At 38.3% G+C, this 95,585-nt stretch carries 93 protein-coding genes, 12 pseudogenes and 1 other annotated feature; of the genes and pseudogenes, 21 read left to right on the forward strand and 84 right to left on the reverse strand.

Translation table 11 applies throughout. The features are described 5' to 3' along the window. The 10 genes and pseudogenes from LFLEISCH_RS02545 to LFLEISCH_RS02585 all read right to left on the reverse strand — a co-directional run. Positions 1-3,062: pseudogene (locus LFLEISCH_RS02545) on the reverse strand (MMPL family transporter); the annotation flags it as partial. After that, a complete protein-coding gene (locus LFLEISCH_RS02550) occupies positions 3,062-3,367 on the reverse strand; it encodes a MarR family winged helix-turn-helix transcriptional regulator (RefSeq protein ID WP_159099752.1) in 306 nt (101 codons plus the stop codon). The pseudogene LFLEISCH_RS02545 and the gene LFLEISCH_RS02550, both read right to left, overlap by 1 nt. Beyond that, on the reverse strand, positions 3,345-3,530 hold the full coding sequence (locus tag LFLEISCH_RS15355) for a hypothetical protein (RefSeq protein WP_159099753.1): 186 nt from the start codon (positions 3,528-3,530) through the stop codon (positions 3,345-3,347). Before LFLEISCH_RS15355 ends, LFLEISCH_RS02550 begins: the two co-directional genes overlap by 23 nt. A gap of 96 nt (positions 3,531-3,626) precedes the next feature. Beyond that, positions 3,627-7,052: an FtsX-like permease family protein gene (locus LFLEISCH_RS02555; RefSeq protein WP_007472693.1), complete on the reverse strand. Its 3,426-nt coding sequence runs from the start codon at positions 7,050-7,052 to the stop codon at positions 3,627-3,629. A gap of 12 nt (positions 7,053-7,064) precedes the next feature. Then, positions 7,065-7,765: pseudogene (locus LFLEISCH_RS02560) on the reverse strand (ABC transporter ATP-binding protein). Positions 7,766-7,880: 115 nt separating this feature from the next. Beyond that, positions 7,881-10,289: a phenylalanine--tRNA ligase subunit beta gene (gene pheT / locus LFLEISCH_RS02565; protein ID WP_007472696.1), complete on the reverse strand. Its 2,409-nt coding sequence runs from the start codon at positions 10,287-10,289 to the stop codon at positions 7,881-7,883. 2 nt (positions 10,290-10,291) lie between these two features. Next, a complete protein-coding gene (gene pheS, locus LFLEISCH_RS02570; protein WP_007472697.1) occupies positions 10,292-11,341 on the reverse strand; it encodes a phenylalanine--tRNA ligase subunit alpha in 1,050 nt (349 codons plus the stop codon). A 51-nt stretch (positions 11,342-11,392) separates the two neighbouring features. Beyond that, positions 11,393-11,619 (reverse strand) — a binding site (T-box leader). Positions 11,620-11,662: 43 nt separating this feature from the next. Next, positions 11,663-12,205, reverse strand: coding sequence for a metal ion ABC transporter membrane-spanning subunit (locus LFLEISCH_RS02575; protein WP_007472698.1), 543 nt, complete (start codon positions 12,203-12,205; stop codon positions 11,663-11,665). Then, a complete protein-coding gene (locus tag LFLEISCH_RS02580; protein WP_007472699.1) occupies positions 12,192-12,572 on the reverse strand; it encodes a DUF4430 domain-containing protein in 381 nt (126 codons plus the stop codon). The genes LFLEISCH_RS02575 and LFLEISCH_RS02580 overlap by 14 nt, the downstream gene beginning before the upstream one ends. 66 nt (positions 12,573-12,638) lie before the next feature. Beyond that, positions 12,639-12,971 carry a winged helix-turn-helix transcriptional regulator gene (locus LFLEISCH_RS02585; protein ID WP_007472700.1) on the reverse strand — a complete coding sequence of 111 codons (333 nt, stop codon included), beginning with the start codon at positions 12,969-12,971 and terminating at the stop codon, positions 12,639-12,641. A gap of 153 nt (positions 12,972-13,124) precedes the next feature. Here LFLEISCH_RS02585 and LFLEISCH_RS02590 point away from each other — a divergent pair, with 153 nt between their 5' ends. Next, on the forward strand, positions 13,125-13,472 hold the full coding sequence (locus LFLEISCH_RS02590; protein ID WP_007472702.1) for a DUF6054 family protein: 348 nt from the start codon (positions 13,125-13,127) through the stop codon (positions 13,470-13,472). 6 nt (positions 13,473-13,478) lie between these two features. Here the strand turns inward: LFLEISCH_RS02590 and LFLEISCH_RS02595 are convergent, their stop codons facing one another. The 12 genes and pseudogenes from LFLEISCH_RS02595 to LFLEISCH_RS02640 all read right to left on the reverse strand — a co-directional run bounded on the left by LFLEISCH_RS02595 (position 13,479) and on the right by LFLEISCH_RS02640 (position 24,511). Continuing rightward, positions 13,479-14,234: a TrmH family RNA methyltransferase gene (locus LFLEISCH_RS02595; RefSeq protein WP_007472703.1), complete on the reverse strand. Its 756-nt coding sequence runs from the start codon at positions 14,232-14,234 to the stop codon at positions 13,479-13,481. Positions 14,235-14,509: 275 nt separating this feature from the next. Next, entirely contained in the window at positions 14,510-15,592 is a 1,083-nt protein-coding gene (locus LFLEISCH_RS02600; protein WP_007472704.1) for a M42 family metallopeptidase, read from the reverse strand. A gap of 124 nt (positions 15,593-15,716) precedes the next feature. Further along, complete coding sequence (locus tag LFLEISCH_RS02605; RefSeq protein ID WP_007472705.1) at positions 15,717-16,745, reverse strand: glucosaminidase domain-containing protein; 1,029 nt, start codon at positions 16,743-16,745, stop codon at positions 15,717-15,719. A 258-nt stretch (positions 16,746-17,003) separates the two neighbouring features. Next, entirely contained in the window at positions 17,004-17,207 is a 204-nt protein-coding gene (locus LFLEISCH_RS16580) for a GW domain-containing glycosaminoglycan-binding protein (protein WP_479481405.1), read from the reverse strand. Between the two features lie 89 nt (positions 17,208-17,296). Then, a complete protein-coding gene (locus tag LFLEISCH_RS02610; protein WP_479481406.1) occupies positions 17,297-17,848 on the reverse strand; it encodes a glycoside hydrolase family 73 protein in 552 nt (183 codons plus the stop codon). Positions 17,849-18,034: 186 nt separating this feature from the next. After that, entirely contained in the window at positions 18,035-18,667 is a 633-nt protein-coding gene (locus LFLEISCH_RS02615) for an NAD(P)-dependent oxidoreductase (RefSeq protein ID WP_007472706.1), read from the reverse strand. Between the two features lie 59 nt (positions 18,668-18,726). Continuing rightward, entirely contained in the window at positions 18,727-19,158 is a 432-nt protein-coding gene (locus LFLEISCH_RS02620; protein ID WP_007472707.1) for an Rrf2 family transcriptional regulator, read from the reverse strand. A 67-nt stretch (positions 19,159-19,225) separates the two neighbouring features. Next, positions 19,226-20,238, reverse strand: a pseudogene (locus LFLEISCH_RS02625) (glycosyltransferase family 2 protein). A gap of 12 nt (positions 20,239-20,250) precedes the next feature. Beyond that, positions 20,251-21,234: a glycosyltransferase family 2 protein gene (locus LFLEISCH_RS02630; protein WP_007472710.1), complete on the reverse strand. Its 984-nt coding sequence runs from the start codon at positions 21,232-21,234 to the stop codon at positions 20,251-20,253. Between the two features lie 82 nt (positions 21,235-21,316). Then, positions 21,317-21,709 carry a GyrI-like domain-containing protein gene (locus tag LFLEISCH_RS16330; protein ID WP_338151539.1) on the reverse strand — a complete coding sequence of 131 codons (393 nt, stop codon included), beginning with the start codon at positions 21,707-21,709 and terminating at the stop codon, positions 21,317-21,319. After that, the gene (locus tag LFLEISCH_RS16335; protein ID WP_338151540.1) at positions 21,697-21,933 is read right to left on the reverse strand and encodes a hypothetical protein; all 237 of its coding nucleotides are present in this window, start codon (positions 21,931-21,933) and stop codon (positions 21,697-21,699) included. Before LFLEISCH_RS16335 ends, LFLEISCH_RS16330 begins: the two co-directional genes overlap by 13 nt. Before the next feature lie 338 nt (positions 21,934-22,271). Beyond that, positions 22,272-24,511: pseudogene (locus LFLEISCH_RS02640) on the reverse strand (ATP-binding cassette domain-containing protein). A gap of 122 nt (positions 24,512-24,633) precedes the next feature. Here LFLEISCH_RS02640 and LFLEISCH_RS02645 point away from each other — a divergent pair. Next, on the forward strand, positions 24,634-25,671 hold the full coding sequence (locus LFLEISCH_RS02645) for a S66 family peptidase (RefSeq protein ID WP_007472713.1): 1,038 nt from the start codon (positions 24,634-24,636) through the stop codon (positions 25,669-25,671). 6 nt (positions 25,672-25,677) lie between these two features. Here the strand turns inward: LFLEISCH_RS02645 and LFLEISCH_RS02650 are convergent, their stop codons facing one another. The 4 genes from LFLEISCH_RS02650 to LFLEISCH_RS15575 form a co-directional block, all read right to left on the reverse strand. Continuing rightward, entirely contained in the window at positions 25,678-26,145 is a 468-nt protein-coding gene (locus tag LFLEISCH_RS02650) for a threonine/serine exporter family protein (RefSeq protein WP_007472714.1), read from the reverse strand. A 14-nt stretch (positions 26,146-26,159) separates the two neighbouring features. After that, positions 26,160-26,918 carry a threonine/serine exporter family protein gene (locus tag LFLEISCH_RS02655; RefSeq protein WP_007472715.1) on the reverse strand — a complete coding sequence of 253 codons (759 nt, stop codon included), beginning with the start codon at positions 26,916-26,918 and terminating at the stop codon, positions 26,160-26,162. A 110-nt stretch (positions 26,919-27,028) separates the two neighbouring features. Beyond that, positions 27,029-27,616: a reverse transcriptase family protein gene (locus tag LFLEISCH_RS15570; RefSeq protein ID WP_206538438.1), complete on the reverse strand. Its 588-nt coding sequence runs from the start codon at positions 27,614-27,616 to the stop codon at positions 27,029-27,031. An 83-nt stretch (positions 27,617-27,699) separates the two neighbouring features. Next, on the reverse strand, positions 27,700-28,014 hold the full coding sequence (locus LFLEISCH_RS15575) for an RNA-dependent RNA polymerase family protein (protein ID WP_206538439.1): 315 nt from the start codon (positions 28,012-28,014) through the stop codon (positions 27,700-27,702). Positions 28,015-28,369: 355 nt separating this feature from the next. On the opposite strand from LFLEISCH_RS15575, the pseudogene LFLEISCH_RS02665 reads away from it, so the two are divergent. The 5 genes and pseudogenes from LFLEISCH_RS02665 (at position 28,370) to LFLEISCH_RS02680 (ending at position 31,481) form a co-directional block, all read left to right on the forward strand. Next, positions 28,370-28,875, forward strand: a pseudogene (locus tag LFLEISCH_RS02665) (RNA polymerase sigma factor). Next, a complete protein-coding gene (gene rsiV / locus LFLEISCH_RS02670; RefSeq protein WP_007472716.1) occupies positions 28,865-29,725 on the forward strand; it encodes an anti-sigma-V factor RsiV in 861 nt (286 codons plus the stop codon). Before LFLEISCH_RS02665 ends, rsiV begins: the two are co-directional and overlap by 11 nt. Positions 29,726-29,740: 15 nt before the next feature. Then, the gene (locus LFLEISCH_RS02675; RefSeq protein ID WP_007472718.1) at positions 29,741-30,604 is read left to right on the forward strand and encodes a polysaccharide deacetylase family protein; all 864 of its coding nucleotides are present in this window, start codon (positions 29,741-29,743) and stop codon (positions 30,602-30,604) included. Between the two features lie 42 nt (positions 30,605-30,646). After that, positions 30,647-30,811, forward strand: a complete 165-nt coding sequence (locus tag LFLEISCH_RS15360; protein ID WP_159099754.1) for a hypothetical protein — start codon at positions 30,647-30,649, stop codon at positions 30,809-30,811. 70 nt (positions 30,812-30,881) lie between these two features. Next, positions 30,882-31,481, forward strand: coding sequence for a YdeI/OmpD-associated family protein (locus LFLEISCH_RS02680; RefSeq protein ID WP_007472719.1), 600 nt, complete (start codon positions 30,882-30,884; stop codon positions 31,479-31,481). A 70-nt stretch (positions 31,482-31,551) separates the two neighbouring features. Here LFLEISCH_RS02680 and LFLEISCH_RS14530 read toward each other — a convergent pair whose 3' ends face one another. The 8 genes from LFLEISCH_RS14530 to LFLEISCH_RS15745 form a co-directional block, all read right to left on the reverse strand. Continuing rightward, entirely contained in the window at positions 31,552-32,382 is an 831-nt protein-coding gene (locus LFLEISCH_RS14530; RefSeq protein ID WP_051057279.1) for a HAMP domain-containing sensor histidine kinase, read from the reverse strand. Between the two features lie 17 nt (positions 32,383-32,399). Further along, on the reverse strand, positions 32,400-32,936 hold the full coding sequence (locus LFLEISCH_RS14535; protein WP_051057280.1) for a hypothetical protein: 537 nt from the start codon (positions 32,934-32,936) through the stop codon (positions 32,400-32,402). After that, entirely contained in the window at positions 32,933-33,628 is a 696-nt protein-coding gene (locus LFLEISCH_RS02690; protein WP_007472720.1) for a response regulator transcription factor, read from the reverse strand. The genes LFLEISCH_RS14535 and LFLEISCH_RS02690 overlap by 4 nt, the downstream gene beginning before the upstream one ends. A gap of 25 nt (positions 33,629-33,653) precedes the next feature. After that, on the reverse strand, positions 33,654-33,899 hold the full coding sequence (locus LFLEISCH_RS02695) for an SHOCT domain-containing protein (RefSeq protein ID WP_007472721.1): 246 nt from the start codon (positions 33,897-33,899) through the stop codon (positions 33,654-33,656). Positions 33,900-33,917: 18 nt separating this feature from the next. After that, a complete protein-coding gene (locus LFLEISCH_RS15220) occupies positions 33,918-34,142 on the reverse strand; it encodes a multicopper oxidase domain-containing protein (RefSeq protein ID WP_149022037.1) in 225 nt (74 codons plus the stop codon). Further along, positions 34,139-35,383 carry a multicopper oxidase family protein gene (locus LFLEISCH_RS02700; RefSeq protein WP_149022038.1) on the reverse strand — a complete coding sequence of 415 codons (1,245 nt, stop codon included), beginning with the start codon at positions 35,381-35,383 and terminating at the stop codon, positions 34,139-34,141. The genes LFLEISCH_RS15220 and LFLEISCH_RS02700 overlap by 4 nt, the downstream gene beginning before the upstream one ends. A 254-nt stretch (positions 35,384-35,637) precedes the next feature. Further along, positions 35,638-36,348, reverse strand: a complete 711-nt coding sequence (locus LFLEISCH_RS02705; protein ID WP_007472722.1) for a phytoene/squalene synthase family protein — start codon at positions 36,346-36,348, stop codon at positions 35,638-35,640. Beyond that, positions 36,341-36,490: a hypothetical protein gene (locus LFLEISCH_RS15745; RefSeq protein ID WP_007472723.1), complete on the reverse strand. Its 150-nt coding sequence runs from the start codon at positions 36,488-36,490 to the stop codon at positions 36,341-36,343. The genes LFLEISCH_RS02705 and LFLEISCH_RS15745 overlap by 8 nt, the downstream gene beginning before the upstream one ends. A gap of 160 nt (positions 36,491-36,650) precedes the next feature. Between LFLEISCH_RS15745 and LFLEISCH_RS02710 the strand changes: the two are divergent. Then, positions 36,651-38,146, forward strand: a pseudogene (locus LFLEISCH_RS02710) (phytoene desaturase family protein). Positions 38,147-38,219: 73 nt separating this feature from the next. Here the strand turns inward: LFLEISCH_RS02710 and LFLEISCH_RS02715 are convergent. The 17 genes and pseudogenes from LFLEISCH_RS02715 to LFLEISCH_RS02785 all read right to left on the reverse strand — a co-directional run bounded on the left by LFLEISCH_RS02715 (position 38,220) and on the right by LFLEISCH_RS02785 (position 52,160). Next, a complete protein-coding gene (locus tag LFLEISCH_RS02715; RefSeq protein WP_007472725.1) occupies positions 38,220-38,483 on the reverse strand; it encodes a hypothetical protein in 264 nt (87 codons plus the stop codon). An 11-nt stretch (positions 38,484-38,494) separates the two neighbouring features. Next, on the reverse strand, positions 38,495-38,812 hold the full coding sequence (locus LFLEISCH_RS02720) for a hypothetical protein (protein ID WP_007472726.1): 318 nt from the start codon (positions 38,810-38,812) through the stop codon (positions 38,495-38,497). A gap of 16 nt (positions 38,813-38,828) precedes the next feature. After that, positions 38,829-40,064 (reverse strand): hypothetical protein, encoded by a 1,236-nt coding sequence (locus tag LFLEISCH_RS02725; protein ID WP_007472727.1) that lies wholly within the window; start codon positions 40,062-40,064, stop codon positions 38,829-38,831. Further along, complete coding sequence (locus LFLEISCH_RS15580; protein ID WP_206538440.1) at positions 40,064-40,228, reverse strand: hypothetical protein; 165 nt, start codon at positions 40,226-40,228, stop codon at positions 40,064-40,066. The genes LFLEISCH_RS02725 and LFLEISCH_RS15580 overlap by 1 nt, the downstream gene beginning before the upstream one ends. Before the next feature lie 70 nt (positions 40,229-40,298). Further along, positions 40,299-40,448 carry a hypothetical protein gene (locus LFLEISCH_RS15585; protein ID WP_159099755.1) on the reverse strand — a complete coding sequence of 50 codons (150 nt, stop codon included), beginning with the start codon at positions 40,446-40,448 and terminating at the stop codon, positions 40,299-40,301. A 455-nt stretch (positions 40,449-40,903) separates the two neighbouring features. Then, positions 40,904-41,302, reverse strand: coding sequence for a hypothetical protein (locus tag LFLEISCH_RS02735; protein ID WP_007472731.1), 399 nt, complete (start codon positions 41,300-41,302; stop codon positions 40,904-40,906). Between the two features lie 179 nt (positions 41,303-41,481). Continuing rightward, positions 41,482-43,039, reverse strand: a pseudogene (gene guaA / locus LFLEISCH_RS02740) (glutamine-hydrolyzing GMP synthase). A 121-nt stretch (positions 43,040-43,160) separates the two neighbouring features. Continuing rightward, positions 43,161-43,556 (reverse strand): PTS sugar transporter subunit IIB, encoded by a 396-nt coding sequence (locus LFLEISCH_RS02745; protein ID WP_007472733.1) that lies wholly within the window; start codon positions 43,554-43,556, stop codon positions 43,161-43,163. 1 nt (position 43,557) lies between these two features. Next, positions 43,558-43,704: a hypothetical protein gene (locus LFLEISCH_RS16435; protein ID WP_007472734.1), complete on the reverse strand. Its 147-nt coding sequence runs from the start codon at positions 43,702-43,704 to the stop codon at positions 43,558-43,560. Between the two features lie 13 nt (positions 43,705-43,717). After that, positions 43,718-43,867 (reverse strand): hypothetical protein, encoded by a 150-nt coding sequence (locus LFLEISCH_RS16440; RefSeq protein WP_007472735.1) that lies wholly within the window; start codon positions 43,865-43,867, stop codon positions 43,718-43,720. Positions 43,868-43,879: 12 nt separating this feature from the next. Then, positions 43,880-44,701 carry an ammonia-dependent NAD(+) synthetase gene (gene nadE / locus LFLEISCH_RS02755; protein ID WP_007472736.1) on the reverse strand — a complete coding sequence of 274 codons (822 nt, stop codon included), beginning with the start codon at positions 44,699-44,701 and terminating at the stop codon, positions 43,880-43,882. A gap of 61 nt (positions 44,702-44,762) precedes the next feature. Then, positions 44,763-46,253 (reverse strand): nicotinate phosphoribosyltransferase, encoded by a 1,491-nt coding sequence (locus LFLEISCH_RS02760; protein ID WP_007472737.1) that lies wholly within the window; start codon positions 46,251-46,253, stop codon positions 44,763-44,765. 121 nt (positions 46,254-46,374) lie between these two features. Continuing rightward, positions 46,375-46,758, reverse strand: a complete 384-nt coding sequence (gene tagD, locus LFLEISCH_RS02765; RefSeq protein ID WP_007472738.1) for a glycerol-3-phosphate cytidylyltransferase — start codon at positions 46,756-46,758, stop codon at positions 46,375-46,377. Positions 46,759-46,774: 16 nt separating this feature from the next. Continuing rightward, positions 46,775-47,916, reverse strand: a pseudogene (locus LFLEISCH_RS16445) (CDP-glycerol glycerophosphotransferase family protein). Between the two features lie 83 nt (positions 47,917-47,999). After that, positions 48,000-49,025 (reverse strand): ribitol-5-phosphate dehydrogenase, encoded by a 1,026-nt coding sequence (locus tag LFLEISCH_RS02775; protein WP_007472741.1) that lies wholly within the window; start codon positions 49,023-49,025, stop codon positions 48,000-48,002. Then, entirely contained in the window at positions 49,018-49,731 is a 714-nt protein-coding gene (locus tag LFLEISCH_RS02780) for an IspD/TarI family cytidylyltransferase (protein ID WP_007472742.1), read from the reverse strand. The genes LFLEISCH_RS02775 and LFLEISCH_RS02780 overlap by 8 nt, the downstream gene beginning before the upstream one ends. A gap of 161 nt (positions 49,732-49,892) precedes the next feature. After that, on the reverse strand, positions 49,893-52,160 hold the full coding sequence (locus tag LFLEISCH_RS02785) for a bifunctional glycosyltransferase/CDP-glycerol:glycerophosphate glycerophosphotransferase (protein WP_007472743.1): 2,268 nt from the start codon (positions 52,158-52,160) through the stop codon (positions 49,893-49,895). A 156-nt stretch (positions 52,161-52,316) separates the two neighbouring features. Between LFLEISCH_RS02785 and galU the strand changes: the two genes are divergently transcribed. After that, positions 52,317-53,213: a UTP--glucose-1-phosphate uridylyltransferase GalU gene (gene galU, locus LFLEISCH_RS02790; protein ID WP_007472744.1), complete on the forward strand. Its 897-nt coding sequence runs from the start codon at positions 52,317-52,319 to the stop codon at positions 53,211-53,213. Between the two features lie 128 nt (positions 53,214-53,341). Here the strand turns inward: galU and LFLEISCH_RS16150 are convergent, their stop codons facing one another. The 4 genes from LFLEISCH_RS16150 to LFLEISCH_RS15760 form a co-directional block, all read right to left on the reverse strand. Beyond that, a complete protein-coding gene (locus LFLEISCH_RS16150) occupies positions 53,342-55,072 on the reverse strand; it encodes an N-acetylmuramoyl-L-alanine amidase (protein ID WP_007472746.1) in 1,731 nt (576 codons plus the stop codon). A 204-nt stretch (positions 55,073-55,276) separates the two neighbouring features. Next, positions 55,277-55,504, reverse strand: coding sequence for a CDP-glycerol glycerophosphotransferase family protein (locus LFLEISCH_RS16155; protein ID WP_277619588.1), 228 nt, complete (start codon positions 55,502-55,504; stop codon positions 55,277-55,279). Next, positions 55,483-56,754, reverse strand: a complete 1,272-nt coding sequence (locus LFLEISCH_RS16160) for a CDP-glycerol glycerophosphotransferase family protein (protein WP_277619585.1) — start codon at positions 56,752-56,754, stop codon at positions 55,483-55,485. Before LFLEISCH_RS16160 ends, LFLEISCH_RS16155 begins: the two co-directional genes overlap by 22 nt. After that, positions 56,711-57,634 carry a glycosyltransferase family 2 protein gene (locus tag LFLEISCH_RS15760; RefSeq protein ID WP_040504738.1) on the reverse strand — a complete coding sequence of 308 codons (924 nt, stop codon included), beginning with the start codon at positions 57,632-57,634 and terminating at the stop codon, positions 56,711-56,713. Before LFLEISCH_RS15760 ends, LFLEISCH_RS16160 begins: the two co-directional genes overlap by 44 nt. A gap of 229 nt (positions 57,635-57,863) precedes the next feature. On the opposite strand from LFLEISCH_RS15760, the gene LFLEISCH_RS02810 reads away from it, so the two are divergent. Further along, positions 57,864-59,852, forward strand: a complete 1,989-nt coding sequence (locus tag LFLEISCH_RS02810) for a DUF6270 domain-containing protein (RefSeq protein ID WP_007472747.1) — start codon at positions 57,864-57,866, stop codon at positions 59,850-59,852. 37 nt (positions 59,853-59,889) lie between these two features. Here LFLEISCH_RS02810 and LFLEISCH_RS02815 read toward each other — a convergent pair whose 3' ends face one another. The 5 genes and pseudogenes from LFLEISCH_RS02815 to LFLEISCH_RS02835 form a co-directional block, all read right to left on the reverse strand. Continuing rightward, positions 59,890-60,825, reverse strand: coding sequence for an ABC transporter ATP-binding protein (locus tag LFLEISCH_RS02815; protein WP_007472748.1), 936 nt, complete (start codon positions 60,823-60,825; stop codon positions 59,890-59,892). A gap of 10 nt (positions 60,826-60,835) precedes the next feature. Further along, positions 60,836-61,648 (reverse strand): ABC transporter permease, encoded by an 813-nt coding sequence (locus LFLEISCH_RS02820; protein ID WP_007472749.1) that lies wholly within the window; start codon positions 61,646-61,648, stop codon positions 60,836-60,838. Between the two features lie 267 nt (positions 61,649-61,915). Beyond that, positions 61,916-65,355 (reverse strand): annotated as a pseudogene (pyc, locus tag LFLEISCH_RS02825) (pyruvate carboxylase). 253 nt (positions 65,356-65,608) lie between these two features. Then, complete coding sequence (ftsW, locus tag LFLEISCH_RS02830; protein ID WP_040504739.1) at positions 65,609-66,769, reverse strand: putative lipid II flippase FtsW; 1,161 nt, start codon at positions 66,767-66,769, stop codon at positions 65,609-65,611. A gap of 149 nt (positions 66,770-66,918) precedes the next feature. Next, positions 66,919-67,197: an Fpa/YlaN family protein gene (locus LFLEISCH_RS02835; RefSeq protein WP_007472751.1), complete on the reverse strand. Its 279-nt coding sequence runs from the start codon at positions 67,195-67,197 to the stop codon at positions 66,919-66,921. Positions 67,198-67,356: 159 nt separating this feature from the next. Here LFLEISCH_RS02835 and LFLEISCH_RS02840 point away from each other — a divergent pair, with 159 nt between their 5' ends. Continuing rightward, a complete protein-coding gene (locus LFLEISCH_RS02840) occupies positions 67,357-67,590 on the forward strand; it encodes a YlaI family protein (protein WP_007472752.1) in 234 nt (77 codons plus the stop codon). 44 nt (positions 67,591-67,634) lie between these two features. Here the strand turns inward: LFLEISCH_RS02840 and LFLEISCH_RS02845 are convergent, their stop codons facing one another. After that, a complete protein-coding gene (locus LFLEISCH_RS02845) occupies positions 67,635-68,513 on the reverse strand; it encodes a DUF5068 domain-containing protein (RefSeq protein WP_007472754.1) in 879 nt (292 codons plus the stop codon). 114 nt (positions 68,514-68,627) lie between these two features. Beyond that, positions 68,628-69,461, reverse strand: coding sequence for an SDR family oxidoreductase (locus tag LFLEISCH_RS02850; RefSeq protein ID WP_007472756.1), 834 nt, complete (start codon positions 69,459-69,461; stop codon positions 68,628-68,630). Between the two features lie 92 nt (positions 69,462-69,553). Between LFLEISCH_RS02850 and LFLEISCH_RS02855 the strand changes: the two genes are divergently transcribed. After that, complete coding sequence (locus LFLEISCH_RS02855) at positions 69,554-69,916, forward strand: MerR family transcriptional regulator (RefSeq protein WP_007472758.1); 363 nt, start codon at positions 69,554-69,556, stop codon at positions 69,914-69,916. A 50-nt stretch (positions 69,917-69,966) separates the two neighbouring features. Here the strand turns inward: LFLEISCH_RS02855 and typA are convergent. Beyond that, positions 69,967-71,806 (reverse strand): annotated as a pseudogene (gene typA / locus LFLEISCH_RS02860) (translational GTPase TypA). A 292-nt stretch (positions 71,807-72,098) separates the two neighbouring features. After that, entirely contained in the window at positions 72,099-72,875 is a 777-nt protein-coding gene (locus LFLEISCH_RS02865; RefSeq protein WP_007472764.1) for an inositol monophosphatase family protein, read from the reverse strand. Between the two features lie 126 nt (positions 72,876-73,001). Here LFLEISCH_RS02865 and LFLEISCH_RS02870 point away from each other — a divergent pair, with 126 nt between their 5' ends. Further along, entirely contained in the window at positions 73,002-73,613 is a 612-nt protein-coding gene (locus tag LFLEISCH_RS02870) for a YktB family protein (RefSeq protein ID WP_007472766.1), read from the forward strand. Between the two features lie 211 nt (positions 73,614-73,824). Further along, positions 73,825-74,769 (forward strand): magnesium transporter CorA family protein, encoded by a 945-nt coding sequence (locus LFLEISCH_RS02875; protein WP_007472768.1) that lies wholly within the window; start codon positions 73,825-73,827, stop codon positions 74,767-74,769. A 68-nt stretch (positions 74,770-74,837) separates the two neighbouring features. Here the strand turns inward: LFLEISCH_RS02875 and LFLEISCH_RS02880 are convergent, their stop codons facing one another. From LFLEISCH_RS02880 to pdhA, 10 genes are all read right to left on the reverse strand, one after another. Next, entirely contained in the window at positions 74,838-76,355 is a 1,518-nt protein-coding gene (locus LFLEISCH_RS02880) for a flotillin family protein (protein ID WP_040504742.1), read from the reverse strand. A gap of 45 nt (positions 76,356-76,400) precedes the next feature. Continuing rightward, positions 76,401-76,943 carry an NfeD family protein gene (locus tag LFLEISCH_RS02885; RefSeq protein WP_007472771.1) on the reverse strand — a complete coding sequence of 181 codons (543 nt, stop codon included), beginning with the start codon at positions 76,941-76,943 and terminating at the stop codon, positions 76,401-76,403. Between the two features lie 144 nt (positions 76,944-77,087). Further along, positions 77,088-77,621 (reverse strand): DsbA family protein, encoded by a 534-nt coding sequence (locus LFLEISCH_RS02890; RefSeq protein ID WP_007472773.1) that lies wholly within the window; start codon positions 77,619-77,621, stop codon positions 77,088-77,090. A gap of 16 nt (positions 77,622-77,637) precedes the next feature. Further along, positions 77,638-77,910 (reverse strand): UPF0223 family protein, encoded by a 273-nt coding sequence (locus LFLEISCH_RS02895; protein WP_007472775.1) that lies wholly within the window; start codon positions 77,908-77,910, stop codon positions 77,638-77,640. Positions 77,911-78,044: 134 nt separating this feature from the next. After that, positions 78,045-78,335 carry a hypothetical protein gene (locus LFLEISCH_RS02900; RefSeq protein ID WP_007472777.1) on the reverse strand — a complete coding sequence of 97 codons (291 nt, stop codon included), beginning with the start codon at positions 78,333-78,335 and terminating at the stop codon, positions 78,045-78,047. Between the two features lie 64 nt (positions 78,336-78,399). Further along, entirely contained in the window at positions 78,400-78,720 is a 321-nt protein-coding gene (locus LFLEISCH_RS02905) for a hypothetical protein (protein ID WP_007472780.1), read from the reverse strand. Positions 78,721-78,832: 112 nt separating this feature from the next. After that, complete coding sequence (gene lpdA, locus LFLEISCH_RS02910; protein ID WP_007472782.1) at positions 78,833-80,236, reverse strand: dihydrolipoyl dehydrogenase; 1,404 nt, start codon at positions 80,234-80,236, stop codon at positions 78,833-78,835. Positions 80,237-80,240: 4 nt separating this feature from the next. Further along, positions 80,241-81,854: a dihydrolipoyllysine-residue acetyltransferase gene (locus LFLEISCH_RS02915; protein ID WP_007472784.1), complete on the reverse strand. Its 1,614-nt coding sequence runs from the start codon at positions 81,852-81,854 to the stop codon at positions 80,241-80,243. 81 nt (positions 81,855-81,935) lie between these two features. Next, positions 81,936-82,913, reverse strand: coding sequence for an alpha-ketoacid dehydrogenase subunit beta (locus LFLEISCH_RS02920; RefSeq protein ID WP_007472786.1), 978 nt, complete (start codon positions 82,911-82,913; stop codon positions 81,936-81,938). A 2-nt stretch (positions 82,914-82,915) separates the two neighbouring features. Then, complete coding sequence (pdhA, locus tag LFLEISCH_RS02925) at positions 82,916-84,031, reverse strand: pyruvate dehydrogenase (acetyl-transferring) E1 component subunit alpha (RefSeq protein ID WP_007472787.1); 1,116 nt, start codon at positions 84,029-84,031, stop codon at positions 82,916-82,918. Between the two features lie 763 nt (positions 84,032-84,794). Between pdhA and def the strand changes: the two genes are divergently transcribed. Genes def through LFLEISCH_RS16170 form a run of 4 tightly spaced genes read left to right on the forward strand, consistent with a single transcriptional unit; the run spans position 84,795 to position 86,899 of the window. Beyond that, positions 84,795-85,346, forward strand: a complete 552-nt coding sequence (def, locus tag LFLEISCH_RS02930; RefSeq protein ID WP_007472789.1) for a peptide deformylase — start codon at positions 84,795-84,797, stop codon at positions 85,344-85,346. A 49-nt stretch (positions 85,347-85,395) separates the two neighbouring features. Further along, positions 85,396-86,394 carry a ThiF family adenylyltransferase gene (locus LFLEISCH_RS02935; RefSeq protein WP_007472792.1) on the forward strand — a complete coding sequence of 333 codons (999 nt, stop codon included), beginning with the start codon at positions 85,396-85,398 and terminating at the stop codon, positions 86,392-86,394. 15 nt (positions 86,395-86,409) lie between these two features. Further along, a complete protein-coding gene (locus LFLEISCH_RS16165) occupies positions 86,410-86,649 on the forward strand; it encodes a molybdopterin-binding domain-containing protein (protein ID WP_007472793.1) in 240 nt (79 codons plus the stop codon). Further along, positions 86,621-86,899, forward strand: a complete 279-nt coding sequence (locus LFLEISCH_RS16170; RefSeq protein ID WP_277619589.1) for a MogA/MoaB family molybdenum cofactor biosynthesis protein — start codon at positions 86,621-86,623, stop codon at positions 86,897-86,899. Before LFLEISCH_RS16165 ends, LFLEISCH_RS16170 begins: the two co-directional genes overlap by 29 nt. Positions 86,900-86,934: 35 nt before the next feature. Here the strand turns inward: LFLEISCH_RS16170 and moaA are convergent, their stop codons facing one another. The 6 genes and pseudogenes from moaA to LFLEISCH_RS02970 all read right to left on the reverse strand — a co-directional run bounded on the left by moaA (position 86,935) and on the right by LFLEISCH_RS02970 (position 90,756). After that, a complete protein-coding gene (gene moaA / locus LFLEISCH_RS02945) occupies positions 86,935-87,939 on the reverse strand; it encodes a GTP 3',8-cyclase MoaA (protein ID WP_007472797.1) in 1,005 nt (334 codons plus the stop codon). A gap of 11 nt (positions 87,940-87,950) precedes the next feature. Further along, positions 87,951-88,424, reverse strand: coding sequence for a cyclic pyranopterin monophosphate synthase MoaC (gene moaC, locus LFLEISCH_RS02950; RefSeq protein ID WP_007472799.1), 474 nt, complete (start codon positions 88,422-88,424; stop codon positions 87,951-87,953). Between the two features lie 3 nt (positions 88,425-88,427). Continuing rightward, positions 88,428-88,670 carry a MoaD/ThiS family protein gene (locus tag LFLEISCH_RS02955; RefSeq protein WP_007472801.1) on the reverse strand — a complete coding sequence of 81 codons (243 nt, stop codon included), beginning with the start codon at positions 88,668-88,670 and terminating at the stop codon, positions 88,428-88,430. Next, positions 88,657-89,078: pseudogene (locus LFLEISCH_RS02960) on the reverse strand (molybdenum cofactor biosynthesis protein MoaE). Before LFLEISCH_RS02960 ends, LFLEISCH_RS02955 begins: the two are co-directional and overlap by 14 nt. Then, entirely contained in the window at positions 89,075-89,563 is a 489-nt protein-coding gene (gene mobB / locus LFLEISCH_RS02965; protein WP_007472805.1) for a molybdopterin-guanine dinucleotide biosynthesis protein B, read from the reverse strand. Before mobB ends, LFLEISCH_RS02960 begins: the two are co-directional and overlap by 4 nt. Beyond that, positions 89,542-90,756, reverse strand: coding sequence for a molybdopterin molybdotransferase MoeA (locus LFLEISCH_RS02970; protein WP_007472807.1), 1,215 nt, complete (start codon positions 90,754-90,756; stop codon positions 89,542-89,544). Before LFLEISCH_RS02970 ends, mobB begins: the two co-directional genes overlap by 22 nt. Before the next feature lie 162 nt (positions 90,757-90,918). Here LFLEISCH_RS02970 and LFLEISCH_RS15225 point away from each other — a divergent pair. The 3 genes and pseudogenes from LFLEISCH_RS15225 (at position 90,919) to LFLEISCH_RS02985 (ending at position 92,810) form a co-directional block, all read left to right on the forward strand. Next, positions 90,919-91,591, forward strand: a pseudogene (locus LFLEISCH_RS15225) (molybdate ABC transporter permease subunit). A gap of 33 nt (positions 91,592-91,624) precedes the next feature. Then, positions 91,625-92,257 (forward strand): ATP-binding cassette domain-containing protein, encoded by a 633-nt coding sequence (locus LFLEISCH_RS02980; protein ID WP_040504743.1) that lies wholly within the window; start codon positions 91,625-91,627, stop codon positions 92,255-92,257. Next, positions 92,232-92,810, forward strand: coding sequence for a molybdenum cofactor guanylyltransferase (locus LFLEISCH_RS02985; RefSeq protein WP_040504740.1), 579 nt, complete (start codon positions 92,232-92,234; stop codon positions 92,808-92,810). Before LFLEISCH_RS02980 ends, LFLEISCH_RS02985 begins: the two co-directional genes overlap by 26 nt. Positions 92,811-92,821: 11 nt before the next feature. Here the strand turns inward: LFLEISCH_RS02985 and LFLEISCH_RS02990 are convergent, their stop codons facing one another. The 4 genes from LFLEISCH_RS02990 to LFLEISCH_RS15515 are packed head-to-tail and all read right to left on the reverse strand — an operon-like array spanning position 92,822 to position 95,493. Beyond that, positions 92,822-94,039, reverse strand: a complete 1,218-nt coding sequence (locus LFLEISCH_RS02990; protein WP_007472812.1) for a phosphopentomutase — start codon at positions 94,037-94,039, stop codon at positions 92,822-92,824. A 4-nt stretch (positions 94,040-94,043) separates the two neighbouring features. Further along, a complete protein-coding gene (locus LFLEISCH_RS02995; protein ID WP_007472813.1) occupies positions 94,044-95,030 on the reverse strand; it encodes an alanine racemase in 987 nt (328 codons plus the stop codon). 10 nt (positions 95,031-95,040) lie between these two features. Beyond that, positions 95,041-95,205 (reverse strand): hypothetical protein, encoded by a 165-nt coding sequence (locus LFLEISCH_RS15590; protein WP_007472815.1) that lies wholly within the window; start codon positions 95,203-95,205, stop codon positions 95,041-95,043. After that, a complete protein-coding gene (locus LFLEISCH_RS15515; RefSeq protein WP_007472818.1) occupies positions 95,206-95,493 on the reverse strand; it encodes a hypothetical protein in 288 nt (95 codons plus the stop codon). It abuts the gene before it with no gap. Positions 95,494-95,585: the final 92 nt, after the last annotated feature.

Consider the following 95,585-nt stretch of genomic DNA (forward strand, 5'->3'; position numbering starts at 1 on the left):
TCGATGAAGTAGACAACACATCCGGACAGGCATCATAGCAGTGCAAAAGTTCCTACCTAAAATAAGGACGGCAGAGAAGATGACTCCCCCCATATTTTTCATTGTTAAAATCATTCGGTCCTTAATCGCCATTCCAGTGTATTCATTAAATCGACTCATAAGGAAAATGGAATAATCGATTCCAAGTGCCACGAGAACTACAAAACCGAAGAATGGAGTCGCCCAAGTTAATCCACTGTAATCCATGATTCTAGTGAAAATAATTTCAGCAAAACCGAGTGCTGCGTAGTACGTTAACACTATGGATCCAACTAGGTAGAGTGGCATTACTAGTGAACGAAGTAAAATAACAAGTGTGACAAAGACGCTAACTAAAACTAAAATGACAACTAAATGGTAATCAGAGGTGGACATATCGCGCGTATCATAGTTCGTACTTGTCATACCACCAATGCCAATATTCGCGTTCTCTAGTTTTGTGCCTTTCAAACTAGCATTTAACTGTTCGTTGATGTCATCAATGGAGCTCATCGCCGCGTTAGAATACGGGTTTTTAGTGAGCACGACATTAATCGTCGCAAGTTTTCCGTCACTGGAAATATATTGGCTGAGCGCCTTATTATACGTTTTATCCTGAAGAAGAGCATCTGGGACAAAAACACCCGACTCCGAGTAAGGTGCCTTCGCCCATTCCCCGACAAGACCGCTCGCGCTCGAAAGCCCGTCCTGCACTTGACCAAGCCCGTCAGCTCCCGCTTTTAAGCCTGTCGAAAGTTCACCCATCTGCCCACTCATTTTGGAAAAACCGTCTTTCAGTGATCCTTGACCTTGTTCAATTTGGGTGAGCGCCGTTTCGATTTGCGGAATTTGGCTAACAACTTGACTTTGCCCTGCTGCCGCTTGATTTAGACCAGACTCAAGGCTCGTTAAGCCCGTTTCAATTTGCGATAGACCGCTATTAAATTGGCTAAGCCCGTTTGAAACCTGCTCAGATTGGGCATTCAATTGTTGCATCGCATTAGCAAGCGCCGCAATACCTGAATTTAATTCATCCATTTGCGCTTTAATTTGCGCCATTTGTTTTCCGATTTCTGTTTTAAGCTCAGAACTAAACTGATTTCCAGCCGCCTCAAGCCCCTTAACATCTTGCACAAGCTTCATAAATTCAGGATTTTGTGCCGCCGCTGGGTGTGCCGCTTGAAATGCCGCTAAGGAAGCCCCCACTCGCTTAATTTGATTCGTAAGTGCAGAAGTATCAATCGCTTTATTACTTGGATTTTGTCTATTTGAAAGTTGATTGGAGATTTTTTCTAAATTAGCCTGAACTTCCTTATAGCCATTTAAAAGTTGCGCTTGTCCGTTTTGCAGTTTTTGAAGTTCCGCGCGTGCCGTCTTAACGCCTTCTTCTAGTTCACCTGCTCCGCTTGCGCCATTTTCAATCCCATTTTCAATTTGTTTTAAAGCCGTTTCCAATTGGGAGACGCCCGATTTTGTTTGGCTTGTTCCCGATTGAAGCGCATCTACACCTGAAATCGCTGCGTTTAGCGCTGGGCCTGATTGACTCAATTCTTTATTTGCGCTATCTAGGCCGCTTTTCACCTCGCCAATGCCATCATTCGCTTTTCCGACGCCTTTATTTAAAGCCTCCGCCTGATTTTTCACGTATAAATCATCGAGCCGTTTTCCGGCAGGGCGTGAGGCACTCATCACCATGTCAACGCCTTTTAATTGTGACAAGTCTGCTGAAATATTTTCAATAAGCGCAATGTATTCGCTCGTTTTCATATTATCATCATTTTCAAGCAGTACTTGCGTTGGCGCCACTTGACCCGCACCAAAGCTATCAGACACAATTTCAAACCCTTTTTTAGACGGATATTTATCACTAATCTCATCTAGTGAATTAAAACTTTCCTCGCCCGTGTGCATAATAATCGGCGGAATCGTAATCAATCCCACAATTAAAAGCGCAATAAACGGTCGTAAGAAGGCAAGTGTTCCAGCAGCCCCCATAATTTATTTTCCTTATGGGCAATATTTTTACTAAGTGGCCAGAATAAATGACGACCGAGTGTGGCCATAAAAAACGGAACGAGTGTGTATATCGCAATCATTAAGACAACAATACCAACACCAACCGCAACTGCTGAACGATATAGGTCAAACTGCACAAAATAGAGAGATAAAAAGGCAACGAGAACAGCGATAGAACTATAAATAACCGTTCGCCCAGCTGTACGGTACGTTTGAACAACCGCTTCACGCGTAGATGCACCGCCCCCGACTTCTTCTTTAAATCGGCTCATTAATAAAATACAGTAATCCGTCCCAATCCCAAACATGATACAAACCATAAAAATTTGCGTATACGTCGAGACTGGAAAATTTAAATACTGTACAAGAAAGGCCACCACACTTTGCGCTGTGAGATAACTAATTCCAACTGTTAGAAGCGGGATAAAAGGGGCAATCACCGAGCGGAACACAAGAAGTAGGACAACAAGAATAAATACCACCGTAATCCCTTCCGTTTTATGTAAGCCATCTTCAGAACCCTGAACAACATCCTCTTGAATAAGCGCATTTCCAGTTAAATACGTATCAACACCCTTTACTTTCATTTTTTTGTCTAAATCAGAGCGTATTTGTTTTACAGGTGTGTCGCCTGCGTCGACCGTCAAACTCGCGACGAGCGTCTTACCATCCTTAGATAAAAATTGATCCTTTAATTCAGGCGTGTCGAAACTATCTAAAACTTCTGTAACATGTAAATCTTTTTTATCTGCTTTAATCGAATCAATTGATTTTTCAATGTTAGTAAGATCTTGATTACTTAGTTTCGTACTAGATGTATAAACCGCAATGTAAGCTTCCCCTTTACTGTCTGGATTATGTTTTTTCTGTAGGTCCGTTGCAATTGTGGAGGGGTAGCCATCCGGCAATTTTAATTCCCCTTTTTCGCGTACAAGATTAGCCATGTTTGGCGCAATAAATAAAAGCACCACAAGCGCTACTATCCAAGCAATTAAAATCCCCCACCTAAGTTTCATTACCCATTTCATCATCCTTTTTTCCCCCTTGCCTGCGTCGTAACGACCGAATCTATTACCTTATCATACAAGTTCATAAATAACTCCGCATCCGCATCACCAAGTTGCAAAAGCCATGTATAAACTAAATTTTTCATTTCTGTCTCGCATATATTAAAAATACTATTCCCTTTTTCCGAAATATGAAGCATGACAGCACGCCGATCATCAGGGTTATTCATTCGCAGCAAAAAGCCTTTATCTTCTAAATTTCGAATTTTAGCAGAGACCGCACTTTTATTCACATTTAACGAATTAGAAAGTTCTGTTGCACTCATTCCTTCTTTTTTCGTAAGTTCTCGTAAAAGAAAAAAATTGCTCAACGGATATATTTTTCCCATCTAAAGTCACTTGTTCAATCACTTGATTAACTTCTTTAAAAGCAAATATATACGTTCGCATATAACTATCCACAAAATGATTAATTTGTTTTTCATTCATAATGATTCACCCCCTGAACTAAAATCACTATACAATACTACTTACAAAAAGTAAAATAAAAAAGAGCAGTTACGCCTAAAAAGACGTAATGCTCTTCTATTCAACGGATTTAAGTGCTTCAATCATATCAATTCGTTTTAATTTTATGTGCATGACAACCATTACAATCGTGGAAAAAATAAAGGTTAGGATGGCAGAATAAATGTAACTTGGCCACCTTATTGCTGGACTAAACATCATATTATCCACTTCTGCTGTTGTAATAACATATTGATGGAGGAAGAAACCGAGCACAAACCCGCCTAAAATCCCCATAATACTTAAAATAATATTTTCACGGTACACATACATCGTCACTTCTTTCGGATAAAAGCCTAACACTTTAATTGTAGAAAGTTCGCGAATTCGTTCGGAAACATTGATATTCGTCAAATTATATAACACGATAAAGGCGAGTATTGCCGCTGAGACAATTAAAACGACCATCACAACATTTAAGCTATTTAAGGTGTCGGTTAAGAGGGAACTAATCGTGTTTGAATAGGTAACTTGAAGGGCAGCACCATCATCAATGAGTTTTTCTGCCAAATGATTCTCTACAGGTTTTGAAGTGTCCTTTAAATTAATAAGATCTGTATTATAGCTTGGTTCCTCTTCGAAAATTTTTGTATAATAAGCGTTTGTGATGTAGGCGTAATGGCCCGCGTAATTTTCAGTGATGCCCGTAATTTTAAGCTTATGCTCTTCATTCTTGGCATCGCGAACGCGCAAACTATCTCCTCTTTGTAAATCAAAGAGCTTGGCGAGTTTTTCCGTTATGACAACGCCTGTATTTGTTAGTGCGACAGGCTTGTGCGTTTTACGATCCCGTAATACGATGAAGTTTTGTAAATGGTCTAAGGATTCGAACGCTGTAATATTCACACTTTGATTTTTACCCGAATGAATGGCTTGCATCGCATTTAGAGAAACTACTTTTCGTCCTGTTATATTTGGGTCTTGTAGCTCTTTTTCATAGGCCGCATTTTGCGATTTTGTCGCTGCCTCATCACGTGAGACGAGCGCATCATATTTCATAATATTGCCATATTGAAGCGTTGCAATATCACTAATCGAGTCGCGTAACCCAAAACCCGTTAAAATCAGCGCCGTACAGCCTGCAACACCGATAACCGTCATAAGCATCCGCTGTTTATAGCGAAAAATATTACGAGCTGTTACTTTGTCAGAAAAACGCATTCGCTTCCATAGGAGTGGGATGCGCTCCAGTAAAATTCGCTTACCTTTTTTAGGCGCTTTCGGTCGCATTAAGGTGGCCGCACTTGCTTTTAGTTCCGCATAACAGGCAACAAACGCCGTTAAAGTGGTACAAACGAGCGCCACAATCAGCCCAATCAAACTATAAGATGGATAGTAAACAATTTCAATTGAAGGCATAACATACATCGTGCCATATGCATTAAAAATCACTTTTGGAAAAAGCTGAAAACCAATCAATAAACCTAAAAGAGTCCCTAAAAGACTGGCTAATGAACCGTAAACTAAGAATTTCTTCATAATATCCCTGTTACGATAGCCTAGTGCCTTATAAGTTCCAATAAGCGTCCGCTGTTCCTCCACCATTCGTGTCATCGTCGTCAAACAAACAAGCGCCGCAATTAAGAAGAAGAAAGCTGGAAATGCCGTTGAAAGCGATGTGAGCCGCTCCGTATTTTCATTGTATTCGTTATAGCCCGGATAACTGGAACGGTCTAAAACATAATATTTAGGCTTTTTCATCATCGCAAGTTTTTCCTTAGCCACCTGCAAATCACGTTCTGCATCTGCCAACTCGCGCGTAGCTTTTTTCTTTTCTGCAGAAAACTTCGCCACATTTTTATCATATCTGGCTTTGCCATCGTTTAATTTTTTAAGCGCCGCGTTTAACTTTTCTTCACCCGTTATGCGCGCTGCAGCTAGTTTGGCCTCCCCATCTTTTAGTTTAGCCTCACCTGCCGCATATTCCGCTTCGCCGTTTTGAAGTTCCAATTTAGCCGCGTCTAATTCCGCCTGTTTTTTTAAAACCGTCTGTTCTGCTGCCGCTAATTTCGCTTGCTCCGCTTTTAATTGGTCGCTAGCAGCATCAAACTGCGCTTTCGCCTGATTATACTCTGCTTCCATCGCCTGAATAGCCGTTCTTAATTCCGCATCGCCAACTTCACCAGCAAAATAGTCATCTAAAACTTGGACAAAACGATCATCTACATTTTCTGCTTCCGCATAGAGCGCCTCCTTTAACGTTTCAGAAATATAAAGCGTATCCCCACGCCTCACATAATCCTCCGTTAAATCAGGATCCACGGATACTTTCATAAATTCTTTTTGCTTATTTAAAAATTGGAGGGCAACTTGCGCCTGTTTGAGTGGCTCCTGATAAACCAAAAGTTCCGCTTGCGCATTTTTAAGCGCCTCTTTCCCCGTTGCAATTTCAGCCTTTGCCCGTTTAAGTTCACTTTCCCCCGTTTTGATTTGCGTTTTCGCCCTTGTTATTTTTTGCTTAGACGCCTCTAGTTCAGCTCTGCCTTCCTTTAGCTTAGCTTCATTCGTTTCTAGTTCATTATAAAAAGCGGCTTTTTGTGTATCATAAGCTGCAAAACCCGCGTCTAGTTCGCGCCCCGCCGCATTTAATTTTGCCTCATTTTTGGCAAGTTCCGCTTGGCCATTCTGTAGTTTCTCCTCGCCATCTGAAATCTGCTTTTCCGCATTCGCTTTAATTTGATCTAGCCGCTTATCTGCCTGATTTTTTGTCACCTGTTTAATACGCGCCTTATTCGTTTGATTCGCCTCATTATATCCTTTCGAAAAAGCCTGCTCACTCGCCGTATTCGTAAATGTCAAATTAGCTTGTGTATAGACCGGCAGATTAAAATCCTGTTTTGGGATCACCGCAATCGCATCTGTTTTTCCTTTCCCAATTGAACTCGTACCGCGACCACCCGCTTCAACAAACATTGGACTGTCTACAAAACCGACCACAGAATATGTATCACGCTTTAGCGTTTCATCTGGCTTAGCGCCATTATTTTTCACAAAAGTAATGGTATCCCCGATTTTAAATTTCTTTTGCATGGCTTTTGTGGCATCAAGTGCAACTTCACCAGATTTTTTCGGCAGACGACCAGATACCATACGATACTGATTGATTTGCTCGTCATCCTCGTAAGAATATAAACGCATGACGGCTTTATTTTTTTTGAGTAATAAATCAGCCGTATACTGCATTTCAACACGTTTTACGCCCTTTACTTTATTAAGTGCGGCTTCGTCAGTCTCATCTAAACCATATGTGGACTGAACAATATTATCTGTTAAACCATAATCCGAATAATACTTATCTGCTGTTAAAAGCATGTTAGGACCTGTCGCTTTTAGGCCAGCAAAAAAGGCTACACCTAACATGATTAGTGCAAGAATGGAGAAAAAACGACTTTTGGTTTTCCAAACTTCACGCCATATATCTTTCCAGAGTGCTTTTTTATTCACAAAAATCCTCCTTTACCATTCTATGCTGTCAATCGATACTGGATTTTTATTTTCTCGAATATCGCGCACTTTTGCATTATTAATTTCAATGACACGGTCCGCAATTGGGGTAATTGCCGAATTATGCGTAATCACAATCACGGTTGTTTTTGTTTTTCTACACGTATCTTGTAGTAATTTTAAAACCGATTTCCCTGTTTCGTAGTCTAGCGCACCAGTGGCTCATCACATAAAAGTAATTTAGGCGCCTTAGCAAGTGCCCTAGCAATTGCTACCCGTTGTTGTTCACCACCAGAAAGTTGTGCAGGAAAATTATCAAGTCGATGAGACAAGCCAACGTCATGCAAGACTTTTTCCGCATCAAGTGCACCTGGCACAATTTGGGCTGCAAGTTCAACATTTTCTTTTGCGGTTAAATTGGGTACGAGATTATAAAATTGAAATACAAAGCCGACATCCGTGCGGCGGTAAGTTGTTAATTTTTTGGCAGAATAGGCCCCAATATCGGTGCCATCCACAATAATCTTTCCTTCGTCTGCTGAATCCATCCCACCAAGTATATTTAAAACGGTTGATTTCCCAGCGCCTGATGGTCCGACAATAATCACAAATTCGCCTTTTTGAATTTGAAAATCGATGCCGTCATTTGCAACTACAGTTGTTTCTCCCATTTGATAGCGTTTATAAACCTCTTTTAACTCCACATATGCCATTTTCTGTCCTCATTTCTTTTATAACTCCTACTTCTATTATAGCGAAGGAAATAGCTCATGTGAAGTTGCATACAAAAAAGGTTGCAGGCTTTTTTTAGCCTACAACTTTTCATTTTTATCGAATGACAGCACCAAGTTTCTCGGATAAAGCATTTAGCACTTTTTGATTGATAGCAGTCACTTCTTCTTCTACTAATGTCCGTTCTGGATCTAAGTACGTCAGTGTATATGCCATTGATTTTTGATTGTCTAAAATGCCCTCTCCTTCAAAAATATCAAATAACTGAACGTCATGTAATAACTTTCCGCCATTTTCACGGATAACATCTAAAATCGCGCTTTGTGCTGTGTCACGCGAAACAAGAATGGCGACATCGCGTGTCATTTCAGGATAGCGCGGAATAGGTTGATAGGCCACATGTACTTTTTCCGCCTGAATAATTTCACGTAAATTAAGTTCAAACACATACGTTTCTTTTAAATCGTATTCTTTTTGTAGTGCCGGATGAATTTGACCAATAAAACCGATTTCTAAATCGCCTAAATACACTCTCGCTGTGCGACCTGGGTGCATGTCTTCTCGCGTCATTTGCTCAAAGCGGAAGGGCTTAAGGAGACCTAAACGCTCGTTTAGAACTTCCAGTATGCCTTTTATCACAAAGAAATCGACCGCTTTTGTTTCTTTTTGCCAATCTTTTAGAATACGGTTCCCCGTCATAAGGACGGCCAAATGCTCTTCTTCAAGCGGCAATGCATCGCCCTCTGTCCCGTAGAAGACATTCCCTATTTCATAAAGTGCCACATCCGTGTTTTTACGCGCCACATTGTAACTCGCAGCATGTAATAGCCCCGGAAGAATACTCGTTCTAAGTTTACTCCGTTCCTCACTCATTGGCATTTTAAGACTGACAACACTCTCTTTGGATAAAGCGAGCCGAGTAGCCTCTTTTTCTGAAGTTAACGAATAGGTGAGCGCTTGATTTAAGCCGGCCCCTTGTAGCGTATCATGTAATTCGCGTTTCAGCATTTGAGACGTCGTAAGTCCACCCGCTGTAGCCGTTTCAGGTAACGTCACAGGAATATTATCATACCCATAAATTCGGGCAATTTCTTCCAAAATATCCGCCTCAATGGAAATATCCCAACGTCTTGATGGCACTTTCACTTCTATATCATCGCCTGAAATGGTAACATCAAATGCTAAACGGTCAAAAATCACTTGTACTTCTTCATGCGAAATGGTTGTACCAAGAAGGCGATTCACACGTGACAAGGTAGTCGTGACAACATTTTTATACGCATCCCGATTATCTTCTTCAACCGAGCCAGAAATCATCTTGCCGTTACTTAGAAGTGCAATCAGTGCCGCTCCGTGCGCGAGTGCTTGCTCCACCTTGAATGCGTCACTTCCTTTATCGTAGCGAATACTTGCTTCCGTGCGAATACCAAGTTCGCGTGAAGCACGCCCAATATAATCACTCGAGAAAATGGCACCTTCAAGTAGAACTGTGTTAGTTGTTTCAGACACCTCGGAACTTTCGCCGCCCATAATGCCGGCAATCGCAATCGGTTCTTTTCCATTTGTGATAACCGTATGCCCGTCATTTAAAGTTCGTTTTTGACCATCAAGCGTTATTATCTCTTCGTCTTTAGTCGCAAGGCGCACGACAATTTCTTTACTGCCTATTTTTTCATAATCAAAAGCATGTAACGGTTGTCCGTAAAGCAGATTAATATAGTTGGTTACATCGACCACATTGCTATGCGGCCGAATGCCTGATTTCATTAAAAGCACCTGTAGCCAAAGCGGAGAATCCTTAATTTCAATATCCTCTACCATACGAACTGCGTAATAAGGCGTTGTTTCCGCATCTTGTATTTTCACCGAAATACGCCCTTCAATTCCTCCTGTTTCAGAGACGTCCGGTTGTTGCGGGAGTTCTGGCTTCGTATGTGTAATGGCGCCCACTTCATGCGCCACACCTGTCATGCTTAAAGCGTCGGCCCGGTTAGGCGTAATCGCCAAATCAAGAATCGCGTCGTTTAGACCAAGGAGTTCCACCGCGTTTGAACCCACCACCACATCATCTGGCAATACAAAGATGCCGTCTTGGTAGGCTTTAGGGACCACGCTACTCGAAAAGCCTAGTTCTTGAAGCGAACAAATCATGCCTTCTGAAACTTCACCGCGAAGCTTCGCGCGTTTAATTTTCATGCCACCTGGAAGACGCGCCCCCACACGTGCAACAATGACTTTTTGACCAGCCGCCACATTTGGCGCCCCACAAATGATTTGCACCGTTTCTTCGTTGTCCACTAAAACAGTCGTCTTATTCAGCTTATCCGCACTCGGATGCTTCTCACACGTTTTGACTTCCCCCACTACTAAATTTTTAAGTTCCGCATCTAAATAGTCGACACCTTCAATTTCAATACCGGTACGTGTAATCGCCTCCGCCAAATCATTCGCATTTAATGTTAAATTCGGGAAAAATTCCTTCACCCAATTATAAGAAACTAGCATTTTTATTCCCCCATTTCCTTCGCGGCAAATTGATTGGTAAACCTTAAATCATTCGTATACAGATGACGAATATCATCAACCGCATATTTTAACATCGCAACACGTTCAGGACCAAGCCCAAATGCAAACCCGCTATAGCGCGATGGATCAATACCCGACATTTCAAGAACACGCGGATGCACCATACCGGCACCTAAAATTTCAATCCAACCCGTTCCTTTACAAACACGACAACCCGAACCACCGCAAGCAAAACAAGAAATATCCATCTCAACGGAAGGTTCCGTAAACGGGAAGAAGCTTGGGCGGAGTCTAATTTCGCGCGCCTCACCAAACATCCGTTTCGCCAAAATCGTAAGCGTGCCTTTTAAGTCAGAAAACGTAATTTTTTCCCCAACAACAAGCCCTTCGATTTGGGTAAACTGGTGCGAATGCGTGGCGTCGTCGTTATCGCGACGGTAAACTTTTCCTGGGCATATAATTTTAATCGGCCCATTTTTAAAATCATGCTGTTCCATTGTACGTGCTTGAACAGGAGAAGTTTGCGTCCGAAGTAGCGTATTTTCCGTAATGTAAAAACTATCTTGCATATCACGCGCCGGATGCCCTTTTGGTAAATTTAATGCCTCAAAATTATAATAATCGAGTTCCACTTCTGGCCCTTCGGCAATTTTATATCCCATCCCGATAAACATATCTTCAAGTTCCCGGATTACTTGTGACAGTAAATGTGTAGTGCCAAGCGTCACTTTCGTTCCAGGAAGGGTGACATCAATCGTTTCATTTTCAAGTTGTAAACGAAGTTCCGCCTCTTCAAGCGCGGTTTGTTTGTCTTGGATTTTTTCACTGATGGAAGTTCGGACTTCATTGGCTTTCGCCCCAACTAGTGGGCGCTCCTCGTTAGAGAGTTTCCCCATTTGTTTCATAATTTCTGTCATCGGGCCTTTTTTCCCAAGATATTTGACTCGTAAACTATTTAGCTCTTTTAAATCAGCGGCTTGTTCCACTGCTAAAATGGCTTCTTTTTCCAAAGCTTCTAATTGTTCTAGCATCAAAAAACACTCCTTTTTCGTTTTTAGACAAAAATAAAAAACCTCTATCCACAAAGGGACGAGATTTTGCTCGCGGTACCACCCTAATAGAAATGACAAAACATTTCCACCTTCATTTGAATAACGGCTAAAAACCGATCTGCCTTTCAAATACAATCCCGGCAGCGACTCGTGGAGCTGAAATTTTCGCATTGTTAACTTATAAAATGGCTCTCAGTCTATGACCATTTTTCCCTGTTTTGTTCTACAAAGCTACTTGTCTCCGTCAACGTCTTTGTCTTATTTGATTACTTTCTATTATAGAGGCTAGCGTCGTTTAATTCAAGTATATTTTATAAGCCATTTATCGAGTAGTGGTAAAAGAATAGGTGCTAACACGATATAAAACAGAGCATTTCCAACTGCATGAAGCATGTCAAAGGATAACCCTGCTACATAATAGACTAAAAAATAATGATAGCCGTAAAATGGTGCCATACATAGGGCCTGAATAAAACCATAAAGAAAACCAGTAAATGCCGCATAGACGACCAAAAGCCAAAATGGCAATTTACTAAACACCGGGCGAATGACTAGCGCCGTTAAAGCCGCAATACACGCGTAACCAATAATTTGACCAATTGTCCAAATACCGAGTCCTAAAAAAAGATTGGAAACAAGCATAACGAGGCTGGCAAAAATGACACCATAACGAAAACCGATTAATAGCGTCACTAAAATCACAAGTGTCGTGACAGGTTGTACATTTGGAATAAAACTAAAAAGTAGTCTTCCTGAAACTGTTAGGGCTACTAAAATAGCCAGTAACGTCAAGACTTTTACATTCGTGATTTTTAAATGTTCAAATTCATTATTTAGCTTCATGTAAATCAAAACTCACTTCATCGCCATTTTTAAGCGTCGTTTCTTTCGCACCTTTAGCCGCCATTTCACCATTTACCTCATACATCCAGTAAAGCCCTTTCGCTTCGTCTTGCGTGACTCCTTCAATACTAGTAATAAAGCCATCTGTATCTTTTATATGAAAGTTCTTGTTTAAAATGGCATAAACGGTACTGTCAGATTTCGCCTTCACCTTTTTTTCTGCCACTTCCACTTGACCATTATTTTTGGTCACACTCACCTTAACCGAAATAGGGTCAGCCTTAGGTTTAGCCGTTTCGCCATCTGAACAGGCTGTGAGTAGTAAGGCCAAAATGGTAGAAAGTAGTATTAAAATCCCTTTTTTCATTGTCGTTCTCCTTTTTTACACATAATAAAAGACGTAACGATTGTCATTACGCCTTTTATTATCGCATTAGGCTTCCACTTTCTCAAGTGCAATCCATTTATCAGCCCAACACTGAACTTGCTCCATTACTTCTTTAAGGTCTCTGCCTTTGTCAGTTAAATCGTATTCAATTCGAACGGGCGTTTCTGGATATACGTGACGTGTCACGATTTCCATTTCTTCAAGCTCCTTCAAACGTTCTGCGAGTACGCGGTCACTCATTTGCGGAATCTCACTTGCCACTTGCTTAAACCGCTTCGGACCTGTAAGTAAGACATTGATAATGAGCCCAGTCCAGCGTTTGCCAAGAAGTTGGAAGGCTGTTTCAAACTTTGGACAAACTTTGTGCGCTTCATTCATAACTTTCACCTCTCCACATATTGTAACATAAATCACTTCAGAAAGTAACTAATAAATACTAACTAACTTATTTTTAGTAAGTTTTATTTTACGATTGAAATATTTATTTTTTGGGCATACAATAAATGTAACTTAAATAGGAGGGTGAAAAATATGCCAGTTCATCGTTATGTTGTGAAAAGTTCTGTTTTAGAAACTATGGAGATGATTAAACTGTCTCAAGCTGCGAATCCCCCTATTTTTGAAGAAATTCGTAGCTTTCAAGACGGAAAAACCTTGGCGACTTTAGCCTATGAAAAATATTATTTTCGGGCTAGTAATCGTGCTGCTCTTTTTATTACCATCCATAATTTCCACGGAGAAGCTGAAGTGACCGCTGTTTCAACGGGAAGCTCGGATAGCTTCCTCTTTAACCTTGACTTCGGAGCAGCAAATCATTTTCTTCGGGGAGTAAAAAAAGCGATTTCTCCTGTTCTAATTAGCGAGACTAGGCTAAGTTAAGCCATTTTAATCTCTAAGTTGATACATTAAAATTCCAGCCGCAATCCCCACGTTTAAGGATTCTGCTTGTCCGAAAATCGGGATAAACACTTTCTTATGAATTCGTTCCGCGATATCAGGCGAAATCCCCTTTCCTTCATTTCCTACAATAAGGGCTAATGTTGTTTGTTTTGGTATTGTGTCGTATATTTTCGCATGCTCATCGAGAAAGGCGCCAAAAATCGGAACCCCTTCTTCTTCCAGTTGGCCTATCCACTCCACTAAATCCCCTTGAATAACTGGGATATGGAAGTGGCTTCCTTGTGTACTGCGAATCACTTTTGGATTATATAAATCCGCGCTCCCCTTACCTAAAATGACTGCATCATACCCCGCAGCATCTGCTGTACGAATTAATGTTCCAACATTTCCGGGATCTTGCACACCGTCAGCTAGTAAAAATTTTTTCCCATATAAAAGTAAAAGTTCCGGCTCCATCATTTTGACAACAGCAAAGATTCCCTGCTCGGTTTTCGTTTCGCTTAAAAAATGACTGACTTCCTTAGAGATGCAAAACGCCTCTATATGTTCTGACAAGTTTTGCGGCGGCGTAATGTCCTCGGAATACATAACTTCTGTCACCAGTCCATCTTGATTTAGTGCCTCTTCAACAAGGTGAAAGCCTTCCACAATGTACTTATTCGTTTTTTGCCGACCTTTTAAAGTAAATAATTTTTTCCATTTTTTAACACGTTCATTTTTAATTGATTGTATAACCGTCATTTCAGTCCTCCTGTAACATTTTTGTAATGAAAAAGTGATTTTACAAAACTAAATTTGTTTAGCATGATTTCGCCTGGTAGTCCTAAAGACTCACAACTATCGTTTTAACTCCCTTTTTCAATATAAATAAAAAGAAGTGCTCTTCGCACTTCCGAGAGTATGGCAAACGGTAATTTTCGATTTAACTATTCTTCGTATTCGTCACGGCTAAGCCGAATCTTACCGTTTATCATTCAAAAGTTCCAATTTAAAACGCGAACTCTTTAGATCGCAGATTAATTTTGGAAGGTAATTTTTTCAACAGTCTCTTTATCTAAACGTTTCACAACTTCTGTAATTAATTTGACGGCAACATCAAAATCATCCCGATGTAGAATCGAAGAATGAGAATGAATGTAGCGCGTAGCAATCGTAATTGGTAATGACGGGACCCCGTTACCAGTTAAGTGCATAGGGCCTGCATCAGTTCCGCCACCTGGAATCGCTTCAAATTGATATGGAATCCCAAGTTCATCAGCCACATCTGTCACAAAATTGCGTAAGCCGCTGTGGCTAACCATCGTTGCGTCATAAATGACAATTTGTGGTCCCTCACCCATTTTGCTTTGCGCTTCTGTTGGTTTAATGCCCGGTGTGTCTCCGGCAATACCAACATCAACAGCAAAACCAATATCTGGTTGAATCAAATGAGCCGATGTACGTGCGCCTCTTGTTCCTACTTCTTCTTGAACAGAACCGACACCGTAAACAGTATTCGCATGCGCTTCTTTTTTTAGATTTTTTAACACTTCAATAGCAATGGCTAAACCGATACGGTTATCCCAAGCTTTTGCAAGTAAATATTTTTCATTTTTCATCACGGTAAAATCAAAAGCTGGCACAATCATATCACCAGGTTTAATCCCAAAATGTTCTGCCTCTTCCTTATCTTTTGCACCAACATCAACAAACATCTCTTTAATATCAAAAGACTTTTGACGTTCAGCCGCTGTCATAAGATGTGGAGGTTTGGAGCCAATAACGCCTATTATTTCTTCGCCGCTTCTTGTTACCACAGTAACCTTTTGAGAAAGCATAACATGTGGTACCCAACCACCTGTTGTTTGAAATTTAATAAATCCTTTTTCATCAATTTGTGTCACCATGAAGCCAACTTCATCCAGATGACCTGTAAGCATAATTTTAGGTCCATCTTCTGAACCTTTTTGAATTGCAATACTACTTCCAAGACCATCATGTATAATTTCATCCGCATAAGGTGTTATGTAATTTTCAAATACTTCGCGTACTTCTCGTTCGTTTCCCGGAATCCCTTTTGCCGTTGTTAAATCTTTTAACATTTTTAATTGCTCGTCCAAAAAAATCCCTCCTATAAAACCTATTCAATCCGTATTATAACAGAAAAATGGAGAAGCGCCTACTTAAAAACAAAAGTTGAAAATATAGAACTTTACAATTGTCCTAATTTTCAACTTTCATTAATTATAGAGCTTTGGCAAAATTGGCAGATGCAACAAGCGTAATCATACTCATGACTTGATTATGTCGTTCTGTTTCTGTTGAATTCGCGAGCATCGCCGGTTCACTGGTTCGCCCTGAATCAAATACGAATTTTGATGTAGCGTGATTTGAGAGAAATGCCGTCTTATCTCGCAAGGGAGACTGGCTATCTGAGCTATATAGCACTTCAATTTTATCGCTTTCCACCCAGCCATCAATTTGATTAAATAGTTCCACTTGATACCAAATTTTGCTATTTTCAACCTTCACTTCCCGCTCGATTTCAATTTGCGGGCTGACGCCTTCTGAGAGGCTTGCAATCAGTTTTGCATCTTTTGTGCCACTTGGATTGCTCCAAATATCCACTTTTTCCCCCATCTTCACTTGGCCTAGGGCATGAAAAACTTTATCCGATGTTTTCTCTGCGTAAGCTTCTTTAATGTTATCATACTGAGCTAAATTGAATTTTTCAATGACTTCGATTAGCTTTACAGAATAATTAGGGTCCGTTGAATAGCCCGTGTAATCTAAAGCTTTTGCAGCAACACGATAATTCGTTTGGTTAATTAAGCCTTTATATAAATCTTTATTCCAACTCGGGCCATGGGCAAATAAGATGGCGTGATCATTTAACGATTCGTACCACGTTGGATAAGCTTTAAAACTCGCTTTTGTCCCAACATAGCTGACTCCGTTATGTTCTTTCGTCGCCATTACTATTGTATTTCCCTTAAACGACCCTTTGATTCCAAATAAATTCTTCCCTTTTTGCGCAAGCTCACTTTTTCCCCAGTTTGATTCGAGAATTGCTTGAGAAATGGTAATACTTGCTAAAATCCCATGTTTCTTCTGTACAATCTCTGCGTGCGGCGCAATCTCATTAATAAACGCTTGTTGCGTGGAAGTAGCGGGGCTAATACTAGCCTTAACTTGCATAGGGAGAGCCATAGCTGTGATAGAAAGGCTGATTATACCTATTTTCAGCAAGTGCTTCTTTGCAATATGTAGCATAATGAATTTTGCACATCCTTATCCTTTTTTAGTTAACGTTCCAAGCCTATAAAAACATGTGTTCTTTTATAGCAACCACTTCATTCTAACAAAACTTTTGTGTAATATATATTTCTTTTAGATGACAAAAATAACAAAAATGTAAAATCCCTTGCTACTAAATACTTCTCTCTTTAAAAAAAATAATGGAAAATGCAAAAAAAAGAGCATGAATAAGTCCTTTTACCTACTAATAAGACAACAAATTCATGCTCTTTTTTATTGAATTTTGATAAAATCTACCTTTATCCAACCAATAACTTTTTCATCTATAGCGAATTGATACCACTTTCCACTTGAAGTCACAGCTTCTTGAACAAGTTTTAAATCATCACGTTTATAATACTGAATATCCTCCACTTTTTGTGCGCCAACTAAACCATACGGGAGCGTCCAAATCGTAGCATTTTCCTCACTATTCACTTTCGCCCATTTTGAAATTTTTTGGTTCGTGATTAGCTTATCTTGAATATTATCATAGATGTGTAAATTATATTTTTCAACAATTGAGATTAGTTTAGCGGCATAATCTGGATCAGTGGCGTAGCTGCTTTCATAATTTCTTGTGCGGCTATTTTATAATCTTTTGCCCCAAGTACTCCGTGATACTTTGTTCTTGACCAGGATGTGCCATTTACGAATAACTGCGCATGATCATCAAGCGATTCATTCCAATTCGTGTACTTACGAAAATTCGCTTTAATTTCAATCCATTTTCCGTCCGCAAATTCTTTAGTTGTCATGCTGACAATAGGTTGACCGCTTCTGCCTTTTACTCCAAAGAGGTTGTTAGCTTGGCTAGCGAGTTCACTTTCTCCCCAGTTAGATTCAAGAATAGCTTGCGCGAGTGTAACACTCGTTAAAATTTGATGTTTCGCTTGAATTTCCTGTGCATGCTTTGAAAGTTGATTGATAAATTTCTCTTCTTTTGTATTAAAAGCGGGTTCTGGTGCTGTTAAATCAAGATAGGTCTCTCGTATAAATGATGCGATGACGCCTATTAAAATCAGACTAATGAAAATTCCAATAGCTGTAAAAAGTTGACGTTTCTGCTTTCGTTTCATTTTTTTTCGCAACCGTTCAGTTCACACCTTTCCTTTTCACATCCCTCTTTTACCTTACGTTAAAAAACTTTTAAAAGCAATCCATCTCAAGTCTAGTTCTTTAAAATTAAACTTTTCTTTAAAAAAATCTAAACGACATAATCCGTTTAGATTTTTTTACTTTATTATAGAAGAAACTAGAATATTTTACTTATTACGAACAGTAAAACGTGCTTGTTTATAGTTTTCTTTTTCCACTTCGTCTAACATTGCGACCGCAAAATTAGCATAGCTAACTTCGCTTTGGCCTTTTTCATCAACTAAAAGCTGATTTTCTCCAAGTATATAGTTACCCGTTTTTTCCCCATCAGGATTAAAGAAAGCAGATGGACTCATGTAGGTCCAGTTTACATCTTTGTCCGTTTGTAATTCATCAAAAGCTTCGCCCATATTACGAGCAGTTGCTAAGAAAGGAGCGGGGAAATCTTCTGTATCCATAAGACGCAAGGTCTCATCTTTATCCACATATAAGCTACCTGCCCCACCAACAATAAGTAAGCGTACCTTTTTCCTTTTTAAAATAGCGCGTAAATGCTTTAACGAAGTTTGATGTAGTTCCTCGTGATTCATTTGCGCATTAAAGGCATCTACAACAACATCTTGATTCACTAAATCCTCTGCTGTTAAATCAAATAAATCTTTTTCTAAAATCCGAACATTCGGGTTTGTTATTTTATCTTTTTGTCGAACAATCGCTGTCACATCATGACCACGTTCATAAGCCTCTTCTAAAATTTGATTGCCTGCCTTACCATTTGCACCGATAATTGCGATTTTCATACTATTACCCTCCTAATTTGCAACTTTAAAAGTTACATTTAAATTATAATTTTGGCAAGTCATTCGTTTTGACCTGCCCTATCTGTAATTTTTTGAATGGTGTCCTCTAATGTCACTTGACGTAATTCATCTTCCATTTTTTGTTGTGCCGAAAGAAAAGAGTCTTCAAGTGCAGCTTGAATATTTGCTCCTACAACACAATTTGGATTAGGGTGTTGATGGACGTCGAAAATTGCTTCTTTTCCTAAAACCGCATCATAAATCGCATAAAGTGTGATTTCATTCGGTTCTTTGGCTAATGCCGTTCCACCAATTCCTGGTCTTGAATGAAGCAACTGTGCTTTTTTTAAGCGACTCATTAAGCGCCTAATGACAACTGGGTTTGTACCCACACTTGCAGCAATAAAATCTGATGTAATTTGCTTGTCACGGTTTAAGTAAACAAGTGTTAAAATATGCACCGCAACACTAAAACGTGTAGAAATGGCCATTTCCTCACCTCTTTGTAACTATTATAATTACAAATTAAATCATTGTCAACAAAAAAAGATGAGAGCCTCATCTTTTTCCTAAAAAACGTTTACTCGCTTTCAAAAGAAACCATTCTAGGCTCGCCATTTGGAAGCGGATATGTGCATTTTGAATGATATAGCGGAACATTTTTTGCTTTGTTTTGGGGAGGTTTCGATCGCGTTCGTTTGAATACTTGTTGTGACATAGTCTGAAACCCACTTTTGGACCGTAAGATAGTCCTCCTTTTTCGCCAAAAAAAGCCATTCAATCATTGAAAATAAATCGATTTCAAGATACTTTTGTTCTTTTTTAAAACGGAGGTCATGGTTTTCGTGGTCTAAAAAAGCTTGATCTGAAACTAAAAGAGCGTCTAAGCGGTCTCGCACCATTTTAAGATTGTTTTTTTGTTGCGTAATCGATTTATTTCCGGAGACGCGGTGGCGCCAGTAATAGCCAACACTTCTTAAAATATTAACATGTTCCGCTTTTAAGTATGCAGGAATCACGACGGGAATATCCTCATATGTCTTACCTTCTGGAAATTGGAACTTATTTTCGCGCCAAAACCTGGCACTGTAAATTTTGTTCCAGCTCGTCGTATCGTATAATAATTCAGGTGTTTCAAAAATTGTCGTATTTAGCTTATCCGCCACCATAAATCGTTCGTGTAACACAGAACGGTATACATCTTCACCTGAAAGACGCGCCACACCAATGGTTACAATATCTGCGCAAGAAAGTTGAATGGTTGCCATCATTTTTTTATACATATCGCGGTCAATCACATCATCGCTATCAACAAAGGCAATAAAATCGCCTGTTGCAATTTTAACCCCATCATTTCTTGCTGCAGAAAGACCCCCATTTTCTTTTGTAACAAGTTGTATCGAAGGGTACTTTTGTTTTAATTTTTCTAATTTCTCCCCTGTATCATCTGTTGAGCCGTCATTTATTACAATAACTTCTAAATCTTCATAGGATTGATTCATTACAGAGTCAATACATGCTTCAATATAACTTCCAACATTGTATGCTGGAATAATGACACTTACCTTCATAGCCCTCTCCTTTTAAAAACCCGTTTGTTTTCTTCTTTTTTCAAACGGCACTTTCCAAACTAAATCCCCAAGCCGAACAAAGCCTCTTAAATAAAGATGAATCGCTAGTGCCTTAAGTTTTGCAGTTGCTCCGCTCCCAGACCTATACCCATTTTTCCACCATTTGGGAAATTCCGTGTTCATCGTTTTTCGCACAATTTGAAGCGCTTCTTTACGCTCCTTAATTCCTTCTAAATAAATAATTTTCCGAAGAACAGTCCGGTAAACAAGATGTTCCATGTAAAGTGTTTCCACTTCTTTTTTATGTGGCTCATAGACTTGTAATTTTTCTAACTCCACTTTTACATTTTCTAACATCGGAATGACATCCAAAAATTTCGTATCCTTTTGTAAATTGGATTGTGAATCTGCGCGGTCCGTTACATAGTAATAAAGCGCATCTTCAATTTTAACAGGATTCATAGCGCGCAGTACCACTACAGGAACTATACCGAGGTCCTCATACCAGAAACCTGTTTTAAAACGTAGATTTTTCCATAATGAAGCGGTGTAAAACTTATTCCACGGAACACTCCCGGCATCTGTTAAAAGATACCCACTGTTACGCGGTATGTACTGCATATCTCCATCTTGATTTATATTATTAGATGTGAAAATCACTAAATCTGCCTTCGTTTTATCTACTGTTTCAAGACACTTTTCTACTAGATTGGTTGCGATATAATCATCACTGTCGACCATAATAAGATAGTCGCCTGTCATTTCGTCTAAACCGGTATTTCGTGCGGCGGCCTGACCACCGTTTTCTTGGGTGATAATACGTATTCGAGAATCATGCCATGTTTTTAAGAGCTCAGAAGAACCATCTGTCGAACCGTCATCAACAAGGATAATTTCTAAATGTGTATACGTTTGTTGTAAAATACTTTCTACACAACGTTCTACATAATTTTTTACATTGTAAACAGGAACAATAACACTGACTAAAGGTTGCATAAAACGTCTCCTCTTAGAATAAATTCACCCTTTAAGAATACCTTTTCCAAATGATTTTGTCTAATTCTATTTTAGTGATTCGTTAAACAGTAATTTTAAATCGCAAAACGGTTTTCATTTTTTCTGGTGCGGTTTTCCGTGGATCTGATAAATAGATTTCTTTATGGTCTTTTGATTGGCGTGACCAATCATTCTCTACACAATACGCTTCCATTTTTTCAAAAGAAGCTGGTTCTGTATCAAAAGGACCAACATGGAGCATTTGGACGCTTAGTCCTTCCTGAATGGTTTCAAATTGCAGGTCTTCTAGTAAATGATGCGGAATTTTTTCAGCAAAGCGCGGTTTTAATTCTTCAAAAAGGGTTGGCGTCACAAAATGAGGTTGGCGGATCATAATTCGGTATTCAAATAAGCTTTTATCAAGTGGCTCGTCATCGCGCTGACTTGTTGTCCATTCTCCTTCTAGTGGATACACGGTATATTCAAAGTAACCATCTGGAACAACGCCTTTTTTAGGTAGCATCCGTATGGTGTAGGAAGCGGCGTAAAGGCTTCTACTCGCTCTTTAAAGGCACTTTCGTTTGGGTCGCCATGTCCTTTTATTGTGATATAATTCATTGCTTTCACATCTATTTTCATAGGTTTATTTTTGGGAAGATAAAGTTCTTTTTCACTTTTTCGCCATTCATATTTTGTCATTAGTTCATCATCCTTCCGTGTCAAAAAAATTTAGATGGAAGCGATTCCGCTCCTACTCCCATCTTATCTTAAATATGATTTTCTGTCGACTAAAGTTTCCATATAAAAAGCGCGAAGCATGTAGCTTCGCGCCAACTTGTAGAAAAACTCAAAGTTTAAGCAAAACAAAACGATTCTCACCACAATCAGACTGCTGACAAATGGTGAGATTCTAGGCAGTGCCGAGTACCGGAGCGGAGCGTACTCGAGTACGTGAGCACCGGAACGGAGGGCACTAACAACGAAGATTGCCGTTTGTCAGCAGTTTGACGCGAAGCATGTAGCTTCGCGCTTTAGTACTAAATAAACTTCGCTGTAATCGATTCAGGTACTTTTGTTAAATCGCTTGGTTTTCCTGCAAAAAGGATTTGGCCGCCTTTACTTCCGCCTTCTGGGCCAACATCGATAATCCAGTCCGCTTGTCTAATAATGTCTAGATTATGTTCGATAACAATGACTGTATTTCCTGCATCCACTAAACGATTCATAATTTCAATGATGTGTTTTGTATCAGACATATGAAGTCCTGTTGTAGGTTCATCCATAATATAAATACTACCCTTTTTATGCAGTTCAGTAGCAAGTTTTAACCGCTGACACTCCCCGCCTGAAAGGTACTTAATGCTTGGCCAAGTGTTAAATATCCAATACCAACATCTTCCATTGCTTGAAGTTGTTTCGTTATTTTCTTTAATTCAAAAAAGGATAGGGCATCTGAAACGGTCATTTCAAGCACATCACTAATGGTTTGACCATTTAGTTGATATTTTAACACCTCTTCTTTAAAACGTTTTCCAGAACAAGCTTCACACGGCGTTCGGATGGCATCCATGAAAGCCATGTCCATCGCAATATAACCAAGTCCTTTACATTCTGGACAGGCCCCTTTTGAATTGTAGCTGAAAAGAGATGGGCTGACATCATTTTCTGTTCCAAAAAGTTTTCGGATGCTATCCATAATGCCTGAATAGGTGGCCGGGTTGGAACGAGAATTTGCATGAGCAGCGGACTGGTCAATCACTATCGCTTCTTCGTACTGTTTTCTAAAGATTCCATTGATAATGGTACTCTTTCCTGAACCTGCCACACCTGTAATCACACTTAAAACGCCCGTCGGCACTTCTAAGTTTAAATTTAGGACATTGTGTAAGCTGGTTTTTTTCACGGGTAAAAAGCTTTGAGGTTTTCTGACGTTTTCTTTTATCGCTTCATGATGACCCATAAATTTCCCGGTTAAGGTATCGCTTTTTAAAAGCGCGTCGTAAGTACCTTGGAATGTAACCGTACCACCATTTTTTCCTGCATGTGGTCCTATATCGATAATGTGATCCGCAATTCGAATGACATCCGGGTCGTGTTCCACAACAAGAACGGTATTGCCTTTATCGCGTAACTTTTCTAATAACTCATTTAAACGATGCACATCACGTGGATGGAGCCCTATACTTGGTTCGTCAAAAATATAAATCATATCCGTTAAACTGCTGTTTAAATGACGAACCATTTTGACTCGCTGTGATTCCCCGCCTGAAAGCGTGCTCGTCTCACGGTCTAATGTCACATAGTCTAAACCAATATCAATTAAATGAGTGACCCGCTCCATAATGCTTGCTTTTGTAGCTTCTGCATAAGGATTGTTGACTTTTTCAATATTTTTCACGATGTCATCCAGTTGCATAGACATATAATCTGCAATATTGAAGCCATCAATGCGGCAAGCGAGCACTTCTTTTGAAAGTCTTGCCCCGTTACATTCATCACAAGGCACTTCAGTTGTATATTGATCCACTTGTTTTTTAGTTCGTTCTCCCATTTCACCATCTTTTTTTAAATAGAGACGATCGAATTTTTGAATTAGGCCTTCGTAGGTCGAATTAATTGGACCGCCAGCCGTTTCAAGTACAAATTTTTCGGTTTTTCCGTTCAATAACTTTTCCATTTCTTCAGAAGAATAATCTTTTAGTTTTTTATCCAAGTCAAAATAACCGGATAAAGCGTATATATTCCAATACCAAGAACCGACTGAGAAATTGGGAAATTGTATGGCTCCCTCATTTAGTGATTTGGAATAATCTAGAAATTTTTCCATATCGAGTGTAATTTTTCGCCCGACTCCTTGGCAAGCTTTGCACATCCCGCTCGGATCATTAAAAGAAAACATGCTAGCTGGACCTACTTCTGGCTTCCCAATTCTTGAAAAAAGCACACGAAATAGCGGATTAATATCTGTAATCGTTCCAAGAGTTGAGCGAGAATTACCACCAATCCGTTTCTGATCAATAATAATAGAGGCGCCGAGACCACTTATACCATCAGTATCTGGCTCTCGGTATTTCGGCAAGAAACCACGAACAAACGCGCTGTGCGTTTCATTCAGTTGGCGCTGCGATTCCGTGGCAACGGTTCCAAAAACAATAGATGATTTCCCGGAACCAGATACACCCGTGAAGATTGTAATTTTCCGTTTTGGAATACGAACGGAAATATTTTTCAAGTTGTTTTCTCTGGCACCTTTAATTTCGATATATTCTTGTGTCATGTCATTCCCCCTACCATTATTTCCTGAATGAAGCCATCAGGACTAATCATTTTACCTAAAAGTCCCCCCTCTGTCAATCCAAAATATGTTAAAATAGAAAAAAAGTAAATAGGAGGGAAAACATGCTCAATTTACAAAAGCCACCTCGGTTAAAAAAAGGAGATACCGTTTGTACAATTAGTTTGTCTTGGGGTGGTGCCGGAGACAAAGAACTCATACACCGCTACAAAGCAGGCATTGCGCGCCTAAAAGAACACTACCAGCTTCACGTTGTGGAAATGCCACATACACTTTCTGGCTCTGATTACTTATATCATCATCCTGAAAAACGGGCAGAAGATTTAATGACGGCCTTTAAAGACCCTAAAATAAAAGCCATCTTTAGTTGTATAGGCGGAAACGATAGTATTCGAATGCTACCTTTTATTGACTTTTCTGTTATTAAAGCGAATCCTAAAATTTTTGTTGGCTACTCAGATTCGACCATCACACATTTAATGTGCGTTAAAGCAGGCATTTCTAGTTTTTATGGGCCGGCAATTTTGAGTGATTTTGCAGAAAATGTGGCCTTTCCTACGTTTACTAAAATTAATTTTGGCGAACTCACTTTTTCCCCAAGTCCGCGTTTTCGCTTTGAAACGGCTGACGAAATAACAGGTGAGTATTTGCCATGGGTTTCGGAAAATGAGAAAACTGCGCGCAAATTTGTGCCAAATGATGGATACGATGTTGTGCAAGGTCAAGGTGTTGTATCGGGCCCACTCATTGGTGGTTGTATGGAAGTGCTTGAAATGGCCAAAGGAACGACTTTATTCCCTGCATTATCGCAATTTGACGGGGCTATTTTGTTTTTAGAAACATCTGAAGTGAAGGCTAATCCTTGGTGGTTTGAGGACCAACTTCGAAACTACGGAATGATGGGTGTTTTAGAACGAATAAACGGGATTGTTTTTGGTAAGCCAAAGGAAGGGGTGCACCAGGCGGCATATCGCGAACTCACTTTAAAAGTGTTAGCCGAGTTCTCACTACAACATTTATCTGTATTTTTTAATGCCAGTTTTGGTCATAATGAACCTAAACTAACCCTCCCTTACGGACGTATCGCCGAATTAAATCCTCAAAACAAAACTTTCACATTACTTGAACCAGCTGTTTTATAATGGCTGTTAGCTCGTTGTTCGGATAGTTTTTATTTGATTCATGATTGGTTTTAAAATGACCAAAAAAAGAATATTGCCAATGGTAATCCCACAAGCAAGCGCAACGGAAGAACTAATAACATCGAAAAATGTAGCGGCAGCGGATGCTGTTTCTCCCATAAAAAGCTCTTTAAAAACTTCATAAAAGGTAATGCCGGGTACAACTGGCACGAGCCCCGGAATAAAGTAGACGGTTGAGGGGAATTTGCGAATATAGCTGTAGGCGAAGCTAAGCGTACTCAAAATTAACGAACAAAAAAAGCTTGTGATAAAAACGCCGTATCCGTTTGCGCTTAAGAAATAATAGCCTAGCCAACCCGCTCCGCCAACAATCCCCCCGGCGATAATGGTTTTATTCGGAATACGGCATAAAAATCCGAACGAACAAGAGGCTATAAAACTAAAAATAAAGTGATAAAGAATCGTAAAAATCATGTTTATGCCTCCTTTTAATTCACCATTAAAATAACGAGTGCTACCCCACAACCTAATGCGGCTGCGATAAATAAACTTTCAAACAAACGAATAATACCTGAAATATAATGTCGCGCCATTAAATCGCGTATCGCGTTTGTGATGCCAATACCCGGCACAAGTGGAATGACGGTGCCTATCATCGTTAAATTGATATTGGTCCCAATAAAAAGATGAATAAAATAGCCGACTACCCCCCCAATAAATGTCGATAAAAATTCAAAAATAAAAGGATAATCCGCAAGATTTGATAATTTTTGAAAAATAAAATAAGCTACCATGCCTGAAACCATACTACTTGGCAAATCGGTCCAATTTCCACCAAATATAAGGACAATCGAACCACTTAATAATCCTGTGAAAAAAAGCTGTTTATAAAGCGCATCTTTTGACGTATCAAGATCCAACTGCTTTAGCTTGTGATACATATCTAAAAGCGAAATCTGATTGCTCGTATAGTCACGCGAAATTTGGTTGACAGACACCACTTTCTCTAAATTATAACCGCGCGTATCAATTCGTAAAAAACTACTTTCATGTAGATTGGTTTTCACAAAAACGCCGGATAGCGTGACATATGTATAATAGCTTTTTGCCGCGTCGTCCCCTAGGCTCTTACGAATAATTCGCTCCATTGTATCTTCGACGCGTGACGTTTCAGCGCCACTTTCAAGTAGGATTTTCCCAGTTAAAAGCGTTGTCTGAATAATAAATTCATTTTCACTAACTCCCATTTTTACCCCACCTTTGTTAATCCCTCTTTCATTATATTTCTTGCCCTTCATTTCGTCAAAATTGGGAGAAACACTGCTATTTTCCTTTTAAAAAGCTCATGACACTATTGTCATAAGCCCTTGATTTTTTCACGCCAATTTAGAAATTCCTTATCATTTGGATTCGCACATAAAATATGGTTGATTTTTCCTAATAATACGAGCTGATAACGTTTAACTGCCTCTTTTGAAATTTCGACTTCATTTAATTGCTGTATAAAAGCTAGGTGATTACGTAAACCAAATCGGCTCACATAATAAGCTTCTTGTCTCACCTTTTTGCGATAAGCTTTTGACACTTGTACTTTTTCATTCACGATTAGTCCAGTAACTTTTTGTTGCATTTTTCTCGTAAGCACTTTTGTTTTCGCATGATTCACACTAAAATTCATGTCATTTAAAAACATTTTTGCCTTACGATACATATAAGCTGTATCAAAATCCCCAGAAAATGTCATATCATCGGAATAACGCGAATAATTTATTCCCATCTCACTTGCCAATTTCCCCATATAGTCATCAAACGGCTTCATCACAATATTTGAAATTGCTGCAGAAGTCGGAGCACCTTGCGGAAGTGCGTCATGATAACAACATAAACTAGTAAGCAGCCCACTTATTCGCTTAGGAAAAATAGCTTTTGGAAATGCATAATTCATCACATCTGGGAATAAAATACTTCCAAAAAAAGTCTTCAATATCTAATTTTAATATGTATTTTTGTCTCGCATGTTTGGCCGCGTTAAAAAAAAATGCTTCCCTCATTTTTATAGGCCGTCGCAAATGGAGAAACTTGCCGTTCATTTAAAAGCGAAACCAAAATGCGTCTTTGCACGCCTTTTAATAATGGGCTTGGCGCATAAATGTTGCGCATTTGGCCATTTCTTTTTTGAACCGTAAATGTCTTATAATGATTTTCTAAATGGTTTGAGATGGCGTATAAAGTAGCTAATTGCTTTTCTTTTGGCCATGCCGAGGGACCGAGTAGTCGAAGGGAGTATAAAAATTCACTCAGTTGTGCATCTGTCGCATAGCCAAATACTTCTTGATGATTCAATGCCTTCTCCTCTTTTCAAATAAGAATTTAAAGAGGCAAAACGAAAAACCGATCCATCAAATGCAGAGGTGTACTTGCCACTTGGCGAGGCACATGAAATGTGCTGTAGTACACCTTCGCATTTGGTGGCTAATCTATACATTTCTAAATCCAGATGACGACTCGCCATCCTCGCCTATTCGGTTAATAGACATCCTTTTGCCTCTCAAAAGAAATTATAACATACCTCTGTAGGTTAAGCTGTGCAAAATCTGATACGATAAGAAAGAAAAAAACTTTTTTTTAAAAAAAAAGCAAACTTTTTGTTAGCGTCACGCGTCTAATTAATATATGCATATTGAGGGGGCCCCCGTTCATGGAAGAAGAAATCCGCGAGCATTTTGTCGAATGCGTCACACACTATCAGTCCGACTTCTATCGTCTTGCTTATAGTTATGTTAAAAATGAAGCAGACGCGCTTGATATTATCCAGGAAGCCATTCAAAAAGGGCTTATCAACTTAAAAAAGGTACATAATCCAGAAGCTATTAAGAGTTGGTTTTACAAGATTATCATTCATACAGCCATTGATTTTCTACGTAAAAAATAAAAAAATTAAAAATTGTTGATGGTGAAACGATGGAGCGGCTTCATCAACAGCATGAAGACCGTTACGAAAATCTTGACTTAAAAGAAGCTTTAGAACGGCTTCCCATTAAATATAAAACGGTGATTGTCTTGCGCTATTTTGAAGACTTACGGATTGATGAAATTGCTGAAATCCTAGGAAAAACAACTAGTACAACAAAAACAAGGCTTTATAAAGCTCTTCAATTATTACGAATGGATATTGGCAAGGAGGAACTATTCGATGATAAATAAAAAAATGGCAAAGCTACGACAAGAATATAAAAATGTACCTATCCCAGATGAATTAACAGCTCTGGTTCAACAAGCCGTTCAAAAAAAGCCTAAGAAAAGTTACCCTTTCTTACTGTGGGGCACTTGTAGCGCAGCTGTTATTTGTCTCATCTTTACATTTACAGTGGTGACAAATTCAACTGTCGCGAATGCCATGCGTAACGTTCCAGTTTTAAATCAAGTTGTTGCTGTTTTAACCGGACAAACTTATGCGGATAAATCTAAAAATACAGAAGCCGATATTAAAACGCCTAAAGTAGAAGGACTTGCCGATTCAGAACTTGAAAAACAAATTAATGACCATTATATCAAAACAAGCGAGGAGCTTTATAAAGAATATAAATCCTATGTTTCGAAAAAAGGAGAACATTACGCTGTTTCGAGTTCTTACGATGAAATTTTAAATACAGAAAGACTTTTAGTTGTTCGCTTCAGTGTCGAAAAGACTATGGCAAGTAGCTATACAGAAAATGAATATATTACACTCGATAAAAAAGAACAAAAACTAATTGGCCTACACAATTTATTTAAAGACGGGGATTACACTACCATCATTAAAAATTATATTCTGCAAGAAATGAAGAACGAAATGAAACATGATCCGAATAAAATTTACTGGGATGAAAGTGAAATCAGCCCCGCCATGACAGCAGAAAATCTAGAAAACCACTTTTATATTAATGAAAAAAATAAACTTGTCATTATGTTTAATGAATATGATGTCGCGCCTGGTTATATGGGACCTGTAGGATTTATTATTCCAACCAAAGTGATTGAAGATGAACTTATTAATCACGACTATATTAAATAAAAGGAGTCGTATAACATGCGAAAAAAAAGAAAGACTAAAAAAAAGGTAGGATTCCTTTTTGTAATCCTACCACTTGTCCTCATAGTAATAGCAGGATTATGGTTTTGGAAAGCACCAAGTCCTGTTACAAGTAAAGCCATTACCCATGATACGGTGACAAAAAGTGTAGAGCAAAAGCAGCCTTCAGAAAAAGTCGATAAGAAGAAGGGAGCTAAGCCTAAAGAACAAAATGCTAATCAAAATCAGTCGCCTGAAAAAATTGATGGCCGAACGGTTTTCTTAACTTTTGATGATGGACCAAGCCCACACTTTAACCAATTTATAGACACTTTAACTAATGAGAAAGTTCCTGCTACCTTCTTTTTTATCGGAAATAGCTTGCAAAATGCCAATAAAGAAGCTTTGTCTCGTTTGAAAAATTCGCCATTTCGAGTTGGTCTACATAGTTATACACATGATGCGAAATTGCTTTATCGTAAGCAAAACCCTACTTTCTTCCCCGAAATGGAAAAATTAAGTAAAGAAATTCAATCACTTACAGGGATTTCGACAAAACTTATGCGCGCCCCATACGGAAGTACCTACTTAACAGATGCAGCCTATCAGAAAGTAAAAAGAGAGGGTTATCATTTGCTTGACTGGAATATTGATAGTAATGATTGGCGCTATAAAGATGATTCCACGCGTGTCGTTCAATCTGTCATGGCTCAAGTTAAAACATTAAAATCCCAAAATATACCACTCATTATTTTATTCCACGAACGTCCAAATACACTTAAAGCTTTACCTACTATTATTCAAGAATTAAAAAAACAAGGCTACCATTTTAAAGCTTTTGACGCTTCAACGCCTTACTATCATAACTTCAAAGAACATTAATTGATTATTCTGTATGAAATTTTATCCAAAGGGGGCGTTTCAATGAAATTACTTGTTCTTGGTGGTAAATGTTTACTCATTTTATTTCTTATCCTTTCCATTTTATGTTTAGCAAGCGTACCAGTTGCGCATGAGTTCACTGAAATAAAACCTCTCTTCTCTTCCACTTTTATAGAAAGAATATCATTTTTTACTAGCTTAAAATAACTACTTGGAATGATTCTATGCTATAATTTTTGGGTAAAGAACAACATCATGGAAGAAATGAGGTGTTCTCGTGACTGAGGGCAAAATGAATCCAAAAATCGATGAATATTTAAGTCATGTCAAACAGTGGTATTCCGAGTCTGAAAAACTTCGCTCGATTTTACTAGACTGTGGGTTGACAGAGGAATTAAAATGGGGCAAGCCCTGCTATACCTTTGATGGTAAAAACATTGTGATTATTCAAGGCTTTAAAGCTTACTTAGCTCTATTATTTTTTAAAGGCTCATTAGTACAAGATCCCCATCATATTCTAGTGAAAACAGGTGAAAATACAATTGTAGGCCGACAAATACGATTTACATCTTTAGCGGATGTAGAAAAACTGCAAGAGATTATCCCGCAGTACATTCATGACGCTATTGAGGTGGAAAAAAGAGGTGAAACAGTTCCCAAACAAGAGCCAAAAGAAATCCCGATTCCGCCTGAATTCCAAGAAAAACTGGATGAGGATGCTACTTTAAAAGAGGCTTTCTTTTCCCTTACACCGGGAAGGCAACGTGGTTATATCCGCCATTTTGCGGAGCCCAAACAATCCAAAACTAAAATTGCACGTATAGAAAAATATATACCTAAGATTTTAAGCGGGAAAGGCTTAACAGATTTTAAATAAAAAACCGCACTTTTCAAATGTTGAAAAGTGCGGTTTTCTTTCGTTGCTTTTTCTCGAATGCTCTAGGTAACTAAATTTTAGGCAAGGTGATAATAAAGATACTTCCTTTTCCGAGCTCACTTTCAACCCGAATATTGCCTTTATGTGCGCGAATAATGGCGCGTGCGATAGCGAGTCCGATTCCTTGACCGCCTGAGATGGTTGCCCGTGATAAATCCGTTCGATAGAGGCGGTTAAAAATATGCTCTTGTTCTTCTTTGGCGATACCTACGCCGGTATCCATCACTTTAATAATCACTTCCAAATCATTTTCAGTTACTTGAACAATCACTTTGCCAGATGGAGGGGTAAATTTGAGTGCGTTTGCTAATAAATTGGTGATGACCTGCCTCATTTTATCCTCGTCAGCTACAAGTGAAATTTCTGGACTTATAACTTCCAAACTTATTTTTTTGGCTTCATATTGAGCTTCAAAATTGTCACGTATAGCGCATAACATATTTTTTAAATGAAATGGGCGAAGATTTAAATTTTCAATATGACTTTCTAGTTCTGTGATTTTTTCAATATTACCAATTAAACGTGTGAGTCGGTCCACTTCCTCGTAACAACTTTTTAAACGCTCTTTTGTAATGGGCCAAATGCCGTCATACATGGCTTCGATATGTGCTTTAATGGTTGTTAAAGGCGTTCTAAGTTCGTGGGCAATATCCGATGTGAGCCGGTTCCTAAGCTCATTTTGCTTTCCTAGACGTTTTGAGAGCTCATTGATAGATAGAACCAGTTCATTGATTTCAATTGTTGAACTTTCTGGTAGCATCGTTTCTAATTGATGGCCTTCCGCCAGTTCTTTCGTCTTTTCATTTAATTTCTCAAGCGGCTCACTTAAACGTTTTGACATCCAAGTCACGATAAAAATTAAAAAACAAAAAAAGCAGAAATAGACACAACGATTAAATTCGTTTTCATATCCCGAATAAAAGCTAAATCATGTTTCGTATAATTTAACGGACCAATATAATGGATATCTAGCGTTGCAATTTCCGCATCTGTACTATCTCTCAGCTTAAATATCTTTGTCGCTTCTTCCGTTTCGCGTGGATTCATTTTTTTAAGCTTATCTTGTTCTTTCTGACTTTCTTTTTGTGCCGCTTCTGAAGGAGTAAAAATCACATTTCCCGTCACATCGAGCAAAATAAACCATTGACCTTTAGAGGCAATGGACTCATTAATTTGCTCCAACCTTTTCGTATCCCAAGATTTCGTCTCTTCATTGTGTGCGAGCATCACACTATGCTCCGTTTGTTTTAACATCTCTCTTTGTTTTTCTAAAATATAGGTTTGAAAATGGGTGTTCATTAAAAAGAAGGTAATCAAACTAATCGACCCAATAATCAAAATCGATAAGGCGGCGAAACCAAAAATGAGTTGTGTTTTTATGGTCCTCTTTTTCATTCCGCACACCCGAATCTATAACCCTTACCATGAATAGTTAAAATAAATTGAGGTTTTTTTGAATCCTTTTCGATTTTCTGACGTAAATTTTTAATATGCGAATCAATCGCTCGGTCTGAATTAAAAGAATCATAGCCGTAGAGCGACTCAATTAGAGTTTCTCGCGGAAAGAACTGTGTTGGACTTTCCGCAAGCGTGTAAAGTAAATCAAACTCTTTTTTGGTAAGGCAAACTTCTTTATCGTGTAAAAAAACTTGCCTAGAGTTCGGATAAATAATTAAGCTCCCTTCAGCAAACGATAATTTATACACATCCTTATTTCTTATGTTTCCACTGCGCCTTAAAACCGTTTCAACGCGCATCACTAATTCTTTGGGACTAAATGGCTTCACAATATAATCGTCCGCGCCAAGTTGCAAGCCATGAATAATAATATCTTGCTCCTTGGATTTAGCCGTTAACATAATAATGGGCGTCTCATTACCACTTCCGCGAATTTCCTTACAAATATCAAGACCTGATTTATCAGGTAACATTAAATCTAAAATGAGTAAATCTGGCTGACTTAACGCAAACTTTCTTAGTGCCGCCTCGCCCGAATTCGCTCGAAATACCAAGTAGTCTTTTGCCACTAAATACGCCTCTACAACATCAAGAATTTTCGGCTCATCATCGACAATGAGGATTTTCATTCTGAACACTTCCCACATGTATGACTTATAAATATTTCTTTTTATGCAAGTATTCCTCTTCACTAATATGCCCGCGCATAAATTCATTTAATAAAACTTGCTCTGGGTCTTCTTCGTAAGATGTGATTTGTTCTGGTTTTTCGGCTTTATTTTTTACCATCGCGTAGATAAGATAAAAAATCGCAATAAGAATAATTATCCAAAAAAAGGACATAAACATCATACCGCCCATTCCTCCTCCAAATAAGTTAAACCAAGAATTACCCATCATAATCGTTATCTCTCCAATCTAAATCACATTAATTTGCCCCATCATACCATTCTCTTCGTGCTCAAGATTATGACAATGATAGACAAAAAGACCTTTTTGAGTAAAACGAATTTTTACTTGAACCTTTTCATTTGGCGCAACTAAAACCGTATCTTTAAGTCCCCGTTCATTTTCCGTCACTTCTTTACCATTCCGGCTAACAATTTGAAACTGCGTCCCGTGAATATGAAACGGGTGATTCATGCCCCCATCATATCATCCTGATTTGTTATTTCAAAGATCCGTTCCTCGCCCTGCTTGGCCACTTTATCAATTCGATTTTTATCAAATTTTTTTCCGTCTATCCTAACCATCGTCCCCATACCAGACAATTCGATTTTTTCTACTTTATCCGTAGCTATTTCTTTTGTTACCTCTGGAGATTCTAGCTCTTCCGGAATTGGTGGCCCCAAAAGAAGTGAATCCGCAACTTTAAAAGTTAAAACGTTCGTATTACCATCTTTTAATTCAAGGGTTTCGCCTTTTTCTTTTGCAACATCTAAAATGATTTCGGAACGCTCACCAGGGGCTAATCGGATACTTTTTAGCGTAGCGGGCTTTTCTAAAAAACCACCATCTGTTGCAATTTGTGTAAAAGAAGTATCATTACTCATTTTTAGTTTGTATTCTCGTGCATTTGATCCGTTCAATAATCGTAACCTAATTTTATCATATTTTACTTCTATATACGGACGAATTGTTCCATTTATAACTAAATTTTCGCCTTGTGTGCCGTCACTATTTTGGTCCGTTTCATAGTCAAATTGATTATCTGCTGTAAAGTTTCTATCTTGTATGACAACTGGAAAGTCGTTTTTCCCATAATCACTTGGTAAGTCTTTACTTTTTTCGTTGTTATCTTCAATGTAAATGAGTCCTGCTAAGCCTTCGTAAACTTGTTTAGCGGTTTTTCCTTCTGGGTGCGGATGAAACCACAGTGTAGCTGCATCTTGGGATACTTGAAAGTTCACACTTTTTTCGCTATTGGCTTGTACGATTTGATTTGGCCCTCCGTCTACATTATCTGGTACTACGAGCCCGTGCCAATGAAAGCTTGTCTCTTCATCTAAACTATTTTTGGTTCGAAAAGTGACCTCTTCTCCTTTTTGCAAACGTATAACGGGACCAAGATAATTCCCATTATAGCCAAGCGTTCTTGTTTTTTCACCACTTTTAATTAATGCTTCACCGCTTTTTGCTTCAATATCGTAGATGGTTGTATTGTTCTCTTTTGAGCTTGGTGCTAAAATCTTAGGAAGTTCTAGCGGCTTTAGTTTTTCACCTTTATCCTCTTTTAACACCAAAACCTCATCCTGGGTCCCCATATCCATATTCCGATGCTCATTTGGTGTCATTCCTCTATTAATTAGCCAAAGCCCAATCATAGCAATGCTTATCAAAAGCAAAATACCAATTAGAATACTTAACCATATACTTTTTTTCAAACTCCTACCTCCTTTACACCATAAGCGTAGCAAATTTCTATGTAGAAAATATGGAGGACTTTTTTTATTTCTCCATATTTTCTACACCCTCACATGTTAAGCTAAGGATGTAGTAAACAATGTTCGCTCGTTTGCTACCCCACCTAGTTAACCAAAAAAGTGTTTTGGCCTTAAACACTTTTTTGGTTTTTTTTTACAAAAAAAATCTCGGCATCCGCTCATACGAATTCCGAGATTTTTTGGTTTGCTTAAAATTAAATCATTTTTTGAATTTCATTTAATATTTTTCTTTTCTTGAGTTTACCAACTTGTATTCGTCGTTCGAGCGTATAGTGATTGGTTCGTACTTCTTCAATAATTTCCCCGTAAACTTTTGCAGCTAGCATAATCACAAATCGACTATCCTCATCAAATAAATCAATATCTAAAAGCGCCTTTTGGTATAAGGCGTTTGCTTTTTTGGCATAAAATTCCCACAATCGAATATAATTTTCATTTTCGCCCCCGTGAAAAACGGTATATAAATTGACATCAAATGTTGCCATTTTTTCTTTACTAAAATAAATACGCCCTTCTAAAAAGTCCTCTCCTACATCACGAAGAATATTTGTAAGTTGCATCGCTTGTCCAAGGGCGATTGCGGCACTTTTAGCTTGCTTTTTATTTTTCGTTGCTAAAATGGGGAGTAGCATTTCCCCGACTGTTCCTGCTGCACCGTAACAATAAGCCATCAGGGATTCATCTGTTTCTGGTTGCTTAAAACTTAAGTCACCCTTCACCGTTTCAATTAAAGCTAAAAAAGGGGTTTTTTCAAAAGAATAATTTTTAAAAGTGTCGATTAGTGCGCATTCAACCCGTTTATCTACTTGTGTGCTGTTTTTTTTGTTTTCGAATAAAGTGGTAATCATCGTTTTGTAAGCAAGTAGTTTTTCCTCATCTTGTTCTAAATCTATGCTATCATCCACTTGTCGGCAAAATGCATAAATAGCCCAGACGGCTTGCCTTTTTTTCAAGTGGCAATTGATTGAAGGCGAAACTAAAACTTTTTGAATAATTTTTCATAATCGTATAGCAGTAATTATAGGCTTCTTGGACAGAATGGCTCATTGTAGCTCCTCCTTAAGCTTATCACTTGATAAATAGAATCGTAAAAAATATAATGGTTTCACAACCATATTACTCTTTAACCTGATTATATAGATTTAAAACGTTATTTTCAAAAAGTTGAGCTTATTTACATAAAAGAAATGAGGAAAAGAGGTATAAAATGAAAAATATTGCGATTATCGGAGCAGGCGTGACGGGTTTAGCAGCGGCTATTAGGCTAGCGGCAAAAGGGCATAAGGTGACGATTTTTGAAAAATCCAGTCAAGTTGGTGGGCGAATGAATCAATTTCAAAAGGATGGCTTTACTTTTGATATGGGGCCAACCATTGTGATGATGCCTGAAGTGTACCGGGAGGTTTTTCAAGCAGCCGGTCGAAGCTTGGAAGACTATATGGAAATGACCCAACTGCCTTCGATTTATGACGTTTATTTCCCAAATGAGGATAAATTGACTATTCCAACTGATTTGGCGGCTCTTCAAACGCTTTTAGAAAAAATCGAGCCTGGAACGACAGCCGGGTTTTTAAAATTTTTAGCCGATGTCTATAAACGCTATGAAATTGCGAGAAAGCACTTTTTAGAACGTAGTTTTCGTAAACCGAGCGATTTTTATAATCCATATACCTTATTTCAAGGTTTGCGGTTAAAAACCTTCGATAGCGCTGACCATTTAATTAAAAAGTATGTTTCAAACGAGAAGGTGCAAAAATTGCTGGCTTTTCAAACTTTATATATCGGAATCGACCCCAAACAAGGCCCATCTCTTTATTCCATTATCCCCATGATTGAAATGGTATTTGGCGTACATTACATAAAGGGCGGCATGTATAGTATGGCTAGTGGTCTTGAAAAACTGGCAAGGGAACTTGACGTTACCATTCATACAAATACCCCAGTCGAAAAAATTATCACGGATGAACAATCCAAAACGGCCATTGGAATAGAAACGACTGAAACGCACCTTTTTGACCAAATTCTCTGTACGGCGGACTTTCCTTATGCCGCCCTTCACCTTGTCCCAACTCTAAAAAAATATCCGCAACAAAAAATTGAATCGATGGATTATTCCTGCTCGGCTTTTTTACTTTATTTAGGACTTGACCGTGATTTAAAAGAGGACCTATCCATCCATAATGTCCTCTTCTCTCGTGATTTTGAACAAAATATTCAAGAGATTTTTGATGGCACCGTTTCTACCGACCCGTCACTTTACCTTTATGCGCCTTCTGTTATCGATCACGATTTAGCCCCGGAAAATCAAACGGGACTTTATGTGCTCATGCCCGTTCCAGAATTAAAGACACTAAATATTGACTGGGAAGACCCTTCTTTTATTCAAAAAGTCAAACAACAAATTTATCAAAAACTAGCTGAGATCCCGGCCTTAGAAAACATCACGGAAGCCATTATTTCAGAAACCATTTTTACGCCAAAAGATTTCGAACATAACTACAACGCCCAGTTCGGCGCCGCTTTCGGTCTCCGCCCAACCTTAAAACAAAGTAACTACTACCGCCCTCAAAATGTAAGCAGCGACTATAAAACCTCTATTTCGCAGGCGCTAGCACGCACCCCGGCGCTGGTGTACCAATCGTTTTAACAAGCGCAAAAATAACGACTGAAGAGATGTTACGAGATATTCAAGATTTGGGATAAAAATGCATGTAAAAAACCGTAAATGCTTATTCGTTTACGGTTTTGCCTTATTCATTTGAATGCCAACTTCCAGTTAAAAATTCGTCAAAACATCTTCTTGTTTTTCGAGCACTTGAGTGACTTTTTGACCAAACTGCCCTTTTATAGCCTCTTGTAAGTGATGGTTTGACTTTAAAACTGATTTTTTCGCCTCTTTGATTTCTTCTTTACCTTTCTGTTGAACTTTTTTATCCAACACCGTCAAAGCTTGCTTGTTAGCCATGCCAATCGTTTGAATTTGCACTTTTTGATTATTTTTCTGAAGTTCTTTTAGTAAACTTTCTAAAGCCTCAAGCAATTTATTTCACCTCATTTGTTTCGTTCCAGTTGCTGTAATTCTTGACGAAAATGTTGCTCGTTTTGTTCCTCTTTTCGCCTTATGTCTTGCTTCTTTTTTTGAATCTCTTCCTGATAAGCTTCCTCTAACCATTCAAGTTCCCTACGTGCCATCGCTAAAATTTCTGTAAAATCGCCTTCTTTATGCATAAGCTTATAAGAGATAGCCTCATATGTTTTTTGTGTTTCTTCCTTTCCTTTCTGCTCAAAATGATAAAGATCTGCAGCTTGCTCTTCAAGAACTTGTCTTCTACGAAAATAGAGAGAGCGAATTTCTTCTTCTGTTTTCAATAGTCCAATCTCCTTTTTATGCTAATTGCAATGCCAAATCACGATCTTTTTGCTTCAATGTTTCGATACTATTTTTGATATCTGCTGCTAAACGATCAAATGAATCTCCCATTTTTTTAACCTTATTGATTTTGCTCTGATAATCTTTACACGGTTCTATTACGAGTCTTTTTTCCGTACATCCCACACATTCTAATTCGTCCAAAATCTCACTTTCAGTTAATAAATCACCGCATTTTCTAGCTTCTTGTAGCGTTTCTTTCCAAATTTTTTCCGCATCAGCCATTCCGTCTTGATAAATCTTAATGACGAGAGCTGTGCTAATTTTAAATTCTGCAACGGCTGTTTCTATAATCGCTAAAGCATGGCTATCATCTAAATAAATTTGTTCATTAGAAGAAATACCGCGACCACTCATTTGAAATTTTTTACGTAGTGCTAGAAGAGCAGATAATTTTGCAGTATATTCCATCATTAAATAGCGTTCTGCTTGTTGTAAAATAGCTTTTTGATTATAGTCGTTATTTGGTATTTTTAGCTTTCCTTCTTTGTCAAAAGTCCAGTTACTTAATTGGTGGTAATCCACAGGGTTTAAATGTGTCCCCATTTCCATACTTACTGTAATGGCTGCACTTATATCATCTCCGCCAAAATTCCCAATAAGGTCCGCCCGATTACGATAATTCGTTAGCATCCCCGGATTTTCCTCAACCCATTTTTTCGCCTTCTCTGATAAAATATTCGATGGATCAGGACCATTAAAACCTACATTACGCCAGTGATTTTCAGCTGAAACGGTTAAAGCTAAAAATTCACCTAATGAATGCCCTGTTGTAGAAATCTTAGCATCGGGATATTTTGCTTTAATTTCATTAGCAAATTTTTGCGCTGTCATCACTTGACCATCAATTTTAGAACCGGTATAAGGATGCGCCGGACTTTGTTCAAACATTTTATCACCTAAGACAACCGTCTGCAGATCCGTAGCCCGGTCTTTCGCATCCGCAAAATTTGTCCCCGCATACGCAATTACGATTTCTGTTGTATCGACTTTCCCATTTTTATCAACAGGCGCAACTGCCATGGCTTGCATTCCGTTTTCTGTGTGATTTTTGATTGTTAAAATTTTATATGTACTATCTTTATATACAAGTTTCTGTCCAGCTTTCATATCAGGACTATAGCTTCCGTGCTTCGGATCTAACCAATATACTATGTCACTTAAACCTTTATATTGCTTATCAGTTATCACTAAATATCTTCCTCCATCCCATCAGAAAATATTACTCTAACTTTAGACAATGTTTCCCCTTTTCTCTGCACATCCTCATCGACCAAACCATAAACGCCAAGCTCATTATCATTTTCTACAAATCCATATGAAAACTCAGCTGATTTTCCTTCTTTATTTGACATTGTCACTACAATTCGATATGACCCAGTCATATTGTTATAATCTATTCTCTCAATCTTAACTTTCGCTATATCAGCAAAGGTTTTTTTTTAATACTTCAACAGATTGTTTTTCTATCTCTATCTTTTTTTGTTCTTTTCTGTTATCCATAAATAGTTTTCCCCCTATGCTGATTATAATGATGACCACAATAATAGAAATAATCATCCATACTTTTTTCATTTCGTCCCTCCAGCTTGTCTTGGCTAGTCAATCCATTATAATAAATCCGTTTTATTATCGATTAAGTATACCATATTTTTAAAAATTTATTCATTTCTTTTCATAAAAACTTTTTTATTATTCCCATTTTGTTTTAAGAGTGCAACATATACTCTAAAATACTGTAATATCAAGGTGTTTGGACTTGACTATCAATTTTATAATCCGAATAAGAGTAGACCAGATTTTGTTCAAACATTTTATCATCTAAAATAATCGTCTATAGATTCGTAGCACGATTTTTCGCATATATAATTACGATTTCTATTGTATCGGCCTTCCCATTTTTATCAATAGGCGCGACCGTCATGGCTTGCATTCCATTTTTTTCATTGTTTTCTATTTTAAGAACCTCGAAATTCCCAAATTAAGATTGTTATGAAAGCCAACGATTTTGTGCATCAGATAACATTTCCTCACTCTCCTAAATATGTAATTTTCACATTTTCCAAGCTAACAGGTGTATCTTTTTTGTTATTTAAAATTCCTAGCTTTTCAAATTTAGATACTGGGCTCAATCCCACAATCCCCTCAGAGCTATTGAATTCAGAAACATCATTTGCAATTATTCCTGTTTCTAGCTCTTTACTTCCATTCAATTCAAAATTAATACCTACAGTACCCGTTTTTTCATTTTCATAATACTTTAAAAAAGTAATTGATGAGACATTCGCATAGCTCCTAACAATTCTCTTTGCGATATTTTCTTGTTGGTCGATTGTAATTTTGTTTGATTTATCCATAAATATTTTTCCTCCGATAATTGCAACTATGACAATCAAAATAATAGAAATAATCATCCATACTTTTTTCATTTCATCCCTCCAGCTTGTCTTGGCTAGTTTGCTCATTGTCTTCTCAAATCTTTAAAAATCGTTCTATTGTCACTTAAGTATACCATATCCCCAAAAACATAATAGTATCAAAACAGTATCAAAGACGCCTATAGACGCAAAAAAAGCCCTTAAAATAAAGGCTTTTTTTGGTTATGCAACTATTCCCATTCCACCGTAGCAGGCGGTTTGCTCGTCACGTCATAGACTACGCGGTTTACATGTTTCACTTCATTCACAATTCGGACCGAGATTTTCTCCAAAACGTCCCACGGAATGCGTGCCCAGTCTGCTGTCATGCCGTCGATGCTTGTGACAGCGCGGAGGACAACAGTGTGATCGTATGTGCGGCCGTCACCCATGACGCCGACGCTACGGATGTTTGGTAGGGCCGTGAAATATTGCCAGATTTCGCGTTCAAGACCGGCATTTTTAATTTCTTCTCTTAGGATAAAATCGGAATCGCGTACGATTTCTAGTTTTTCTTCCGTAACCTCTCCCAGTACGCGGATGCCGAGGCCAGGACCAGGGAAAGGTTGGCGCCATACAATCGCATCAGGCATACCAAGCTCTGTTCCAAGTGCGCGGACCTCATCTTTAAATAGCGTATTTAATGGCTCGATTAATTTAAATTGCATGTCTTCTGGCAGGCCGCCAACGTTATGATGGGATTTAATCGTTTGCGCCGTCGCGGTGCCGCTCTCAATGATATCTGTATAAAGCGTGCCTTGTGCCAGGAATTCTACACCGTCAAGTTTGCTTGCTTCATCGTCAAAAACATAAATGAATTCGTTGCCGATGATTTTACGTTTTTGTTCGGGATCTGAAACGCCTTTTAGTTTGTCCATGAAACGTTTTTTGGCGTCGACTTTAATAATATTCATGTTAAACTCGCCTTGAAGGGTCTCCATTACTTGATCGGCTTCACCTTTACGTAATAGGCCGTGGTCAACGAAAATGCAGGTTAGTTTATCGCCGATCGCCTTATGGATTAAAACGCCGACGACTGAAGAATCGACTCCGCCAGAGAGTGCTAGGAGTACTTTTTTATCCCCGACAAGCTCTTGGATTTTTTTTAATTTCAACGTCAATAAAGTTTTCCATTGACCAGTCGCCCTTGCAACCGCAGATGTTTAACGCAAAGTTTTTAAGTAAGTCGTTGCCGTATTCTGAGTGGCGCACTTCCGGGTGGAACTGAACACCATACATTTTTTTATCTTCATCGGCAATGGCCGCTACAGGGCAAGATTTACTTGTGCCTACAACGTCAAAGCCAGACGGTGCACTAACAACTAAGTCACCGTGGCTCATCCAGACAGTTTGATCAGTTGGAATGCCGGCAAATAAATGGTTTGGAATTTCTAGATGTACGTTTGCTTTCCCGTATTCACGGTCGTTTGCGGGTTCTACTTTTCCGCCAAAATGAAGTGTCATCAGTTGCATGCCGTAGCAAATTCCTAAAATAGGAACGCCCATTTCAAATAATTCTTCATCGCAGCGAAATGCGCCTTCGTCATACACACTGTTTGGTCCACCAGAGAAAATAATTCCTGTTGGCTTTAGTGCTTTCATTTCTTCAGCTGTAATGGTATGTGGATGAAGTTCACTATACACACCAAACTCACGGATTCGTCTTGTAATTAATTGGTTATACTGGCTCCCAAAATCCAAAACGATAATTTTTTCTTGCTCGAGAAATTCTTTCATCTTTTTTTCCAAAACCACCTTATCTATAAAAATTAAGCCAAAATTTTGGCTCAAACCACAAAATAAGAAAAGGACAATTGCTTGCCCTTTCATTCTTCTTACATTTTAACGTCTTGCGCTTAAAGTTGCAACCCTAGATTTTATCAGAAAGCGCAAGTGCTTGCGCCAAAATTTTCTGGCCTTCCATGCGACCAAATGCGAGTGAATCCATTTTTTCGCACGGAATCCCAATTTCGCTTAATACTTTTTCAACCTCTTGAAACATATAAGCCACTTGTGGAGCGACCAAAACAGCATCGACCTGCTCATCATAATCTTGAAATCGGGCACTCGTGATGGCCGTTACCGGGCCCATAAAAACAACTAAATCGCGTTCACTATTCTTTTTTAGAAAATCATCTTTAAATTTAACGTCTTCCGGAAAAAGCAATACCGCGTCAAGATTTTGTTCTTTCGCACTTTTCACAACATATTGCCCCATTAAACCCGAAGTAGCCCCGCCGGCACACACAATCATGACCGTCTTCATATTACAAGCCTTTGCCGCCTAACACTTCAAGTTCTTTATTGCGTTCCACGTTTTCGATTAGAGGCATAGCCCGTTCAATAATAGCTTTTGTGTTCGGATTATCTAATGCTGCTCGGTGATGGCCTTCATCTGTCCATATTTCACTCACATAAACTGCATTTTCATCTTGCTCGGAAATCCCTACAATGTACGGCTATGCATGATGCTTCTTTTTCTAAAGCTGCCGCACTTTCTAGTAAAATTTCTGCAAGCGCCTTTTGCTCACCTGGGTGCGTTTTAAACGTTGTGAATAAGCCAAATCCCATTTTCATTTTTCATTCCCCCTATTTCCAAAAATCGTCAAATAGTGTAATTGCCATATGGCGTTTATGCCTAGATTTTACATACCACGCTTCAATTTTTTCAGCTGCCGCATCGCTTACCGGGCGACCTTCCAAGTAGTCGTCAATTTCGTCATACGTGACGCCAAGCGCTACCTCATCCGGTAAAGCCGGTTTATCGTCTTCAAGATCAGCCGTCGGTTTTTTGGAATAAAGATGTTCAGGACATCCTAGTTCCTTAAGAAGAGACTTACCTTGTCGTTTATTTAAGCGAAAGAGCGGATTGATGTCCGTCCCGCCGTCCCCGTATTTCGTATAAAAACCCGTAACGGCTTCCGCGGAATGATCCGTCCCAACCACAACCCCATTATACATAGCCGCAATAGAATATTGGGCTTTCATGCGTTCGCGTGCCTTTTCATTCCCCTTTGCAAAATCAGATAGTGTGACGCCAGCACTCGCTAGCGTTTCAGCACTCGCATCAACCGCCTTTTTAATATTAATCGTCACCGTTTTGTCCGGCTCGATAAACGCAAGGGCGTCCTGACGGTCCGCCTCGTCCAATTGTTCCCCGTAAGGTAAACTAACGGCAATAAATTGATAGGTTGAATCCTTTGTTTCCTCACGCAATTCACTTATCGCGATTTGAGAAATTTTTCCTGCCAAGGTAGAATCTTGCCCACCTGAAATCCCAAGGACAAGCGTTTTTAAAAAACTATTTTTCTTTAAATAGGCTTTTAATAGGTCCACACTTTTTCGAATCTCTTCTTTTGGATCAATACGGGGTGAAACCTGCATCTCACGAATAATTTGTTCTCTTAACATAAAATCCTCCTAACCAAATAGCGACTAACTTTTTTACCAAAAGAAAGCCGCTCTTCTATGTTTAAAATGGAATGTCTAAATCAACAGGTGAATGAAGTTGCACGCTTTTACGCACTTTTTCGATGTTGCGCATTTTATTTTTCCAGCATTTCACACTTAAGTCCACTGGGTATTGCTCTGGGCGAATGGTACGTTTATATTCATCCCATAAAAGCGCCAAATTATCCTCTTTATATTGCTTAATTTCTTCAAGTGACGGCATATCATATACAAGCTCACCATCTTCAAAAATAGGAATAAGTAGCTCGCGAGCCGTAAAATTCTCCACCGTCTTCGTAATATAAGTATGCACCGGATGGAACATAGTGAGTTTTTTAACACCTTCTAAAGATTCATCTGAAAGCGTAACGTAATCACCTTCTGCCTTCAAACCTTCGTCCGTTGTGATAATACGATACACTTTCTTTTTCCCCGGGGTTGAAACTTTTTCAGTGTTACTTGATAGCTTAATTGAGTCTAAGAGAACCCCATTTTCATCCGCGATGGCCGCCATTTTATAAACCGCCCCAAGAGCCGGTTGGTCATACGCTGTAATAAGCTTCGTCCCGACGCCCCATGAGTCAATTTTCGCTTTTTGGGCTTTTAAAGATAAAATCGTATGTTCATCTAAATCGCTTGAAGCGAAAATTTTAGCATCCGGATAACCAGCCTCATCGAGCATTTGACGTGCTTTTTTCGATAAGAAAGCCATATCGCCGCTATCTAATCGGATGCCGATAAAGTTTATCTTATCGCCTAGTTCATCTGCCACCCGAATCGCATTCGGTACGCCTGATTTAAGGGTATCATACGTATCCACTAAGAAAATCGAATTTTTATGCGTTGTAGCATAGCTTTTAAACGCCTCATACTCATCACGATAAGCTTGAACCATCGCATGCGCCATCGTACCTGAGACAGGAATACCGAAAATTTTTCCTGCCCGTACATTACTCGTTGAATCACATCCACCAATATACGCCGCACGTGTACCCCAAATCGCCGCATCCATTTCTTGTGCTCTACGAGTTCCAAATTCAGCAAGGCTTTCTTCTTCCACCACTTCACGAATTCTCGCTGCTTTCGTCGCAATTAAAGTTTGGAAGTTGACAATATTTAAAAGTGCCGTTTCAATCAGTTGCGCTTCCGCCAAGCTTGCTTCTACTTGAACAATGGGTTCAGTTTTAAAAACGAATTCCCCTTCGCGAACGGAACGAATCGTGCCTTTAAATTTAAAGTTTCGTAAATAATCTAAAAATGGGCCATCAAATCCGAGTTCATCGTGTAAATAAGTAATGTCAGATTCAGTAAAACGCAAATTTTTCATATACGAAATAATGCGCTCTAGGCCAGCGAATACAACAAAACCAGAATCAAATGGCATATCCCGAAAGAAAACTTCAAATACACTACGGCGCTCATGAAGACCATCGTCAAAATACGCTTTCATCATATTAAGTTGATATAAATCTGTATGTAAAGTTAAACTGTCGTCTTGATATAAGTTCGTCATCGGTCCTAATTCCTCATCTCTCAAGAATTTAATAACACCATCATAGCATAAAACGAAGGGAGTGACTACTTTCGTGAATTTTTGAACGCAAAAAATCCTACGCTTGAGTACACGCAGGATTTTAGCTTAAATCATCTTTAATTTGGGTCGTAGAAATGCCTGTTGTTCTTGGTAAATAAATGACTTCACAATAGTCTTTTAGAAAGTCGAATTCGCCGCGCCAATCATCTCCCATTACGAAGATATCCACATCATGCGTTTTAACATCATTAATTTTCTGTTCCCATGTTTTCTCTGGGATGACTTCATCCACATAGCGGATGGCTTCTAAAATCAATTTCCTATGCGGATAACTGTGATAGGCCTCTTTATGTTTTAGTGCGTTAAATTCGTCTGTTGAAACGGCGACAATTAAGTAATCGCCAAGGGCTTTTGCCCGTTTTAGAAGTTCGATATGACCCCAGTGGAGTAAATCAAACGTGCCGTAAGTTATCACTTTTTTCATCGTACGTCCCTCTTTTTTAAAGATTTTTTTGAATAAAAGAAACGAGGTTTTGACTTGACTGACCTGTCGAGTATTTGTTCCATTTTGCTTGAAAAGAAGCCATTTGGCTAGGGCTCGCTGTCTCTTCTAAAATGGCTTTAGAAAGCGCATCGGTTGTTTGATAAGGCGCACCTGGAATTAAGTCAGTATAGCCTGTTACAAGGCCGCGCTCACTGTCATATTGCTCTAAATCCGGTGTGTAAAAATAGACTGGCCGATTAAGTAACGAAAAATCAATCGGCGTAGAGGAATAATCTGTCACCAGAATGTCGCTCCCTGCGAGTACCTCTTTCATGGATTCTGTGCTGTTTACAACGCGAACAAAATCGTCTTCCGGGATGTCCAGCTGATGCGTAATCGCTGGATGCAATTTTAAAAGTAGCACATACTTGTCCTTCAGGCGTTCGCGCATCAATTCCACATCTAGCAGTAACGTCGCCGCTTGAAGTTCGTTATCGCGGTATGTTGGGGCATATAAAATGGTCTGTTTCCCGTATTTTGCGCGGTACCGCTCATGCATTTTCGTTACTTCTTCTTTTTGAAAAAGTAGTCTGTGCTTGGGACTCCGATTTTAAGCAACTCGCTTTCGCTCAGCAGAAAAGATCGTTTGAAGATGTCACCCATCACGTCTGAGCCGGCTACAACATGTGTGAACGAAGCGTAAACGCGTTTGAAGCGCGCTTGCTCCCCTTTTGTTCTTGTCAAAACGCTCTTATCTTCCCAAGCAAACTTTTTAAGCGCACCGCTCGCGTGCCAAATTTGGATACAAACCGTACCGTCCGCCCATTTCATCGCCGCGAGCTCCGGGAAGTAATTATCGACCATAACAATTTTTGCTGTGCACATATGATAAATACGCGATACGAGCGTTTTTTTCGTCATCGGAATCATACGCATAAAATTTTGAGCGATTTTCGTGGTATCTAAACGAGGATCATAAAACACAATCGTTTCTGGCGTGACTTTCATCTCCACCATTTTTTTGGAAATTTGTTCTGGGCTATCGCTAAAGGTAATCAACATGACCATTTTATTTTGTCGTTTTAATCTGCGACAAAGGGAGGCGACTAGCTTGACGAAACACATGTATAGAGAAGCTAAAATGCGCTTCATATTCATCACTCCTTATTCTTTGTCCCTTTTTGCTAAAAACCAAGGCGCCGCATTTTGCGACGCCAGAGATAAGCTTAGACGTAATACGTTTAGATGTTCCAAGACATGACCGTTTTCCCCCACGGACTTCTTAAATCGGATTCGAATGCTTCAATAACATCTTGGATACTGCGAACGTTATGAATTTCACCAACCAAATTAGCTAGGTACTCCACAGCACGTTTATTTTCATTTAAGAAACGAACTGTCTCCACGAAATCAACGCGCCCACTGCGGCTGCTCCCATAAACGGTTAAACCTTTTTCTAATACCATACGTGTATTAAATTCAATCGGATATTCAGAAACACCTAGAAGTGAAATGGTTCCTTCCGGTTTAATCAAGTCAATAATTTGACTAACGGCATACTGACTCCCTCTTCCGCCTGCACATTCAAATGCTTGGTCAATCTCAAGATCTTCCGGAATTTCATCAATATTGTAAGCCCCGTCTACAAACGAGAAGAAATCTAATTTATAAGGTGTTTTCCCAAAAATATAGACCTTCGCATCTGGATATTTATCTTTTAAAAGCAGTGTCATAATAAAGCCTAAGTTGCCATCGCCCCAAACGCCAAAAGAAGAGCGATTTTGGTCCGCGCGCGAATCAAAGCGTAGGAGTGCGTGAACCGCTACAGAAATAAGCTCAGAAAAAGCGGCAACAGACATATCCATATCTTCTGGTAACACAACAAGGCGATCGCGACGCATGAAGACATTATCTTGCATTAATCCGTCGAATCCACTGGAACGGAATTTTGTTGAGCGCAAATAATTTTCTGCGATAACAGGATCACTTTCCATCGGTGTGTTAGGAATCATGACCACTTTTGTGCCAATCGGAAATTCCTTTTTAGCATCATACACCACTTCCCCAACACCTTCATGAATAAGTGCCATCGGAAGTTTCTTAGCTAAAATTTCTTTCCCTCTAGAACCAGTATAATAGCGTTGATCGGCCGCACAAATCGAAAGGTATGTAGGGCGAACAACAACGACATCTTCTGTCAAAGTTTCATCAATATTGGCGACTTCAAATTGTCGTTCCGAAACGAGCCTGTATACTTGATTAATCATTATTTATCCGCTCCTGTATAATGGCATTCGCAACTTGTAAATCATAGGGTGTTGTAATTTTAATATTAAAAATTTCACCTTTAACTAAATTCACTTTTTCTCCGGCTAAAAGACAAATTTTACAAGCATCTGTTAAAATTTCTTTTTGCTCCGAGGAAAGAGCATTATAATGCCCGTAAATCATTTTCATATTAAAGCTTTGCGGTGTTTGCCCTTGATACATCACATCACGAACTGGAATATCTGTAATAAATTCATGGTTTGTGGATTCTACAATCGTATCTGTTGCTGTAATCACGGTATCCACTGTGCCATATTTTAAAGCTGCATCAATATTTTCTTCAATAATTCGGTGCGTTAAAAATGGACGAACCGCATCGTGTGTAATAACAACATCATCATCATTTAAGCCGAAATTCTTCTCTACGTAGCGAATACCGTTCATAATTGTTTCATTTCGGTCCGTTCCGCCTTCTATAACCACCACGCGGTCATCTTGAATATGTTTTTTAAGTACATCTTCTGTGTGATTCATCCACTCTTTCGGCGAAGCAACAAAAATCTTATCAAAACGCGAATTCAAAATAAATTTTTCAACTGTATGCACAATAACAGGTTTACCATTTAACGGTAAATATTGTTTTGGCATACTCACATTTCCCATCCGGGTACCTTTACCCCCAGCAAGAATTTCAGCATAAATCATTATCTATTCTCCTTTATTTCTAAAGTTTGAAAGCTCATACAGCTATATTGTAACACAAAAAAATATAAAAAGAAGCTACTTTCCTTTTCCATTTCGGAATGCCCTAAGAACACTTTCCACTTTTTAAAAAAAAACTAAAAATAGCTTCCTTCACCTACTAACTATTCTTTATTTCGAACATATTCTGTGATAAAACGCTCCGTCGATTTCCCGTCAAGAGCATCAACAAATTTTTCTTTAAAGCGATTTAATTTTTCATAATCAAATTGCTCATTTTGAATATCCCGAATTAAAGTATCACTTTCTTCATAAATGGCCCCAGGAACCATTTCTTCATACGGAAAATAAAATCCGCGTTCATCGTGGTAATTCTTTAGGTCATCAGCAAAGAAATACATCGGGCGATTCAGTAGACTATATTCAAAAATAACCGAGGAATAGTCCGTGATAAGAGCATCGCTAACTAACATGATAGGATTGATATCTTTCTCATCACTTAAATCTAAAATAAAATCATCTTGTTCCGCTAAATTCATCGCGACATTTTTGACCACAGGATGGAATTTTAAAATAAGAACATACTCATCGCCTAGCGCTTTTTTCATTTTCAAGGCATCTAATTGCATTTTAAAATTCATTCGGTGTCCTGCCCCGCCGCGAAACGTTGGCGCATATAAAATTGCTTTTTTCTTCTTTAAAACCGGATATTTTTGGTATAAATTCTCTTTTAAAGTCTTTATTTTTTCTTGATTAAAGAAGAGATCTGTTCGCGGAACGCCAATTGGTTTAACTTTACTTGGAGCTACGCGAAACGCCTCACTATATTCAGAAATAAGATTTTCTGAGCTAACTAAAACGTCGGTATAGCTACTATGAGCCCTTTTTTCAAACTCTTCCGTCTCAGAGTCCGAAGCAAAAAGCGCACTAAAACCAAATTTTTTAAATGCACCTGCGGCATGCCACGTTTGAATCACTTTCACTTCTTTTTTAAAGCTCAGGCTATAGATTTTATTATAGTAATCATCAATGACAATCGTTTCAGCTCTCGCCAAGGTAGCAAAAATATGAAGGGTATGCTTCCAAGAAGGACTTTTTTTCAGAAGAAGAACAACGCGTTTTTTCTCTTGTTCAGACATACAATCGTAAATCGCTTTTAAATTTCCGCTTAACACATCGCTTCTTTCTGTGCCAAAGACAATACTCCCTTTTTTCACAGGTAAAAGTTTCCCAAACCTGAAAACAAGTTGTCGCCCGATTCGCATGACTAATTTGTTTGTATCAAACTTTTGGCGAATAAATTGACGAATAGCCAGTCGATTGGCATTTCGAAAGCTCCCCTGTTCAACAATAGACAGGGCCGCACGATAATATTCATTTGCCTCTCGTACAACTTTTAAACTCTCTTCTGATGAGTGTTTAAAAATATACTGTAAGATTGCTTGATAGGCTTCTTTCGTATGCTTATCCATTCCAAGGGCAAAACCAATGGTGCGGTTAACAAAAACAAATGGAACAGCATTCATTTGGTAAAAGATAGCTTCCGGCAGCGCATAAAGCCAATTGCCTAGTTTCTGAAAGAACTCTTGACGCTTCGCTTTATTTCCTGTAAAAACACCACCAATAGCATCCGAAATTTCAATTTTAACTACTCGATTATAATAACTAAGTTGGACATTCTGAGAACTTCCATATACATTAAAAAGCTTTTTCGCGACATCTAAAAACTGTAAAATCGAATCTAAAATACGAATTGGATTTTGACTAATGGACTGTGTTAAAGACTTATTTTCCCCATCGCGCAATCGATAAAAATAAACGACTTCATCCACCGTATAAATTTTTTGTGCACGAATTAACGTTTCCAAAACAAAAGGTTGGTCTTCTCCATATTTAATCTCTTCTAAGAAGCGAATATCTTCAACCAATTCTTTTTTATAAAGCTTCGCACAAGGACCGATGGAATAGACAAGCTCGGGATTTTCCTCAAACGTTTTAGCCCCCGGTTTAATTACATTTTCCGTTATATGGGCATCAATAAACCATTCTTGCTTCTGGTTAAAACGCTTGGTTGATCCTGTTACTAAATCGGCATTTTCTGACTGCGCCGCCTGATACATTACAGTAAGGGCATTTGGTGCTAAAAGATCATCACTATCAACAAATAAAATAAAATCCCCTTTCGCCAATTTCAAACCATCGTTTCGTGCAGCAGCGGGACCTTGATTTTCTTTATAAATATAGTGGAAGCGGCCATCCTGTGCGATACATCTTTCTATGACTTCCGCCGTTTCATCTTTTGAACCGTCATCAATTAAGAGCACTTCATAATTTTCAAATTTTTGATTTTGAATGCTTTTTAAAGTATCCTCTATAATATCAGCGACATGATAGACGGGTATAATTATTGAAATTTTAATAGAATCATTCATCAAAGTTGGAACTCCTTTTATCCATTTTATCCTTTTACAATTTTAGCTTTCTACAGAATGGAAGTCAATCCTTAATAGATTCAGCTTGATTCTATTTTATACTGCCGCTATAATGAAGTAGCACAGAATAAACTTTGACATTTGGAGGTAAATGGAATGAAAGTAAGAAAAGCTGTTATACCAGCGGCTGGTTTAGGAACTCGTTTTTTACCGGCAACAAAAGCAATGCCTAAAGAAATTTTACCAATCGTAGACAAACCGACTATCCAGTTTATTGTAGAGGAAGCCGTTGCGTCTGGCATTGAAGACATTTTAATTGTAACGGGTAAAGGAAAACGAGCTATCGAAGACCATTTCGACTCCGTTCCTGAATTAGAAGCTAATTTACGTGAAAAAAACAAAATGGAATTGCTTCATTTGGTTGAGGAAACAACAAACATTAATTTACACTTCATTCGTCAATCCAAACCAAAAGGCTTAGGAGATGCGATTCTTCAGGCAAAAGGTTTTGTCGGAAATGAACCCTTTGTCGTAATGCTTGGTGATGACATTGTGAAATCTAAGGTTCCATGTGTCAAACAATTGGTGACACAATATGAACGCACACACAGTTCTGTCATCGGTGTTCAAACGGTACCACATGAAGAAACTTATCGGTATGGTATTATCGACCCTGCAGATAAACTAAGCGAGCGCCTTTATAACGTAAAAGGTTTTGTAGAAAAACCTAAGGCTGAAGAGGCACCTTCTGATTTAGCTATTCTAGGTCGTTATTTATTAACACCTCAAATTTTCGACTATCTTGAAACGCAAGAACCTGGGGCTGGTGGCGAAATTCAATTGACTGATGCCATTAACCGTTTAAACGAAATTCAACGTGTTTTTGCATATGATTTCGAAGGTCATCGCTATGATGTAGGAGATAAATTTGGTTTTATCCAAACTACTATGGCATTCGCGTTAGAACATCCGGAACTTAAGCTTGAAGTTCGCCAGCTAATCGATGATTTATACAAAGAAATTCATAAAAATGATAAGTCAACGAAAAAATAAACACATACGAAAAAAATCTCCCGTCAGGCGACGGGAGATTTTTTAAATGCTATTTTTTTACATAGGTGGAAGGGATATAGCCTGTATAACGATCATACGCTACAAAAACCCATCCATTGGCTGCTGTTTTACTTGGATCGACTGCTTACTTTTGCATTTGCCGGAACACTTGTTACAACAGCTGAATTCCAATTTGGTTCTGCTCTAAGATTAAATCCAATCGCATAATACGTTGTGTACTTATTCGTATCACTAAAGTATGAGGTTGGATGATAACCAGATTTTCCGTTATATGTGACATACCACCAACCATTTTTAGTTTTCGTTAAATCAACCTGAACTTTTTCGCCTGCTGGAATGGAATAAGCTATTTTAGAATCCCATTTCGCGTCTGTTCTCGGGTTAATAAAACTATTGGTATAAACTGTTTTAGCTGGATTTGTTGCTGAGAAATAAGAAGCTGGTTGATAGCCACTAATACCATTATAGGTCACATATTTCCAACCATTTGAAGCGGTTTTAGCGCTATTGGCTTGTACTTTTGCACCAAAAGGCACTCGTGTTGTTACCGCCGAATCCCACACAGGTTCCGCTCTTAAGTTCATTTGCATCGTAGCGTAAACATCACTCATCGGATTTGTCTTTTGGAAATACGTTGTTGGAATATAACCAGATATATTAGATTTTGTATACGTTAGATGCGCCCAACCGTTCTTATACTTACTTCCATTGACAATAACAGCTTCGCCAGCAGGAACTGTTCCTGCAACTGACGAATTCCACTTGCCATCAGAACGTAAATTGATTTTATCTTTTGTATACTGTGTAGAGATTGTATTTTCCGTTTGAATGTATCCAAACGGAATATAGCCAGTTTTATTATCGTATTTGACATATGCCCAACCATTTTTAGTTTTCGTTGTATCCACTTTTACGAGCGCGCCAGCATCAATTTTCATCGCAACTGGAGCATCCCATTTTGCATCTGTACGCGGATTAACTGGCACCGACGTATAATACGTTTTATCCATACGATCATATTTATACTGAACGAGTTGGAAAAACTCATTAAACGTGTAGCCATATCTAGCAAAATAACCCACTGGATCGCTATGTGTTGTTCCACCTAAAAATCGGCTTACTGCATCATGTGACCAAACTGTACCACTACCTGTGTTATGCGCATTAATTGGCGTAAGATTATATTTTTTCAAAATATAAGCCGCATAATAGGCATCATTATTAACAGAGCGATAAAAGTCCTCTTTATTTTTTTCTCTTACAAGTTCTACTTGAACAAAGTATGGGTTGGCTTTTGGACCAGCCCCCCAGCTACCATAATCAGTAGGGTGGATTTCGATGATTTGTTTACGATCGACAAATGCATGAACAAATGCATTTTGCCAGTTATTCGTCATATAATTAATTTCAGAATCGATTGTAGAATTATCATTCGCTGTTTCATGGATAACAATACCACGTGGTTTCCCTACTCCATCGCTATAAGCAAAACGAGTAAAGTTCTTTAGTTGGTTTTCAATGGTTGCAGTGGAATAATTTTGATTAATAATATATTGGTTTGCACTTGATAATGCAGTTTGTGCATATGGTTCTGGCAGTGCAGACCGCAACATGAAACGTTGGCTTTCTGTTGGTTTTGCCTGACTTTCTACTTTCTCTTCCTCGGTTTGTTCCGTTGGTGTATAGATACTTTCATCAATTTGATTATTTAAAATTTCCCCAGCATTTATTCCTGTCCCTGTTTCATCACCCTCAGCTTTTGCCATACTTGGATTAGCTAAAAAGAGTAAAATCCCAAAAAGACTAGCAAACATTACAATAAAATACTTTTTTTGCATGACTCTTCCTTTCTATTTCTTTAATTCTGAACGAAAAACGTTCATTCTATCATTTTATCGCTTAACGCCTTAAAGTTCAATAGGACTTTTTTATACGTAAAAAAATTTACATATTTTACAGCTACTGCAAATGACCTAAATTTTAAAATTTAATCAAGTATTGACCAATAAAAAAAGCTACTTTTTTCAAAGTAGCTCTAAAAATTATTGAATTAGTTCACGCACAATGCGTTCCGAAGCACATCCGTCTGTATCATCGAAAAAGCGATTTTTAAATGTACGAATTTTTTCTACATCATAATTTTTCATAGTTTTAATTTCTTCAATCAATTCGTCATTGGTTCGCACAATCGGTCCTGGCACAAAATCCTCAAATTGATAATAGAAATTACGCTCTTCTAAATAATCTTTTAAATCGTAAGTATAAAAGATTGTTGGTTTTCCATAATCGAAAAATCAAATACAACAGATGAATAATCGGTAATTAAAATATCCGTATAGATTAACACATCATTAATGTCCTCTTTACTCATGTTATAAGCTTGCTCCTGCAAATCATAAGGAATACCTACACCACGCGTAACAGATGGATGCATTTTTAAAATAATGACATATTCATCTCCTAATTTTTCAATAAGGCGACGAATATTTAGCTGCATTAAAAAGGTTTGTCTTTCAGAAGGTCCACCTCTAAATGTCGGAGCATACGTGATGACTTTTTTTCCTTTTGTAAGTGGATATTTCCCTTCAAAATAGGCGTGCACATATTCTTTATAATCCTCATCAAAAAACTTATCTGTTCTCGGGACCCCAAGCGGTAAAACATTTTTCTCAGGAACATGAAAAGCATCTGCATAAAAAGGAACAATTTCTTTAGAAGAAACCACTACTTTTGAATAAAGGGAATGGGCAGCACGCTCAAATTCTTCCGTATTACTATCGAGTGAGCCAATAGAACTGAAACCGAATTTTTTAAACGCCCCTGCCGCATGCCAAAGTTGAATAACTTCCGTACTAGTTTTGGCTTTTGTTCCGTATAATTGAAAATAGTAATCGTCTAGGAAAATATATTTTGCCGTCGCAACATCCTTATAAAGACGTAGTAACTCAGAAAAACTGCGATTAGGTTGCTTTAGGTGTCCAATAATTTTGTAGTCCTTCTTCTGCTTCAATAATTCTTCATAAATACCTAAAAAAGAATCTTGCATTTTAGTATGTTTATTCGTTAAAAATACAATTTTATTCTCAGTCCGGTAAAATGCTTTATAAAAAGGAAAAGCAATTCGTTTAGCATAAAAACGTTGATTTTTACGTTTGAAATTCATCCACGTTTGACTCACAAAACGTTCTTTCGCATCTTTTAACGTCTGAAGAATTTTTCGTTTAGCCAAAAGGTTTAAAATGGGTTGAAGTGAGTTATGTTTCGCGGCTTCAATCGATGCTCTTACTTCCTTAGAAGCACCTACGCTTAAAATCGTATTCATTGCGCCCGGATTCATTTTTGAATAGGCCGTTTGTAGCATGTTGAGATAGTCTCCGCGTACCTCTTTTTTAATATACGTATAACGATTAACAATTTCATAACTAATCATCCGATGTAAAAATTCTAATCGATTATAAATTTGCTCTGGAATAAACTCAATAAGTTCTGTAATGCCGAAAAAGGCATTTTTTTTGATCACTTGCATTTCCTTCCAGTAAAATCCCCCGGAAAGCAGCCCATAAATCAGCTGAAAGCATTCGACTTAAATAATATTCGATTGTTTTTTCGCGCATAACCTGATTGGAAATGTACTTGTCAAATAAAGGTAAACTTAACTGGATACTTCTTAGCAAATCGCTAAATGATTTATAAGGATTAGATTTTACAATTTGAGAAAGTGAGACATCCTCTGAATCTTCACGTGCTCGATAGTTGTAAATAATCTCATCTACTGTATAAATATCTTTGGAAGCAAGATAGGCTTCTAAAACAAATGGCTGGTCTTCTCCCACTTTAATCTCTGTTGGAAAGCGTAGATTTTGGACGACATCAAAACGATATAATTTATTACACGGTCCAAGTGTGTACATCATTTCTGGATTTTTAACCACCGTTTTACGTCCTTTTTTAAAGACTCCTCGTTGGTAATGGCCTTGTATAAACCATGATCTTGTACTATTAAAACTAACCGAAATACCCGTTACGACTCCTACATTTTCTGAAACAGCGGCTTGATACAAAAATTCAACGGCCTTTTCTGGTAAAACATCATCTGAATCTAGGAAGCTCACATATTGCCCCTTCGCTACTTCAAGGCCAACATTTCTAGCAGTACCCGGGCCTGCGTTTTCTTGGCGAATAACTGTAATATTTTTATGTTGTTCTGCGTATTCGACAATTTTTTCATAGCTACCGTCTGTTGAGCCATCATCGACCAAAATAAGTTCGATACCTTCTTGTGTTTGTTTTAAAACAGAAGAAATAGTTTCGTCGATGTAGGTAACAACATTATAGACTGGTGTAATGATAGACACTAACACATTTTCCAAACTTGATTTTTTAATAATTTCGTACGACATCTTCTTCTCCTTTATGTATAACCTTACAGTTTCATTATGTGAGCATCTAAGTTTTATAATTATTAATCAAACTAAACCATTCTAAATATAGCAAAGTCGTGACTTTTTATCAACTGCTTTCTGTTTCGCGGAGAAAGCACCTGACTTTCATCAAACAAAAAGCGATGCGGAAACCATCATTTCATGCTACAATAAACTTGTTTCACTTTGAATAAAAGGAGAAAAAAATATGTCCCTACAAACAACTAAAATTGTCTTTACTTCAAATGAATGGCACATTTGCCTTGATAAAAAGGTAACCATTCAATCTGCCATTATCTTTTTTAAAGAACGAAATGAATTTTTACGTCCCGCGAGACAGTTCGAATTAAATGTCTCAAATACTGGAGACGAAACATATGTTAGTATTCCGCTCGAATTAATTGCCAAAAACGCATTACTTGATAGGCAAACGGTTTGGCAAATCGAGTTAGATGGCAATAAAATTCAAGCATCTGAAGATAAACTACTTGAATCATTATCAAACGATTTTCACTCTCATGAATTTTCAATCCAAGACGGTTTTCTTGTACTTCTTAGCAACCCAACACCTATTCATGTGTATCTCACCGATTTTCATTTAGATGCTAGCGAAGTGCGTGGTAAGCTCCAAATTGAAACGACATTTGATATTTCAGGTTATGAGGCCATTCTTTCGGTTAAAAAGCGGACGCGACCTGAACTTTATCTTTTTCATGGTCACTCGCAAAATTTTGAACTTGGGAACATATCGGATAATCAACTATCGTTTGATATCGATACGGAAGTTCTTTCTGATGACTTTTTAGTAGATGAAACCAATAATTTAGATCCTGTTTTAATTTTACAATCAAGCGTGACAAAATCTGCCCCTCTTTTTATCGAAGTAAGTGAGGCACTAAAAGATAAGTTAAGCGTGAAAGAACAAATAAAAAGTGATCGTACTTTACAATCGTACCGTACTGGCTCCAACCGACTTTCTTTTTATTTGCTGAAAGAATTAGAAAAAGTAGCGACACTGACTGAATTTAAAAATAGCGAACAAGCTTTTCTGCTTACATTTGCTTTTGAAACGCAATTGGATGAGCCGACACTTGTCATTAAGCGACAAGACAAGAAACTTTCTACTTTTGAACATGTGACAGAAATGGCTTTTTCAATAAAAAAACGATTTAAAAATTATTCTGTGAAGCTAAAAAAAGCGAATTTGTACCCGTTTCATTCCTATAATCAAGATGAAGATTGGGATATGTTTATACGGTCTGGTTCAAAAGAATACCCACTTTTCGCCTCTATGACTATTCAGTTTTCGAAAGATTATGTTCGGATAAATAGCAATCAATACCAGGTGAGGTGGCGTAAAAAAACGGATTCGACCATCCGTCTTCGTTTTGTTTCTGCCCCTATTTTAAAAGCTAAACCAAAAAAATTAGTGGTAATGGGGACTTGTTTTAGTCGAAATGCCTTTAACTCAGATCCTTTTTTCAACCCAGATTATAAATCCTTTTTCTCTGTGATGTACACGCAAATGCACACTTCTTTGATTAGCGCCATGACAAATCGCTACGATCAACCTTTAAAGCTTAAAAATTACGCTTCAGGTTTAACAAAAGCAGAATTTGGTTTCTTAGAAGACGAGTTTCGTAAAGATTTATTCGATCGTTTGCGGAAAATTAAACCTGATTATTTTATTATCGATTTATATCCAGATGCCATTCGACCTGTGATTTGGTTAGATGACCAAACGGCTATTACATTTAGTTATTTTCTTGAGCAAACAAAATTAGCAGATGAACTCCCTTGTCACCGTTTAATGGATCATTCGAATGATGATGCCTTTTTTGAAGAGTGGACATATTATGCTGATTTATTTATTGCTGAAATAAAGAAAATCATCCCAGAAGAACGAATTATTCTAAATAAAGGCGGTTTTACATTAACCTATTACGATGAAAATCGCAATATCAAATCTTATCCGTATCAAATGGGCATTCAAAAAGCTCAATTTTTATGGGACCGCATGAACAACTATTTCTTATCCCAAGCCCCAAATGTTCGTGTGATTGACTTTTCTAATAAAGGCTACATCGGGGATTACTACTATCCTTTTGGTCACTCCTTCTCACATTTTGAGTCCGATTACTATAAAGACTTCTTAAAAGAAATGATTTATATTGATCAAACGGATTCCTTCTTATAAAAAAACAAGCCTTGAGCGAATTCGCTCAAGGCTTGTTTTAAAATAGACCTAAAAATGAATGTCCAGTAGCAATTAATGCCCCAAAAAGACTTAATGCACAGGCGCTTACACCTAATAAAACTTTATCAGATAGTGACCATTTCGTCGCGCTTATCGTTTCTATTTCCCCCATTTTATCTGGAGGGAATTTCTGCTTGATTTTCATTTCAGTTTGATAGGTTTTTTTAAAGCTATCAGATTGGTCGTTGTACCATTTTACAAACTCATTGTAAAAATTGGCGACTTCTTCTTTTTCACCTATCATCTTTAAGCTACCATAATGCATCCACATAATGCGATCACAAAGTTTTTTCACTTGTTGCAGCGAATGACTAACAAAAATAATAGTTTTTCCTTCTGCTTTAAAACTTTCTATCTTTTCGACACACTTATGATAAAAAGTTTCATCTCCAACCGAAAGAGCTTCATCAATAATTAAAATATCCGGATCAAGGTGGACCGAAACAGCAAATCCTAGGCGCGAACGCATCCCACTTGAATAGTTTTTAATGGGTTGGTTGATAAAATCACCAATATCAGCGAATTCGACAATTTTAGGAATAAGTGAATCAATTTGTTTATTCGTTAAGCCTTGCATTAGACATTTTAAACGGATATTTTCAAGACCAGTGAGAGCTTCTTTAAATCCTGCATTGATGGCAATAAGTGACGCTACACCATTTATTTTAACCTCACCAGCAGTTTCTTTTACAATGCCAGCTATAATGCTTGAAACCGTTGACTTCCCGGAACCATTTAGGCCGATAATCCCAATGGCTTCTCCTTCATAAATATCAAATGAAACATCTTTTAGCGCATAAAAAAGTTTCTTATCATTGGAACGTAAAGCATTCATCATGCTTTCTGTTTTATTAGCAAATAAATCATATTCTTTCGATACATGTTTAAACGAAACTTTGAGTGATTTTTCCATATTAGACTCCTTAAATGAAATCCACAAATCTTTCGCGGAACTTCATGTGTAAAATGGAACCAACGAAAAGGAAAAAGAATGTGAGTAACCAGAAATAAATCGTATAAGAAGGTGACTCCCAAAACCATTTTCCAAGTAAAAGTGAATCTCTAAATCCGTCAACAATATACATAAACGGATTTAATTTAAGTAAATTTGCGGCCCATTCCGGTAATAATTGAGGGATGTTCCATACAATCCCTGTTAAGTAGAATAAAACACGCATAATACTTTGCAAAGCCATTTGATAATCTCGTATTAAAACGGTAATCGTCGCGTTGAAAAGAGAAAAACTAAAGAGAAACAGAATCATCGCAACGAAATAATATAAATACTGTCCCCAGTAAATATTAATTGGTGTCCCTTTAAGTAAAAAGATGATTACCATAATGATTGTCATCACAAAATAACTCATTAAATTCGAGATAATCGTAATATTAGGTAAGATACTCATCGGAAAATTCATTTTTGATACGAGATGAATTTTATTAAAAATACTAGTTGTTCCTTGCATCACAACGCTATTAATGAAGAACCACGGCACAATACCTGCTAGCATCCATTCTAGGAAACTAATATCTGTTCCTTGGAGCGTTGAGCTTCCTCTTAAACCATAGCCGAAGACCAAGAAATAAATAGCAACTTGAATTAGCGGATTTAAAATCTCCCATAATAATCCTAAATAGTGACTTTGATAGTTCGCACGATCCTCATAGCGCGAAATTCGGACCATCATCGGAGTATATTTAACTTGTTCTTTTAAAACTTCCCATACTTGTTTCACAAAAACACTTCTTTCCATGTTTAGTAAATAATTTCAGATTGGACTTTTTACCTTATAACAATCGCCTCCAACTAGAAGCTCACGGATGTCGATGAATTCGTATGTGTGTCTTATGTAATATCTTCCGTTTCGCATAAGCTGCTTTTATAAATGAGGTGGAATAACCGCCTTATGTTAAGTTACCTTAAAATGTAATATTTGTAAAGTCATTTCAAGCTTTTTTCATAAAAAAACGGACATGGCGAACCATGCCCGTAGAGATGTGTTTTAAATGCGTGCGACTTCCATTAGCAAGTCTCCAGACTCAATTGTATCACCGTCAGAAACAAAAATCGTGTTGACTTCCCCGTCAAATGGCGCCTGAATCGTTGTTTCCATCTTCATAGCTTCGGTAATAAGAAGCGCGTCGCCTTTTTTCACTTTTTGTCCTTTTGATGCTACAACTTGAATCACGGATCCGGTCATTGTAGCACCGACATGTTCCGGATTTGTTGTATCAATTTTACGTCTTGCTACTACAGTGGATTGAACATTGAAATCTTGAACATTGATTTCGCGTGGTTGACCATTTAGTTCAAAATAAATCACACGCGTTCCGTCCGCAATTGGTTCTCCAATTGAATTTAATTTAATTAAGAGAATTTTACCTTTTTCAAGTTCCACTTGGATAGTTTCACCTAGACGCATACCTTTATAAAACGTCGGCGTATCTAAAACTGTCACATTCCCGTACTTATCAATCATTTGTTGATAGTCAAGGAACACTTTTGGATAAAGAATATAGGCCATAACGTCGCGTCTGATGGCTCATACCCTATTTTTTCTTGTAATTCTTCTTTTACTTTGGCAAAATCAACAGGTTCCATAAGCGCGCCAGGACGGTCCGTTAATGGTTTCTGACCTTTTAAAACGAGCTTTTGTAGCTTCTCTGGGAACCCGCCATATGGCTGGCCAATTTCACCACGGAAAAATTCAATAACAGAATCAGGAAAGTCAATTGTATCCCCTTTTTCATAAACAAGTTCTTCCGTTAAGTCGTTTTGTACCATAAAGAGCGCCATATCGCCTACTACTTTTGAAGAAGGCGTTACTTTTACAATATCACCAAACATTTGATTGACAGTCGAGTACATTTCTTTTACTTCATCGAAACGATCACCCAGGCCAACTGCTGTAGCTTGTTGCTGCAAATTCGTATATTGACCACCTGGCATTTCGTGCACATATACTTCTGTTTGCGGCGAATTTAAGGCATTATCAAAGTCTTTATAATATTTACGAACATCTTCCCAGTAATGGTTCAAAATCTGCGAATTATGCGCATTTAGATTCGTCTGACGTTTTCCATTAACAAGGCCGTAATATAGACCTGTCATGCTTGGTTGACTTGTAGCACCACTCATAGCGCTTGAGGCCACATCCACAATATCAACGCCTGCACTCACAGCTGCTGCATATGTGTAAATACCATTTCCACTTGTATCATGGGTATGCAAATGAATTGGCACATCTACGGTATCTTTTAACTCGTTAATTAAACGATACGCAGCTTGCGGTTTTAAAAGGCCTGCCATATCTTTAATACCTAAAATATGTGTCCCTTGGGCTACTAATTCTTTTGCCATGTCTTTATAGTAATCAATTGTATATTTCGTGCGTGTCTCATCGTCAATGTCACCTGTATAACAAATAGTTGCTTCGACAATTTTACCTGTATCACGAACGGCTTCAATGGATGTTTCCATACCTTTAATCCAGTTTAAACTATCAAATACGCGGAAAACGTCGATGCCGGATTGGGCTGAAAGTTTAACAAATTCGCGAATAACATTATCCGGATAGTTTTTATAACCTACGCCGTTTGCACCACGTAATAACATTTGGAACATGACATTTGGGATTTGCTTACGAAGCGTTTCAAGGCGTTCCCAAGGGTCTTCATTTAGGAAACGATAAGCCACATCAAATGTAGCCCCGCCCCACATTTCAAATGAGAACATATTTGGCAACAGGTGCGCCATGGCATCTGCAATTTGATAAATATCTTTTGAGCGAACACGTGTCGCAAGGAGCGATTGATGCGCATCACGCAGTGTGGTGTCTGTTAGTAAAACTCCATCTTGTGACTTCACAAAATCCACAACGCCTTCTGGTCCTTTGGCTTCTAAAATCTGTTTCGTACCTGGCTCAATTTTTTGACCGTAAGGGATTTTAGGTACACGTGGTTCATTATATACAGGTTTTTCACCGTGTTTAATTCCCGGAAAGCCGTTCACGGTTACGTTACTAATATAACGCAGGGTTTTTGTCCCGCGGTCACGTACGTGTGGGAATTTAAATAACTCTGGTGTTGAATCAATAAACGAGGTATTATAATTTCCGCTAATAAAGTCTGGGTGACGAACAACATTTAGTAGAAATGGAATGTTCGTTTTGACGCCCCGAATACGGAACTCAACAAGGTTACGAACCATTTTTCTAAGCGCTTGTTCAAATGTCATTCCCCATGTTGAAAGTTTAACGAGTAAGGAATCATAGAACGGTGTTACGACTGTCCCTTGGAAACCATTTCCTGCATCAAGTCGTACGCCAAAGCCACCTGTTGAACGATACGTATTAATTCGTCCAGTATCTGGCATAAAGTTATTTAACGGATCTTCGGTTGTGATACGACATTGAATCGCAGAACCTTGAATACGAATATCTGCTTGTTGCGGGATAGCCACGAGTTGATCGTGCATGGAATAACCATCTGCAATAAATAATTGAGACTGGACAATATCAATCCCTGTAATCATTTCTGTAATGGTATGTTCCACTTGAACGCGGGGATTTACTTCAATAAAGTAAAACTCTTCCCCTTCTACTAAAAATTCAACTGTGCCTGCATTTAAGTAATCCACATTTTTCATTAATTTTACAGCTGCCGCACAAATGCGCTCACGTAGTTCAGAGGTAATCGCATTACACGGTGCCACTTCAACAACTTTTTGATGACGTCGTTGTACCGAGCAATCACGTTCAAATAAATGAACAATGTTGCCATGTGAGTCCCCTAAAATTTGGACTTCAATATGTTTAGGATTCATCACGCATTTTTCGACATAAACTTCATCGTTACCAAAAGCTGCCTTCGCTTCTGAAGCTGCACGCTCAAAAGCTTCTTTTACGTGTTCTTCGGACGGAACAACACGCATTCCACGTCCGCCGCCGCCTAAGGAAGCTTTAATCATTAACGGATAACCATTTTTCTTACCAAATTCAATTACATCATCAATCCCTGAAACGGGGCCGTTACTTCCTGGAATAACTGGAATATCTGCTAAAAGTGCTTGTTCTTTCGCTTTAATTTTATCTCCAAACATATCAAGATGTTTCGACTTAGGTCCAACAAAAATAATGCCTTCTTGCTCACATCTACGAGCAAATTCAATATTTTCAGATAGGAAACCATAGCCTGGGTGAATGGCATCAACGTCTGCTTCTTTTGCAACTTCGATAATATTTTCGATATCTAAGTAAGCATCAATTGGTTTTTTTCCTTCTCCAACAAGATATGCCTCGTCCGCCTTGTATCTATGAAATGCTCCCGTATCTTCTTGAGAATAAATTGCGACTGTCTTGATTCTGAGTTCAGTACATGCGCGTAACACACGAATGGCAATTTCGCCACGGTTTGCTACTAATACTTTTTTAATATTATTCATTTTTCTCCTCCTAACCAACACTCTACCTTTTAGCACAAAATAAGCTATTAACCGTTTGAACTATCTAACCTTTTTTACGGCTATAAAGCTTTTTTCTTTTACATATTCTGTATTTTAAAAAGCGGTATATAAACTCAATTATAGTATTAAACCCTATCAGATGTAAATTACTTTCTCCTAATTATTTGCAAGCTTATAGAGAAAAACGGATATTTAGCCAAAAAAAAGATAAAACATTCGCTTGTTTTATCTTTTAATTCGTTTCTTTTTTACCATATTTTCGTTGATAATTGGTAAACATGCCAACATTCGCCACAATTCCAATTAAAATGGACATGACCATAAGTGAAGATCCACCATAGCTTATAAATGGTAATGTAACACCAGTTATTGGAATGACACCTGTTGCACCGCCTAAATTAATGAAAGATTGAATACCAATCAGTCCGGCAATTCCGTAACAAAGAAGTGCACCAAAAGGATTGTTCGCCCGAAGTCCTGTTAGAATGATTTTAAAAATAAGGAAGAATAATCCTAAAATAACAACTAAGACTCCAAAAATGCCTAATTCCTCAGCAATAACAGCAATAATGAAATCCGTATGCGCTTCTGGCAAATATCCAAGTTTTTGAACGCTTTGTCCTAAACCTTGACCAAAAACACCGCCAGAGCCAATCGCAAAGAATGAATTAACGAGTTGATGCCCTGTATTTCCTCGGTCTGTAAATGGATTTAAAAAGCCTGTAATTCTTCCCATTCGAGTTGGTGAAATAATTTGCTTCTGTAAATCATCTGGTAAGATAAGTACAATGAGCGCTAGGATAATAATAATTCCCAGACCTAATCCGATCAGCTTTAAAATCGTTTTAAGTCGCATGCCAGAACAAATGATAATACAGCAACCTGTCATAAAGATGATAAAAGCAGAACCGATATCCGGTTGAATGGCGATTAAAAAACATACTACCGCAAGAAAGAAAATAGGAGGCAAAACGCCACGGTTAAAATCATCAATATATTTTTGTTTTTTCGCATAAATCGCAGCCAAATAAATAATAACTGATATTTTTACAAACTCCGCTGGCTGAAGCGAGGCTGCTCCAAAACGGAACCAACTTTGCGCATTATTTGCGGTATGCCCCATGGCAAAAATTAGCAATAGAAGTAAGACAGAACCAAACATCATGGGCATTAAAAATTTATTATTTTGATAAACTCGGTATGGAAAAAGAGCGAATAGTCCAAAACAAATTAAACTAATGACCAAATTTTTAACTTGCCTCATATAAAAGAAATCAGCAGGTAAATCTTGTCGATATGCAAGTGACCAACTTGCACTATATACCATAATAAGCCCAAATAAACATAAAATGAGATATACGGCTATTAATGAATAATCATACGATTTTAAAATTTTTTTTCAGCATATTCCTCTTCCAATCTTTGTTGCGCTTTTAAAGCGTCCTGTTAACATTATAAAGAAAAAGCTCGCCTCTTGCAAAACAATCAAATGACAAAATGAAAAAAAAGCGCCTACAAATTTTGTAGACCCTTTTTCAAACATTACTGCTTGTTCATCGACAGTTCATGCAATGTAGATAATTCTTTTTCTAACGTTGCAAGAAGACGCTTTCCTTCTTCCATTTCAATTAAGCCGAGTCTAGTTGCAAAATTAATTTCACGGGATAAACCGTACATTTGTGTATCTAATACTTCTTCATACGCTGGACACTGTGGCAAAGTTAAATTATCCATCTGAACTTTAATCAGTTGCAAAATCCGACGTGCATCTTCTTTAAGTAGCAAAACAGCCTCATCTCGGTGGCTTTTGTTTTCAGTCATCACAGCGACCCTCCCTCTCATGCGTGTTCTAGACGCAGCATATTCTTAACAAATTAAGTATAGCACAAAATACGCATACTGCAAACGGTTTATATAAAAATCTACACTTCCCAATTTCCTTGTAAAACATGCTATAATAAAAATACGAGGTGATTTTTCATGAAAGCAACATGTATTTTATGTGACCGGACAGATGAGTTAGATAGACGCGAATTTAAGACGAAGCAACTGCGAAATAAACCCATTCGTATGTATATTTGTAAAGAATGTGACCACCGGGTTGCGATTCATACAATGGAACGTATCAATTCTGGTAAATTTAAATTTAACAAACCGTTTAATAAACCACTTAGTGTGTTAAAACGCGAGATTTTAGAACGTGAATCAAATTAAAAAAGGTGTGTAACGCGATTTAAATTGACGTTACACACCTTTTTTTAGTTTAAGCTTAAAGAAGAAATAGCCGCATCGTTTTTTGGTACACTAGCATCAAATTTACTTGGGCTTGGGACTGCAATACTTGGTTTTGCTTTAAAATCTTCATATTTTGCATCATCCATCATATACGTAATATATCCTTCTACCGTTTTGCCAGGACTAAATACATAAGAATCGGCCGTGCTGCCTGTTAAATGATAATTAGAAGGCACAAAGTTATCTAGGCTTCCGCCTGTACTTTTACTTGCTCCAACTAAACTAATTTCTTCGGCTTTATACATAATGTTTTTTGTTGTTTCATTAAAAATAGAAACATCTAGTGTTACAACGTACCCTCCGTTTTGCATATAGCTTTCCGGTGAATAAACATCGATTTCTTTTGTTGGATTTTGAACACGTTCAACTTTATATTGATTAACTCGGATTACAAGCGAATTAAAATCTTTGATAAAGGAAGGATTGTAGTTCCCTGAAACGTTTTCTACCTGACCTCCTGTTACTGGAAGAACATTCGATGTTTGAAATGTTGCCTTACTAATTTGCGGCCCTGCAATGGTTTTTACCGCAGGTTTAGCCGGTTCAGTTGCTTTTTTGCTAGGCGCTTCTGCCTGACTTTGTTTTTCATCAGAAGCAGGTTTTTCAGTTTCTGTTTTTTCTTCTTTATTTTCAGAAGTTGTATTTGCATTTTCATCTTTTGGCTCTGATTTTGCTTCTTCTTTCTTGGACTCCTCTTCTTTAGAACTTTCCTTTTTCTTTGTTGATTCTTGTTTATCGTTTGTTTTTGCTTTATCTGAATCAGAATTTGCTGAATCTGCTCCACAAGCTGCAGCTAAAACTGCAATACTTATAATGATTAAACTTACCAACCACTTTTTCATGACAAACACACTCCTTTCTTCTCTTACTATAGCAAAAAAATAGAAATATTACAAATTCATTACAATGAGAACATCCTTTTTCTACACAAAAAAAATAGCCCTAAGACTATTCTTTTATTTAAAATAATGCCCTTGTTGCATATCTATAAGAAGGCTTCTTTCTTTCGGACCCCAACCTAAACTTCTGGAAAGTTCAGTTGTTTCAGGTGCTACACTTGGCAAGTCTAAAGCAACTAATTCGCCCAAAAAGCCAAACAGTTCCTTTGCTTCCTTATTTGTCACACTTTTGGTTGGGATATTTAGCTGATTACCAATTGTGGTTGCAATATCAATAAAAGGAATACCTTCCTCTGCTCGTCCGCTTAAAAATGAACCAGCCTCCGCATTCAGTACGGCAAGTCGATATAAATTAGCTGCATCAAGCCTATGAACAGCTGGCCATCTATTTTCTCCCTTACCAACAAAAGCCGCGTAGTTTGTTTTTTTAGCTATCTGAATAAGTGTAGGAATAAATCCATGAATATCTTCGTTACCATGTACGGTTGGAGGTAAGCTCACAACTGCTGACCTTACGCCCGTAAGTGCAAACAAAGCGTCAATGGATTTGTCTCCATTTACATGGTTTGTGATAACAAATGGTTTATTTGTTTTTTCTAAAGCTTTTCCCATTTTTCGGATAAATTCCAAGTCGATACGAAGCGAACGTTCCATATCCGTTATACCATTCATAAAAGCTAAATGAATCACACCATCTACGCTTTTAGCTAATTGGGACAAGTCCGTTAAATCAGTTAATTCTCCTCTATAAACCTCTGCTCCGTTCTTCTGAAGTAGTTGTTCACTTTCTTTGGAACGTGCTAAACCAATTACTTCATGATCATTTGCTATTAAATTTTGAACAACTGCTGAGCCAATGTTTCCTGTACCACCTGTAACAAAAATTTTCATCAAAGTCATCTCCTCAAGTTTTAAATGTGCTATACTAGATGAGTATAAACCTTATAGTTAACTTTAATGCAAGTGTTTGAAAGGAAAAAAATATGAAAATTCAAGATTTATCTCAAAAAACTGATCTCCAAACCTACACCATCCGCTATTATGAAAAAGAAGGACTCCTAGGCCATCAACATGTCACGCGAGAGCGAAATAATTATCGCAACTACTCAGAAAGCGCGATTGATCGTTTAAAACTGATTAAAAAATTTCAAAAAGTAGGCTATTCTCTCACTGAGATTAAAGAAATTCTTAGCGATGTTGACCAAAATTCAGTTGATAATCAAGAAGCTATCGACCGAATCGCAAATAAAATTCAAGATATTGAAGCTAAAAAACAGGAATATGAACAGATGCTTGTGATGCTAAACGCGATGTTAACCTATCGATTATCTTTAGACGAAAATTAAAAATCCCCTTATCTTTCTATATTAAATAGAAAGATAAGGGGATTTATTATTTATTCAGCGCTCTTTGCACGTTTTGCAGCTTTTTCACGCTCATTTTTATTTAAGATTTTCTTACGCAAGCGTACGCTTTCTGGCGTTACCTCACAGTATTCGTCGTCATTTAAGAATTCAAGTGATTCCTCGAGTGACATTTGGCGAGGTTTTTTGATTGACATTCGTTTGATCTTTTGTTGCAGAACGAATGTTAGTCATTTGCTTCGCTTTCGTTACGTTTACAGCAATGTCATTTTCACGGCTGTTTTCACCAACAATCATACCTTCGTAAATCTCAGTACCAGGCTCAACGAAAATAGTACCACGGTCCTCAACTTGCATAATACCATAAGTCGTTGCTTTTCCAGTTTCCATAGATACAAGCGCGCCATTACGGCGGCCACCGACACGACCTGATTGCATAGGCTCATAAGCTAGGAAAGTATGGTTAATAATTCCGTAACCACGCGTCATCGATAAGAAATCTGTTGTATAACCGATTAATCCACGTGCTGGAACTTTAAATTGCAAACGGACTTGGCCGTTTCCATCATTAATCATATTTTGCATTTCGCCTTTACGTTGGCTGATAGATTCAATAACAGCACCCATAAATTCTTCAGGTGTATCAATTTGAACATCTTCAACTGGCTCACATTTTACGCCTTCTACTTCACGGATAATAACTTCTGGTTTAGAAACTTGAAGCTCATAACCCTCACGACGCATTGTTTCAATTAAAATCGACAAGTGGAGCTCACCACGACCGGAAACCGTCCACGCATCTGGTGAACTTGTTGGTTCTACGCGAAGTGAAACGTCAGTCTGAAGCTCGGCCATTAACCGCTCCTCAATTTTACGGCTAGTCACATGTTTTCCTTCACGACCAGCAAAAGGGCTATTATTGGTTACAAAAGTCATTTGTAGGGTTGGCTCATCGATTCGTAATACTGGAAGCGCATCTTGTTCATCAAACGGTGTTACAGTCTCCCCAACGAAAATATCTTCCATTCCGGATAAGGCAACAAGGTCGCCTGCTTTTGCTTCTTTAATTTCTTCACGTTTTAAACCGAAGAAACCGAACATTTTAGTGACACGGAATTGTTTTACAGAACCATCCAGTTTCATGAGGGCAACGGTTTGACCAACATGCATGGTACCGCGGAAAATACGACCAATTCCAATACGACCCACATAGTCATTATAGTCTAAAAGAGAAACTTGGAATTGAAGCGGCTCGTCACTATTATCAATTGGTGCAGGAATGTGTTCAACAATTGTGTCCAAAAGCGGAGCCATTGTTTTTTCTTGTTTAGATGGATCTGAATCCTCACTTGAAGTCCCGTTAATAGCAGAAGCATAAATAACCGGGAATTCTAGTTGGTCATCATTCGCGCCTAGTTCAATGAAAAGTTCTAAAACTTCATCTACAACTTCTTCTGGACGCGCAAAATCACGGTCTATTTTATTCACAACAACGATTGGTGTTAGGTTTTGCTCTAATGCTTTTTTTAGCACAAAACGCGTTTGAGGCATTGTACCTTCGTAAGCATCGACAACTAGAAGAACACCATCTACCATTTTCATGATTCGTTCTACTTCACCACCAAAGTCGGCGTGTCCAGGTGTATCCATAATGTTGACACGGATACCTTTATAATTAATCGCAGTATTTTTGGCTAAAATCGTGATACCGCGTTCGCGTTCAATATCGTTTGAATCCATCGCACGTTCATCTACATGTTCATTTTCACGGAACGTACCGGATTGTTTTAATAGTTCATCCACGAGTGTTGTTTTACCATGGTCAACGTGGGCAATAATCGCAATATTACGAATGTCTTCTCTTAAATTCACTAGTTTGTTTCCTCCTAAAAATCGGGTTTCAATTTGCTTTTTTAGAACGAAATGCGCATGATTCCCGCCTGATTTTCCTGCTAACGAGCCAAATAAAAAGGAAAATAAATTATTTTCCTCGGAAGCAGTAAAATTAAACTTACGAAGTACAAAGCGTACGACGTGTAAACAGATGAGTCATCAGTAAAACCGACTTTAAATGCCTTATCTGAACATTTCGTATAAATCAACTTACCTATTATAGCACATCTTTCTTCACTTGACACCCTTTTGTTTTCAGAAAACGAAATTTTTATCGTAAATAATTTTGCATAAGTTCCTTGTGAACATGTGGTAATGCAACAATGGAGGACCCTTTTTCTAACATATTCATTTGACTCCCATCAAGGCGGGTCACGATACAACCTAACTCCTCAGCAATAATTTTTCCTGCTGCAACGTCCCAAGGCGCGAGATTTGCCGACATATAAGCACCAGCGCGCCCCGTTGCTACATACATATATTCTAAAGAAGCAGCTCCGTATAAACGTAGCCCGCGTGATTCTTTTATCGCTTCAAACAAGCGTTCGTTTATACGAATAGCACTCAAATTAGCGATGAGTAAGTGATCAGAAATGGCCGCATCTGAACTTACTTTTGGTAGCTTTCTCTCATTTAGATAAGCTCCAAACCCTTTTTCACATGTGTAAATATCGCCTTTTTCGACTTCATAAATTGCGCCGTAAACACCTATACCATCCACATATAAGGCAACCGAAATAGCAAAATTCTTTTGTTGTGCGACAAAATTAAGCGTGCCATCAATTGGATCGACAATCCAAACAGGCCCGTCAAGCGTATCAATTTCTGCCGCCATCCCTTCTTCTCCAAAAATACGATGTGTGGGAAATTTTTCTCCTACTCTTTGAACAAAAAGCGTTTCGATTTGCTTATCAATATTCGTGACTAAATCATTTCGATCTGATTTTGTTTCAATCGTTAAGTTTTTTTGAAAAGAAGCAATGATTTCTGCCCCTGCTTCCTCGAAAAAAGCGGCAACAAATTGTTTTTCCTTAGCTAAACGGCTCATTTTGACAGCTCCTTTTATTATAATGGTTTTATTTTAGCATATGGTGAAAAGAAAGCAAGTTGCTTTCAGAGGATACTTTTCTTCCGTATAATAGATAGTAACAAATGATTTTTGGAGGTTTTACCTATGACAAACGGCTTTACAAAAAAGGATTTTAAGGCAATGCGCACGAAAGGATTAGAAAATCGCATGGAGGCCATCCAAACGCAAATTCAGCCAAAATTTAAAGCGCTTGGTGAAGAACTTACGCAATTTTTAAGTATGGAACTTCATACAGAAATGTATTTACATATTGCACGACATGCCAGGCGTTCTGTTAATCCGCCAGATAGTACGTGGTTTGCCATTTGCGATGACAAGCGCGGCTATAAGAAGCATCCGCATTTTCAAGTAGGCTTATATGGAGATTACTTATTTATTTGGCTGGCTTTTATTTATGAAAATGAAGATCGGGATCAAATCGCAAGCCGCTTTTTGGAAAATCAGGCGATGTTTGATGCGCTTCCAACTGATTTTTCCATCTCGAAAGATCATACCGTTAGCACAACATTCGCTTTAGACAGCAAGGAGCTTTTGGGGACTTTAAAACGTTTTCGCGATGTTAAAAAAGGCGAGTTTTTAGTGGGAAAAGTCTACTCGGAAGATTCGGCGTTGCTGCGCTCCGAGAAAGCACTTCTCAAAGAAGCTGAGACCGTCTTTCGTGAGCTTTTGCCGCTTTATCAACTTGCAATAAAATAAACATGTACAAATACGGCTAAACTCGTTATAATAGTGAGGTTGTGAGTATTTGTCTTTCTGAAAGGGAGTGAATTGTCGTGAAAAAACAAAATCGAAAGCCTAGCGAGCCTGATCCACATCGAAGTATACATGCGCAGGTCTATTTTGCTGAAGACAATTCCTTCATTTTTTGCAAAACGCCTGCTCTAGTCCAAAAAGAGGAGGGTTCTTGATGCACCAAATTTTTAAATCTGATGAAGATGGCAAGTTAATGGAACTGGAAGTGGCGGAACGCAATTCATGGATTAACATTGTGGCGCCAACTTCTGAAGAAATTAACCAAGTTGCCGAAAATTATAATATTCCTTTAGAGTTTCTAGAAGATCCACTGGATAAAGATGAAAGTGCGCGGATTGAACGCGATGATGATACGGAAGCCGTTTTAATTATTTGTGACTTTCCGGTTGTGGATGAGGATGATATTCACTATGCTTCTTTTGAAACCATTCCAATGGGGATTATTTTAACCAAAGATCATTTTATTACAATTTGTACGATTGATTCTTCTATTATACAGTCCTTTATAAAACGCCGTATTAAAGGCTTTTATACGCATATGAAAACTCGTTTTGCTTTGCAAATTCTTTATATGATTTCTACGCAATTTTTGCGCCACTTAAAGCGCTTAAATCGCCAGACAGATGAAATTGAAAAAGAATTACATGAGTCCATGAAAAATAAGCAGCTTTATGATTTAATGGGGATAGAAAAAAGTTTAGTCTATTTCGTTACTGCTCTTAAATCTAATAAGCTTGTTTTAGATAAAATGATGCGCCAACATATTGTCAAAATGTATGAGGAAGATCAAGATTTACTTGAAGATGTTATTATTGAAAACCGTCAAGGGATTGAAATGGCGGAAGTTCATTCGAATATTTTAAGTGGGATGATGGATGCCTATGCATCGATTATCTCTAACAATATGAATATTGTCATGAAATTTTTAACGTCCTTTACCATCATTTTAACGATTCCAACAATGGTATTTAGTTTTTACGGTATGAACGTTGAACTGCCTTTTATGGGAATGCCGCTCGCTTGGATTTTGACATTAGGGATTTCATTTGGTATCGCCGGAGTTTTAGCGCTTGTTTTTTGGCGTAGGAAGTTTTTTTAAAACGTATGAGATACAAAAAGGATGGCCAGTTGGCCATCCTTTTTATTTTACCCCAAAAGGCATGTTTTTTATTCTACTTCTGTTTTTATCGTTTTGGTTAAATCATCCACGCTGTTTTTAATATTTCCTTTGCCAGAGAAATTTTCTAATAATTCCCGGATGTCTAGGCCTGTCGTGGCTTTTAAGCTTTCTTGTGCGGTTGCCATTAAATTGGTCGCATAAGCGCTCACTTTATTTGCCCCACCATTTGCCGAATTACTTCCTGTATCAACAACCGTGATGGTATCGATATGGCTCATCGGTTCTGCGACTTGTTTGGCGTATTCAGGTAGCATCGTTACAATCATATCAAGCATGGCCGCTTGACCATATAAATCATAAGCTTCCGCTATCTTACGTTTAGCCTCAGCTTCCGCCAAACCTCTCAAACGAATAACTTCCGCAGCCGCTGTTCCTTGCGCTTGTTCTGCTTCGGCTTTTGCGATACCTTGGACGCGAACTTGTTCAGCCTCCGCTTTAGCCTTCGTTTCGATACGATATTGATTGGCTTCGGCTTCGGCAAATTCCTGGCTTTTCCGTGCTGCTGCTTGTTGCTCAATAGCATAACGATCAGCATCTGCCTTTTTCTTCACTTCTGCATCGTATTGACGTTCGCGGCGCTGTATTTCACGCTCTTCTAGCTCAATTTGTTTTTGACGCTCAATGATTTGAATTTGCATTTGCTGTTCGATAACTTCTTGCTTCGCTCGAGCGCTTTCAAGGTCATAAGCTTGGTCGGCATTTGCTTTTGCTGTTTCTTGTTCACGACGATATTCCGCTACTTTTAATTGATTTTGCTTCTCTGCCTCGGCGATTTCTGTTTTACGTTCAAGTTCAGAACGGGTCGCATCTTTTTCCGCTTCTGCTCGTTTGACACGTGTTTCTTTACTTGCCTCTGCCTCCGCTACATCTGCATCACGCTTCACTTGCGCAATACGCGGTTTACCAAGCGCATCTAAATATCCATTATTATCGCGAACCTCTTTTAATGTAAAGGACACAATAATGAATCCCATTTTAGCTAAATCTTGTGCGGCAACGCCTTGTACTTCTTGAGAAAATTTATCACGATTTTTATAAATTTCTTCCACAGTCATGGACCCTAAAATGGCACGGAGATGCCCCTCCACTACTTCAATCGCCTCGGATTCACGCTCTTCACTTGTCTTCCCTAAAAATTGTTCAGCCGCTGTTGCAATCTCTGAGATAGAGCCCCCAATTTTAATAATCGCGGTACCATCAGCCATCACTGGAACACCTTGCTCTGTATAAATTTCGGGTGTTCGGACATCTAATTTACTCGATAGTAAGCTTATGGGACGGGATTGTTGAAAAACAGGCATCACAAACGTACCCCCGCCGCGGACAATCTTCACTTTTTTGCCGCCTTCATCAACAAACACATTTTTACGTCCTAAGTAACTCCCAGAAACAATTAGCGCTTCATCTGGTCCAACTGTTTTGTACTTCGTAACAAACACGACTAAAAATAAAATAAGTACCACAACTGCAATGATTAAAACAAATGTAATTCCTCCGGTTAACATATTCAAACTTTACAGCCTCCCTATTATGTAGTAACTAATGTGTCCTTAAGCTAAAAAAGAAGTATACGGCGAAACCACAATATACGCATCTGTCGCATCAATAATAATGACAGTTGCTCCTAGTGAAATAGGCTCATTATGATTTGATTTAGCAGCTTTTGCCACTTTTCCAGCATTCATCTCAATTAACACCTCGCCAAAACCATCGATTGGAATAGGTGTAATCACTACACCCGTTTTCCCTTCTAAATCTTTTGTCGCATATGCTATGGAATCGCTTGTCCTAGATAGTGGTAAAAGTATTCCAAAATAGAGAATAAATGCAAAAATTAAACCAAAAATCACTGAGCCAATTAAAACATTAATACTTGAAAGTGACGTATATTTTTCACCTAAAAAACCAGCTAAAGAAAAAGCACCTAGAAAATATAAAAATACGGATCCAGGTACTGGCAATAAATCTAAAGAAAAACTAATAATGCTGACTGAAAAAATAAGTGCAGATAATACATCAATGACAATTAAAATACCTATAATAATAAGTATATAGTAATAAACGGTCTCTATCGGGATGCCAAAAATCGTCATGATTGCCCCTCCTATTACTTCTTTCTGAACAATTAGTCATAATCCCATATTACCAGAAACTAAGATGGCAATCAATCCTCTATCTAAGAGAGCACGTCCTAAAAAAAAGAAGCAAGTATTATACTCACTTCTAACTCAAAAGTTTTATTTGGCAAATTCTTCATTTAATAATACTTCAAGTTCTTCTGGTGTAATGTGTTCATCAAATATATGATCCCCCACAATAACTGTCGGGACGAAAACAACATTCGCAACATTCGCTTCTTTAATAATCGCTTCCGTCGCATGTTGGTTATCTTGCTCTTTTAAATTCAATTCTTTTTCCATATACGCCCCGACATCATTAAGCGGTAAATGTCCCCACTCATCTTGTGTCGCATAAATTTTATCAATTACTTCTAACGTTTCAAACGGCGTATCATAATTTAAATAGCGGTGTGCCACATTGCCAGGCAAAAGGGACTCTTTTTCTTTATCAAAAGGTTTAATAATCAGTTCAATTTTACCATCTTCAATAAATCGATTTAGCACTTCTCGTGATTCAGTGTGCCACTTGCGGCAGTATGGACAACGTAAATTGACAAACGTCATCACCTTCACTTTCGCATTTTTTGATTCGGCAATATGAATTCCTTCAACAGGTTTTACTTCATTTGCTTTAATTTGACTAATATCCATTTCCATTCCTCCTACATTACGGCTTCATTTTAATCGTGCTTGTTGTAGCATTTTTTAACATTTTCATGACTTGGTACGGCGAATAGCCACTCGCGTCCTCAAACTCTCTACCCAGGCGCTTCTCTTCCCCAATGGAAGGTACAACCACTTTAAAAGCCCGATATGCTTCCTTAATTTCAGAGGTGCTTACTCCTTTTTCATAAGCTTTCTCAATCATTTCAAAATAATGGATAACAGTTGTGATTTCATCTTTTGACCAGTCCATATCAATCGGATAACTATAATTCATTTTTGTCACCCCTTTATCCTGAATAAAATTTAAGATGTTCCATTCGAATTTAATGTCTCTAGCTCTATTTTATCATGCTATTTCCTAAGTTTAAAATGAATTGTTTACAAAAAAAAGACGCAACAAAGGCATCTTTAACGTTCTTGTTCTTTTTTTCGCTTTAATAAATTGGTCATAACAATAAAATAAGCGGGTAAAAGATAGCTCACAATAATTAAAAGGATAATTTCGATAACCGATTTTTGAATATAACCATTTGTCAATTTAATAAAACCTGTAATCGGCGTTTCCAAAATTTTAAAAACCGCCTGAAATCCCCCTGTATCATGCATATGTTCAATAAACCCGATTACAAATGCAATTATCGTCAGTAAAAAACAAATTCCTGATACGATATATGAAAACCAAAATAAGCCTTTTTTCATCTCTCCACCTTACTCTCTTGTTCGAAGTTTAAACTTCTGTCTAAATAATAAAAGTTTTTGTCATTTAATAACTATGAGATTCTACATGTTTTTGTCTATAAGAAATTTTTGCAAAATGCATACCTACAAAGAAGAGTGCTGGAAGAATAAAATTCAAAATAAACACCACAACATATCGTAAAGCAATGCTTGCGATTGGTATTGCTACAACTGGATTTGTAAATGGTGTTGCAAGAATACGTAACACCGCTTTATATCCATCTGTATCATGCATATGATGAACAAAACCAATACCAAACTGCACAAAAGTATCCACTGTACAAATACCTGCAATAATCATCAGCAAAATAAAAAGAAATTGTGGAATGTGCCAATGTTTTCCCATTTTTACACCTGAATTCTTCATTTTTATTTGTGAAATATTTCTCTTTTGTCGCTATCTAAATTTTAACATATAAAATACGCTGTCTACAAATGTAAACAGCGTATTTTTTTTATTAAATATGAATGGGATGTCCTAAAGCAAGTTCTGCTGCTTCCATTGTAAGCTCACCTAGAGAAGGATGGGCATGAATAGTAAGCGCAATATCTTCAGCTGTTACGCCCGTTTCAATCGCAAGACCGATTTCAGAAATAATATCTGAAGCATTCATTCCAGCCACTTGCGCACCTAACACAAGACCATCTTCTTTGCGTGTAACTAGACGAACGAAACCTTCTGGAGCGTCAAGAGAGAGCGCACGACCATTTCCGCCGAATGGGAATTTCGATGCTTTCACATCAATTCCTTTTTCTTTTGCTTCTTTCTCAGTTAATCCAACCGTTGCTAGTTCTGGATCACTAAATACGACCGCTGGAAGTACTGTATAATCATTTTCGGATTTTTCTCCAGCAATAGCTTCTGCCGCAACTTTTGCTTCATAGCTCGCTTTATGTGCTAAAGGAACGCCTGGAACGATATCCCCAATTGCATAGACATTAGGAAGATTTGTACGTCCTTGTTTGTCTACTTCAATTAAACCACGTTCAGAAACTTTAACGCCTAGTTGCTCAAGACCGATATCATCTGTATTTGGACGACGCCCAACAGTTACTAGAACATAATCAGCTTCGATTGTATTTGTTTCCCCATTTGCTTCATAAGTGACTTTCACACCATTTTCAGTTTCTTCAGCTGATTTCGCAAGGGCTTTTGTTACAATCTCAACATTTTTGCTCTTTAAGCTACGTTTAACAAGAGACACCATATCTTTTTCATATGTCGGTAAGATTTCTGGGCCACCTTCTAAAATCGTTAACTCTGTACCCAAGTTAGCAAATGCGCCACCAAGTTCAGTTCCGATGTACCCACCGCCAATAACAACAAGTTTTTTAGGTACTTCTTGAAGGGCAAGTGCACCTGTTGAACTTAAAACACGTTTGCCATATTTGAAACCAGGAATTTCAATTGGACGTGAACCTGTTGCAATAATAACGTTATTAAACGTATAAGTTTGAGCGGAATCAGGGTGAATAACACGTAATGAATGTTCATCAACGAAGAAAGCTTCCCCTTCAAGCATCTCAACTTTATTCTTTTTAAGAAGACCACGAACGCCTGTAGTTAACTTGTTTACTACTCCGCCCTTCCATTCTTGTGCTTTTGTAAAATCAAGGTTCACATCTTTCGCTGTAATTCCCATGTTATCAGAATGACTAGCTTCTTTAAAACGGTGACCAATTGTAATTAAGGCTTTAGAAGGAATACATCCAACATTTAAGCATACACCGCCAAAATATTCTTTCTCAATAATTGTAACTTTTTGTCCAAGTTGCGCTGCACGAATGGCCGCAACATATCCACCAGGGCCTGCACCAATTACGATCGTATCTCTTTCTTCTGGAAAATCTCCTACTACCATTATTTTACGCCTCCATTAGTAATAATTCTGGATCATTTAATAAACGTTTAATATTGTTCATTGCTTTTTGCGCTGTTGCACCATCAATAACACGGTGATCAAAGCTTAAAGATAAAGCAAGAACAGGAGCGGCAACAATTTCACCATCTTTAACGATAGCTTTCTCAGCAATACGTCCTACACCTAAAATAGCAACTTCAGGGTAGTTGATTACAGGGGTAAACCACTGACCACCAGCAGAACCGATATTTGAAATTGTGGCAGAACCATGACGCATTTCGTCTGCAGTTAATTTACCATCACGTGCTTTTCCAGCTAATTCATTAATCTCACCGGAAATAGAGAAGATAGATTTTGTATCTGCATTTTTAATAACTGGTACATACAAACCATGGTCTGTATCTGCTGCAATACCAACATTATAATAATGTTTATAGATAAGTTCTTCTGTTGCATCATCCATTGTTGTATTAAGAACAGGGAACTCTTTTAATGTCGCAACTAGTGCTTTCACCATATAAGGTAAGAAAGTAAGCTTGATACCTTTATCCGCCGCAACTTCTTTGAAACGTTTTCTATGTGCCATAAGAGCAGAAACTTCGATTTCATCCATTAAAGTTACGTGCGGCGCTGTATGTTTCGAATTCACCATAGCCTTAGCAATTGCGCGACGAGTTGGTGTCAGTTTTTCACGTGTTTCAGGATAAGCATCACCAGCCGCAGGAATTGGTTTTGGAGCTACTTTTTCTGCTTTTTCTTTAGCAGGTGCTGCTGTTTCAGTAGATTCTGCTGCTTGTTTTGGAGCATCTCCATTTAGATACGCCTCAATATCTTGTTTTAAGATACGATTGTTTTTGCCACTACCCGCTACAAGACGAATATCCACACCTTTTTCACGTGCATATTTACGTACAGACGGCATTGCAATCACAAGACCATTTGGATCTTTTTCAGCAGAAGGTGTGCCATTTCCGCCGCTAACAGGAGCTTCTTTAATTTGTTTTTCTTCTACTTTAGCTGTTTCAGCAGGAGATTCTGGGGTGGAGGAATGATCCGCGCTACCTTCAAAATCACCCGTAAATGTAATAAGTACTTGACCAACTGTTGCAACAGTTCCTTCTCCTACTAAAATATCTTTAACGGTACCATCTACTGGAGATGTAATTTCTTCCACTGATTTATCATTTTGCACTTCAAAAATCGCTTGGTCTTCTTCTACCTTATCTCCTGATTTGACGAACCATTTTACGATTTCGCCTTCATGGATACCTTCACCGATATCTGGTAATTTAAATTCGAATACACCAGAACCCGTAGCCGCTTTCTCAGGAGCTTTTGTTTCTTCTTTTACTTCTTCTGCCGCATCGTCTTCGTGACCTTCTACGCCATCAAAAGTAATTAAAACTTGACCTACAGTTGCTACTTCACCTTCAGCTACTTTAATTTCTTTTACTGTACCTGTTACGGGAGAAGTGATTTCTTCCACTGATTTGTCATTTTGTACTTCAAATAGAGATTCGTCTTCTTCAATTTTATCGCCTGGTTTTACGAACCATTTTACGATTTCGCCTTCATGGATACCTTCACCGATATCCGGTAATTTAAATGAATATGCCATTATCTATTAAGCCTCCTGTTTTTATTCAAACTTTTATAAAATGTTACGCAGCCAAAACGGCCACGTAACGTATGCTTTTTATTAGAAAGCTAAAACTTCTTTAACACGTTCTACAACATCATTGTGGTTTGGTAACCAAACTGTTTCTGCTTGTGAGAACGGGAATACACTGTCAGGTGCAGTTACACGCATAACAGGTGCTTCAAGAGAAAGAATTGCACGGTCATTAATTTCAGCGATTACATTTGCTGCTACTCCACCTTGTTTTTGTGCTTCTTGAACGACAACAACACGGTTAGTTTTCTTGACAGATGCAACAATTGTATCTGTGTCAATTGGGCTGATTGTACGTAAATCAATTACCTCAGCAGATACGCCTTCTTTTTCCAAAGCTTCAGCTGCTTTTATTGATTCTTGAACCATAGCACCATAAGCGATAATCGTAACGTCAGTACCTTCACGGCGGACAGCTGCTTTACCAATTTCAACTGTATATTCGCCTTCTGGAACTTCTTCACGGAATGAACGGTATAATTTCATATGTTCTAAGAAAATAACCGGGTCATTGTCGCGAATCGCAGAGATCAGTAATCCTTTTGCGTCATAAGGGGTGGACGGAATAACAACTTTTAGCCCCGGGGACTGTGCCATTAAGCCTTCCAAGTTATCAGCATGAAGTTCAGGTGTGTGTACACCCCCGCCAAACGGGGCGCGAATTGTGATTGGGGCAGTACGAGTGCCACCAGTACGGTAACGCATACGTGCCATTTGTGCAACCACAGAGTCCATCACTTCAAATACGAAACCAAAGAATTGAATTTCAGGCACTGGACGATAACCTTCAAGTGCTAAACCAATTGAAAGACCACCGATACCGGATTCTGCAAGTGGTGTATCAAATACGCGGTCTTCGCCAAATTCATCTTGAAGTCCTTCTGTCGCACGGAAAACGCCGCCGTTTTTACCAACGTCTTCACCAAACACTAAGACGTTTTCGTCATTTTTAAGTTCAACTGCAAGCGCATCTGTAATCGCTTGAATCATTGTTTTTTGCGCCATGATTATTTCGACTCCTTCGCTTCATAAATTGCCAATTGCTCTTTTACATTGGCTGTTGGTGTTTCATACATATTTTTAAGAAGATCAGAAACTTTTTGTTTTGGAATCGCATCTGCTTCTTTAATTGCTTCTTTGATTTCTTCTTTCGCACGGTCAATAACTTCATTTTCTTTTTCTTCGTTCCAAAGCCCTTTACCTTCTAAGAAAGCACGGAAACGAACGATTGGATCTTTAAGTTCCCATTCTCCGTCAAGTTCTTTTGTACGGTAACGAGTTGGGTCATCACCAGAAAGTGTATGTGGACCATAACGATACGTCATTGTTTCAATAAGTGTTGGACCATCGCCAGCAACAGCACGTTCACGCGCAAATTTAGTCACTGCATAAACTGCTAGTGGATCCATTCCATCCACTTGAACACCTACAATACCTGCAGCAACTGCTTTTTGTGCAAGTGTTGGGGCAGCAGATTGTTTTTCACGAGGAGTAGAAATCGCAAACATATTATTTTGTACAACGAAAATAGCTGGAGCATGAAAGGCACCTGCAAAGTTCATTCCTTCATAGAAGTCCCCTTGTGATGAACCGCCATCACCTGTGTATGTGATAACCACATTATCTTTTTTACGTTTTTTAAGCCCTAAAGCAACACCAGCTGCTTGAACGATTTGCGCGCCAATGATGATTTGTGGGGATAGTACTTTTAAATCTTCTGGGAATTGATTCCCTACAAAATGCCCACGTGAGAAAAGGAAAGCTTTTGTTAACGGTAAGCCGTGCCAAATGAGTTGTGGCACATCACGATAACCTGGTAATACATAGTCTGATTTTTCAAGCGCATAATGGCTTGCTAATTGAGAAGCTTCTTGACCAGCTGTTGGGGCATAGAAACCTAAACGACCTTGACGGTTTAAAGAAATAGAACGTTGATCAAGTACTCGTGTCCAAACCATGCGTGTCATTAACTCAACAAGTTGCTCATCGGTTAAATCAGGCATTAAGTCCGGATTCACCACTTCTCCTTTTTCATTTAAAATTTGAACCATTTCAAATTGTTTCGAAACTGCATCAAACTGTTTCTTTACATCGATTATTGCCTTCTTTTCTTTAGAAGCCATTACGTATCTCTTCCTTTCGTTTAACAAAATAGTGGAGAAAATGAATGCGCCATCATTCAGAATCTCTGAAAGCTTCATTTCCTGAAAACCTGATTGTGTATGTACTGAAATGTAAACATGATAATATAGAAGAAATGATTCTATCTGTGAAGTTTAAACGTATGTCCTTACAGAATCTTTCCCCTTCTATCTCTCGATTGTCTGGTTGCTCATTTCCCTATTCCCTAAGCTTATTTTGCAAAACATCGCAAACCACTTAAGTATGTGAAAAAATCAGCACATTTTCACAAACAACCATTTACCTTTTTTAAATTCCAGATACTTTTTATTTTAAATCTGTTTCATTTTAAAAAGGGTATTTCAGTAATACACCAATCTTCTCCTTTAATTTACACTACAATTTATAGGAAGTCAATATAATGAGCTCTTATTTTATCATCGCTTTCAATAGCTTTATATCAGTTATTATTCGTTTATTATAACTGTATTAAAAATCCATAAGTACCAATTAGACTGTTATATAATATAGTGAAACAGCTAGTACCACTTTAATAACACACTTTTTCATATAAACAAAAGATAGTTTGTGAATTCACAAACTATAAAAAAATGAAATCAAAATTAAAAACGAATGTTATGACCATTAAATTAAATTTTATTCGGCTTTAATAAAAAATTAATTTAGTTCTTTCAATTTATTCCCATTTCCATCTATATTTGATAAAATAAAAAGTAGTAATGAATGAACAGGAGCGTCGATGAGATGATTTTAATGAAAGATATTGTTCGTGAGGGACATAAAGCGTTGCGTGAAGTGGCGCAAGAAGTCACTTTTCCCCTTTCTGATGAAGAAAAAGAATTGGGACAAGAAATGCTCACTTTTTTAAAAAACAGTCAAGATGAAGAAATAGCGGAAAAATATGGCCTTCGCGGAGGCGTTGGACTCGCTGCCCCACAACTTGCTGTTAGTAAACGGATTATTGCCATCCATATAGAAGATGAAAATGATAAACTTTACAGCTATGTACTATACAATCCGAAAATTAAAAGTTATTCGGTTCAAGAAGCTTGCCTAGCGGGCGGTGAAGGCTGTCTTTCTGTTGACCGTGAAGTTCCAGGTTATGTGGTTCGAAGCGAACGGATTACACTTTCGGCGTTTGATGAAAACGGCGCACCTATCAAGCTCCGTTTAAAAAATTACCCGGCTATTGTTGTGCAACATGAAATTGATCATTTAAATGGGATTATGTTTTTTGATCATATTAATAAAAATAATCCTTCTTATTTACCGCCAAACGTGGATGTGTTGGGTTAAGAAATAGAAAGATGCACTCTTTTGGTGCATCTTTTTTGGAGGTGTGCGTATGGAACGTTATGATAGACAAATGCGCGTTAAGGAAATTGGGCATGTTGGGCAGTCTAAAATAAGTGAAACGACGATTCTTATTGTGGGTGTGGGGGCAATTGGGAGTTATTCAGCTGAGATGCTTGCCCGGATGGGCTTTAAGAAAATTATTTTAATCGATCGCGATTTTGTAGAATGGTCGAATTTGCAACGTCAAACGCTTTTTACGGAGAAGGATGCGGAAGCTAGGTTACCTAAAGCGTACAGCGCTGCCTTAGCTTTAAACCAAATTAATCGTGATGTTTCGGTCGAGTATGTGGTGGATGATGCGAATAGCGAGACGCTTTCGCCTTATACGGATGTAGATTATGTTCTGGATTGTACGGATAATTTTGGGACGCGGCGATTTTTAAATGAGTGGTGTCGTGAAAATGAAATTCCTTGGATTTACACTTCTTGTGCGGGCACATATGCTGGGCTTTTACCGATTGATTCAAAAAATTCAGCTTGTCTTACTTGCCTGATTGGGGAGACTCCGCAAACGAATGAGGCGAGTTGCGATATTATTGGGGTTCACGGGGCTCTTGTTCCGATTGTTTCAGGTTTTCAAATCTCACTACTTGTGAAGATGATGTTAGATGAAAAATTTAGTTATAACACGTTTTATCAAATTGATAATTGGCAGCTATCGCTTCAAAAAATGGCGGTATTAAAGCTTCCAACTTGTCCGTCTTGTGGACTTCAGAAACAAACTGATCGTAGCTTTTCTACCCAGCCGGTTCTTCTTTGCGGGCGTAATACGATCCAATTTCAATTGGAAGGAAGAGGACCTGTTGATTTTGAGGCGATTTCAAAACGACTGTCGCGCGAAGAACTTTCTGTAAGGCGTAATGATTTTTTGATTTTCTTTGATTTTGATGGATATCAATTAACCGTTTTTAAAAACGGGCGCGTATTCATTCATGGCACAAGCGAATTAAATACGGCTAAAAAAGTCTATCACCATTTTTTTAACTAAAGAGGAGGAGTAGCTATGCACGCTAAGGAATCATTTATCGCAAATTGCGCGGTTGTAACGATTAGTGATACACGAACATTTGACACGGATTCGAGTGGCGTTTACATAAAGGAAGTCTTAACTGCGGCTAATCATAGCGTTTTGAGGCATGTGATTGTGCCTGATGACGGGGCAAAAATCAAGCAACTCTTTGCTGAATTAAAAAAAGGAGCCCCTTCATGCGATTATTTCAACAGGTGGCACGGGGCTTTCTAAACGCGATGTCACGTATGAGGCCCTTTTTTCTGAAGTGAAACAAGAAATTCCAGGATTTGGCGAACTTTTTAGGCAAATTAGCTTTGCTGATATTGGGACAAGAGCGATGGCAACACGTGCATTTAGCGGATTTTTAGAGGAAGATATTTTATTTTTTGCATTACCCGGTTCGAAAAATGCTTGTGAAACGGGGATGAAACATCTTATTCTACCTGAAATGGGACATCTTTTGGCAGAACGTCATAAGTAAAGCGCGAAACTACGATTAGTTTCGCGCTTTATTTTTTAACCGCCAATCTGACTCATTCGTCGCCAAGTTGGTTTGTGCGATGTATCTTCGTCTTGTAATTTTAGGGCCATTTCATGACTTTCCGGTTTATTATCAATAGATTGCTGTACAATCTTCATTAATTCTTCAGGGTTATTTTGAATGTAAGGACGAATGTTTAGCTCCTCATCCCAGTATAGACAAGCTTTGATGTAGCCATCTGCTGTTAGTCGTAGCCGATTGCAACTCGCACAAAAGTGAGAACTGACAGGGTGAATTAAGCCAAATGTTCCTTTAGCCCCTTTAATTCGGTAATTTTCAGAAGGGCCATTCCCCTTCACCGTATCAACAGGTTCATATTCAAATCCGGCTTCATTACATGCTTCAAAAATGGTATTTAAAGATAGATATTTCTTTTTCCAACTATTTCCCGCATGACCAATAGGCATATATTCAATAAATCGAATATTAATATCTTTATCCTTTGTAAACTTTAAAAAATCAATAATTTCATCATCATTTTGTCCTTTAATAAGTACAACGTTTAATTTAATGGGGAACAGCCCCACTTCTTCGGCTTTTTGTATGCCGTCAATCACTTTCTGTAAGCGCCCACCACGTGTAATTTCCTTGAAACGGTCCGCTTGAAGCGAATCAAGGCTGACATTAATTCGCGAAAGTCCCGCTTCTTTTAGAGCCTCTGCTTTTTTATTCAAATACATCGCATTGGTTGTGATGGCAACATCTTCAATTTCCGGGATGTTCGCGATTCCTGAAACGATATCCACAATATCGGTTCGTAGTAAGGGCTCTCCACCAGTAATCCGGACTTTTTTTATACCAAATTGCGCCATAATTTTCATAAAATCTACAATTTCATCCTTTGACAGCACTTTTTCATGTGGTAAAAATTTGAGTCCTTCTTCCGGCATACAGTAGACACAACGTAAATTACAACGATCAGTCACTGAAATACGAATATAATCATGTGCCCGACCAAAACGATCTGTTAAAACTTGCACAGTAATTCCCCCTATTTTGACGAAAACTCGCCACTTTTTCCACCCGATTTTTCAAGTAGTCGCGTTCGTGTGATTTCCATTCCGCGGTCCATTGCTTTACACATATCATAAATTGTTAAGGCAGCAATCGAGGCTGCCGACAAGGCTTCCATCTCCACACCCGTTTTCCCAACCGTCACAACTGTTGCTTGAATGGTGAGGGTATTCACTCCGTCATCGTGGAAAGACAAATCTGCTTTTGTGGTCATGAGTGGATGACACATTGGAATAAAATCACTCGTTTTTTTCGCTGCCATAATGCCAGCAACTTGCGCCACCGCTAAAACGTCACCTTTTTTAATTTTTCCTTCTTTAATACGGCTTAAAGTTTCAGGTTCCATCTTTAAAACAGACTCAGCGACAGCGATTCGTTTTGTCTCTTTCTTTTCTGTAACATCTACCATTTGAGCGCGCTTTTCATCATTAAAATGTGTTAATTGATCCATTCTTTAACCTCCACTTACAGGTGGAATCACAGCAATTTCATCTATTGTTTCTGGTAATTCATCTGTATCCTGTTTAAATTCCATATTGATTGCAATCATGCACCGATATAATTCACTTGCGATTTCCGGAAATTCACTACTAATTCGGTTACGCAAATCCCCAACTGTTTGGCAATGACTTGCATTTACTTTTCCTTCAGGACTTACTTTTTCCGTTAAATAGGCAAAAAATTTAATGGTTGTCATCTCGAAGCCCTCCCCATCTTACTTTATCAGTATCAAATTCCTCTTTCCAAATGGGTACTTGATTTTTTAATTGCTCGATGATGTACCTTGAGCCCTCGTAACTCTCAGCGCGATGTTTAGTTGCCACACCTATAAAAACGGCAATATCAGAAAGTGCTAATTCGCCTAAACGGTGAACAATAACCACCCTCGCATCAAATTTCTCTTCCACATCTTTCGCTAGTTTTTCCATTTCAAGCTGGGCCATTTCTATGTAGGCACTATAGCGTATTCGCTCCGTTTGAATCTCACCTGTCCACTCTCTAATTGTACCCGTAAATGTATTAATTCCCCCGTACTTAGGTCAATTAAAAATTGAAAGAGAGGTTCAATCGCAATTTTATCATAGGTCAATTCTACTCGTCTCATTCTAAAAACTCCCTCATCATACCATCTAAAAAAGCATTTCTTGTTTCTTCCGTTCCAATATATGTCACTTTCTCATGTTGAAGTGGTTGAATAGAAACAAAGGCCACAATTTGTTTCACTTCTTGCAAAAACCATTCCACTTCTTCCGGTGAACGGACTAAAATAATTTTTGGAAAAGGAGCCTTTTTGAAACCCTCAACGAGCGTCAAATCAGCCTCACCAAGTTGATTGATAGCTTCTTTTAAAGATAGTTTTGACTGGCTTATAATCGCATATTTTTGGCTCGATGCTAATAAAACAGCGTCCGCACCTTCTTCTGTAAAAAAATGGGAGTCGGTCCCAGAATGATCGATTTCAAAATCATGCGCATCATGCTTAATGGCATGAACAGTATAACTCTTTTGTTTTGCCTTCGAAATAAAGTGTCGAATTAGAGTGGTCTTGCCACTATTCTTAAATCCAATTACTTGGAGGATAACAGCCATACCAAAACCTCTTCCCCTTCTTTTTTCCCAACTTGCCCACGTGGAATCATGAAAAGACAAGTAGCCTGATGTAAATTCCCTAATGAACTCGACATATCGCTACCCACTAAAGAAACATAGTAGTGACCATTTTCTTCCGTATAAGTCCCTCTCAAAAAGCGATCATACCCATTGTTTTTTAAATAATCTTCCGCCATAATCCCCGTCACTTGTCGGACAGGAGAAGTTTTGCCTGATAGTTTAGCAAGCACAGGCAGCGCGAACAAATGATACCCTGTAAAACAAGCCCCTGGATTGCCCGATAAAGCTATAATCAGCGTATCTTGAAAACGTATAGCTGTCGTTGGACTACCTGGTCGCATTTGAACTTTATTAAAAAGGACTTCGTTTTGTGTGGCGATATCTGCCATAAAATCATAATCGCCTACAGATACGCCACCCGTTGTAATAATTAAATCCGCAACTTGGCTCGCTTCCGTCAGTTTTTGAACCGTCAACTGATAATCGTCTGGTAGCGCTTCTTGCATGCAAATCATACAATCAAACTCTTCAACAAGGGTCCGCAGAAGCGCTTCATTGCTATTATAAATTTTTCCATCCGGTAAAGATTCAAACGGCGAAACAAGCTCGCTTCCCGTTGAAAAAATCGCGACTTTCGGTTGCTTAATCACATCAAACTCCGTTACACCAAATGCAGCAAGAAGACTAATCGCACCGGCGCCAATTTTCTCACCTTTTTTTAACAGCACATCTCCAAAACGGAACTCTGCGCCAATTTCTGTAATATTACTTTGTGGCTGCGTATTCACTAACCGAATGTGTCCCGGTTGTTCTGCCACCTTCGATTGTTCTAGCATAATAATTTTATCCGCCCCGCGAGGAACTTTTGCTCCCGTCATAATTCGGACCGTTTCACCTGGTTTAAGTGTTTTTTCGTAAGTTTCCCCGCAAGGAACCTCCGCCACCACTTTAAGGTCAATCGGATAAACGTGGTCATCACTTTCAGTAATCGCAAAACCATCGTAGCCTGAACGGCGAAAATAAGGAAAATCGAACGGGGCCACAATGTCCCGACTTAAAACCCTTCCTTTACTTGAATAAAGTGAGATACGCTCTTCCTCTAACTCTTCAATTTGCGACATCAGTCTATTTTGTGCTTCTAAATAGGGAATTGCATCCCGTTTAAACGTCATAAAAACCCCTCTTTTTCTGTATGCGTTTACTTATTATACTAATATAACGCAAAACGATTCATTTGAACAGCGATGCCATTTCCTTTCGGCTAGTCGTTGCATTTTTGCTCACAAAAAGCGATAATAATAAGGCAAATACTTTCTTTACTTGGAGGTTCGGCCATGTTTACGCCTGTTTGGCATTCTATTTTTGTGGCGATTGTCTCAACTATTATCGCCTTTTTCGCGATGCTACCACTTAGCTATTATTTCGCTGGTCGCAAATCAAAAATTCAACTACCTGTTGAAACGATTATTTTACTTCCACTTGTCCTACCACCAACCGTAGTCGGTTTGATTTTACTTTCTCTTTTTGGAAAAAACAATCCGTTTGGCGGCTTTATATGGAACCAATTCCATTTTAGTTTTATTTTTTCACTTTGCAGGAGCCATTGTTGCTACTGTGATTATTATTTTACCTATCATGTATCAAGGACTTAAAGCAGCCTTTTTGTCCATCGATCATGAACTGGTTTGGGCTGCTGAAACGCTTTCAGCAAACAGAAGCCAAATTTTCCGGAAAGTGATTTTACCTAATTGCTGGCAGCCCATTTTAGCAGGAATTTTATTAAGCTTTTGCCGTGCTATGGGTGAATTTGGCGCCACGCTGATGGTAGCTGGATACATAGAAGGAAAAACCGATACGATTGCATCTAGTATTTATTTTATGGTGCAACAAGGAAATGTAAAAATTGCGGTTTACTTAGGACTTTTCAACTTACTTATTGGTGTCATCGTACTTCTTATTATCCATGTATTAACTGTTAGACAAAGTAATTTGATGAGGGGGATGTAAAACGTGACCTTACAACTTCAATTTACAAAACAAATGCCTTTTCATGATTTAAAGGTCGATTATCACTTTAAAGAAAATATAACCGCCGTGATGGGCGCAAGCGGATCTGGAAAGTCCACCTTATTCCAATGCATTAGTGGTTTAAAACGAATTGATTCGGGGACGATTCAATTTGGTGACACGACTTTTGACGATACTTCTATCTCGCTTCATTTACCAACAGCAGAACGTAAAATCGGTTATTTATTTCAAAACCTTGCTCTTTTCCCCAATATGAATGTGTATGATAACATCTCTTTTGGGTTAAAAATGAATAAGGCAAAACGAAAAGATACCTCTGCCATTTCAAGACAAGTTCGCCATATTAGCGATTATTTACAAATCTCCCATCTTTTATATTCTTCGGTGCAAAAATTATCTGGCGGGGAGAAACAGCGTGTGGCCATGGCACGTGCCATGATTATTAACCCCCATTTACTCCTACTTGATGAGCCTTTTAACGGTCTTGATGAGGATACACGTTATATTTGTATGGATTTAGTGCAAAATATGGCCAAGGATTTTGAACTTCCTGTTATTTTTGTGACCCATTATCGTTTTGAAGCTCAAAAATTGACGAATGAAATTATTTATTTAAAGGATGGTCATCTTGAAAAAGAAGCCTAATGCCATTATTCTTGCTGGCGGAAAATCAACTCGCTTTGGGAGTGATAAAGCTTTTTATATCCCTTCAAATGAAACTAAAACGTGGGTAGAGCTTTTAGTTGCGAAATTAATTCCTGTGAGCTCACTGATTTATATTTCTATCAGACAAGAGCAATTGCAAAAGATGCATACCCTTTTTTCTGAAAATAAACAGGTGTGTCTCGTGACGGATTTAAATGAAGTGGCGGATTACGGTCCGCTTGGTGGCTTATATAGCCTATCACGACATTTAAACGACGAAAGCTGTTTAATTGTTCCTGTTGATGTGCCACATATTCAAACAGCCGATTTGAAACTACTTTGTAGAAACAAAAATGTGTATGTCGAAACGGCGAAACATAAACACTATTTAATTGCCCATCTGCCAAGTTTTCAAACAGAAATTTCCTCTTGTATTCAAAATCACGAACACCGTGTTACATCACTACTTAAAAAGCTTCACACTACGCCCCTCTTTTTTGAAAACGAGGATGCTTTTACAAATCAAAACACAAAAATCCCGCCTAACGAGTAGGCGGGATTTTATTAGTCATTTAGTTTTGCTAACCAAGATGTACCGTGTTGAGGAGGTTTAGTACCAAAATAATCCGCGGCTGTAGCACCAATGTCTGCCATTGATTTTGCCACACCCATATCATCTACTTTGGAAGTCCCTTTTTTATAAAAGAGTAAAGGCACTTGTTCGCGCGTATGTTGGCTGTGTCCGATTGTTGGATCATTTCCGTGATCGGCCATCACCACTAAAATATCTTCCTCAGCAAGCTTTGGTAGTAACTCGGCAAGCTTTTGATCGCAAAGTGAAAGACGTTCCTCATAGCGCGCGGGATTTTCCGCATGCCCAGCTAAATCCGTTTCTTGGATATTTAGCGCAAAAAAACCAGTTGGGTGTTTTTCTACAAGCATTTCCAGTTGATTAAAAAGTTGTTCACTTTGAACGCCTGGGTAATCTTCACTTCCGTCCACTTGAATAATATCTGCAATTTTCCCTAAAAGAAAAACAGGAATATCCGCTTGATGAATTAACGTTGGGGCTTGTACATTAGGATCGATTCCGTAACCAAGATGGATGACATGGTAATCATGATCATAGACGCCTGATTCCGGTGCATCAATGCCCGCAAAACGATTTTCTTTTACTTTTCTGGCAGCTAAAAGATTTTGAAGTGTAATTCCGCGGCCACCAAATGTAATGACACGAGAGACTTTAACGACTTCACGTACTTCCCTACCAATTTTGACTACATCCTTAAAATCAATCAAATCAAGGCAACTTGAAACATTAAAAACTTGACCTAAATCCGTTTCTAAATTATCGCCAACCGTGACGGTTTCATCGACAACTAAAATTTTAGGTTCATCGTCTGCCCCAACAAAGCGAACTTGATGGCCTTTTTTTGACAAATGATCCGCCACTTCTTTAATACACTCATTAAATGCTTGGTTGACTGGCGGTTTCGGTTCTGTTCCCATAATTTCTTGATGGCCTAAAAATGAATCTGCTCCGATATGTGCTAAATCAGCTTTCCCAAAACGAGCTTGTTTCGAAAAATGCATCCGCCCTACTTCTTCACCTAGTGCATTCATTAGGCCTAATCGTTCTAAAGTCGGCCAGTAAGCGTTTGGAACTGCTTCTAAAATATGCTTGGCTGTATTTGAAAAACAGTCAGCTGGCCTAACTTTCGGCACATCACGCATTGCGCCTATCCCAAAGCTATCTAATACGACAATAATAAATCTACCCATATCTTCACCTTCTTAAAAAATGACCTTGGCTATCATAAATTCCTTCAATGACTGGTTTCTCAGTTTGAATCCCTGATACAACCGCCACTTCACTGCGTGTCACAAACATTTGTGTCCGAAAGGCCATAATAACGCTCTGACTAACTTTAAAGGAGGCACCGAGCGTAAAATGGTAGTCAATGCTCTCTAAATCTTGCTTTAAAACCGCCACTTCTTGTAAGTGTTCCACGTCTCCTACTAGCGCACGTGAAACCCCGCTTCTCCGGTAATAACCGCCTCCATAAGCAAAACTTTCTTCCCCAAGCGTATGAGCAATTTCACTTAAATAAAGGTAGGCTGGCTTTTCTACCAAATCCTCTTTAGCGTGCATCGGTGTAGTTCCTGTTAAACTATGGCCAGGCTCTGCTTGCGTCCCGCCATATCTCGCAATATCGGCTAAAGTCCCTGTACAAGTTGCTGACGGCAAATTAAGTTCCGCAAGATGTATCCCAAATTTTTCTTCAATAAATTTTTGGGCATATTTAACCGTGCTTACATTGTGTGTGGGCACAATTTTCTTTTGTTCGTCTTGATATAAAAAACACGGGAAAGAGGTAAGCCCAACAAGTTCAATATGTGGTAAGTCTAAAATGGCTTTTACAGTTTCCTCCCACTCCTCCTCGTAAAAACCTCCATACTGCGACGGGTATAAAAAGTCGTCTGGACGATTCACGCGAATTAAAATTTTCTGCTTCACGCCTAGTTCGGAAGCTGCACGCGAGATTTCTTTTGCTTTATCAACCGTGTACACAGTCATATAGCTTGGCTCTGCTGAAACAATTTCAGGAATAAGATGCGTTGGAACCTGTACAAGATGCCCTACATGTGCAATTTTCACGCCTGCTTCTTTCATCACAAGCGCCTCACGAACATCAACACAGACGGCCCCAGCAAAGCCTAACTCCATTAATTTTTGAGCAATCAATGGGTTACGACCAATTTGTTTTGTCATAAAAAATAATTCAATCTTTCTTTTTTTTTGCTTCTTCTATCATGAAAGTTGCATTTTGTATGACCATATCTAAGTCAATTACATACGTATCTGGCAAAAGTTTACCGGATTGATGCCACTTAACAGCTGTATGAATTAGCGCTGGATTGTGTTTTTTTAGCTTTTCGATAAACATTTACACTTCGTCCTCTCTTGCTGAAATAATAGCTTGTTCAAGAATACGAAGAACCGTATCCGCTCCAGCTCGTAAAGGATTAATTCTAATCATCGAATCCTTATACTGCGGGTTTTCAAGTGAAAAGGTACCTGAGACGCGGTAAAACATAGGTACAAATTCATATTTGGACTCAGCGCCAACAGGATGAGGAGCAGCACCTAATTGCTCAGCATGTTTTAAAACAAGAGGGGCAGGCACATCCTCTAACTCCACTAAAATCACTTTTGACTGGGCACTCGCAATCATGACATTTTTAATTCCATGAACTTCCTTCTTCTGTAAACGGTCATAATTTTATCAATAACTTCCGCCTCAATCGCTAGCGCCACAGGAGCATA

The organism is Listeria fleischmannii subsp. fleischmannii LU2006-1 (assembly GCF_000344175.1).
GTDB classification, from domain to species: domain Bacteria; phylum Bacillota; class Bacilli; order Lactobacillales; family Listeriaceae; genus Listeria; species Listeria fleischmannii.

Excerpts from the sequence above, each read along its gene's own strand:
- LFLEISCH_RS02550 (WP_159099752.1), bottom strand. The coding sequence starts at position 3,367 with ATGAGTGCAACAGAACTTTCTAATTCGTTAAATGTGAATAAAAGTGCG.
- LFLEISCH_RS15355 (WP_159099753.1), bottom strand. The coding sequence starts at position 3,530 with ATGAATGAAAAACAAATTAATCATTTTGTGGATAGTTATATGCGAACG.
- pheT (WP_007472696.1), bottom strand. The coding sequence starts at position 10,289 with ATGCTAGTTTCTTATAATTGGGTGAAGGAATTTTTCCCGAATTTAACA.
- pheS (WP_007472697.1), bottom strand. The coding sequence starts at position 11,341 with ATGCTAGAACAATTAGAAGCTTTGGAAAAAGAAGCCATTTTAGCAGTG.
- LFLEISCH_RS02575 (WP_007472698.1), bottom strand. The coding sequence starts at position 12,205 with ATGAAGCTAAATAATGAATTTGAACATTTAAAAATCACGAATGTAAAA.
- LFLEISCH_RS02580 (WP_007472699.1), bottom strand. The coding sequence starts at position 12,572 with ATGAAAAAAGGGATTTTAATACTACTTTCTACCATTTTGGCCTTACTA.
- LFLEISCH_RS02585 (WP_007472700.1), bottom strand. The coding sequence starts at position 12,971 with ATGAATGAAGCGCACAAAGTTTGTCCAAAGTTTGAAACAGCCTTCCAA.
- LFLEISCH_RS02590 (WP_007472702.1), top strand. The coding sequence starts at position 13,125 with ATGCCAGTTCATCGTTATGTTGTGAAAAGTTCTGTTTTAGAAACTATG.
- LFLEISCH_RS02595 (WP_007472703.1), bottom strand. The coding sequence starts at position 14,234 with ATGACGGTTATACAATCAATTAAAAATGAACGTGTTAAAAAATGGAAA.
- LFLEISCH_RS02605 (WP_007472705.1), bottom strand. The coding sequence starts at position 16,745 with ATGCTACATATTGCAAAGAAGCACTTGCTGAAAATAGGTATAATCAGC.
- LFLEISCH_RS02610 (WP_479481406.1), bottom strand. The coding sequence starts at position 17,848 with ATGAAACGAAAGCAGAAACGTCAACTTTTTACAGCTATTGGAATTTTC.
- LFLEISCH_RS02615 (WP_007472706.1), bottom strand. The coding sequence starts at position 18,667 with ATGAAAATCGCAATTATCGGTGCAAATGGTAAGGCAGGCAATCAAATT.
- LFLEISCH_RS02620 (WP_007472707.1), bottom strand. The coding sequence starts at position 19,158 with ATGGCCATTTCTACACGTTTTAGTGTTGCGGTGCATATTTTAACACTT.
- LFLEISCH_RS02630 (WP_007472710.1), bottom strand. The coding sequence starts at position 21,234 with ATGCAACCTTTAGTCAGTGTTATTGTTCCTGTTTACAATGTAAAAAAT.
- LFLEISCH_RS16335 (WP_338151540.1), bottom strand. The coding sequence starts at position 21,933 with ATGACAAAATATGAATGGCGAAAAAGTGAAAAAGAACTTTATCTTCCC.
- LFLEISCH_RS02645 (WP_007472713.1), top strand. The coding sequence starts at position 24,634 with ATGCTCAATTTACAAAAGCCACCTCGGTTAAAAAAAGGAGATACCGTT.
- LFLEISCH_RS02650 (WP_007472714.1), bottom strand. The coding sequence starts at position 26,145 with ATGATTTTTACGATTCTTTATCACTTTATTTTTAGTTTTATAGCCTCT.
- LFLEISCH_RS02655 (WP_007472715.1), bottom strand. The coding sequence starts at position 26,918 with ATGGGAGTTAGTGAAAATGAATTTATTATTCAGACAACGCTTTTAACT.
- LFLEISCH_RS15570 (WP_206538438.1), bottom strand. The coding sequence starts at position 27,616 with ATGAATTATGCATTTCCAAAAGCTATTTTTCCTAAGCGAATAAGTGGG.
- rsiV (WP_007472716.1), top strand. The coding sequence starts at position 28,865 with ATGATAAATAAAAAAATGGCAAAGCTACGACAAGAATATAAAAATGTA.
- LFLEISCH_RS02675 (WP_007472718.1), top strand. The coding sequence starts at position 29,741 with ATGCGAAAAAAAAGAAAGACTAAAAAAAAGGTAGGATTCCTTTTTGTA.
- LFLEISCH_RS15360 (WP_159099754.1), top strand. The coding sequence starts at position 30,647 with ATGAAATTACTTGTTCTTGGTGGTAAATGTTTACTCATTTTATTTCTT.
- LFLEISCH_RS14530 (WP_051057279.1), bottom strand. The coding sequence starts at position 32,382 with ATGTCAAAACGTTTAAGTGAGCCGCTTGAGAAATTAAATGAAAAGACG.
- LFLEISCH_RS14535 (WP_051057280.1), bottom strand. The coding sequence starts at position 32,936 with ATGAAAAAGAGGACCATAAAAACACAACTCATTTTTGGTTTCGCCGCC.
- LFLEISCH_RS02690 (WP_007472720.1), bottom strand. The coding sequence starts at position 33,628 with ATGAAAATCCTCATTGTCGATGATGAGCCGAAAATTCTTGATGTTGTA.
- LFLEISCH_RS02695 (WP_007472721.1), bottom strand. The coding sequence starts at position 33,899 with ATGATGGGTAATTCTTGGTTTAACTTATTTGGAGGAGGAATGGGCGGT.
- LFLEISCH_RS15220 (WP_149022037.1), bottom strand. The coding sequence starts at position 34,142 with ATGAATCACCCGTTTCATATTCACGGGACGCAGTTTCAAATTGTTAGC.
- LFLEISCH_RS15745 (WP_007472723.1), bottom strand. The coding sequence starts at position 36,490 with ATGAGCCATTCTGTCCAAGAAGCCTATAATTACTGCTATACGATTATG.
- LFLEISCH_RS15580 (WP_206538440.1), bottom strand. The coding sequence starts at position 40,228 with ATGTCAAATAAAGAAGGAAAATCAGCTGAGTTTTCATATGGATTTGTA.
- LFLEISCH_RS15585 (WP_159099755.1), bottom strand. The coding sequence starts at position 40,448 with ATGAAAAAAGTATGGATGATTATTTCTATTATTGTGGTCATCATTATA.
- LFLEISCH_RS02735 (WP_007472731.1), bottom strand. The coding sequence starts at position 41,302 with ATGAAAAAAGTATGGATGATTATTTCTATTATTTTGATTGTCATAGTT.
- LFLEISCH_RS02745 (WP_007472733.1), bottom strand. The coding sequence starts at position 43,556 with ATGAAGACGGTCATGATTGTGTGTGCCGGCGGGGCTACTTCGGGTTTA.
- LFLEISCH_RS16440 (WP_007472735.1), bottom strand. The coding sequence starts at position 43,867 with ATGAAAATGGGATTTGGCTTATTCACAACGTTTAAAACGCACCCAGGT.
- nadE (WP_007472736.1), bottom strand. The coding sequence starts at position 44,701 with ATGTTAAGAGAACAAATTATTCGTGAGATGCAGGTTTCACCCCGTATT.
- LFLEISCH_RS02760 (WP_007472737.1), bottom strand. The coding sequence starts at position 46,253 with ATGACGAACTTATATCAAGACGACAGTTTAACTTTACATACAGATTTA.
- tagD (WP_007472738.1), bottom strand. The coding sequence starts at position 46,758 with ATGAAAAAAGTGATAACTTACGGCACGTTTGATTTACTCCACTGGGGT.
- LFLEISCH_RS02775 (WP_007472741.1), bottom strand. The coding sequence starts at position 49,025 with ATGATTAATCAAGTATACAGGCTCGTTTCGGAACGACAATTTGAAGTC.
- LFLEISCH_RS02780 (WP_007472742.1), bottom strand. The coding sequence starts at position 49,731 with ATGATTTATGCTGAAATTCTTGCTGGGGGTAAAGGTACCCGGATGGGA.
- LFLEISCH_RS02785 (WP_007472743.1), bottom strand. The coding sequence starts at position 52,160 with ATGAATGATTCTATTAAAATTTCAATAATTATACCCGTCTATCATGTC.
- galU (WP_007472744.1), top strand. The coding sequence starts at position 52,317 with ATGAAAGTAAGAAAAGCTGTTATACCAGCGGCTGGTTTAGGAACTCGT.
- LFLEISCH_RS16150 (WP_007472746.1), bottom strand. The coding sequence starts at position 55,072 with ATGCAAAAAAAGTATTTTATTGTAATGTTTGCTAGTCTTTTTGGGATT.
- LFLEISCH_RS15760 (WP_040504738.1), bottom strand. The coding sequence starts at position 57,634 with ATGTCGTACGAAATTATTAAAAAATCAAGTTTGGAAAATGTGTTAGTG.
- LFLEISCH_RS02810 (WP_007472747.1), top strand. The coding sequence starts at position 57,864 with ATGTCCCTACAAACAACTAAAATTGTCTTTACTTCAAATGAATGGCAC.
- LFLEISCH_RS02815 (WP_007472748.1), bottom strand. The coding sequence starts at position 60,825 with ATGGAAAAATCACTCAAAGTTTCGTTTAAACATGTATCGAAAGAATAT.
- LFLEISCH_RS02835 (WP_007472751.1), bottom strand. The coding sequence starts at position 67,197 with ATGACTGAAAACAAAAGCCACCGAGATGAGGCTGTTTTGCTACTTAAA.
- LFLEISCH_RS02840 (WP_007472752.1), top strand. The coding sequence starts at position 67,357 with ATGAAAGCAACATGTATTTTATGTGACCGGACAGATGAGTTAGATAGA.
- LFLEISCH_RS02845 (WP_007472754.1), bottom strand. The coding sequence starts at position 68,513 with ATGAAAAAGTGGTTGGTAAGTTTAATCATTATAAGTATTGCAGTTTTA.
- LFLEISCH_RS02850 (WP_007472756.1), bottom strand. The coding sequence starts at position 69,461 with ATGAAAATTTTTGTTACAGGTGGTACAGGAAACATTGGCTCAGCAGTT.
- LFLEISCH_RS02855 (WP_007472758.1), top strand. The coding sequence starts at position 69,554 with ATGAAAATTCAAGATTTATCTCAAAAAACTGATCTCCAAACCTACACC.
- LFLEISCH_RS02865 (WP_007472764.1), bottom strand. The coding sequence starts at position 72,875 with ATGAGCCGTTTAGCTAAGGAAAAACAATTTGTTGCCGCTTTTTTCGAG.
- LFLEISCH_RS02870 (WP_007472766.1), top strand. The coding sequence starts at position 73,002 with ATGACAAACGGCTTTACAAAAAAGGATTTTAAGGCAATGCGCACGAAA.
- LFLEISCH_RS02875 (WP_007472768.1), top strand. The coding sequence starts at position 73,825 with ATGCACCAAATTTTTAAATCTGATGAAGATGGCAAGTTAATGGAACTG.
- LFLEISCH_RS02880 (WP_040504742.1), bottom strand. The coding sequence starts at position 76,355 with ATGTTAACCGGAGGAATTACATTTGTTTTAATCATTGCAGTTGTGGTA.
- LFLEISCH_RS02885 (WP_007472771.1), bottom strand. The coding sequence starts at position 76,943 with ATGACGATTTTTGGCATCCCGATAGAGACCGTTTATTACTATATACTT.
- LFLEISCH_RS02890 (WP_007472773.1), bottom strand. The coding sequence starts at position 77,621 with ATGGATATTAGTCAAATTAAAGCAAATGAAGTAAAACCTGTTGAAGGA.
- LFLEISCH_RS02895 (WP_007472775.1), bottom strand. The coding sequence starts at position 77,910 with ATGAATTATAGTTATCCGATTGATATGGACTGGTCAAAAGATGAAATC.
- LFLEISCH_RS02900 (WP_007472777.1), bottom strand. The coding sequence starts at position 78,335 with ATGAAAAAAGGCTTATTTTGGTTTTCATATATCGTATCAGGAATTTGT.
- LFLEISCH_RS02905 (WP_007472780.1), bottom strand. The coding sequence starts at position 78,720 with ATGGGAAAACATTGGCACATTCCACAATTTCTTTTTATTTTGCTGATG.
- lpdA (WP_007472782.1), bottom strand. The coding sequence starts at position 80,236 with ATGGTAGTAGGAGATTTTCCAGAAGAAAGAGATACGATCGTAATTGGT.
- LFLEISCH_RS02915 (WP_007472784.1), bottom strand. The coding sequence starts at position 81,854 with ATGGCATATTCATTTAAATTACCGGATATCGGTGAAGGTATCCATGAA.
- LFLEISCH_RS02920 (WP_007472786.1), bottom strand. The coding sequence starts at position 82,913 with ATGGCGCAAAAAACAATGATTCAAGCGATTACAGATGCGCTTGCAGTT.
- pdhA (WP_007472787.1), bottom strand. The coding sequence starts at position 84,031 with ATGGCTTCTAAAGAAAAGAAGGCAATAATCGATGTAAAGAAACAGTTT.
- def (WP_007472789.1), top strand. The coding sequence starts at position 84,795 with ATGATTTTAATGAAAGATATTGTTCGTGAGGGACATAAAGCGTTGCGT.
- LFLEISCH_RS02935 (WP_007472792.1), top strand. The coding sequence starts at position 85,396 with ATGGAACGTTATGATAGACAAATGCGCGTTAAGGAAATTGGGCATGTT.
- LFLEISCH_RS16165 (WP_007472793.1), top strand. The coding sequence starts at position 86,410 with ATGCACGCTAAGGAATCATTTATCGCAAATTGCGCGGTTGTAACGATT.
- moaC (WP_007472799.1), bottom strand. The coding sequence starts at position 88,424 with ATGGATCAATTAACACATTTTAATGATGAAAAGCGCGCTCAAATGGTA.
- LFLEISCH_RS02955 (WP_007472801.1), bottom strand. The coding sequence starts at position 88,670 with ATGACAACCATTAAATTTTTTGCCTATTTAACGGAAAAAGTAAGTCCT.
- mobB (WP_007472805.1), bottom strand. The coding sequence starts at position 89,563 with ATGGCTGTTATCCTCCAAGTAATTGGATTTAAGAATAGTGGCAAGACC.
- LFLEISCH_RS02970 (WP_007472807.1), bottom strand. The coding sequence starts at position 90,756 with ATGACGTTTAAACGGGATGCAATTCCCTATTTAGAAGCACAAAATAGA.
- LFLEISCH_RS02980 (WP_040504743.1), top strand. The coding sequence starts at position 91,625 with ATGCCTTTTCATGATTTAAAGGTCGATTATCACTTTAAAGAAAATATA.
- LFLEISCH_RS02985 (WP_040504740.1), top strand. The coding sequence starts at position 92,232 with ATGGTCATCTTGAAAAAGAAGCCTAATGCCATTATTCTTGCTGGCGGA.
- LFLEISCH_RS02990 (WP_007472812.1), bottom strand. The coding sequence starts at position 94,039 with ATGGGTAGATTTATTATTGTCGTATTAGATAGCTTTGGGATAGGCGCA.
- LFLEISCH_RS02995 (WP_007472813.1), bottom strand. The coding sequence starts at position 95,030 with ATGACAAAACAAATTGGTCGTAACCCATTGATTGCTCAAAAATTAATG.
- LFLEISCH_RS15590 (WP_007472815.1), bottom strand. The coding sequence starts at position 95,205 with ATGTTTATCGAAAAGCTAAAAAAACACAATCCAGCGCTAATTCATACA.
- LFLEISCH_RS15515 (WP_007472818.1), bottom strand. The coding sequence starts at position 95,493 with ATGATTGCGAGTGCCCAGTCAAAAGTGATTTTAGTGGAGTTAGAGGAT.